76 protein-coding genes and 2 tRNA genes (1 of these 78 only partly in view) are annotated in these 85108 nt (G+C 70.8%); 31 read left to right on the top strand and 47 right to left on the bottom strand.

Annotation, left to right across the window (positions count from 1 at the left end; genetic code table 11):
* Positions 1–91: 91 nt before the first annotated feature.
* From AC07DF_RS26510 to ehuB, 5 genes are all read right to left on the bottom strand, one after another.
* Entirely contained in the window at positions 92–850 is a 759-nt protein-coding gene (locus AC07DF_RS26510; RefSeq protein WP_478976194.1) for an IclR family transcriptional regulator, read from the bottom strand.
* Positions 851–1045: 195 nt separating this feature from the next.
* On the bottom strand, positions 1046–1831 hold the full coding sequence (ehuA, locus tag AC07DF_RS26505; protein WP_184593065.1) for an ectoine/hydroxyectoine ABC transporter ATP-binding protein EhuA: 786 nt from the start codon (positions 1829–1831) through the stop codon (positions 1046–1048).
* Positions 1821–2471 (bottom strand): ectoine/hydroxyectoine ABC transporter permease subunit EhuD, encoded by a 651-nt coding sequence (gene ehuD / locus AC07DF_RS26500; RefSeq protein ID WP_478976190.1) that lies wholly within the window; start codon positions 2469–2471, stop codon positions 1821–1823. The genes ehuA and ehuD overlap by 11 nt, the downstream gene beginning before the upstream one ends.
* Positions 2468–3169, bottom strand: a complete 702-nt coding sequence (ehuC, locus tag AC07DF_RS26495) for an ectoine/hydroxyectoine ABC transporter permease subunit EhuC (protein ID WP_478976187.1) — start codon at positions 3167–3169, stop codon at positions 2468–2470. Before ehuC ends, ehuD begins: the two co-directional genes overlap by 4 nt.
* Positions 3166–4107: an ectoine/hydroxyectoine ABC transporter substrate-binding protein EhuB gene (ehuB, locus tag AC07DF_RS26490; RefSeq protein ID WP_478976184.1), complete on the bottom strand. Its 942-nt coding sequence runs from the start codon at positions 4105–4107 to the stop codon at positions 3166–3168. The genes ehuC and ehuB overlap by 4 nt, the downstream gene beginning before the upstream one ends.
* Positions 4108–4213: 106 nt before the next feature.
* Here ehuB and AC07DF_RS26485 point away from each other — a divergent pair, with 106 nt between their 5' ends.
* Complete coding sequence (locus AC07DF_RS26485; protein ID WP_478976181.1) at positions 4214–4708, top strand: DUF3830 family protein; 495 nt, start codon at positions 4214–4216, stop codon at positions 4706–4708.
* On the opposite strand, the gene AC07DF_RS26480 is transcribed toward AC07DF_RS26485, so the two are convergent.
* Entirely contained in the window at positions 4689–6098 is a 1410-nt protein-coding gene (locus tag AC07DF_RS26480; RefSeq protein WP_478976178.1) for an amidase, read from the bottom strand. The two genes, AC07DF_RS26485 and AC07DF_RS26480, sit on opposite strands and share 20 nt — an antisense overlap.
* Positions 6099–6115: 17 nt before the next feature.
* A complete protein-coding gene (locus tag AC07DF_RS26475; RefSeq protein WP_478976175.1) occupies positions 6116–7063 on the bottom strand; it encodes a D-2-hydroxyacid dehydrogenase in 948 nt (315 codons plus the stop codon).
* Positions 7064–7260: 197 nt separating this feature from the next.
* Here AC07DF_RS26475 and AC07DF_RS26470 point away from each other — a divergent pair, with 197 nt between their 5' ends.
* The gene (locus tag AC07DF_RS26470; RefSeq protein WP_478976172.1) at positions 7261–8076 is read left to right on the top strand and encodes a maleate cis-trans isomerase family protein; all 816 of its coding nucleotides are present in this window, start codon (positions 7261–7263) and stop codon (positions 8074–8076) included.
* Positions 8073–8804, top strand: a complete 732-nt coding sequence (locus AC07DF_RS26465; RefSeq protein WP_478976169.1) for a maleate cis-trans isomerase family protein — start codon at positions 8073–8075, stop codon at positions 8802–8804. The genes AC07DF_RS26470 and AC07DF_RS26465 overlap by 4 nt, the downstream gene beginning before the upstream one ends.
* Before the next feature lie 56 nt (positions 8805–8860).
* On the opposite strand, the gene AC07DF_RS26460 is transcribed toward AC07DF_RS26465, so the two are convergent.
* A complete protein-coding gene (locus AC07DF_RS26460) occupies positions 8861–9001 on the bottom strand; it encodes a hypothetical protein (protein WP_478976166.1) in 141 nt (46 codons plus the stop codon).
* A 417-nt stretch (positions 9002–9418) separates the two neighbouring features.
* On the opposite strand from AC07DF_RS26460, the gene AC07DF_RS26455 reads away from it, so the two are divergent.
* A complete protein-coding gene (locus AC07DF_RS26455) occupies positions 9419–10525 on the top strand; it encodes an LLM class flavin-dependent oxidoreductase (protein WP_478976163.1) in 1107 nt (368 codons plus the stop codon).
* Here the strand turns inward: AC07DF_RS26455 and AC07DF_RS26450 are convergent.
* On the bottom strand, positions 10501–12405 hold the full coding sequence (locus tag AC07DF_RS26450; protein ID WP_478976160.1) for a putative bifunctional diguanylate cyclase/phosphodiesterase: 1905 nt from the start codon (positions 12403–12405) through the stop codon (positions 10501–10503). The genes AC07DF_RS26455 and AC07DF_RS26450 overlap by 25 nt on opposite strands.
* A gap of 277 nt (positions 12406–12682) precedes the next feature.
* Between AC07DF_RS26450 and AC07DF_RS26445 the strand changes: the two genes are divergently transcribed.
* Positions 12683–13975, top strand: a complete 1293-nt coding sequence (locus AC07DF_RS26445) for a M6 family metalloprotease domain-containing protein (protein ID WP_478976157.1) — start codon at positions 12683–12685, stop codon at positions 13973–13975.
* A 59-nt stretch (positions 13976–14034) separates the two neighbouring features.
* Here the strand turns inward: AC07DF_RS26445 and AC07DF_RS26440 are convergent.
* The 7 genes from AC07DF_RS26440 to AC07DF_RS26410 all read right to left on the bottom strand — a co-directional run bounded on the left by AC07DF_RS26440 (position 14035) and on the right by AC07DF_RS26410 (position 20486).
* Positions 14035–14108 (bottom strand) — tRNA-Lys (locus AC07DF_RS26440).
* Positions 14099–14698 (bottom strand): bifunctional DNA primase/polymerase, encoded by a 600-nt coding sequence (locus AC07DF_RS26435; RefSeq protein ID WP_478976154.1) that lies wholly within the window; start codon positions 14696–14698, stop codon positions 14099–14101. The genes AC07DF_RS26440 and AC07DF_RS26435 overlap by 10 nt, the downstream gene beginning before the upstream one ends.
* Before the next feature lie 140 nt (positions 14699–14838).
* Complete coding sequence (locus AC07DF_RS26430; RefSeq protein WP_478976151.1) at positions 14839–15207, bottom strand: hypothetical protein; 369 nt, start codon at positions 15205–15207, stop codon at positions 14839–14841.
* Between the two features lie 288 nt (positions 15208–15495).
* The gene (locus AC07DF_RS26425; protein WP_478976148.1) at positions 15496–16830 is read right to left on the bottom strand and encodes an AAA family ATPase; all 1335 of its coding nucleotides are present in this window, start codon (positions 16828–16830) and stop codon (positions 15496–15498) included.
* On the bottom strand, positions 16827–18419 hold the full coding sequence (locus tag AC07DF_RS26420; RefSeq protein ID WP_478976145.1) for a hypothetical protein: 1593 nt from the start codon (positions 18417–18419) through the stop codon (positions 16827–16829). The genes AC07DF_RS26425 and AC07DF_RS26420 overlap by 4 nt, the downstream gene beginning before the upstream one ends.
* Positions 18410–19531, bottom strand: coding sequence for a hypothetical protein (locus tag AC07DF_RS26415; RefSeq protein ID WP_478976256.1), 1122 nt, complete (start codon positions 19529–19531; stop codon positions 18410–18412). The genes AC07DF_RS26420 and AC07DF_RS26415 overlap by 10 nt, the downstream gene beginning before the upstream one ends.
* Positions 19482–20486 carry a phosphatase PAP2 family protein gene (locus AC07DF_RS26410; RefSeq protein ID WP_478976253.1) on the bottom strand — a complete coding sequence of 335 codons (1005 nt, stop codon included), beginning with the start codon at positions 20484–20486 and terminating at the stop codon, positions 19482–19484. Before AC07DF_RS26410 ends, AC07DF_RS26415 begins: the two co-directional genes overlap by 50 nt.
* A gap of 189 nt (positions 20487–20675) precedes the next feature.
* Between AC07DF_RS26410 and AC07DF_RS26405 the strand changes: the two genes are divergently transcribed.
* Entirely contained in the window at positions 20676–21269 is a 594-nt protein-coding gene (locus tag AC07DF_RS26405; protein WP_478976142.1) for a histidine phosphatase family protein, read from the top strand.
* Here the strand turns inward: AC07DF_RS26405 and AC07DF_RS26400 are convergent.
* The gene (locus tag AC07DF_RS26400) at positions 21266–22717 is read right to left on the bottom strand and encodes a hypothetical protein (RefSeq protein WP_478976139.1); all 1452 of its coding nucleotides are present in this window, start codon (positions 22715–22717) and stop codon (positions 21266–21268) included. The genes AC07DF_RS26405 and AC07DF_RS26400 overlap by 4 nt on opposite strands.
* A gap of 298 nt (positions 22718–23015) precedes the next feature.
* Here AC07DF_RS26400 and AC07DF_RS26395 point away from each other — a divergent pair, with 298 nt between their 5' ends.
* Together AC07DF_RS26395 and AC07DF_RS26390 are read left to right on the top strand one after the other, a co-directional pair.
* A complete protein-coding gene (locus AC07DF_RS26395; protein ID WP_478976136.1) occupies positions 23016–23366 on the top strand; it encodes a hypothetical protein in 351 nt (116 codons plus the stop codon).
* 64 nt (positions 23367–23430) lie between these two features.
* Positions 23431–24300, top strand: a complete 870-nt coding sequence (locus AC07DF_RS26390) for a spermidine synthase (protein ID WP_478976133.1) — start codon at positions 23431–23433, stop codon at positions 24298–24300.
* 57 nt (positions 24301–24357) lie between these two features.
* Here AC07DF_RS26390 and AC07DF_RS26385 read toward each other — a convergent pair whose 3' ends face one another.
* Positions 24358–24879 carry a hypothetical protein gene (locus AC07DF_RS26385; protein WP_478976130.1) on the bottom strand — a complete coding sequence of 174 codons (522 nt, stop codon included), beginning with the start codon at positions 24877–24879 and terminating at the stop codon, positions 24358–24360.
* Positions 24880–24978: 99 nt separating this feature from the next.
* On the opposite strand from AC07DF_RS26385, the gene AC07DF_RS26380 reads away from it, so the two are divergent.
* The 5 genes from AC07DF_RS26380 (at position 24979) to AC07DF_RS26360 (ending at position 30423) form a co-directional block, all read left to right on the top strand.
* On the top strand, positions 24979–25683 hold the full coding sequence (locus AC07DF_RS26380) for a response regulator transcription factor (RefSeq protein ID WP_382494342.1): 705 nt from the start codon (positions 24979–24981) through the stop codon (positions 25681–25683).
* A complete protein-coding gene (locus tag AC07DF_RS26375) occupies positions 25680–27080 on the top strand; it encodes a sensor histidine kinase (RefSeq protein ID WP_478976125.1) in 1401 nt (466 codons plus the stop codon). Before AC07DF_RS26380 ends, AC07DF_RS26375 begins: the two co-directional genes overlap by 4 nt.
* Before the next feature lie 177 nt (positions 27081–27257).
* Positions 27258–28571, top strand: a complete 1314-nt coding sequence (locus AC07DF_RS26370) for an ABC transporter substrate-binding protein (protein WP_478976122.1) — start codon at positions 27258–27260, stop codon at positions 28569–28571.
* Positions 28568–29539 (top strand): carbohydrate ABC transporter permease, encoded by a 972-nt coding sequence (locus AC07DF_RS26365; protein ID WP_478976119.1) that lies wholly within the window; start codon positions 28568–28570, stop codon positions 29537–29539. Before AC07DF_RS26370 ends, AC07DF_RS26365 begins: the two co-directional genes overlap by 4 nt.
* Positions 29536–30423, top strand: a complete 888-nt coding sequence (locus AC07DF_RS26360) for a carbohydrate ABC transporter permease (RefSeq protein WP_478976116.1) — start codon at positions 29536–29538, stop codon at positions 30421–30423. Before AC07DF_RS26365 ends, AC07DF_RS26360 begins: the two co-directional genes overlap by 4 nt.
* Before the next feature lie 110 nt (positions 30424–30533).
* On the opposite strand, the gene AC07DF_RS26355 is transcribed toward AC07DF_RS26360, so the two are convergent.
* The 4 genes from AC07DF_RS26355 to AC07DF_RS26340 all read right to left on the bottom strand — a co-directional run bounded on the left by AC07DF_RS26355 (position 30534) and on the right by AC07DF_RS26340 (position 35361).
* The gene (locus tag AC07DF_RS26355; RefSeq protein ID WP_478976113.1) at positions 30534–31973 is read right to left on the bottom strand and encodes a GH1 family beta-glucosidase; all 1440 of its coding nucleotides are present in this window, start codon (positions 31971–31973) and stop codon (positions 30534–30536) included.
* Positions 31974–32086: 113 nt separating this feature from the next.
* On the bottom strand, positions 32087–33004 hold the full coding sequence (locus AC07DF_RS26350) for a carbohydrate ABC transporter permease (RefSeq protein ID WP_454364543.1): 918 nt from the start codon (positions 33002–33004) through the stop codon (positions 32087–32089).
* A gap of 12 nt (positions 33005–33016) precedes the next feature.
* Positions 33017–34030 (bottom strand): carbohydrate ABC transporter permease, encoded by a 1014-nt coding sequence (locus AC07DF_RS26345; protein ID WP_478976109.1) that lies wholly within the window; start codon positions 34028–34030, stop codon positions 33017–33019.
* Positions 34031–34035: 5 nt separating this feature from the next.
* The gene (locus AC07DF_RS26340) at positions 34036–35361 is read right to left on the bottom strand and encodes an ABC transporter substrate-binding protein (protein ID WP_478976106.1); all 1326 of its coding nucleotides are present in this window, start codon (positions 35359–35361) and stop codon (positions 34036–34038) included.
* Between the two features lie 399 nt (positions 35362–35760).
* On the opposite strand from AC07DF_RS26340, the gene AC07DF_RS26335 reads away from it, so the two are divergent.
* Complete coding sequence (locus tag AC07DF_RS26335; protein WP_478976103.1) at positions 35761–36816, top strand: LacI family DNA-binding transcriptional regulator; 1056 nt, start codon at positions 35761–35763, stop codon at positions 36814–36816.
* A gap of 12 nt (positions 36817–36828) precedes the next feature.
* Here AC07DF_RS26335 and AC07DF_RS26330 read toward each other — a convergent pair whose 3' ends face one another.
* The 5 genes from AC07DF_RS26330 to AC07DF_RS26310 form a co-directional block, all read right to left on the bottom strand.
* Positions 36829–38019: an MFS transporter gene (locus AC07DF_RS26330; protein WP_478976100.1), complete on the bottom strand. Its 1191-nt coding sequence runs from the start codon at positions 38017–38019 to the stop codon at positions 36829–36831.
* Between the two features lie 95 nt (positions 38020–38114).
* A tRNA-His gene (locus AC07DF_RS26325) sits at positions 38115–38187 on the bottom strand.
* 116 nt (positions 38188–38303) lie between these two features.
* On the bottom strand, positions 38304–38906 hold the full coding sequence (gene orn, locus AC07DF_RS26320; RefSeq protein ID WP_478976097.1) for an oligoribonuclease: 603 nt from the start codon (positions 38904–38906) through the stop codon (positions 38304–38306).
* 146 nt (positions 38907–39052) lie between these two features.
* Positions 39053–40327: a helix-turn-helix domain-containing protein gene (locus AC07DF_RS26315; protein ID WP_478976094.1), complete on the bottom strand. Its 1275-nt coding sequence runs from the start codon at positions 40325–40327 to the stop codon at positions 39053–39055.
* Positions 40328–40705: 378 nt separating this feature from the next.
* Complete coding sequence (locus tag AC07DF_RS26310) at positions 40706–41038, bottom strand: hypothetical protein (protein ID WP_478976091.1); 333 nt, start codon at positions 41036–41038, stop codon at positions 40706–40708.
* Positions 41039–41343: 305 nt separating this feature from the next.
* Between AC07DF_RS26310 and AC07DF_RS26305 the strand changes: the two genes are divergently transcribed.
* On the top strand, positions 41344–41871 hold the full coding sequence (locus AC07DF_RS26305; RefSeq protein WP_382494304.1) for a universal stress protein: 528 nt from the start codon (positions 41344–41346) through the stop codon (positions 41869–41871).
* Between the two features lie 115 nt (positions 41872–41986).
* Positions 41987–42547, top strand: coding sequence for a GPR1/FUN34/YaaH family transporter (locus AC07DF_RS26300; RefSeq protein WP_478976088.1), 561 nt, complete (start codon positions 41987–41989; stop codon positions 42545–42547).
* A gap of 160 nt (positions 42548–42707) precedes the next feature.
* On the opposite strand, the gene glmS is transcribed toward AC07DF_RS26300, so the two are convergent.
* Together glmS and AC07DF_RS26290 are read right to left on the bottom strand one after the other, a co-directional pair.
* A complete protein-coding gene (gene glmS, locus AC07DF_RS26295; RefSeq protein WP_215121199.1) occupies positions 42708–44525 on the bottom strand; it encodes a glutamine--fructose-6-phosphate transaminase (isomerizing) in 1818 nt (605 codons plus the stop codon).
* A gap of 12 nt (positions 44526–44537) precedes the next feature.
* Positions 44538–44795 carry a hypothetical protein gene (locus tag AC07DF_RS26290; RefSeq protein WP_478976084.1) on the bottom strand — a complete coding sequence of 86 codons (258 nt, stop codon included), beginning with the start codon at positions 44793–44795 and terminating at the stop codon, positions 44538–44540.
* Between the two features lie 165 nt (positions 44796–44960).
* Between AC07DF_RS26290 and AC07DF_RS26285 the strand changes: the two genes are divergently transcribed.
* Positions 44961–46526, top strand: coding sequence for a purple acid phosphatase family protein (locus AC07DF_RS26285; RefSeq protein WP_478976250.1), 1566 nt, complete (start codon positions 44961–44963; stop codon positions 46524–46526).
* Between the two features lie 12 nt (positions 46527–46538).
* Here the strand turns inward: AC07DF_RS26285 and AC07DF_RS26280 are convergent, their stop codons facing one another.
* Positions 46539–47420: a DUF4429 domain-containing protein gene (locus AC07DF_RS26280; RefSeq protein WP_478976081.1), complete on the bottom strand. Its 882-nt coding sequence runs from the start codon at positions 47418–47420 to the stop codon at positions 46539–46541.
* Positions 47421–47500: 80 nt separating this feature from the next.
* On the opposite strand from AC07DF_RS26280, the gene AC07DF_RS26275 reads away from it, so the two are divergent.
* Entirely contained in the window at positions 47501–49090 is a 1590-nt protein-coding gene (locus AC07DF_RS26275) for a beta-N-acetylhexosaminidase (protein ID WP_478976078.1), read from the top strand.
* 136 nt (positions 49091–49226) lie between these two features.
* On the opposite strand, the gene AC07DF_RS26270 is transcribed toward AC07DF_RS26275, so the two are convergent.
* The 10 genes from AC07DF_RS26270 to AC07DF_RS26225 form a co-directional block, all read right to left on the bottom strand.
* Positions 49227–50996, bottom strand: a complete 1770-nt coding sequence (locus AC07DF_RS26270) for an IucA/IucC family protein (RefSeq protein WP_478976075.1) — start codon at positions 50994–50996, stop codon at positions 49227–49229.
* Entirely contained in the window at positions 50993–51544 is a 552-nt protein-coding gene (locus tag AC07DF_RS26265) for a GNAT family N-acetyltransferase (protein ID WP_478976072.1), read from the bottom strand. The genes AC07DF_RS26270 and AC07DF_RS26265 overlap by 4 nt, the downstream gene beginning before the upstream one ends.
* Positions 51541–52818 (bottom strand): lysine N(6)-hydroxylase/L-ornithine N(5)-oxygenase family protein, encoded by a 1278-nt coding sequence (locus AC07DF_RS26260; RefSeq protein WP_478976065.1) that lies wholly within the window; start codon positions 52816–52818, stop codon positions 51541–51543. The genes AC07DF_RS26265 and AC07DF_RS26260 overlap by 4 nt, the downstream gene beginning before the upstream one ends.
* The gene (gene desA, locus AC07DF_RS26255; protein WP_478976062.1) at positions 52802–54244 is read right to left on the bottom strand and encodes a lysine decarboxylase DesA; all 1443 of its coding nucleotides are present in this window, start codon (positions 54242–54244) and stop codon (positions 52802–52804) included. Before desA ends, AC07DF_RS26260 begins: the two co-directional genes overlap by 17 nt.
* A gap of 149 nt (positions 54245–54393) precedes the next feature.
* Positions 54394–55272: a siderophore-interacting protein gene (locus AC07DF_RS26250; RefSeq protein ID WP_478976059.1), complete on the bottom strand. Its 879-nt coding sequence runs from the start codon at positions 55270–55272 to the stop codon at positions 54394–54396.
* A 145-nt stretch (positions 55273–55417) separates the two neighbouring features.
* Positions 55418–56458, bottom strand: a complete 1041-nt coding sequence (locus AC07DF_RS26245; RefSeq protein WP_478976056.1) for an ABC transporter substrate-binding protein — start codon at positions 56456–56458, stop codon at positions 55418–55420.
* 216 nt (positions 56459–56674) lie between these two features.
* Positions 56675–57835, bottom strand: coding sequence for an acyl-CoA dehydrogenase family protein (locus AC07DF_RS26240; RefSeq protein ID WP_478976053.1), 1161 nt, complete (start codon positions 57833–57835; stop codon positions 56675–56677).
* A gap of 5 nt (positions 57836–57840) precedes the next feature.
* A complete protein-coding gene (locus AC07DF_RS26235) occupies positions 57841–58800 on the bottom strand; it encodes a hydroxymethylglutaryl-CoA lyase (protein ID WP_478976050.1) in 960 nt (319 codons plus the stop codon).
* Positions 58800–60713, bottom strand: a complete 1914-nt coding sequence (locus AC07DF_RS26230) for an acetyl/propionyl/methylcrotonyl-CoA carboxylase subunit alpha (RefSeq protein ID WP_478976047.1) — start codon at positions 60711–60713, stop codon at positions 58800–58802. Before AC07DF_RS26230 ends, AC07DF_RS26235 begins: the two co-directional genes overlap by 1 nt.
* A gap of 14 nt (positions 60714–60727) precedes the next feature.
* On the bottom strand, positions 60728–62344 hold the full coding sequence (locus tag AC07DF_RS26225; protein WP_478976044.1) for a carboxyl transferase domain-containing protein: 1617 nt from the start codon (positions 62342–62344) through the stop codon (positions 60728–60730).
* Between the two features lie 87 nt (positions 62345–62431).
* On the opposite strand from AC07DF_RS26225, the gene AC07DF_RS26220 reads away from it, so the two are divergent.
* The 3 genes from AC07DF_RS26220 to AC07DF_RS26210 all read left to right on the top strand — a co-directional run bounded on the left by AC07DF_RS26220 (position 62432) and on the right by AC07DF_RS26210 (position 65264).
* Positions 62432–63028 (top strand): SACE_7040 family transcriptional regulator, encoded by a 597-nt coding sequence (locus AC07DF_RS26220; RefSeq protein WP_478976041.1) that lies wholly within the window; start codon positions 62432–62434, stop codon positions 63026–63028.
* A 138-nt stretch (positions 63029–63166) separates the two neighbouring features.
* Complete coding sequence (locus AC07DF_RS26215; protein ID WP_478976038.1) at positions 63167–64324, top strand: acyl-CoA dehydrogenase family protein; 1158 nt, start codon at positions 63167–63169, stop codon at positions 64322–64324.
* A 34-nt stretch (positions 64325–64358) separates the two neighbouring features.
* Entirely contained in the window at positions 64359–65264 is a 906-nt protein-coding gene (locus tag AC07DF_RS26210; protein WP_478976035.1) for an acyl-CoA thioesterase, read from the top strand.
* Here the strand turns inward: AC07DF_RS26210 and AC07DF_RS26205 are convergent.
* Positions 65257–66045 (bottom strand): phosphatase, encoded by a 789-nt coding sequence (locus AC07DF_RS26205; protein WP_261683623.1) that lies wholly within the window; start codon positions 66043–66045, stop codon positions 65257–65259. The genes AC07DF_RS26210 and AC07DF_RS26205 overlap by 8 nt on opposite strands.
* Positions 66046–66138: 93 nt before the next feature.
* Positions 66139–67749: a PucR family transcriptional regulator gene (locus tag AC07DF_RS26200; protein WP_478976030.1), complete on the bottom strand. Its 1611-nt coding sequence runs from the start codon at positions 67747–67749 to the stop codon at positions 66139–66141.
* Positions 67750–67893: 144 nt separating this feature from the next.
* Here AC07DF_RS26200 and AC07DF_RS26195 point away from each other — a divergent pair, with 144 nt between their 5' ends.
* From AC07DF_RS26195 to ppk2, 5 genes are all read left to right on the top strand, one after another.
* Entirely contained in the window at positions 67894–69384 is a 1491-nt protein-coding gene (locus AC07DF_RS26195; RefSeq protein WP_478976027.1) for a sodium:solute symporter family protein, read from the top strand.
* A gap of 56 nt (positions 69385–69440) precedes the next feature.
* On the top strand, positions 69441–70424 hold the full coding sequence (speB, locus tag AC07DF_RS26190) for an agmatinase (protein WP_003990417.1): 984 nt from the start codon (positions 69441–69443) through the stop codon (positions 70422–70424).
* Positions 70421–72106 carry a thiamine pyrophosphate-binding protein gene (locus tag AC07DF_RS26185; protein ID WP_478976023.1) on the top strand — a complete coding sequence of 562 codons (1686 nt, stop codon included), beginning with the start codon at positions 70421–70423 and terminating at the stop codon, positions 72104–72106. The genes speB and AC07DF_RS26185 overlap by 4 nt, the downstream gene beginning before the upstream one ends.
* 92 nt (positions 72107–72198) lie before the next feature.
* Positions 72199–72441, top strand: coding sequence for a DUF6411 family protein (locus AC07DF_RS26180; protein ID WP_478976020.1), 243 nt, complete (start codon positions 72199–72201; stop codon positions 72439–72441).
* A 32-nt stretch (positions 72442–72473) separates the two neighbouring features.
* Positions 72474–73484, top strand: coding sequence for a polyphosphate kinase 2 (gene ppk2 / locus AC07DF_RS26175; protein ID WP_478976017.1), 1011 nt, complete (start codon positions 72474–72476; stop codon positions 73482–73484).
* Positions 73485–73487: 3 nt separating this feature from the next.
* Here the strand turns inward: ppk2 and AC07DF_RS26170 are convergent, their stop codons facing one another.
* From AC07DF_RS26170 to AC07DF_RS26155, 4 genes are all read right to left on the bottom strand, one after another.
* Positions 73488–73910, bottom strand: coding sequence for an ATP-binding protein (locus AC07DF_RS26170; protein WP_478976014.1), 423 nt, complete (start codon positions 73908–73910; stop codon positions 73488–73490).
* Positions 73911–74011: 101 nt separating this feature from the next.
* The gene (locus tag AC07DF_RS26165; RefSeq protein ID WP_478976011.1) at positions 74012–74623 is read right to left on the bottom strand and encodes a hypothetical protein; all 612 of its coding nucleotides are present in this window, start codon (positions 74621–74623) and stop codon (positions 74012–74014) included.
* Positions 74624–74830: 207 nt separating this feature from the next.
* Positions 74831–75511: a DUF7691 family protein gene (locus AC07DF_RS26160; protein ID WP_478976008.1), complete on the bottom strand. Its 681-nt coding sequence runs from the start codon at positions 75509–75511 to the stop codon at positions 74831–74833.
* A gap of 67 nt (positions 75512–75578) precedes the next feature.
* Positions 75579–77768, bottom strand: coding sequence for a mannosyltransferase YkcB-related protein (locus AC07DF_RS26155; protein WP_478976005.1), 2190 nt, complete (start codon positions 77766–77768; stop codon positions 75579–75581).
* 143 nt (positions 77769–77911) lie between these two features.
* Here AC07DF_RS26155 and AC07DF_RS26150 point away from each other — a divergent pair, with 143 nt between their 5' ends.
* Together AC07DF_RS26150 and AC07DF_RS26145 are read left to right on the top strand one after the other, a co-directional pair.
* Positions 77912–78763 (top strand): serine hydrolase, encoded by an 852-nt coding sequence (locus AC07DF_RS26150; RefSeq protein WP_478976002.1) that lies wholly within the window; start codon positions 77912–77914, stop codon positions 78761–78763.
* Positions 78764–78870: 107 nt separating this feature from the next.
* Positions 78871–79854 carry an esterase-like activity of phytase family protein gene (locus AC07DF_RS26145; RefSeq protein ID WP_478975999.1) on the top strand — a complete coding sequence of 328 codons (984 nt, stop codon included), beginning with the start codon at positions 78871–78873 and terminating at the stop codon, positions 79852–79854.
* A gap of 19 nt (positions 79855–79873) precedes the next feature.
* On the opposite strand, the gene AC07DF_RS26140 is transcribed toward AC07DF_RS26145, so the two are convergent.
* On the bottom strand, positions 79874–80236 hold the full coding sequence (locus AC07DF_RS26140; protein ID WP_478975996.1) for a hypothetical protein: 363 nt from the start codon (positions 80234–80236) through the stop codon (positions 79874–79876).
* A 144-nt stretch (positions 80237–80380) separates the two neighbouring features.
* Here AC07DF_RS26140 and AC07DF_RS26135 point away from each other — a divergent pair, with 144 nt between their 5' ends.
* From AC07DF_RS26135 to AC07DF_RS26125, 3 genes are all read left to right on the top strand, one after another.
* Positions 80381–84121: an ABC transporter ATP-binding protein gene (locus AC07DF_RS26135; protein ID WP_478975993.1), complete on the top strand. Its 3741-nt coding sequence runs from the start codon at positions 80381–80383 to the stop codon at positions 84119–84121.
* A gap of 110 nt (positions 84122–84231) precedes the next feature.
* Positions 84232–84624, top strand: a complete 393-nt coding sequence (locus AC07DF_RS26130; protein ID WP_478975990.1) for a hypothetical protein — start codon at positions 84232–84234, stop codon at positions 84622–84624.
* A 98-nt stretch (positions 84625–84722) separates the two neighbouring features.
* On the top strand, positions 84723–85108 hold the 5' end (the start) of the coding sequence (locus AC07DF_RS26125; protein WP_478975987.1) for a S28 family serine protease. The gene runs 1057 nt beyond the window's last position; 386 of the gene's 1443 nt are visible here — the first part of the coding sequence; it begins with the start codon at positions 84723–84725; the stop codon falls past the right edge of the window.

Below are 85108 nucleotides of genomic sequence, written 5' to 3'. Positions count from 1 at the left end.
GTCGCAATCCACACCGAACCCAGAGGCCCTCGCCTCGTTCAAGGACCACTCAAGGCGTGTCGCCTGTCACCAACGTCCCGGGACAGCACACCTAGATCGCCATGGACAGCAGGACCGGTGCCGCGTTGCGGTTGAGGGCGTCCGCGGCCTGGCGGAGGCGGTGGGCGTGCTCGACCGGGAGGGACAGGGCCAGGCAGCCGACGGAGGAGCCGGCCGTGATGGGGACGGCCGCGCAGACCGTGCCGACCGCGTACTCCTGGAGGTCCAGGACGGGCACGGTGGCCGGCTGGGCCTCGAGTCGGGACAGCAGCAGCCGGTCGCTGGTGATGGTGCGCGAGGTGAGGCGGGCCATCTTGTGCCGGGCGAGGTGGTCACGGCGGCCGGCGTGGTCGAGCTGGGTCAGCAGGCTCTTGCCTATCGCGGTGGCGTGGGCCGAGGAGCGGAAGTCGACCCACTCGTTGACCTTGGGCGTGGCCGGGCTGTCGGCGTACTGGGTGACGCTGATCTCGCCGTCGACGTAGCGGCTCATGTACACGGCGGCGCCGACCGAGTCGCGCAGCCGGTCGAGGGTGTGCTGGAGCTTGTCGCGCAAGGCCTGCTCGCGATGGCGGGCGGAGCCCAGACGGGTCAGGGCCTCGCCCGTGACGTACGCGCCGTCGGCGATCTGCTCGACGTAGCCCTCGCGGCGCAGCATGCGCAGCAGCGCGGTGAGCCGCTCCGGTCCGATGCCGGTGCGCCGGGCGAGCTCGGCGTCGGTGACGCCGGAAGTGTTTCGCGCCACCGTCTCCAGGACGCGCAGGGCTTCCTGGGCCGAGTGGTACGGGGTGGTCGGCTCGTTCCTCAGCGCCACGGTGGTCTCCCCCTGCGCTTGCTGTTGGCCGTAATCCGGACAGCGAATCACCTCCACGATAACCGGCAAAGGGGTTGCGCAGAGCGGGGGTTGACAAGATTCCGGGCCCCCGGGCTGGGGCATTGACCCGCTGGCATATGCCAGGAGCATGCCCCGATCCGAGGGCCCGGTGTCAGGCCTGTTCACGGGCCGTAGTCACAGCACCGCGCTGAGGAACTCCCGCGTCCGGTCCAGCTCCGGGTCGCTGAAGATCTTCTCCGGCGGACCCGACTCGATGACCCGGCCCGAGTCGAACATCAGTACCTGGTCGGAGATGTCCCGGGCGAAATTCATCTCGTGGGTCACGCAGAGCATGGTGATGTCCGTGCTGCGGGCGATGTCCCGCAGCAGGTCCAGCACGCCCGCGACCAGCTCCGGGTCGAGCGCGGAGGTCACCTCGTCCAGCAGCAGCACCTTGGGCTGCATCGCCAGCGCCCGGGCGATCGCCACGCGCTGCTGCTGACCGCCGGAGAGCTGTGCGGGGTGGGCGTCGCACCGGTCGGCCAGGCCCACCATGTCCAGCAGGCCCTTGGCCCGCTCCACCGCCTCGTCCTTCGACATGCCGAGGACGGTGACCGGCGCCTCGGTGAGGTTCCGCAGCACCGTCATGTTCGGGAACAGGTTGAACTGCTGGAACACCATCCCGATCTTCTTGCGGACCTCGCGGACCTCCTTGTCGGAGGCGGGGAACAGCTTCTGCCCGTCGACCGTGATCGTGCCCTCGTCGGGCTTGAGCAGCGTCATCAGCAGCCGCAGGATCGTGGTCTTGCCGGAGCCGGACGGCCCGATCAGGGTGACGTGCTTGCCGGCGTCGACCGAGAAGTCCAGGTGGTCCAGAACGGTGTTCTGGCCGAACCGCTTGGTGACCTGTTCCAGCCGGATCAGCTCGCCGGTGCTCTTGGCGGGGTTCTTCTCGGGATTGGGGAGAGTGTCAGTGGGCAAGGCGTCGCTCCAGGGCTCGCAGGGCAAGGGAGGCCAGGTAGGAAATGACGATGAAGGCCACGCCGATCACCGTGAGGGGCTCGGTGAACTGGAAGTGCTCCTGCGAGAACAGGCGCGCGTGACCGAGCATCTCCAGGACGGTGATCGCCATCAGCATCGGCGTGTCCTTGAGCATCGCGATGACGTAGTTGCCGAGCGCGGGAACCACCCGGCGCACCGCCTGCGGCAGGATCACCGCGATCCACGTCCGCCGCAGCGGCAGGTTCAGCGCCGTCGCCGCCTCCCACTGGCCGACCGGCACGGCCTCGATGCCGGCCCGGTAGACCTGCATCGTGTACGTCGAGTAGTGCAGCCCGATCGCGAAGACACCGGTGGCCAGCGCCGAGAAGGTCAGGCCCCACTCGGGCAGCACGTAGAAGAGGAAGAACAGCTGCACCAGCAGCGGGGTGTTGCGGACGAACTCCGTGACCGCCCCGACCGGCCAGGTCACCCAGCGCGAGGGCACCCGCATCAGCAGCGCCCACACCAGGCCCAGCGCGAACGAGATCAGCGAGCCGAACAGCAGGATCTGGAGAGTGACCAGCAGGCCCTCCCAGAAGTCCGGCATGAAGTCGGAGACCGCGCTCCAGTCCCAGTTCATCGGACCCCCTCCACCACGACCGGCTCAGGCGCCCGGGTCTTGCTGTCGGGCTTCTTCCCGACCCCGGCCTTGAGCTTCTTCTCCAGCCCGCGCATGACCCGGGTGAGCAGGAAGGCGATCACGAAGTAGATGACAAGGATGTACGTGTAGATCTCCGCGCTCTCCTGCACCGCGAGGCGCACCAGGTTCGCGCTGAACGTCAGGTCGCCCATGCCCGTGATCGACACCAGTGCGGTGCCCTTGAGCAGCTCGATCAGCAGGTTCGAGAACGGCGGGATCATCTCCGGCACGGCCTGCGGCAGCAGGATCAGCCGCATCCGCTGCCAGGGCGTGAAGCTGAGGGCGATCCCGCCCTCCTGCTGCGCCGGGTCGACCGCGGTCAGCGCGCCGCGCACGATCTCCGCGCCGTACGCCCCGTAGGTCAGCCCGAGCGCGAGCGTGCCCGCCCACAGGGGTACGAGCTGCCAGCCGAAGGCGACCGGCAGCACGAAGAACACCCAGAAGATCATGACCAGGGCGGAGGTGCCGCGGAACACCTCGGTGTAGAAGCCCGCGAGGAAGCGGACGATCCGCAGCCGGTGGCTGCGCGCGATGCCGACCACGAAGGAGACGGCCGCGCCCAGCAGGGCGCTGCAGACGAGCAGCTGGACGGTGGTCCACACGCCCTTGAGTACGAGTTCCCAGAGTCCCGAGGTCATCCGCCGCAGAGCTCCTTCGCGGTCAGATCCGTCATCTCGGCCTCGGTGAAACCGAAGGGCTTCAGGATGCGGAAGAGTTCGCCGCTCTTCTTGAGCTTGCGCAGCTCCACGTTGAAGGCGTCGCGCAGGTTGGTCTCGGTCGGCCGGAACGCGAAGGCGCCTCCGTCGACGTGCGGCTTGCCGCCCACGATCGGCTTGAACGGCTCGGTGGCCTCCGCCTTGGCGGACTTCTTCACCACCTCGCGCACGGTGAGCGCCGTGCCGGCGAACACGTCCACGCGTCCCGCCTCGACGGCGTTCAGACCCGCCACCTGGTCCGGGACGATGAGGATGTCGCTCTCCTTGTACCCCGCTTCCACGGCGTACTGGATCTCGGCGTAGCCGGTCCCGGTGGCGAACTTCGCCTTCTTCTCGACGATGTCCTTGTAGCTGTGCAGCCCCTTCGGGTTGCCCTTGCGCACGATGTACGCGTCGAGCATCTGGTAGTCGGGGTCGGAGAAGATGACCTGCTCGCAGCGCTCCGGGTTGACGTACATCCCGGCCGCGACGACGTCGAACTGCTGGGAGTTCAGGCCCGGGATGAGCGAGCCGAACTCGGTCGGCACGGGCTGCACCCGGTCGACGCCGAGACCCTTGAAGATCACCTTGGCCAGCTCCGGTGCCTCACCGGTCAGCTTGCCGTTCTTGTCGATGAACCCGAACGGGATCTCGCCGGCGATGCCGAGGCGGACGACGCCCGCGGCCCGGAGCCGTTCGAGCAGATCACCGCCCTCGACGTCCGAGGCGGTGGCGACCCGGCTGCATCCGGCGGCGCCCAGCGCGCCGAGCGCCGCGACCCCCGCGAGCAGCGATCGGCGTGTGGGACCGGACACGGACCCGGACACGGTCCGGTGTATGGGTTCCGGAATTCTGAGGGGGCTTCTCTGTGGTGGAGCCATGGGCGCGCGGCTACCCGACCGCACCTGAGTTATGCCGATCTTTTCAAGCCCCGCACTCTCCCCGTGCGCCCTTGACCGCAGGGCCGGGGGGCACTCCCATGGAGGCATGGCTGATCGCTACATCGAACTCTCGCTGGTCAAGCGTGACGTGACCTGCACGGCCAAGCTGCTGGACGACCGCGCGCCGATCACCTGCGCCGCCGTCTGGGACTCCCTTCCGCTGGCCGGCGACGTCTACCACGCGAAGTACGCACGCAATGAGATCTACGCCCTTTTCCCGCCATTCGCCGAAACCGAACCACCCCTGGAAAACCCGACCATCACCCCCATTCCCGGCGACTTGTGCTATTTCACCTTCGCGGGGGCGGAGCTGGGCACCAAGGCCTACGGCTACGACCGCGAGGTCCGCGCCGGGACCACACTCGTCGACCTGGCCCTGTTCTACGAGCGCAACAACCTGCTGCTGAACGGCGATGTCGGCTGGGTCCCCGGCATCGTCTGGGGCCAGGTCGTCGACGGCCTGGAGAACATGGCCGAGGCGTGCAACGACCTGTGGAGGTCGGGAGCGGCGGGGGAGACGCTCAGCTTCCGGAGAGCCTGACCCGGCCGGCGGACGCCACCCCGGCCTCGTACAGCGCGTGGGCCGCCCGCAGCACCAGATCGTCCCGGTGCCGGGCGGCCACGAGCTGCAGACCGATCGGCAGACCGTCCCCGTCCGCGCCGACCGGCACGCTCGCCGCGGGCTGCTGCGTCATGTTGAACGGGTAGGTGAACGGGGTCCAGCCCGTCCAGCGCCGGTGGCCTGATCCCTTCGGTGCCTCGGCGCCCGCCTCGAACGCCGTGATCGGCAGGGTCGGGGTGAGCAGCAGATCGTAGGTGTCGTGGAAGCGGCCCATCCGGCGGCCCAGGTCCATCCGGACGTCCACCGCGGCCAGATAGTCCAGGGCCGAGTAGCGGGCCCCCCGGTCGCAGATCTCCCGCAGGCCCGGGTCCAGCAACTCCCGCTGGTGCGGGCCCAGATGCTCGGTCACCCGGGCCGCCCCGCTGAACCACAGGGTGTGGAAGGCCTCCACCGGGTCGGTGAGATCCGGATCGGTCTCCGTGACGTACGCGCCGAGTTCCGCCAGCCGCTCCACCGCCCGCCGCACCGCCGTCGCGACCTCCGGACGCACCGCCACCTGCCCGCCCAGCGACGGCGAGTACGCCACGCGCAGCCCGCGCACCCCGCCCGTCAGACCGTCCGTGTACGCACCCGGCGGCGGGGCCAGCGCCGACCAGTCGCGCGAGTCCGGATGGCCGATCACGTCCATCAGCAGCGCCGAGTCCGCCGCGTCCCGGGTCATCGGCCCGATGTGCGCCAGCGTGCCGAACGCGCTCGCCGGGTAGAGCGGCACCCGCCCGTACGTCGGCTTCAGCGCGAAGATCCCGCAGAACGACGCCGGGATACGGACACTGCCGCCGCCGTCCGTGCCCAGCGACAGCGGTCCCGCGCCGAGCGCCACGGCCGCCGCGCTGCCGCCGCTCGACCCGCCGGCGGTGCGCGAGGGGTCGTACGGGTTGCGGGTCACGCCGCTGAGCGGCGAGTCCGTCACGCCCTTCCAGCCGTACTCCGGGGTCGTCGTCTTGCCGATGAAGACCGCCCCGTGCTCCCGCAGCCGGGCCACGGACGGGGCGTCCTCGTCCCAGCGGCCCGCCGGATCCACGGCCTTCGACCCGCGCAGGGTCGGCGCGCCGCGCTGCAGCAGGATGTCCTTCACCGTGACGGGCACCCCGTCGAGCAGCCCCTGCGGCTCACCGCGCCGCCATCGCTCCTCCGACTCCCGGGCCCGCTCCAGCGCCTCCTCGCCGGTCAGCCGGACGAAGGCGTTCACCTCCGGCTGGATCGCCTCGGCCCGCTCCAGCGCCGCCCGCGTCGCCTCCACGGGACTCCACTCGCCCTTGCGGTACCCGTCGAGGAGCCGTACGGCGGTCAGGTCGGTGAGCTCGGTCATCCACCCTCCAAGGAACGTCAGTGACCAGGTACGTACCCACGCTGCTTGTCGACCACGTTCTTCAGCGGCTCCCCGCTCGCCCAGAGTTCGTACAGGTCCACGAACTGGGCGCCGAGTTCGTCCCGCCAGCCGACGATGTCGCCGCTCATGTGCGGGGACACGATCAGGCCCGGGAGCTGCCACAACGGGCTCTCGGGGGTGAGGGGTTCGGCCTCGAAGACATCCAGTGCGGCGCCCGCGATCCAGTGCTTGGCCAGGGCGTCGGCGAGGTCGTTCTCGACGACCAGCTGGCCCCGGCCGATGTTGATGAACCGGGCGGACGGCTGCATCACGTCGAAGCGGCGGGCGTCGAACATGCCGTGCGTCTGCTCGGTGAGCGGTGCCGCCGCGATCACCCAGTCGGCGCGTGCCAGCAGCCGGTCCAGGTCCTCCGGGCCGTGCACGCCGGTGCGTGGGGCGCGGCCCACGAGCGCGGTCGTGATGTCCAGCGCCCCGAGCGTGCTGGCGATCGCCCGGCCGATCGGCCCGGAGCCCACCACGACGGCCTTGCCCCCGGCGACCTTGTGCGACTCGCGGTGCCGCCAGGTCCGCTCCCGCTGCAACTCCAGTGTGCGCGGCAGGTCCTTGGCCATCGCCAGCACGAGCGCGGCGACGTACTCGGCGATCGGCTGGTCGAAGATGCCGCGCGCGTTCGTCACCACCGTGTCCGAAGCGGCGAGTTCCGGACACATCAGATGGTCCACACCGGCGCTCGCGGTGTGCACCCAGCGTGGCCGCGGGCCCTCGCCCGGCCAGGCGTCCCGCACGGCGCGCGAGGTGAAGTCCCACACCAGCAGTACATCCGCGCGCGGGAGGCGCTCGGCGAGACCCTCCGCGTCGGTGTGTTCGATACGGGCGCGGCCGGTGAGGCGGCCGAGGCGGGGGAGGGGTTCGGCGTCCAGGACGAGGAGGGTGGGGGTGGGCATGAGCAGCCGTTTCTCCAGCCGTGCGGCGGGGCGGGCCGGGTTTCGGGCGCCGGCCGGTGACGACGAGTTAACCGGGTGTTGACCAAGGAGTGATCCGGGCGGATTGACCACGCTCGCACCCGAACCTACCGTCGTCAACACGGGCGTTCCCACGATCCGTTGCACACTAGTTGCCCAGCGTGAGGCCGGTGCCTGCCATGGACGTCTCATTTCTCGGCGGGCCCAGCCCGCAGCGCGGGGTCGGCGTCGTCGCCCCCTTCGACTTCGCACTCGACCGCGAGCTGTGGCGCTGGGTGCCGGACGAGGTCTCCCTCCATATGACACGAACACCGTTCGTGCCGGTCGAGGTGAGCCTCGATCTGGCCCGCCTGGTCAGCGAGCACGAGACGCTGAGCGAGGCGGTCCGCACCATCAACGCGATCGCGCCCGAGGTCATCGCCTACGCCTGTACGTCGGGCAGCTTCGTCGGCGGCGTCATGGGTGAGCGGGCGATGTGCGAGGCGATGAGCCGGGCGGGTGCCGTACCCGCGATCACCACCTCGGGCGGGCTGCTGGAGGCCCTGGTGGAGCTCGACGTACGGCGGGTGGCGCTGGTGACGCCGTACACCGTTTCGGTGACCCGGTCGCTGGAGGCCTATGTCGCCCAGGCGGGCGTCACGATCTCCGGATGCGCCTTCATGGGCCTGACCCGGCACATCTGGAAGGTCCCCTACCGGGAGGTGGTGGACATGGCGCGGCAGGCCGTACGCGGCGACGCCGACGCCCTGTTCATCAGCTGTACCAACCTGCCCACCTACGACGTGATCCCCCAGCTGGAAGCCGAGCTGCGGATCCCGGTGATCTCGGCCAACCAAGTGACGATGTGGGCTGCGCTGCGCCGACTGGGTACCCGTGCGGTGGGACCGTATCAAGCGCTGATCAATCCGGAGGCGCGTGCCGGTCTGGTACCGCCGGGGGTCGACCCCGGACCTGTAGTGCCGGAAGAAGAACAGCAGCAGGAAGGCTGGACATGACAGCACTGGGATTTCTCTACCCGGGACACTCCGCCGAGGACGACTATCCGCGCATCGAGCAGTTGCTGGGCAGCGACATCCGGGTGGACCTGGTGCACACCGATATCGGTGAGGACGCGCACCGGGTGGACGCGCTGCTGGAGATGGGCTCCGCCGGGCGGCTCGCGGCGGGTGTCCAGGAGCTGCGGCACGCGGGCGCGGAGGCCGTCGTGTGGGCCTGTACGAGCGGCAGCTTCGTCTACGGCTGGGACGGCGCCCAGGAGCAGATCCGCTCCCTGGCGCAGACGGCCGGCATGCCCGCCTCCTCGACGTCCTTCGCCTTCGCGCACGCGGTCAAGGAGCTGGGGGCGCGGCGGGTCGCGATCGGCGCGACGTACCCGGACGACGTGGCGCGGCTCTTCGCCGAGTTCCTGCGGTCGGACGGTGTCGAGGTCGTGTCGGTCAACAGCTCCGGCATCATCACGGCCGCCGAGGTCGGCACCTGGGGCGAGGCGGAACTCCTCGCCCTGGCCCGGAACTCCGACCACCCCGACGCCGAGGCCCTCCTCCTCCCCGACACGGCCCTGCACACGGCCGCGCACATCCCGGCCCTGGAGAAGGAACTCGGCAAGCCGGTCCTCACCGCCAACCAGGTCACGGTCTGGGAGTGCCTGCGCCTGGCCGACCGCCGGGTGAACGCGCCGGAGCTGGGCGCGCTGTTCACGAGGGAGCCGATCATCCAGGCGTGATCGCGAGCCGCGTCCTCGTCGCCTGTGGTTACCGCCCCGGGCGGCGAGGGCACGGCCTAGGACCGGTTGCGCCGGACCAGGACGACGATCAGCCAGACACCGAGGATCACGGCGAGGGCGATCGCCGCCCAGTCGGGCAGCAGCCCCAGGCCTTTGTAGGCCAGCGTGACGTCGTCGTGAGCCATCGGAACCGACACGGGTTCATGTCCTTTGTTCGGGGGGCGGAGGCGGAGGATACGGCGGTGGTGGTGGAACGGGGCGTCGTCTCCGGCGACGGCGCAGCAGGGAAGGGAACGTGAAGCCCACCGCTGCCCCTGCGGCAGCCCCGACCAGCATGACCAACGGCAAGTCCCAGCCGATGCCGGAGTCGAACAGCTCCTGCGGCCCTGCGACCACGGATCCGAAGACGCTCGCCCCGATCGCGCCACGCCCACGGTCTCGCAAGCCGGGCCCGTTCCTTCTCATCAGAGAGCGGTGCCCTCGAACGCACCTTCCATGAGGGCCGGAATCGGCCACACCTCTTTGTCGGGCCCGCCCTCCGGGGAATAACCGGAGACAGTCCCCTGTTAGAGCCGGGACGACAGCACACGGCCCACAGCAGGAGGCATCCCACCGTGGCGGCAGACGAGATACGCGGCGACGAGATACGCGGCGCGGCGCAGGGCAGCGCCCCCGTCCCCCTCTCCGTACTGGACCTGGTCACCGTGGGGGCCGGCCGCACCGCCTCCGACGCGCTGCGCACCAGCGTCGAGCTGGCCCGCCTCGCGGAGGCCCGCGGCTTCCACCGCTACTGGGTCGCCGAGCACCACTCCATGCCGGGCGTGGCCTCCTCGTCCCCCGCCGTGATCCTCGCCCACCTCGCCGCCCACACCGACCGCATCCGGCTCGGCTCGGGCGGTGTGATGCTGCCCAACCACGCCCCGCTCGTGATCGCCGAGCAGTTCGGCACGCTGGAGGCGATGGCGCCGGGGCGGGTCGACCTCGGCCTCGGCCGCGCCCCCGGCACGGACGGTGCCACGGCGGCCGCCCTGCGCCGCACCGACCGGCTGAACGAGGGCGCCGACGACTTCCCCGAGCAGCTCGCCGAGCTGACCCGCTTCCTCGACGACGACTTCCCCGACGGGCACCGCTACCGCCGTATCCACGCCGTACCGGGGCCGATCCAGGCCAAGTCCCCCGGCGGCGTCCAGTCCCCGCACCGGCCGCCCCTCTGGCTGCTCGGCTCCTCCGGCTTCAGCGCCCGCCTCGCCGGCGTCCTCGGACTGCCCTTCGCCTTCGCGCACCACTTCTCGGCGCAGAACACCCTCCCGGCCCTGGACCTGTACCGGGAGTCCTTCCAGCCGTCCGCCGTGCTCGACCGGCCGTACGCCCTCATCGGCGTCTCCGCCCTCGCCGCCGACGAGGAGAAGGAGGCCCGCCGGCAGGTGCTGGCCGCGGCCCTCAGCATGGTCCGGCTGCGTACCGGCCGCCCCGGCCTCGTACCCACCCCCGAGGAGGCGGCGGCCTACGAGTTCAGCCCCATGGAGCGCGACTTCGTCGACTCCTGGAACGCCAACGTCATCCACGGCACCCCGGACGAGGTCCGCTCCGGCCTGGACGACCTGGCCAAGCGCACCGGCGCCGACGAGCTGATGATCACGGCCAACGCGCACGGCGGTGACGTGCGCGTCCGCAGCTACGAACTGATCGCCGACGCCTACGGGTTGCCGACGCCCGCCTGAACGTCCGGCGTGCCCAGCAGCTCGGAGATACGGTCCGGCGACACCGGGCGGGAGTACAGCCAGCCCTGTCCGGTGTCGCAGCCGATGCGCCGCAGCCGGACCGCCTGGGCCGAGGTCTCCACGCACTCGGCCGTCACGGTCAGCCCCAGCCGGTGCGCGAGCTGGATCATCGCCTCGACCACGACCTCGTCGGCGGGGTTCGAACGCGCGGCCGCGTCCCGGTCGTCGTACTGGAAGCCCCGCACGAAGGAACCGTCCAGCTTCAGCACCGAAACCGGCAGCCGGCTCAGATACGCGAGGTTCGAGTAGCCCGTGCCGAAGTCGTCGATGGCGATGCGCACGCCCATGTCGCTGAGGGCCTTCAGGGCCTGCAGCGGCCGGCCGCCCGAGCCCATCACCGCCGACTCGGTGAGCTCCAGCTGGAGCAGGTGCGGCGCGAGGCCCGTCTCGGCCAGGGTCTCGGCCACGTCGGCCACCAGGTCGGAGTCCCAGACCTGGCGGACCGCCACGTTGACGCTGACGAAGATCGGCGGCTCGTCCGGATGCTCCCGCTGCCAGCGGCGGGCCTGCCGACAGGCCGTACGCAGCACCCAGCGGCCCAGCGGGACGATCGAACCGTCCTCTTCGGCAAGTCCGATGAACCGATTCGGCGTCAGTACGCCGAACTGAGGATGATTCCAGCGGATGAGCGCCTCGACCCCGTGCAGCCGGTCGTCCTCCATGCCGACCAGCGGCTGGTACTCCAGCTGGAACTCGCCCCGGTCGATGGCCGGCCGGAGCGTGGAGGCGAGGGCCTGGCGGGTCATGCGGTGGGCGTTGCGCTCCGGGTCGAACAGCGTCCAGCGGGCCTTGCCGTCGGCCTTCGCCCAGTACAGCGTCGTGTCCGCCGCCTGTACCAGGGCGGTCGGGGTGGTGCCGGCCGCGTGCCGCTCCACCACCCCGATCGACGCCGACACCGACAGCCGCTGGCCGGCGATGTCGAAGGGGTCCTGGATCGCCCGCAGCACGGCTTCGGCCAGCTCGGCCAGTTGTTCGGTGCCCGTGGAGTCCTCGACGAGCAGGGCGAACTCGTCGCCGCCGAGCCGGGCCACCAGCGGGGTGCTGGTGCGGGCGAAACCGGTCTCGTCCGCGCAGCGCATCAGGCGCTCGGCGACGGCGGCCAGCAGCCGGTCCCCCACGCGGTGGCCGAGGGTGTCGTTGATGGCCTTGAAGCCGTCCAGGTCCAGGTAGCACAGCCCGATCCGGCCGGTGCCGCTCTGCTCGTACGACTCGGCCTCCAGTGCGGCAGACAACCGTTCGAAGAACAGTGTGCGGTTGGGCAGCCGGGTCACCGCGTCGTGCATCTGCAAGTGCCGCAGCCGGGCCTGGAGTTCACGGCGGGAGCTGATGTCGGCGACGGACATGAGCACGCTCCGGTCCTCGGCGGGCAGCGGGGCGACCGTCACCTGCACCCACAGCGAGTGCCCGTCGGGGTGCTTGAGGCGGCGGGTGCAGCGCAGCCGGGACTGCCGGCCGCGCAGCACCTCGCGGTAGGCGTGCCAGGTGCGGGCGTCGGAGGTGAGGTCGACCAGATCGGCGGCGACGGCCCCGGCGAGGTCGTCCGGAGCGGTGCCGAGCAGCGTGGCGAGTGAGTCGTTGGCGCTGACGACCGTGCCCTCGCGGTCCACGACGGCCATGGCGAGCGGGGCGGCCGTGAAGACGGATCGATAGGGCGGCTGCGACGGGTGCTCGGTACGAGGGTGCTCGGTACGAGGGTGCTCGGTACAGGGGTGTTCGGTACGGGGGGGCGTATCGATCTCACTCTCTGTGACGACCGGCCGGTCGAGGTCTGCCGCGGGTGTGGGCCCTTCGGAGGTTCCGCTCACCGCTCGCTCCCGCATGTATTCGATCTCTGTCCGTGCAGGAAAGGTCAGGAAAGTGTGCCGATCATAGAGGCTGGCCCCAGGGCCTTCCAGCCGGTGTCCAGTGTTCCCGACCAACCGGCCCTTCTGCCAGATCGTTTCTGCTCGCGCCTGGACGGCTTCTTCAGGCCCCCGACCAGTTGTGACGTTCCGTGAGTACTTCTGGGATGTCGGCTTCCGCGATTTTTCGGCTCCTTCACCCGACTGGTGCAGGCAAACAGGACGCAGTACTACAAATCATCACAGGCTGGGTGCGGTGTCCCGCGAACCGTACCCGGAGGTATCCGTGCCGCGTCAGTTCTCGCGCGCCCGACTGCGCAGTACCGCGGCCGTGTTCACCACCATGTCGGCGCTCGCCGCGACCTCCCTCGGCACCGGCCACTCGGCCGCCGGGCCCGGTTCGGCCGAGCCCTGCGCCCTGACCCGCACCGACGCACACCACTCGGAGGGCCTGGACACCTGGAACGCCGCCTATCCGCGCCCCGCCCGGTCGCTGGACGCGGTCATGGTCTTCCTGTCCTTCCCGGACGCCCGTCCGCTGACCACGCCGCAGGAACTGACCGGCGACCACTTCCCGGACACCACCCGATTCTTCGAACAGGCTTCCTATGGCCGGTTCACCCTGCGCCCGCACCCGCTCGGGCACTGGATCCAGATGCCGCGCCCGTCCACGGCGTACGCCATACAGCGCGACTGGAGCGCCGAGCACCGGGCGGCGTACCTGCGGGACGCGCTCTCCGCGGCCGACCCGGAGGTCGACTTCTCGCGCTACGACGTCGTGTACTTCGTCGCCGACCCGGACGCGCCCGGTGTGGACTCCGACGCGACCAAGGTCGTCAACCTCACCCGCCCGATGCGGGCCGACGGCACCGACCTGCGCCGGATCGTCACGGTGTTCGAGCAGCATCCGCCGGACCGGCTCGTCCTCGCCCACGAGACCGGGCACGTCTTCGATCTGCCCGACCTCTACCACCGGCCCGCCGACGGCAAGGGCGACTGGGACACGCACGTCGGCGACTGGGACCTGATGGGCAGCCAGTTCGGACTCGCCCCCGACCTGTTCGGCTGGCACAAGTGGAAGCTGGGCTGGCTGAATCCACGGCAGGTGCGATGTGTGCAGGACGCCGGGCCCGCCCGGCTGACCCTGGAACCGCTGGCGGCGGCGCCCGGGGTGCCGGTCTCGGGTGCCGCCGGGGCGCCGGTCTTCGGTCTCGGGCGGGGCACCAAGCTCGCGGTGGTGCGGACGGGCCCCGACAGCGTGCTCGCCCTCGAGGCGCGGGGGCCGGTGGGCAACGACGTGGCCGCGTGCCGGCAGGGGGTGCTGGTGTACCGGGTGCGAGGCGAGGCGCAGTCCGGGGGTGGTCCCATCGAGGTGATCGACGCCCATCCGCGGACCGAGGCGTGCTGGGAGGACTCGGTGTACCCACCCCTCGCGGACGCGCCGATCGCCCTCGGGGAGAGCTTCACGGTGCCGGGGGAGGGGGTGCGGGTGGAGGTGGAGGGGCGTACGGCTTCGGGGGCGTGGACGGTGAAGATCATGGTCCGCTGAGGGTGATGCGGACATGCGAAAGACCCCCTCGCTCTCGCGAGGGGGTCTTTCACCGTCTGTGCGCCGCCAGGGACTCGAACCCCGGACCCGCTGATTAAGAGTCAGCTGCTCTAACCAACTGAGCTAGCGGCGCCTGCTGACGTCGTAGACCTTAGCACCCTGGTCGGCGGGAGGAAAAATCGAAATCCGCACCGCCGAACGGGCCGCCCGCACGGCCGCCCACAGCAGTACCTCGGGGCCCGGGAGCCAGGGCTGCCGGGTGTCGGGGGCGACGAGCCAGCGGGAGCCGGAGCGGGTGGGGGAGGTGGCCTCCGCCGGTGCGGGAATGGTCACGGCGTCGCCCGTGCCGTGGCACAGCAGGGGCGGTACGGCGCCCGTGCGGCCGGTCTCCCCGCCGTCGCGGCCGTGTGTGCCCCACTCCTCCCACTCCAGCAGCGCCGGCAGCCGCTGGGCCGTGCCCGGGGCGGCGAACAGGAGCATGCGACCGCGGAACTCCGCGACCGGGCCCGAGCCGGGGCCGTCGTCCCAGAGCCGGTCGAGCATCCGCCGCCCGAACATGGAGGGCGCGCTGACCACGTCGAAGACCGCCCCGCAGGGCAGCACGACCGGCGCGTCCGGCCGCTCATCCCAGAGGGCGAGCGTGCTTCGCGGATACGTTCCTGCCGAAGCGAGCCAGGCGGCTCCGTCGGGGGTGACATGGGAGGCGTTCCATCCGCTGCTCATGACATCTACATCTACCGGCCGTGAGCGCGTGGTTCCCGAGGGTTGCCGGAAACCGGGACAGGAGGGGTGGGGAGGGAGTATCTTGCCCGCCTGGCATATGCCACGTAGATCGGGAAGAGGCGGATTTCCGCCTTCCGCTGTCACACCGGGTCGGCGGGCCCCCGGCCCTCGACGCCGCCCCGCAGCAGGTCCCGGCCGAACTCGACCATCTTCTTGGCGTAGTCCTCGGTCCACTCGGCCCGCTCGGCGATGTCCGCGGTCGTCAGCCGGTCGAACCGCCGGGGGTCGGCCAGCTGGGCCGCCGCGATCGCCTGGAACTCCAGGGCCCGGTCCGCCGCGGCCCGGAACGCCAGTGTCAGCTCCGTCGACCGGGCCAGCAGGGCCCGTGGATCGTCGATCGACTCGAGGTCGAAGAAGTGCTCAGGGTCGGAGGCCGCCTCCGCGGGCTCGAAAAGCAGGGGCGCGGGGCGTAGCCGCGGTTCGTTCCGACGCGGCGTGGGCTCCGCCATGTCTTCTCCTCCTCGTACGTCGCGCACGGCCCTCCCGGTGGAGTGGGCCACCGTCCATTGTCTCGCGGGCGCGCAAGTGGGCATCGCGGGAGTGGGTACGGCTGCCACACCACCCGGCGTTCGCCGGGGACCCCGGAACCCATGATGTTCGGCCACGTTACGAACGCCACACCACGCGGTGCTCCGCCAGATGCGCCCGCACGGCGTGATGCGCCTCCTCCAGCCATCCGGGCTGTATGCATCGGCCGCCTCCGGCCGGCGGGAGGCGGGCGGGTCTGCTGGTGCGGGTTACGGGCGCCACGTCACGCGGTGTTCTGCCAGGTGCGCCAGCACGGCGTGATTCGCCTCCCACCCGTCGGGAAACTTCACCACCGTCCCCAGCTGCACCGGCTCCGTCGACGGATAGTCGTCCAGGAGGTCGCTCACTCCCGCCCGGCACACCACGACGCACGCGTGCCGGTGCCGGGAGGCCAGGACGCAGAGGCGGCCTGTTTCCAGGTGGAAGGCCGTGGCGTCGGGGCGGCCGGAGAGGGGGTGCAGGACCACCGTGACGTCGTATTCGCGGCCCTGCAGCCGGTTCGCCGTGTCCACGACCACGTCGGTGACGCCGAGGTCGGCCAGGGCGGCACGTACCGCCGCCGCCTGGTCCCGGTGCGCCGTGCCGACGGCGACGCGGTCGGCGGTGAGGGGCGCGGGGTCCGGTGAGCGCTCCGACGTCGCCGCCCCGCCCCGGTCCAGCAGGCGCCGTACGACCGTCGCCACCGCCCGTACCGCCTCCGGGTCCGTGCGCGGGGTGTGCCGCGCGGGCAGCTCCAGCAGGCCCCAGCCCGATACGGCCGCCTCGTCGATCACCCGGTCCGGGCCCGAGCCGTCGGAGGGGACGGCGAAGGACAGGGCGCGGTCGCCCGGGCCGGTCCCGCTGCGGAACGGCGTGTACGGGTAGAACGCGTCTGAGACCAGGGGAGCCGCGGAGGCCGGGAGCCGCCAGGAGACCGGCAGCCGGTGCTGGGGCAGGTCCGGGTTGTGCGCGAGCAGGGTCGTCACGGCCGAGGCCGACGGGTCGTAGGCGAGGCCCGCCCACTGCTCGCTGCCGACGATCGCGAACGGGTCCAGCTGCCCCGGGTCGCCCACGAACAGCGCCCGCTCGAACAGCCCGGCCACCGCGAGCAGCGCGTCCGAGCGCATTTGGTACGCCTCGTCGACGATCGCGTGCCGCCACGGTTCGTCGACCTTGACATGCGCCCACTTCGCCGCCGTCGAGAGCACCACGGCCAGCCCCGCGAGGTCACCCGCCTTCGCCGACTTGCGGACGTTCGGCAGATCGTCGAGCGCCTTGTCGTACGGGTCGGCGTCACTGCTGTGCAGTCGGCCCACCGGCAGCTCGGGGTTCTTCTCGGCGAGCCTCAGGACGAGATCGTCGACCTGGGCGTTGGTCTGCGCGACGACCATCAACGAGTGTCCGGCCTCGGCGAGTTCCAGAGCCGCCCGGACCACCAGCGTGGACTTGCCGGCACCGGGCGGGGAGTCGACGACCACACCCCGCGCGGTGCCGTGCAGCGTGTCGTGGAGGATCGCGTCGGTGGCCTGTGTCGCGGCGGCGGAAGGGTCGAAGACCGTCGTCACAGCACGTCCTCCTCGGTCACCGGGTCGGCCGGCTCCAGCGCCGGCTCGCCGGGAGGCCCGCCGTGCGTCCACGGCGTCTCCTCCGGGTCGGGCAGCTTCGCGCCGCCCCGCTGCTCGTGCTCGAAGAGCGTGAAGCAGACCCGGTCGCCCTTCTCCGGCACCGAGCCCGGCTCGGGCTCCTTGCCGCGGCCCATCTTGTCGAGGACCCGCAGCACGACGTACGCGCCGTCCTCCTCGTCCCCGACGAACTCCGCCGACTGCGGCTTCCCGCCCAGCGACCGGTACACCTTCGTCCGCTCACCGAGATGCGGCCGGTCGTCCGTGCGAACCGTGACCAGGGGGCGCGGGCTGGGCCGCTTGCCCTCGCTGTACGTCATCACGACATCGGTGACCTCACCCGCGAAGGCCTCCCCGGACAGCCTTCGCCCGGCCATCACCAGCGGATCGTCCAGGGCCTCCTGGGCCTCCAGCCGGGCCTGTTCGCGCTCGCGCGTGGCCAGTTTGTTCGCCGCGGTCACCGCGTCGTCGCGGCGCGGCTGCGGGGGTTCGCCGGCCAGGACCCGGTCGCGGTGGCCGGTGAAGGACCAGCGGTCGCGCGTCCACCGCTCCTCGGCATGCGCCCCCTCGGGCAGCTCCCGCAGCAGGTCCAGGCCCCGCCAGACCGCGTCCCAGGTGGGCCGGGTGCGGCTGAGCACCAGGTCGCGGATCTCCCGCTCGGCGGCGGTCAGCGAGCCGAGCCGGTCGTCGGCCTGCAGACCGTCCTCGGCGACGGCGTGGGCGGTACGGGCCCGGTCGTAGCGCTCGATGGCCGGGGCGAGCAGCTTGTTGTCGAACGCCGGGTCGGTGGCCGGGCCGGCCGGAGGACACGTCAGCTGGCCCCGCTCGTCCCGCTCCAGCTCGGCCCGCAGCGCCGCCTCGGCACCGGACAGACCCTCCGGCGGGTCGATCCAGGCGAGCAGCGCCCCCAGGTGCTGGTCCTCCAGGGCGGACTGCCCGGTCGCCCAGTGTCTGCCCAGGACGTCGGTCATCGCCAGCAGCAGCGAGGAGCCGGGCACCCGGGCCCGCTCCCCGAAGTGGGTCAGCCACCGCCCGAGCAACGGCACCCGGGGCGGCGCCGGATACGGGGCGTCCGGATCCTGCTCCGCCGTTCGCCGGAAGCGCGTGGAGCGCCCGAGCAGCCGCATCAGGTCGATGCCCGCGCGGCTCGGCACGATCAGCTGCGGGGCGTCCGCGCACAGGTCGACCTCGACCTTGACGCGCTTGCCGGTCTCCGGGTCGGTCTCGGTGCGCTCGGCGGCCTCCACGACCTCGGCGAACGCGTCGACGTACGGCAGCACCACATCGGCCAGTTCGGCCAGGAACGCGAACCTGAGGTCGCGGTCGCGGGGCTGCGGGACGACCAGGAGGCGCGGCGCGTCCCGGTCGGTGCCGACCAGGGCGCCGAGCGGGGCGCCGGCCTCACCGGCGGTGATGAGCGGCACGAACACCAGCGGGCGGTCGCCGAGATGACGGTGCCGGACGGTGGCGGCGGGCTGGGCGCGGCCGGTGCTGACGGCCTCGAGCCGGGCCAGGGTGGAGATCAGCGACACGCCGCCTCCAGGGCCTCCGCGCGCAGGGCCGCCGCCCGCCGCAGCGCCGCCACAGCCGGGTCGCCGGGATCCCCGGCCTCCCCGCGGGCCGCCGCGAGGACGTCCTCAACCGTCTCGAGGCCGCCCAGTTCCGCCCGCGCCGGGCGGCCGAGCGTCGTCACCGCGCCCGCCTCCCGGGACCTGCCCCGGCAGTGGAAGGCCAGCTCGCACGCGGACAGGCACTCGGGCGCGTACGTCGCCGGGACCGACTCCACGGCGGCCGTCAGCTCGTCGGCGGGCAGCTCGGGGGAGAAGCACGTGCCCTCGGGGAGCTCCTCGGCGATGTCCTCGATACGGGTCAGCCGGGCCAACTGGCGGGCCGTCACCGCCCGCTGCTTGCGGATGTCGACGGCGGATGCGGCAGCCAGGTTCGAGAAGTCCCGGGGACAGACGAGCAGGACCCGGTGCCGCACGCGCGGGGACGGATCCAGCCGCGCGGCGACCTCCTCCAGCGCCAGCACGTACACAGCCGCCTGCCGGGCCGCGGCCCCGACCTTCGCGGGGTCCGCCGAACCGTCCAGCAGCGGGAAGGACTTGATCTCGACCACGGTCCAGCTGCCGTCCGGGTGCACCACGACCGCGTCCGGCTCCAGGAACGCCGGAGAGCCCGCGACGTCCAGCGCGAGCATGGGGTGGTCGAGCAGGGTCCACGAGCCCGGGTGCGCGGTGGCCTCGCGCAGCTCCAGCGCCGTACGGGCCGTACGCCCCTGAGGGCCGGTCGCGGTGAGGTCGGGCACGCGCGCCTCGGCGGGCGGCTCGGCGGCCCGGTCCAGCTTCTCATGCACCAGCCGCAGCAGCTCCGCGCCGCCGTCGGCCTTGACCCGCGACTCGAACGCGTTGCCGCGCGTCAGCGCGAACTGGGACTGCCCGAAGACCGACGGCGCACCCAGCGCGCTCGCCAGCTCCGCCTTGTTCACCCCGGCACCGTCGAGGATCGCGCGCCGCGCACAACCGGGGTTGGCGGCCAGCGCCGCCAGAGCGCGCGCGTCCAGTGCCTTCGCGGGTACGTCGGGCCCGCGCAGCTCAGCGAGCCGCTGCCGGAGCGCCGTCCCCCGCGTCCTTGGGAGAGGCACTCGGCTCGGCTCCCGCTCCGAGCCGCGCATCGCGCTGCCGTGGAATTCGCTCACCCGCGGAAGTCTGGCATCCGGCACTGACATTCGAGGAACCCGCGACGGAAGTGGCTGCGGGAGTGGCGGCGGGAGGGGCCTCGGAAGTGGCCGCGGAAGAGGAGTCCGCCGTGACCGGCGTGAGGGACGGCATGAACCGTGCCCTGACCCGGTCCGCCGTGCGCATCACCAGGGGCGCCAGCAGCAGTCCGACCCCCATGACGGCCGCGCCCGCGACCGCGTCGAGGAAGTAGTGGTTGGCGGTGCCCATGACCACGATCGTGGTGATCAGCGGGTAGGCGACAGCGGCCGCCTTCGCCGTGCGCGTACCGCCGTAGCGCCACAGCATCACTCCGCACCACAGGGCCCAGCCCACGTGCAGACTCGGCATGGCCGCGTACTGGTTGGTCATACCCCCCAGGCCTCGCGGGGCGCTCGCCTCGCCGCCCCACCAGCCGTACGAGCTGTACTGGGCCATGGTGTCCACGAAGCCGTGGCTCGCGTCGAGCAGCCGGGGCGGGCAGGTCGGCAGCAGGGTGAAGCCGATCAGGCCGACGAACGTCGACGTCCACAGCCAGGTGCGGGCGGCGCGGTAGCGCACGGTCCGGGAGCGGAAGAGCCATATGAGGATCGCCGGCGTGACCAGGTAGTGCAGCGACGCGTACCAGAAGTCCGCCGGTATGCCTATCCACGCCTCGTTCGTGAAGAGGCGGTTGAGCGGGTGCTCGGCGTTGAGGAACAGCGCCTTCTCTATTCGCAGGATCGCCAGACCGTTGTCGACCGCCCCGGACACGTCGCCCCGCACGAGGAGCCGGCCCGCCGAGTAGCACGCGTACACCAGCAGGATGAGCGGCAGCTCCGTCCACCAGCGCAGCCGGGGCGCAGGGGCCGCCTCGGTGCCCGGTGTCTCGGTGTGCGGCATCCGATCGCCCTCCCCCTTCGTCGTCACGGCTCCCCGCCGGTCGGTCGTGCCACTTTACGGTGCGTGTGCGCGCCCTGGGGGCGCCCTCCGGACCTCAAAGACGCAGAGATCGCCCCCCGGGTTGCCCGCGACCAGCGTGCGCGATGATGGAGGAGTTCCGCTCGCGTTTTTCTCCCGGAAAGGTCCTCCATGGCTCCGCGCATCCTGCTGGCCCGGCACGGACAGACCGAGTGGTCCCTGTCCGGCAAGCACACCGGCAGGACCGATGTACCCCTCCTGGAGGAGGGCAGGCGTGGCGCCAAGCTGCTCGGCGAGCGGCTGCACCGGGCCCCGTACGACGGCCTGCCCGGTGTCGAGGTGCGCACCAGCCCGCTGGCACGCGCGCGTGAAACATGTGAACTGGCCGGTTTCGGCGACCGCGCGCGTGCCTGGGACGCGTTGCTGGAGGTCGACTACGGGGCCTACGAGGGCATGACCCCGGCCGACATCCAGGCCCTCCGGCCCGGCTGGCTGATCTGGCGCGACGGCGTCCCCGAGGGCGAGACCCTCGCCGAGGTGACGGCCCGGGCGGACGAGGTGGTCTCCTGGGCCCGCTCCGAGGACCGTGACGTCCTGGTCTTCGCCCATGGGCACATCCTGCGCACCCTCGGGGCACGATGGCTGGGCCTGCCGATCGGCTTCGCGGCACGAATACGGCTGAATCCGACGTCCTTGTCGGTACTGGGATGGGCGTACGGAGAGCCGGCGATCGAGAGCTGGAACGACATCGGGCACCTGGCCTAGGTGATCCTCGGCGTCGACGCATGCCGCTCCAGGAACGCCGACACCCCCGAAGCCCGGCGATGAGGCAACAGCACGCGCGCCGTGGCCGCCAGCATCGTCTGGATCCGGGACGACTGGACCTCCTCCAGCAGATCCAGCACCCGCATCCCCGCCACCGCCGCCTCGTCGGGCCGCCCGCCCCGCGCGAGGTCGTCCGCCAGCTCCGCCGTGTACAGCGCGATGTTCCGCGTGAAGTGCGGATCCTGCAGGTCCGCCGCCCGCCGCGCATGCCGCGCCGCCCGGCGCCAGTCGCCGAGCGCGGACCAGCACTGCGCCTCCAGGCCCTCCAGCTCGGCCTCTCCGTAGAAGCTCATCCACTCGGGGTCGGCCTCCGAGGTGCCGCGGTCGAAAAGGGTCTGCGCCCGGGCCAGTGCCTGCTCGCAGCCGACGCGGTCGGCGAGTCCCGCCCAGCCGCCCGCCTCGCGCAGCGCGAGCAGCGACATCAGCCGGGCCGAGGCCACGGGCCGGGCGACGCGCTGCGCGGCCTGGGCCGCCCGGACAGCCTCGCGCGGCCGGCCCGCGTCGCGCGCGAGGAACGCCGTATTGCAGAAGGCGTGCGCCTCCAGGCCCGGATCGCCGGTCATCCGGGCGGTCGCCAGTGCCTCCGCGTAGTGGGAGCGGGCGTCGTCGAAGCGTCCGGAGTCATGGGCCAGCCAGCCCACGGAGATGGCCAGTTCACCGGCGCCGGAGTAGAGCCGGTCCGCGGTGGTCTGCCGGGTCGCGCCGGCGTCCAGCAGGGCGTAGGCGGCACGCAGCGGGGCGGCCGCGCGGCGGTAGAGGCCGTCGGCCCCGTGCCGGTCGTCGAGCAGCCGGATGCGGCGGACCGCTTCTTCCAGGGCACCCGCGTCACTCGCCCCGGCGCGGCGCACGGGGCGCTGTGCCGCCGAGGCGTCGAGGGCGAGGCCGACGGGTCCCAGCGAGGCGGCGGCCACGGTGGCGCCCCCGCTGGTCATGAATGCGCGACGTAGCACGTCGCTCTCCTCGTAGGTGTCGTGCGGGTGGTACGGGTCGTACGGGTTCTGTGTTTCATACGGCTCGCACGCCCCGCTGGTCTCACTCGTGGCGTTCGCCGGGTTCGAGGTGCACGTCAGGGGCGCGTCCTCGGTGTCGCGCGCCCGGCGTCCGCGTACCGACGAGCGGGGCGCGAAGCCCAGATCGGTGAGCGTGCGGCCTGGGAACATATGCAGGAACACCCGTTCGTACGCGTAGTTGGGGCAGCGGATCTCGCCCGCCTCGACGCGGCCGATGTACCGCGCGTCACAGCTGACCTGCTCGCCGATCTCGAGGGCGGCCCGGCGGATCACCGCGGCGAACTCGGCCGGCGAGCGCTGTCCGCGCAGCTGCCGGAAGGCGAGGTTCGGCCGTGGCGGCCGATCGGGTCGGGATGAGGTCACTGTTGACGACGCCATGGCCGGGTCCTCTCGTGCGAACCGTCGAACCATGCCGGAAATGGGGAGACTTGTACGTGTTGTCCGTCAGGTCATTCCCTGTGTCCGGCGAGCAAGAACGTACCTGCTGTGCCGGAGCCGTCACGCTGGGTTTGGCTACAAACCGGATATCTCATACGTGATCTGCCATGAACTGCCATCCTTTGCGGCTGACTTCCGCCGTAGCCGTTGACGGGCGGCCGCGTTGAACCCCACGGACCGGGAGGCCCCCGACTTCCGACCGCTCGTCCAAGCAGGGGTTTTCGTGGTGGAGGCCGGGATGGAGATCATCTGCGATGTCGTGACGGTGCCGGCCCGGCAGGGGCTGGAGGCGGTCGACATCCTCCGGCGCGGCACCGCGGAAGCGGTCGGTCCCGTTCTGCACGACGACGGGGGCGGCACGCTGGGTTTCCTGGTGCCGCCGGGGACGGCCGAGGCGTGGGACATGCCGGGGAGCACCTGCACCGGTACCGACGGGCGCGGCACGATCCTGGCCCCCGAGCCGCCGGTGGAGGGCTCGGACTGGCTGCTGCCGCCCGGGCAGGCGGACCTGGCGACGGACCCCGCGGTGCTGCGCGAGGCCCTCGGGGAGGCGGCCCGGACGATCAGGGCGGCGGACAGCTGCCGCTGAGGCGCCGGATCCGCAGCCCGGGAGCGTATGCCCTGCTTACCGACCGGACCCCGATAATGACCCCATGGGAAAGTCGAGGAGCGGCCGGCGCAGACAGGCCGACGCGGAGGCCGTCGTCGAGAGCGTCGACGGCGGGCTCGCCGAGCTGATCCCCGACCGCGAGCGGGCCCGCGCCTGGACCCTGGTGATCGACGGAGCCCCGCAGTCGCACGTCGACCTGGACGATCCCGCGTACCTGTCCTTCGAGTACCAGCGCCGGCTCGGGCACCTCGTCGACCTCGCCGCCCCGCCCGGCCGGCCCGTGCACGCCGTGCACCTCGGCGGCGGCGCGTTCACCCTCGCCCGCTACGTCGCCGCCACCCGGCCCCGCTCCACCCAGCAGGTCGTCGAACGGGACGCCGCTCTCGTGCAACTGGTCCGCCGAGAGCTGCCGTTGGATTCGAACGCCCGGATCCGCGTGCGGTCCGTCGACGCCCGCGAGGGTCTCGCCAAGGTGCCGGACGGCTGGGCCGATCTGGTCGTCACCGATGTGTTCAGCGGGGCCCGGACACCGGCCCACCTGACCTCGACCGAGTTCCTCGACGATGTGCGCAGGGCCCTCAAACCCGGCGGTGTCTACGCCGCGAACCTCGCCGACGGGCCGCCGCTGGCCCACCTGCGCGGCCAGATCGCCACCGCCGCCGCCCGTTTCGAGCAGCTCGCGCTGGTCGCCGACCCGGCGGTGCTGCGCGGCAAGCGCTTCGGGAACGCCATCCTGGTCGCCTCCGACCACCCGCTGCCCGTCGCCGAACTGACCCGCCGCGCCGCCTCCGACCCGCATCCCGGCCGGGTCGAACACGGCAGGACGCTCACCGACTTCACCGGCGGGGCCGTGCCCGTGACGGACCTCGCGGCGGTGGCGTCCCCCGCGCCGCCGGCATCGGTGTTCAGATGACCCCGTACGGCGCGTGACCCCGACGGCACTCCGTACTTCTCTCCGTAGTCACTTCTCTCAGTAGTTCCCGATCTCCACGCGCGGCGGTCCGTCGTGCCAGGTGCAGAACACCGACACCCGGTCCGCGCCCGAGGAGAACTCCACGCGGATCCACGACTCCGTCTTCCACACCTGCATCGACCAGCCCGCCCCGGGGGTCGCCGAGACCAGGGAGGCGGAGGTCCGCCCGAGGTCGAAGACGACCCGCCCGCCGTCGGTGTCGTAGCTCTTCACCTCTCCGGGCGCGGAGGCGGAGGCCGGGGCCCTGGGGGAGGGGCTGGACGGTTCGGCGGGGGCCGGGCTCGGCTTCTTCGGGGCGGGCGGTGCGCTCGGGGTGCGCCGCGGCGGACTCGGCGCCGGGGTCGGTGTGGCCGACGGCTCCGGCTTCTGCCCGGTCGCGTCGGCGGCCTTGATGGGAAGGGCGCGCGGAGGGTCGTAGGCCGTGCCCGCCATCACCGTGTGGACACCCCACCACGACAGCGTGACCGCCGCGCCCGTGGCGAGCAGCCAGGCCATTACGTGTACGAGTCCTCTGCGCATCGCGGGCCATACTGCCCCACGGGTCCCACGAGTTGTCCACAGGCGAGAGTTGTCCACAGGCCCGTACCCGGCTGTTCGAGATGGCGTACGGTGCGGCGCATGGCACGTGTACTCGTGGTCGAGGACGACCAGTTCGTACGCTCGGCGCTCATCCGGCACCTGACCGACGCCTCGCACACCGTGCGCAGCGTGGGTACGGCACTGGAGGCGCTGCGCGAGGTCGCCCATGTTCGCTTCGACGTGGTGATCCTGGACCTCGGACTGCCCGATCTCGACGGGTCCGAGGCCCTGAAGATGCTGCGCGGCATCACGGACGTGCCGGTGATCGTCGCCACGGCCCGGGACGACGAGACGGAGATCGTCCGGCTGTTGAACGCGGGAGCGGACGACTATCTGACCAAGCCCTTCTCGGTCGAGCACCTGTCGGCCCGCATGGCGGCCGTGCTGCGCCGCGCCCGCTCCGGAGCCGGCGAGGGGGAGCCGTCCCCGGTGATCCGGGTCGGCGGTCTGACCGTCGACCCGCTGCGGCGCCAGGCCGAGCTGGACGGCGCCCGGCTCGACCTCACCCGCCGCGAGTTCGACCTGCTCGCCTTCCTGGCCCGCCGGCCCGGCGTCGTCGTCCCCCGCAAGGAGTTGCTCGCCGAGGTGTGGCAGCAGTCCTACGGCGACGACCAGACCATCGACGTCCATCTGTCCTGGCTGCGCAGGAAACTGGGCGAGACGGCCGCCAACCCGCGCTATCTGCACACCCTGAGGGGCGTCGGTGTGAAGCTCGAACCGCCGGGGGCGGAGGTGCCGCGATGAGGTGGGCCCTGGTCAAGGTGTCGCTCGCGGTGACCACCATGGTCGTGCTCGCCTTCGCGGTGCCGCTCGGGCTCGTCATCCGGGAGATGGCCCGGGACCGCGCTTTCTCGGGCGCCGAGCGGGAGGCCGCGGCCGTAGCCCCCGCCCTGTCCATCACCACCGACCGCGATCAGCTCGAGCGGGTCGTCGCCTCCGCCGGCTCCGACGCCGGGATGGCCGTGCACCTGCCGGCGGGCGACGGCCAGGACGCCATCGAGCTCGGGCGGCAGCGCGCCGCCGACCAGGACATCGCGGCCGTGCGGAAGCTGGGCCGCGCCTCCTCCACCGGCGTCGCCGGCGGCTCGACGCTGCTCCAGCCGGTCGCGCTGAGCACCGGCGAGATCGCGGTCGTCGAGGTGTACGTACCGGAGTCCGAGGTCACCAACGGCCTGGGCACGGCCTGGGCGGTGCTCGCCGCGGTCGGTGTCGCGCTGATCCTCGGCTCGGTCGCGGTCGCCGACCGGCTGGGCGTGCGGATGGTCCGGCCCGCGAAACGCCTGGTCGAGGGGGCGCGTGAACTGGGGGAGGGCAAGCTGGGCGCCCGGGTGCCCGAGGAGGGCCCGACCGAACTGCGGCTCGCGGCGGTCGCGTTCAACTCCATGGCCGACCAGGTCGTCCAACTGCTGGCGAACGAGCGAGAGCTGGCGGCCGACCTGTCCCACCGGCTGCGTACGCCCCTGACCGTGCTGCGGCTGAACACCGCCTCGCTCGGCGAGGGACCGGCGGCCGACCAGACCCGGACCGCGGTCGAGCAGCTGGAGCGTGAGGTCGACACCATCATCCGTACGGCCCGGGAGGCCAAGCCGCAGACGGCGGCGGCCGGTCCGGGCGCCGGGTGCGACGCGGCCGAGGTGGTCCGAGAGCGGATGGCGTTCTGGTCGGCGCTGGCGGAGGACGAGGGCCGCAAGTGGCGGGTGGCCGGGGCCGAGCGGCCGGTGCGCATACCCGTGGCCCGCGCCGACCTGGCCGCCGCGCTCGACGCGCTGCTCGGCAACGTCTTCCGGCACACCCCGGAGGGCACCGCCTTCGCGGTGGACCTGCACAACGGCGAGGACGCGGTGATCGTCCTCGTGTCCGACGCGGGCCCCGGCATACCCGACCCGGCGGCCGCGATGGCACGGGGCCGCGGCTCCGGGAGCGACGGCTCGACCGGGCTGGGCCTGGACATCGTGCGCCGGCTCGCCGAGTCGACCGGCGGGGACGTGCGGATCGGCTCCTCCGTGCTCGGCGGGACCGAGGTGCGGATCTGGATCCAGCTGGACGGAAGAGCGCCGGTCAGCGGGGGGCACCGCGGGGCGGTGCGACGCCGGCGGCCGGGCAGGCTGGCCGCCGCCTACCAGCGCTCCCGCTCCGCCTGACCGAACCGCTCTCACGGGTCGGTCACGTTTCGACAAATGAAGTCAACGGCTCTTGACGCATGACCAGACATGCGGCTGTCATTGCGCCACCGTGTTCGGTCAAGTTGATTTCTGGTCGATTAAGACCAGGTTTCACGCCACACCCTCGTGGCCGAACCCTGCACCCAGGAGCCGTTCATGCACGACCTCTCCCCCTCCGGACTCGCTCTCCCCGCTCCCAGCCGCCGCACCCTGCTGCGCGGCGTCGGTGGCGCCGCCCTGCTCGGCGCCGGCATACCCCTGCTGAGCGCCTGCGGCGGCAGTGGCGCGGCTGCCGATCCGAAGACGGTCAGTCTCGGATCGAACTCCTCGGACGCGGTGCCGAAGAAGGCGTTCGCGGAGATCTACGCCGCCTTCACGAAGCAGTCCGGCATCAAGGTCGATGTGAACACCAAGGACCACAACACGTTCCAGGAGCAGATCAACTCCTATCTGCAGGGCACGCCGGACGACGTGTTCACCTGGTTCGCGGGGTACCGGATGCAGTTCTTCGCGTCGAAGAAGCTCGCCACCCCGATCGACGACGTGTGGCAGAAGATCGGCGGGGACTTCCCCGAGGCGATGAAGAAGCTCAGCAAGGGCGAGGACGGCAAGTACTACTTCGTGCCGCTGTACACCTACCCCTGGGCGGTCTTCTATCGCAAGAGCGTCTTCGCCCAGCACGGCTACGAGGTCCCCACCACCTGGGACGATTTCGTCGCCCTGTGCAAGCGGATGAAGAAGGACGGGCTGGTCCCGATCGCCTTCGGCGACAAGGACGCCTGGCCGGCGATGGGCACCTTCGACCAGATCAACTTCCGCACCAACGGCTACGACTTCCATGTCGAGCTGATGGCGGGCAAGGCCTCCTGGACCGATGCGAAGGTGCGCAAGGTCTTCGACCACTGGACGGAGATCCTGCCCTTCCACCAGGACGGCGCGGTGGGCCGCACCTGGCAGGACGCGGCGCAGACGCTGGTGGCGAAGAAGGCGGGCATGTATCTGCTGGGCACCTTCGTCGGCCAGCAGTTCACCGACAAGGCCGACTTGGACGACCTGGACTTCTTCGCCTTCCCGGAGATCGACCCGGCCTTCGGGCAGGACACGGTCGAGGCGCCCACCGACGGCTTCATGCTGTCCAAGGCACCGAAGAACAAGGCGGGAGCGGTCAAGCTGCTGGAGTACCTCGGCACCCCTGAGGCCGAGCAGATCTACCTCAAGGCCGACTCCAGCGTGGTGGCCGCCTCCACCAAGGCCGACACCTCCTCCTACACCGCGCTGCAGAAGAAGTCCTTCGAGATGATCTCGGGCGCGAAGAGTCTGACGCAGTTCATGGACCGCGACTCCCGGCCGGACTTCACGTCCACGGTGATGCAGCCCGCGCTGCAGAACTTCGTCCGCAACCCCAAGAACGTCGACAGCATCCTCTCGTCGATCGAGCGCCAGAAGAAGACGATCTTCGCCTCCGCATGAGCACCGACACCACCACCGAGAACCCGGAGGCGGCCGCCGAGCCGTCTCCGGTCGCTCCCCGCAAGAGCCCGACGGGCCACCGTCGCCTCCTCACGCGCCGCGACCGGATCACGCTGGGTCTGATGGCGGGCCTTCCGACGATCCTGCACGTCGCCCTGGTGTGGCTGACGGCGCTCGCCTCCATCGCGCTGGCCTTCACCAGCTGGAACGGCATCGGGTTCGACTCCATCCAGTGGGTCGGCCTGCAGAACTTCAGGGAACTGTTCACCAGCAACCCGCAGTTCTGGCCGGCCCTCGAGCACAACGTCGTCTGGTTCGTGGTGCTCATCCTGCTGCCCACGCCCTTCGGGCTGTTCCTCGCCGTGCAGCTGGACAAGAGGATCCGCTTCAGCCGCGTCTACCAGACCGCGTTCTTCCTGCCGGTCGTGATGTCGCTGGCGGTCATCGGGTTCGTCTGGCAGCTGGTCTACAACCCCGACACGGGCCTGATCAACAGCGTCATCGGCGCCAACAAGCCCGGCCACTACATCGACTGGATCGGCGACCCCGACCTCAACCTGTGGGCCGTACTGATCGCCGCGTCCTGGCGGCACGCCGGCTACATGATGATCCTGTACCTCGCCGGTCTGAAGGGCGTCGACCCCGCCCTGCGCGAGGCCTCCGCCCTGGACGGTGCCAACGAGTGGCAGACGTTCAAGAACGTCGTCTTCCCCACCCTGCGGCCCACCAACACCGTCGTCCTGGTCGTCACCATCATCGAGGCGCTGCGCGCCTTCGACCTGGTCTTCGTCTTCAACAAGGGCGCCCAGGGCACCGAACTGCTGTCGATCCTGGTGACCAACAACATCATCGGCGAGTCCAGCCGCGTCGGATACGGCTCCGCCATCGCCGTCGTCCTGCTGGTGATCTCGCTCGCGGTGATCATTCCGTATCTGATCGCCACCTTCCGGAAGGAGCGGCGCGCATGAGCACCGTGAGCGCACCGGTCAGGCAGCGCACCCCGATCCGCCCCGCCCGGATCCTGCTGCACACCTTCCTCGTCGTCACGGCGCTCGCCTGGCTCGCGCCCCTGGTGTGGGCGCTGCTCGCGGCGATGCGGCCGTACGCGGAGACCAGCGAGAAGGGCTATGTCTCCTGGCCCGACAAGCTGACCCTCGACAACTTCACCAACGCGTATCAGCAGTCCGACATGACGCACTACTTCGTGAACACCCTGATCATCGCCGTCCCGGCGGTGCTGCTGACGCTGCTGCTGTCGTCGATGGTCGCCTTCTACGTCAGCCGCTTCGACTTCCGGGTCAATCTGTCGCTGCTGCTGCTCTTCACGGCGGGCAATCTGCTGCCCCAGCAGGTCATCATCACCCCGCTGTACCGCCTGTACCTGCTGATCGACCTGCCCGGCATCACGATGAGCGGCAAGCTGTACGACTCCGCGCTCGGCCTGGTGCTGATCCATGTGGCGTTCCAGTCCGGCTTCTGCGCGTTCGTGCTCAGCAACTACATGCGGTCGCTGCCGCACGAGCTGACCGAGGCCGCCCTGGTCGACGGTGCCTCCGTCTGGCGGCTGTACTGGCAGATCGTGCTGCCCCTGTGCAAGCCCGCGATGGCCGCCCTCGCGACCCTGCTCTCCATCTGGATCTACAACGACTTCTTCTGGGCCATCGTGCTCATCTCCACCGGCGAGAACATGCCCATCACCTCGGCGCTGAACAACCTCTCCGGCCAGTACTTCACCGACCCCAACCTGGTCGCCGCCGGCGCCCTGCTCACCGCGATCCCGACCCTGATCGTCTACTTCGTGCTCCAGCGCCAGTTCGTCAGCGGCCTGACCCTGGGGGCCAACAAGGGCTGATCCAGCTACGTGATCGGGTGCGGGAGCCGGAATTCAGAACTCCAAAGACAGCGGGGCGCGGCACCCCCCGTCGGGTGCCGCGCCCCTTCCCCGCTCCCCCAGGGGGTGGCCTACGCGGCCGGCTCCAGTGGCGGCAGCGCCCCGGTGCGGGCCGCCTGCCCGTACCACAGCGCGCTGGACTTCGGCGTCCGCTGGAGCGTCGCGTAGTCCACGTACACCGCGCCGAAGCGCTTGCCGTAGCCGTACGCCCACTCGAAGTTGTCCAGCAGGGACCACAGGAAGTAGCCGCGGACGTCCGCGCCGTCGGTGATCGCGCGGCGGACCGCGGACAGATGGCCGTGGAGGTAGGAGACCCGCTCCGGGTCGTGCACCCGGCCGTCCGAGTCGATCTTGTCGTCGTAGGCCGCGCCGTTCTCCGTGATGTACAGCGGCAGGCCCGGCGCCTCCCGGGTGTAGCGCATGATCAGCTCGTGCAGACCCGTCGGGTCGATCGTCCAGCCCATCTCGGTGCGGTCACCGGGCGTCTGGTGGAAGGCGACGTCGCCGGCGGCCGGCCACGGCGAGTGGTCGCTCGACCCATGGCCGTCGGCACGCGGCGCCCGCGCCGCCGCGTCCGCCGCCGAGACCAGCGCGGGCGTGTAGTAGTTGAGGCCCAGCGCGTCCAGCGGCTGGTTGATCAGCGCCAGGTCGCCGTCCAGGACGTGGTCCCAGTCGGTGAGGCTCGCCGTCGCCTCGTACAGCGACTCCGGGTAGGCGCCGTGCAGGATCGGGCCGTGGAAGACCCCGTTGGCCAGGTCGTCGATCTTCCGGGCCGCCGCCAGGTCCGCCGGGCTCTGCGAAAGCGGCCGCACCGTCGCGGAGTTGAGGGCGATCGCGACCTGGTTGCGGGCCGGCATCACCGACCGCAGCGCCGACGCGCCCAGCCCGTGCGCCAGGTTCAGATGGTGCGCGGCACGCAGCGAGGCCGCCGGATCCGTACGGCCCGGGGCGTGCACCCCGGACGCGTAGCCGAGGAACGCGCTGCACCACGGCTCGTTGAGCGTCATCCACTGCTCGACGCGGTCGCCCAGCGCCTCACCGACGATCTGCGCGTACTCGGCGAAGCGGTACGCCGTGTCGCGCTCCGGCCAGCCGCCCGCGTCCTCCAGCTCCTGCGGCAGATCCCAGTGGTAGAGCGTGACGGCCGGCTTGATGCCCTTGGACAGCAGCTCGTCGACCAGCCGGCGGTAGAAGTCCAGTCCCTTCTGGACGGCCGGGCCCCGGCCGGTCGGCTGCACCCGCGACCACGAGACGGAGAAGCGGTAGGCGCCCAGGCCCAGGTCCGCCATCATCGCCACGTCCTCGCGGTAGCGGTGGTAGTGGTCGACAGCGATGTCACCGTGGTCGCCGCCGACGGTCTTGCCCGGCGTATGGCTGAAGGTGTCCCAGATCGACGGCGTACGGCCGTCCTCCCGCACCGCACCCTCGATCTGGTACGCGGAGGTGGCCGCGCCCCAGACGAAGGCGGGAGGGAAGGTCACCGAAGTGGCCGGGTTCTCGGAGTCAGACATGGAAGCGCTCCCATAGGGGGTCGTGGAGAGGCGACGGGTGGAGGGGGAAGGGGAGTTCATGAGCAGGGGCCGGAGCGGCACCGGTCCGGCCCCCTGCGGAACGGGCGGGGGCGTCAGCCCTTCACGGCGCCCTGCATGATGCCGCCCACGATCTGCTTGCCGAAGATCGCGAAGACCAGCAGCAGCGGCAGCGTGCCCAGCAGCGCGCCCGCCATGATCAGGGACTGGTCGGGGGTGTACCCGCGGCCCAGGCCCGCGACCGCGACCTGCACGGTCGGGTTGCCCATCTGGGTCAGCACCAGGAACGGCCACATGAAGTCGTTCCAGGTCTGCACGAACGTCAGCATGCCGAGCACGGCCATCGCGGGCCGCGCAGCCGGGAACACCACGTGCCACACCACGCGCCAGCTGCTCGCCCCGTCGACCCGGGCGGCCTCTATGATCTCGTCCGGCAGTGCCTGGAGCAGGTACTGCCGCATGAAGAACACACCGAACGCGCTTACCAGCGACGGGAAGATCACCGCCTGCAACTGGTCCGTCCAGTCGAGCTTGGCGACCATCATGTACAGCGGGATCACGCTCAGCTGGGGCGGCACCATCATCGTGCCGATCACGATCAGCATCAGCGCGCCACGGCCCCGGAACCGCAGCTTGGCGAAGGCGAAACCGGCGATCGTCGAGAGGAAGACGATCGTGGCCGCCGAAACACCCGCCACGATCGTGGTGTTGAGGAACGCCTCACCGAGATTGGCGTCCTTCCAGGCGATCTCCAGCTTGTCGAACAGTCCGGAGCCGAACCAGAACGGCGGCGGCGTCTGCGCGAGCCGCTGGTTGTCACGCGAGGCGGCGATCGCCGTCCACACCAGGGGGAACAGCGACACGATCGTGAACACGATGAGGATCGCGTAGGCGATCGGACCGCCGTGCAGCTGCCCGCCGGCCCGTGCGGACTTGGGCAGACGCGGGCGTTTGGACTCTTTCACGGGCGCACCGGGCGGCGGCGCGTCGGGGGGCGTCACAGTCGTCGTCACGGCCACCACTCCTTAACTACTGGCGCGCAGCCGGCGCGAGATGACGTAGTTGACGATGCCGATGACGATCAGGATCAGGAACATCGTCCAGGCGATCGCCGAGGCCCGGCCCAGATGCTGGGCGACCCAGCCCTGCTCGTACAGATACAGGCCGAGCGTCTGGAACTGGTGCTCCGCACCGCCGGACGTGCCCTTGTTGGCGTCGAACAGCAGCGGCTCACCGAACACCTGGCTCGCCCCGATCGTCGACACCACACAGGTGAACAGGATCGTCGGACGCAGCGCCGGCAGGGTCACATGGATGAACTGCTGCCAGCGGTTGGCCCCGTCCAGGGCCGCCGACTCGTACAGGTCATGGGGGATCGCCTGCATCGCGGCCAGGTAGATCAGCGCGTTGTAGCCGGTCCAGCGCCAGATGATGATCGTCGAGACGGCGATCTGCGAGGGCCACTTGTCGTTCTGCCAGTCGAGCGGGTCGACGCCGACGAAGTCCAGCGCCCAGTTGATCATGCCGTAGTCACGGCCGAAGAGCAGCACGAACACCAGCGAGGCGGCGGCGATCGACGTCGCGTACGGCGCGAGCATCGCGACCCGGAAGAAGGTCGAGGCCCGGAGCTTGTAATTGAGGATGTGGGCGATGCCCATCGCCATCAGCAGCTGCGGGACGGTGGAGATGATGCCGATGGTCAGGGTGTTCTTCGCCGCGTTCCAGAAGAAGTCGTCGTCGAAGATCCGGGTGTAGTTGCGCAGCCCGACCCAGTTCATGTCGGTCGGCGCGGTCAGCTCCACCTGATGCAGCGAGGCCCAGCCCGTGTAGATCAGCGGGAACAGGCCGAACGCGATGAACAGCAGGAAGAACGGGGACACGAAGGCGTACGGGCTCCAGCGGATGTCCCGCTGCCAGCGCCGGGACAGCCGGTCCCGGCGCCGCCGCTCCTTCTCCGCCCCCGCGGCGTCCCCGGGCGGGCGGCCCGGGGCCGCGCCCCCCTCGGCGGGGGGCGCGGCGGTGTCGTGACGGGTGGCCATACGGGTCACTGATCCAGCTTGTTGTCGATGGTCTTGACCGCGGACTCCCAGGCCTCCTTGGCCGACTTGCCCTTCGTCACCAGGATCACGCCGTTGTCCGACAGACCCTGCATGATGATCTGGTCCTTCGGGCCGATCACCTGGACCGGGGCGGCCTTGGCGGCCTCGGCGAAGATCGGGCCGATCTCCTGCTTACCCGTCATCTCGTTGGTGGCGCCCGTCACTTCGGGCATGGTGTAGGTGGACGGGGCGCTCGGGAAGCTGGCCTGCACCTTGAACAGCTTCGCCTGCTGCTCCGGCGCGGTCAGCCAGGTCACGAACTTCTGGGCTTCCTTCACGTTCTTGCCGCTCTTCGGCACGGTGAGGAAGGTGCCGCCCCAGTTGCCGCCCTTGGGCGCCTCGGCCACGGCCCACTTGCCGGCCGCGTCCGGCTTCGCGTTGCCCTTGATCGTGCCCAGCATCCACGGCGGGCAGGCGATCGCGGCGAACTTGTTGTTGGCGATCGTGGAGTTCCAGGACGGCTGGAACTGCGTCTGCGACTGCACCAGGCCCTTCTCAGCGGCCTCGGAGGTCAGGTCGAAGGCGGCCTTGACGGCAGGGTTGGTCTTGTAGATGACCTTGCCGGAGGAGTCGTAGAACTTCTCCTTCTCGCTGCCCAGGATCGCGTTGATCAGACCGCCGGGGGAGTCCATGAAGAAGGTGCCCTCGGGAGCCTTCGACTTGTAGCGCTCGCCGACGTCGACGAGCTTGGCCCAGTCACCGGCCCACAGCTTGCCGACCTCGGCCGGGTCGGTGGGAAGACCGGCCTGCTTGAAGAGGTCCGTGCGGTAGCAGATCGCCATCGGTCCGACGTCGGTGCCGAGGCCGATCGTCTTGCCGTCCTTGGTGGTGGCCTGCTGCCACTTCCAGGGCAGCCACTTGCTCTTGTCCACGCCAGGCGCCTTGGACATGTCCTCGAGCTTGTCGGCCTGGGTGGCCGTGACCTCGGCGATGTTGGCGACTTCGACGGCCTGGACGTCCAGCAGACCACTGTTGGTGGTGAGGTGGTTCAGCAGGGCCGGGTAGTAGTTCTCGTTCCGCTCGACGACGTTCTGCTCGATCTTGATCTTCGGGTTGAGCTTCTCGTACTCGTCGTAGAGGCCGGCCTCCTTGAAGCCCATGGTGCCGAAGAGCCCCACCGAGATCGTGGTCTTGCCGCTGCTGTCGCCGGACGAGGAGCCGGAACTGTCGTCGCCGCCGTCGTCGGCACAGCCGGCCAGCAGCCCGGCGCCCAGCGACGCGACGGCCGCGACGACCATCGCCTTGCGGGCGGTTCGGATGCGTGCTCGCATGTCGTCCTCCTGTTGCCCTGACGTGCCGACCCCCCGGCCAACTGCAGTGTTGGACCCGTTTTTACTCGCTTCGGCTCGGGCGGGGAACGTGCGGGTTGTGTATGTGTCAGGTACTGTGGGAGCGCTCCCACCGGTGATGTGTTGAAGGTTGTCCGGTCGGGGCGGGGGTGTCAAGGGACCGGACAGGGAGAGATGCGTTCAGTTATCGGGCCGTTAACTGGACCCGGGCCGAGGCCCGTTGCGGCCCGGGCCGGCGGTGTCGAGCCGGCCGGACCGGCTCGTGAAGGCTCGAGCGGAGGCCGGGGGCGCGAGGCCCTCGGTGGCGGTCACTACAGCTGACGAGCCTGTTAAATTCCAGGCCAGCCGCAGAGTGCGGGTGTGGACGGGAAGGCGGAGCCCATGGCAAGCCACGGAGCGCGGGGCCGAAGCGGTGGCCGGCCCACCCTCGAAGAGGTGGCGGCGCGCGCCGGTGTCGGCCGCGGCACCGTCTCCCGGGTGATCAACGGCTCGCCCCGGGTCAGCGACGCGACCCGCGCGGCCGTCGAGGCGGCGGTCGCGGAGCTCGGCTACGTACCGAACACCGCCGCGCGCGCCCTGGCGGCGAACCGCACGGACGCGATCGCCCTGGTCGTCCCCGAGCCGGAGACCCGGTTCTTCGCGGAGCCGTACTTCTCGGACATGCTGAAGGGCGTCGGGGCGGCGCTCTCCGACACGGAGATGCAGCTGCTGCTGATCTTCGCGGGCAGCGACCGCGAACGCGCCCGCCTCGCCCAGTACCTGGCGGCTCACCGGGTGGACGGTGTCCTGCTGGTCTCCGTGCACGCGGACGATCCACTGCCCGACCTGCTGGCCCAGCTGGAGATACCCGCGGTGATCAGCGGCCCGCGCTCCTCGGCGGAGACCCTCCCGTCGGTCGACTCCGACAACTACGGCGGCGGCCGCCAGGCCGTCGAGCACCTGTTGTCCGGTGGCCGCCGCCGGATAGCCCACATCACCGGCCGTCTCGACGTCTACGGCGCCCAGCGCCGTATCGAGGGCTACCGCGACGCCCTGAGCGACGCGGGTCACGAGGCGGACGAGGCACTGATCGAGGCGGGCGACTTCACGGAGGAGGGCGGCCGCCGCGCCATGGCGGCCCTGCTGGAGCGCCGCCCCACCCTGGACGCGGTGTTCGCCGCCTCCGACGTCACCGCGGCCGGTGCCCGCCAGGCCCTGCGCGAGGCGGGCCGCCGCATCCCCGACGACGTGGCGCTCGTCGGCTACGACGACTCCGCCATCGCCCGCCACATGGACCCGCCCCTCACCAGCGTCCGCCAGCCCATCGAGGAGATGGGCCACCGCATGATCGACCTCCTCCTCACGGAGATCGCCGACCGCCGCCCCTCGGCCTCCCGGGGCCTGGAACGACGCCAGATGGTCCTGGCCACGGAGCTGGTGTCCCGGGCGTCGTCGTGACGGGCGCGGGGGTCATGTCCTGGCCGGTGCCGGCCGCCGGAGCAGGTAGGCGGCCGCCGTCGAGACCAGGACGGCCATGCACGCGATGAACACCAGGCCCGCGCCCTCCAGGCCGATGGGGCCCGTCAGCAGGCCGACGCCGATCACCGGGACCGAGATGCCCGCGTAGGCCACCACGAACAGGGCCGAGATCACCGCGGCGCGCTGGTGCTCGGGCGAGGCCCCGGCCACCTCGGACAGCGCGCCGCGGAACGCCAGCCCCTGCCCGGTCCCGCCGATGAGCGCGCTCAGCACCACCAGCGCCATCAGGTCCCACCGCAGCGCGCCCGCGAGCAGGGCGAGACCGGCGAGGAGCCCGGCGCAGCCCAGGGGGAGGGAGCGCCGTACACCGACCCGGCCGACCGCGAGTTGGCCGGCGGTCGAGGCGAAGAAGGCCAGCGCGACGATCAGCCCGCTCACGGCGTGGTCGGTCACGCCCAGGGACTCGGCGAGGAACTCGGGGCTGACCGACGTGAACACCCCGAACAGCGCGAACCCGACGAACGAGGCGGTCGCCGCCGGTCCGAACACCGCCCGCACCTGCGGGGGCAGAGCGGGCCGCCGCGGCCGTACGGTGCGCAGCGGCCGCCGCTCCCGCACGGTCTCCGCGAGCCGCAGCAGAACGGCGGCGGAGACGGCCACCAGGGCGAGATGCGTGAGGAACGGCAGATACAGCGGCCAGGGGGCGTACTGCGCGAGCACACCGGACAGCAGCGGACCGCAGCCCAGTCCGCCCATGTTGGCGGCGGTCGCCACGAACGTGGCCCGGGAGGCACCGCCGTCGGGCGCCAGCTCCATCACGTAGGCGGTGGCCGCGCCGGTGAACAGCCCGGCGGACAGTCCCGACAGCAGGCGCCCCGTGTACAGCCAGCCGAGCCCGGTGGCGCACAGGAAACAGACGGCGCTCGCAGCCGCGAGGCCCAGGCCGCACAGCAGCACCGGGCGTCTGCCCACCGCGTCCGAGGCGTTGCCGACCAGCAGCAGCACACCGATGACCGCGAAGGCGTACAGGGCGTACACCACGGTCACCGTCAGCTCGGAGAACCCGAACTTGTCCTGATAGAGGGGGTAGAGGGGGGTCGGCAGCGTGGTGCCGGCCATGCATACGGCGAACACCGCCCCGCTGAGCACACACGCGCGCCACCCTCGGCGTCCACCGTCCATGCCGCGACGGTAGCCCCGCCTGCCGCGCCGCCCCGGAGAGGCGCGCAAAAAGCTTCAGCCGGTGGCTTCATCGAAGCCACCGGCTGATTACTCAGGGTGAGTGACGGGACTTGAACCCGCGGCATCCTGGACCACAACCAGGTGCTCTACCAGCTGAGCTACACCCACCATGACCGGCTTGGAGGTCAGTGACTTCCCTGACCGGCCGAGAAAAAGTGTACAGGGTCCGAAGGGGTGCTCGCGCCCGGCTTTCGCGGCGCCCCTCGCCGGGCCCCCGGATGCCCTTACTGAGCAGGCAGGACGTGCTTCGCGGCGATCGTCTTCGCCGTGTCCGAGTCGGGCCCGGGCTGCGGGACGAACACGGCCTCGCGGTAGTAGCGCAGCTCCGCGATGGACTCGCGGATGTCGGCGAGCGCGCGGTGGTTGCCGTTCTTCTTCGGGCTGTTGAAGTACGCCCGCGGGTACCAGCGACGGGCCAGTTCCTTGATCGACGACACGTCGACGATCCGGTAGTGGAGGTAGTCCTCCAGCGTCGGCATGTCGCGCAGCAGGAAGCCGCGGTCCGTGCCGACGGAGTTGCCGCACAGCGGGGCCTTGCCCGGCTCCTTGACGAACTCCCTCACGTAACCCAGGACCTGTTCCTCGGCGTCCTTCAGCGTCGTGCCGTCCGGCAGTTCGGCGAGCAGCCCGGACGAGGTGTGCATCTGACGCACCACGTCCGGCATCGTCTCCAGCGCCCGGTCCGGCGGCCGGATGACGATGTCCACGCCTTCGCCGAGCACGTTCAGCTCGGAGTCGGTCACGAGGGCGGCCACCTCGATGAGCGCGTCGTCCGACAGCGAGAGGCCGGTCATCTCGCAGTCGATCCACACCATGCGATCGTTCATGTGCCTAACCTTACGGCCCACTGCCCCGAGCTCGGCCCGGCCGTGCAGTGACCTTGTCGTCGAAGATCGGCCCGCTCTGAAAACGGCTCCGGAAACGGGGCCGGGCCCGCGGGGAGGTCTTCCTCCCCGCGGGCCCGGTCACCGGCTCACGTCGCGCTGCGCTGCCCCGGCAGACTCGCCCGGGCCGATATGTAGGCCTCCCGCCCGTTGTCGGACGCGGCCGACGCCGACAGGGCCGGGGACGTCCCGACCGCGCTCGCCGCCGCCGTACGGCGGGACTGGAGCGGGACCGGGTGCTCCGGGTGCAGCGCGGCGGGCGCCTGCCCGGGATGCCCCGGGTGACCCGGCATGCCGCCCCCGGGACCGCCCGGCCCGCCGTCGACGTCCTGGGGCCGTTCGGCCTGCGGACGACGGGCGCGGTACGCCGCCCGGTACGCGGCCGGGGACGAGCCCAGCTGGCGGCGGAAGTGCCCGCGCAGGGCGACCGGCGACCGGAAGCCGCAGCGTCCCGCCACCTCGTCCACCGAGTAGTCCGACGTCTCCAGCAGGCGCTGCGCCTGGAGCACCCGCTGTGTGATCAGCCACTGCAGCGGGGCGCTCCCGGTCAGCGAGCGGAAGCGGCGGTCGAACGTACGCCGGCTCATGTACGCGCGTGCCGCCAGTGTCTCCACGTCGAACTGTTCGTGGAGGTGCTCCAGCGCCCAGGCGACGACCTCCGCGAGGGGGTCGGCGCCGATCTCCTCCGGTAAAGACCTGTCGAGGTAGCGCTCCTGGCCGCCCGACCGGCGCGGCGGGACCACCAGGCGGCGGGCCAGCGCGCCGGCCGCCTCGTTGCCGTGGTCCGTCCGCACGATGTGGAGACAGAGATCGATTCCGGCCGCGGTGCCCGCCGACGTCAGCACGTCCCCGTCGTCGACGAACAGCTCGCGCGGATCGACGTGCACCGACGGATAGCGCTTCGCCAGCGTCGGCGCGTACATCCAGTGTGTCGTCGCGGGCCGGCCGTCCAGCAGGCCCGCCGCCGCGAGGACGAAGGCGCCGGTGCACAGCCCGACGATGCGGGCGCCCTCCTCGTGGGCGCGGCGCAGCGCGTCGAGCGCCTCGTCCGGTGGCGGAGAAGTGATCGAGCGCCAGGCCGGTACGACGACCGTGCCCGCCCTTGAGATCGCTTCCAGGCCATGCGGTGCGCTGAGTTCGAGGCCCCCTGTGGTCCGCAGCGGGCCGTCCTCACCGCCGCACACCAGCAGTCGGTAGCGCGGCACGCCGGCGTCCTGGCGGTCGATCCCGAACACCGACAGTGGTATGGAACTCTCGAAGATGGGGCCGCCGCTGAACAGCAGCACCGCGACGATCTCCTTGCGGCGTCGCCCGGAAAGCTTCCGGACGCCGGCTTCCGGCGCGGCAGTGGAGTCGTGGCTCATAACTGCTAAGCCCCCCTCGGTGGTCGCGGCTCCTCGGTTGTGTCGCTCCTGCACGTTTCCCCTCGGTCCTGCACGAGTCCCCCGCCGTAGACAGTCAAGATCGAATCTACTGTGTCCCGTCGTGCCGAGGTGGCCGGTTCGGCACTCGGCACATTGTCGACTTGGCAACTTGGCGTGAAGCATTCGATCACGAAGCGTTGCACTCGTGGGGCGTGCAGGGAAGTGCGCCTTGTCGCAGTGGCCAATCCGCGTAGGGTGCGCAGGCCCCCTGAGGCCCTTTCCGTGCAGGTCGAACGGGGGTTGGGGGGTGCTTCGGCAGGGTGATGCACGGGTGTGAGAAGTTGGCTGAAAACCAACGTGCACGTGCACTGAAACCGGTCAGCCGACCGGTGTATCTCCTCCAGTGTGCCGTCCGCCCCGGTGCGACCCCGTTCCGGTGCGGTGGTGCCGCCCCCGGTGGGGTGCCCGGTCCTCGGCCGCGAGCCGGGCCGCGCCGCGCTCCGACTGGCGCAGCAGCACCCGGCAGGCGCCCGTGACGGCGGCGAGCCCGAGGGCCGTGCCGGCGGCGCCGGCCAGGGAGCTGCCGTAGGCGAGGAGCACGGCCGGGACGAGCAGGCAGCTGAAGGCCGCCCAGCGAACCACATCCGTCGCGGTGTCCCGCGGCGGCGGGGCCGCGCGGTCCGCCTCGGCGGCGATGCTGGGTCCGGACATGGGCGCTCCCTGTGGCGTGACTCACGGGGTTCAACGCGTGGCCGGGGCGTCGGTCACTGGGTGAGCCGATCACCCCCACGGGTAAGTGAATCCTGTGCAAACCGCCTGTACAGCGCAGCAACCATTGCGTTACGGGCGTCGCCTCGTGCATGCTCCCTGGAACCCGCACGCACGGCGAGCGGGTTCTGGGCTAAGGAGGCGTGCCGCCGTACCCTTGGGGGTATGGGGTTGGGAAGACCATTCCCGGACACAGCTCCGCCGCACACTGTTGTCCCCCATATAAGGATCACAACGCCGAGACAGCCATGGCCGGTCACGAATTCTTCGAACCAGCGGACCGCAAGCGGCCCGTCGCCGATCCCACGGCGGCCGAGCCCCTGGCGGCGGAAGAGTCACGCCATTCCTGCGATCCCGCCTTCAAGCACGGCGTCGTCGTCGGATTCGACGGCTCCACGTCCAGTGAGCGCGCCCTGGCCTACGCGATCGGGATGGCCCATCGCTCCGGGTCGGGCCTGATCATCGTCCATGTCGCCAACCGGCTGCCGACCACGGTGTGGGCCGGCTGCGAGCCGCCGGTCTTCGTGGACGTGCCGGACCACCGGACCGAGGTGCTCGGGCTGGAGCTGGCGTGTGCGGAGTATCTCGCCGAGGTGCCCTGGATCCTCGTGGAGCGCGGCGGGGACATCTGCCACGAACTCGAAGAGGTCGGGCGGGAGTACGAGGCCGACGCGATCGTCGTCGGGTCGAGCCACGGCATCGTGGGGCGCATCTTCGGCTCGGTCGCGGGGCGGCTCGCCAAGCGGGCGCAGCGGCCGGTCATCGTCATTCCCTGAGTTTCAGCTCCCCTTGTGTGACGCGTAAATCTACTCGCGCGTAGAGGTGTTTGTGCCCTTGTGAAGGGCATATAGGGAGCACCGCACAACTGCACATGCACGAAGGGAGCCCGCCGTGGACAAAGACGTCTCCGCGGGAAGCGGAATCACGACCGTGGCCGGTCGACTCGCCCTCGGAATCACCCTGTTGGCCTTCGGGCTGGGGCACACCGCTGTGATCGACGGTGTGTCAGCCACTGACGCCGCGTCAATCGCCCAGTACGTGGGCGGTGTCGCCCTCTTCGTCGCCGGCCTGATGGCCCTCCGGGAGGGGGACTCCGCCGGTGGTACGGCGTTCTCGGTGCTCGGGGCGCTGTGGTTCACCTGGGCCGTGACGGACGGCGCCGCCGGTAACGAGGCCGGGCTGTTCCTGCTGTTGTTCGCCCTCGTGGCGCTGTCTTTGACCCTCGCGGGTGGTGACCAGCTCGGTCAGGGGATGTACGGGCTGTTCTTCGTGGCCCTGATGCTCATGGCGATCGCCGAGTTCGCCGGTAACGACGGGCTCGCCAAGGCGGGTGGGTGGTTTGCCGTGGCCTCGGGTGCGGTGGCCTGGTACGCGGCGACGGCGGTGCTGGCGCACTGGCCGACGGTGCTTCCGCGGCGTGCTGCCGGCCGGGGCGTGACGGCCACCGGCTGAATTCGGCAGCCGACGCTGGGGTATTGGGCGGCCCCGGCGTTTGAAAACGGACCCCCTGCGCGGCTGGTGGCAGCACGTGGGGGTCCGTCCTCTTGTTTGGCCTCTGCGGGTACGTGGGGGCTTGTCGCGCAGTTCCCCGCGCCCCTGACAAGAAGGCCGATTACTCCACTGTCACAGACTTGGCGAGGTTCCTCGGCTTGTCGATGTCCCTGCCCAGGGCCAAGGCCGTGTGGTACGCGAGGAGTTGGAGGGGGATGCCCATCAGGATCGGGTCGAGTTCGTCCTCGTTCTTCGGGACGACGATCGTTTCGTCGGCCTTCTCCTGGTGCTGGTGGGCGACCGCGAGGATCTTGCCGCTGCGGGCCTTGATCTCCTCCAGGGCCGCACGGTTCTTCTCCAGCAGGTCGTCGTCGGGAACGATCGCGACCGTGGGGAGGGCCGGCTCGATCAGGGCCAGCGGGCCGTGCTTGAGCTCGGAGGCGGGGTAGGCCTCGGCGTGGATGTAGGAGACCTCCTTGAGCTTCAGGGAGGCCTCGCGGGCCACCGGGTAGCCCCGGACGCGGCCGATGAAGAGCATCGAGCGGGCCTCGGCGAACTGCAGGGCCAGCTTCTTGACGTCCTCCTCGTGCTCCATGATCTCGGCGATCTGGGCGGGCAGCTTCCGCAGGCCCGCGATGATCCGCTTGCCGTCGCGCACCGAGAGGTCGCGGGTGCGGCCCAGGTGCAGGGCGAGCAGGGCGAAGGCGACCGTGGTGTTGGTGAAGCACTTGGTGGAGACCACGCAGACCTCCGGCCCGGCGTGGACGTAGATGCCGCCGTCGGCCTCGCGGGCGATCGCCGAGCCGACCACGTTCACCACGCCCAGGACCCGTGCGCCCTTGCGCTTGAGCTCCTGCACGGCGGCGAGGACGTCGTAGGTCTCGCCGGACTGGGAGACCGCGACGTAGAGGGTGTCGGGGTCGACGACCGCGTTGCGGTAGCGGAACTCGGAGGCGGGCTCGGCGTCGGCGGGGATGCGGGCCAGTTCCTCGATCATCTGGGCGCCGATCTGGCCCGCGTGGTACGAGGTGCCGCAGCCGAGGATCTTCACGCGGCGGATCCGGCGGGCCTCGCGGGCGTCCAGGTTGAGGCCGCCCAGGTGCACGGTGGAGAAGCGGTCGTCGATGCGGCCGCGCAGCACGCGGTCCACGGCGTCGGCCTGCTCGTGGATCTCCTTGTGCATGTAGGTGTCGTGGCCGCCCATGTCGTACGAGGCGGCCTCCCACTCCACGGTGGTGGGCTCGGCCGTGGTGCGGGTGCCCTCGGTGGTGTAGGTGCGGAAGTCGTCGGCCTTCAGGGTGGCCATCTCGCCGTCGTCGAGCGTGACGATCTGGCGGGTGTGGGCGACCAGCGCGGCGATGTCCGAGGCGACGAACATCTCCTTCTCGCCGATGCCGAGGACGACCGGGGAGCCGTTGCGGGCGACGACGATCCGGTCGGGGAAGTCGGCGTGCATGACGGCGATGCCGTACGTGCCCTCGATGAGCCGGAGGGTCTCGCGGACCTTGTCCTCCAGCTTGGTGGCCTGGGAGCGGGCGATGAGGTGGGTCAGCACCTCGGTGTCGGTCTCGGAGAGGAACTCGACGCCGTCCGCCTCCAGCTTGCGGCGCAGGTCGGAGGCGTTGTCGATGATGCCGTTGTGGACGACGGCGACCTTGCCCTCGGCGTCCAGGTGCGGGTGGGCGTTGACGTCGGAGGGGGCGCCGTGGGTGGCCCAGCGGGTGTGGGCGATGCCGGTCGTGCCCTTGAAGCGGGCCGGGACCTTGGCCTCCAGGTCGCGCACGCGGCCCTTGGCCTTGACCATCTTCAGGCCGGACGTCTTCGGGGACGTGACGACGATGCCCGCGGAGTCGTAGCCGCGGTACTCCAGGCGCTGGAGGCCCTCCAGCAGGAGGGGCGCGACGTCACGCTTGCCGATGTAACCGACGATTCCGCACATATATACGTATTCCTAGCCGTAGACGATGCGTCGCAGCTGCCGGAGCGAGAGCTCCGGCGGTGCCACCGCGCGATATTGCAGATCCGCCTCGATCCGTTCGAAGATCGCCGTGTTCACCAGGCCCTGGGCCTGGAGCTCACGGTGGCGGCGACGGACGTACTCCTCGGTCGTCTCGTCGAAGTACGCGAGCACGTCCTGGATCACACGCAGTGCCTCGCCCCGGCTGAGGGGGCTGGACCGCGTCAGATGATCAACGAGTTCGTCGTGCACTCGCTAGATCCTGAGGCACTGGCGGCACTTTCGCAAGGAATCTGCCCGGTTTCGGGCAGATGACTGTTGGAACACTTATGGGACGCCCATGGGAGTCTGATGGGCGATTGTTCCCCGGGCGGATGTGTAAGGCGAGCAGCTTGTGGCGCCATGGACATTCCTCGTATGGGCGTACCCGAGCGGCTCGCCGAGCGCATGAGCATGGCTGAGCAGCACGAGTACCTGCGCGCCAGATTCTCCCGGCGCACGATGATCAGAGGCGGCGCTGTCACGCTCGGCGCCGTCGCGGGTGGCGCCTTCGTTCCGGGTGCCACCGCCCAGGCGGCCGTACCGACCGCCCGCACCGCGCCCGCGACCGAGACCGTCGACGGTGCCCTCGTCGCCCCCTTCGGCCGCCACCTCGCCTACGGCGCCGACCCGCGCACGGAGATGACCGTCTCCTGGCAGGTCCCGGTCGCCGTCAAGAAGCCGTTCATCCGGATCGGCGCCCACCCCACGGACCTCTCCCGGAAGATCGACGCCGAGGTCCGCACCCTCTTCACGCCCGCCGGTGTCGGCGCCAGCGGCAACCACACCCAGTACTACGTGCACGCCGAGCTGGCGCACCTGCGCCCGGGCCGCACGTACTACTACGGCGTCGGCCACCAGGGCTTCGACCCGGCCGAGCCGCACCTGCTGGGCACCCTCGGCACCTTCACCACCGCCCCCGCGCACAAGGCGCCCTTCACCTTCACGGCCTTCGGCGACGAGGGCGTCAGCTACCACGGCCTCGCCAACAACAGCCTGTTGCTCGGCCAGAACCCGGCCTTCCATCTGCACGCCGGTGACATCGCCTACGCCGACCCGTCCGGCTCGGGCCAAGCCTCCGACATCGGCTTCGACTCGCGGATCTGGGACCAGTTCCTCGCCCAGACCGAGTCCGTCGCCAAGTCCGTCCCGTGGATGCCCGCCTACGGCAACCACGACATGGAGGCCTGGTACTCACCCAACGGCTACGGCGGCGAGGAGGCCCGCTGGAACCTCCCGGGCAACGGCCCCGACCAGAAGAACCTGCCGGGCGTCTACACCTTCGTCTACGGCAACACGGCGGTCATCTCGCTCGACGCCAACGACATCTCCTTCGAGATCCCGGCCAACCTCGGCATCTCCGGCGGCACCCAGACCAAGTGGCTGGAAGCCCAGCTGAAGAAGTACCGGGCGTCGAAGGACGTCGACTTCATCGTGATCTTCTTCCACCACTGCGCCTACTGCACCTCCACCTCGCACGCCTCGGAGGGGGGTGTGCGCCAGGAGTGGGTGCCGCTGTTCGAGAAGTACACGGTGGACCTGGTCATCAACGGCCACAACCACCAGTACGAGCGCACGGACGTCATCAAGGGGAACAAGGTCGCCAAGAAGCTGCCGATCGGCGGCACGGCCTACCCCGAGACCGACGGCGTCGTGTACGTGACGGCCGGTGCGGCGGGCCGCAGCCTGTACGCCTTCAGCGCCCCGCTGTCCTACGAGGGCAACGAACAGGACGTGGACTCCGTGGCCTCGTTCGTCAACGTCAAGGGCGGCAAGCAGAACGAGACCGTCGCCTGGTCCCGGGTGCGCTACCTCGACTACTCCTTCCTGCGCGTGGACGTCACCCCCGCGCCGAAGGGGCGTACGGCCACGCTGAAGGTGCGCGGAATCGCCGAGAGCGGTGAGCAGGTGGACCACTTCACGGTGGCGCGCCGGGCCAAGTAGCGCCCAGGAGCGCTACATCCGCTTGAGGATCGCCTGCTTGGCGAGCGCGAACTCGTCGTCCGTCAGCACGCCCGTGCGGTGCAGTTCGCCGAGTTCGCGCAGGCGGCGCAGGAAGGCGTCGTGATCGTCCTCCGTGGGCGCGACCGGGAGAGAAGGCGTTTCCGGTCGCGCCTCCGGTACGTCGGCGGTGGCCCCGGCCGGGTGCGGAAGCCTGGCCTGGACCGCCGCCGCGACCAGCGCCATCAGCGGGTCCTTCTTGAAGCCCCACAACTCCACGGAGTTGGGGTCGTACTTGGGCGGGGCCTTGGTGGGCGCGTTCCGCACGGTGAAGCGGACGTAGCCGTTCTCCAGGCCGGCCGCCGGCTGCCACTCCACACCCGTGATGTCGGTGAGGGCGAGCGTGCGGGCACCGGCGGCGGCCTTGGCGTCCTCCGTCTTCCAGTTCCACTCCAGGCGTATGCGCTCGCCGTCGAAACTCGCGGTGCCGTCCCCGGCGGAGACCGAGAGCGGCACGGCGGGCCCGGGCAGCAGGTACGCGGTCACCGGGTCGGCCGGGACCTGGTCCAGGAGCAGCGCGTTCCGCACCTCGTCCGTGAAGTACTCGGCGACCCCGTAGCGGTCGGACTCGACGAGCAGCTGGTACGGGTCATGGGGCTCGGTGAGCCGCCCGCCGGTCGCGTGCAGCAGGGGATCGGCACCGTCGCGCAGGCGCAGCCGCAGACGCCCGCTCTTCTTGCCCTGCTCGAACGAGATTCCCGCCAACGCCCCGAGCGGGACGATCAGTTCACCCAGCTCCCTGCGCAGCAGGCTGACGTTCTTGTCCCGTCCGGGAGTCAGTCGCAGGGCATCGCCGTCGAAGGCCCATGTTCCGTCCTTCTGGATGATTTCCGCCATGGGGTGGATTGTTCCACCAGTCTCACGAGAGAGTGGTCCAGACCTCTTAGGGCTCAACGGCTCATCGAAGGGACGCTTTTGTGAGACAGCACCACAGAACGCTTCGCCTTCTCGGATCCCTGCTGCTCGTCGCGATGGGCGTCTCCGTCACCGAGGCGGGCACGGCTCAGGCGGCGGCCCCCACCCCGCTCGACCGGGTCGTACCGGCACCCGCTTCCGCCGCCCCGGGCGGCGCCCCGTACCGCATCACACGCGGCACACAGATCCGCGTCGACGGCTCGCGGGAGGCACGGCGCGTCGCCGAGTACCTCGCGGACATCCTGCGGCCCTCGACGGGTTATGACCTCCCGGTCACCGCGCGTGGACGCGGCGGCATCCGGCTGGAGCTCGCGAAGGGCGACTTCGGGGCCGAGGGTTACCGGCTGAACAGTGGCCGTCACGGCCTGACGATCAGCGCCGGGACGCCCGCCGGCCTCTTCCACGGCGTGCAGACCCTGCGCCAGCTGCTCCCGGCGGCCGTCGAGAAGGACTCCGTCCAGCCCGGCCCCTGGCTGGTCGCGGGCGGCACCGTCACGGACATCCCGCGCTACGGCTGGCGCGGCGCCATGCTCGACGTCTCCCGGCACTTCTTCACCGTCGACCAGGTCAAGCGCTACATCGACCAGTTGGCCCTCTACAAGATCAACAAGCTGCACCTCCACCTCAGCGACGACCAGGGCTGGCGCATCGCCATCGACTCCTGGCCGCGGCTGGCCACCTACGGCGGTTCGACGGAGGTCGGCGGCGGCCCCGGCGGCTTCTACACCAAGGCCGACTACAAGGAGATCGTGCGGTACGCCTCCTCCCGCTACCTCGAGGTCGTCCCCGAGATAGACATGCCCGGCCACACGAATGCGGCCCTCGCCTCCTATGCCGAGCTCAACTGCGACGGCGTCGCACCGCCGCTGTACACCGGGACCGAGGTGGGCTTCAGCTCGCTGTGCGTCGGCAAGGAGGTCACGTACGACTTCGTGGAGGACGTCGTTCGGGAGCTCGCCGCGCTGACTCCGGGCAAGTACCTCCACATCGGCGGCGACGAGGCGCACTCCACCAGCCATGAGGACTACGTCGCGTTCATGGACCGGGTGCAGCCGGTCGTCGCGAAGTACGGCAAGACGGTCGTCGGCTGGCACCAGCTGACCGGGGCGAGCGCGGCGAAGGGGGCGCTTGCCCAGTACTGGGGGCTGGACAGCACCAGTGCCGAGGAGAAGGCGCAGGTCGTGAAGGCCGCGCAGAACGGGACCGGGCTGATTCTGTCCCCGGCGGACCGGGTGTATCTCGACATGAAGTACACGAAGGAGACGCCGCTGGGGTTGTCCTGGGCGGGGTATGTCGAGGTGCGGCGGTCGTACGACTGGGATCCCGGGGCTTATCTGCCGGGCGTGCCGGGCAGCGCGGTGAAGGGGGTCGAGGCGCCGATGTGGTCGGAGACGCTCGAGAACTCCGCGCACATCGAGTTCATGGCGTTCCCGCGGTTGCCCGGTGTTGCCGAGTTGGGGTGGTCGTCGGCGGCTTCGCATGACTGGGAGCGGTACAAGGTGCGGCTTGCTGCGCAGGCTGAGCGGTGGAATGCCCTGGGGATCGAGTGGTATCGGTCGCCGCAGGTGCCGTGGGGGTCTGCCGGTCGGTGATGTGTCTGCGGGCCGGTGGGGGCTGGTCGCGCAGTTCCCCGCGCCCCTAAAGGATTGCGCAGTTCCCCGCCCCCCTGAGAGCCAAATGACGGGCACCCCGGAGGACCGTACTCCGGGGTGCCCGTCTGCTCGTGGGTCAGAACTCGGCGATCGGGTTCTTGAGGGTGCCGATCAGCTGGAGGGCGCCGGACGGGTCCGACAGGTCGACCATCTGTTCGTTGTTGCGGAGTTGGAGGCGGTTGAGGCAGGAGAGGGCGAACTCGGGGGCGAACATGTCGTACTGCTTGAACTTGTCGGCCAGTTCGGGCATCGACTCCTGGTAGGCGCGGGTGACGTCCGCGACCGTGCGCCAGAAGTCGTCCTCCTCCAGGATCCCCTCGGTGGCGAGGTTCGCCGCGAGGAAGCGGAAGAAGCAGTCGAAGACGTCCGTGAAGATCGACAGGAGTTTCTTGTCCTCCGGGACCTCGACGCGCAGCCGCTCGACCGTCGGCGGCAGCACCGCGTCCGGGTCCATGACGGCGATCTCCTCGGCGATGTCCTTGTAGATCGCGCGCTGCACGACCCCGTCCTTCAGCACCAGGATGACGTTCTCGCCGTGCGGCATGAAGACCAGGTCGTAGGCGTAGAAGCTGTGGAGGAGGGGCGTGAAGTAGGCCTCGAGGTAGTGGCGCAGCCACTCCGTGGGGGTGAGGCCCGACTGTTCGATCAGCGCGCCCGCGACCGAGGCCCCGTCGTGGTCGACGTGGACCAGGGACGCCATGGTGGCCAGGGACTCGCCCTCCTGGAGGGACGGCACCGGGCTCTCCCGCCACAGCGCGGCGAGCATCTTGCGGTACGGCGAGTAGCGGTCGGTCGCCTGCTCGTACTCCAGGTGCCGGTAGCCGACCGCCGCGCGCTCCTTGATGATCGACAGACCCGTGGACTTCAGCACCGGGTCGCCCTCGATGAGCTGGGCCAGCCAGTCGTTGATCGCCGGGGTGGCCTCCATGTAGGCGGCCGACAGACCGCGCATGAAGCCCATGTTGATGACCGACAGCGCGGTTTTGACGTAGTGCTTCTCCGGGCTCGTCCTGTTGAAGAAGGTCCGGATGGACTGCTGGGCCAGGTACTCGTCGCCGCCCTCGCCCAGGCACACCAGGTGCCCGCGGGCGACCTCGGCGGCGAAGGTGACGGTGAGCTTGTTCCACCACTGCCAGGGGTGGACCGGGATGAGGAGGTAGTCCTCGGGGTCCTTGCCTTGGTCGCGCAGGGTGCCGTGGAAACGCTCGACGGTCTCCTCGCCCAGCTCCTCGCGCAGGAACGACTCGTACTCGATGCCGACACCGGCGGTGAACGCCGCCCGGGAGCGGTGCGCCGCGAGCCAGACGAGCCGGACCGGGCTCGCCGTCTCCGGCGCGTACGACAGGTACTCGTGGATGCCGAAGCCGAGCCGTCCGTTGTTGGCCACGAAGCAGGGGTGGCCCTCGGTCATGCCGGTCTCGATGGCCTGGAAGTCGCCGCGCGCCAGCTCGGCCGCGGTGCTTTTCGGCTTGGTGAGCTTGTAGCAGGTGCCGGAGAGGGTGGAGGAGATCTCCTCCAGGTAGACCGGGAGGATCTGCTCGCTCAGGCCCAGGGTGTCCTTCAGCTCGATGAAGAAGTCCAGGGCCGCGAGCGGGAGTTCGGCGCCGTCCCGGTGCCGGGTGATCGAGCCGGCGTCGACCTGCCAGTGGTCCAGGGCCCGGCGGTCGGCGGAGAAGGCGTACCGGGTGAGGCCGTCGTCGCTGCGGACGACGTAGCGCTCCCCGTCGTCCTCGGGCGAGAGCAGCCGTTCGTGCGCGAACTCGGCGAGGGCTTTGCGGATCAGCAGGCGGTTCGCCTGGTCCCAGCGCTCGGGGGACAGGTGCGCCACGGCGTCGGACAGGGTCATATCGCTACTCCTCGGGCCGCCAGGTACTGCTCACGCGTGCAGAAGCTCAGCAGCGCGCGCTTCTCCGGCTTGTCGATCTCGCGCTCGGGCACGAAGCCGACGGCCTCGTTGAGCGCGTGTACTGCCTTGTTGCTCACGTCGGGCTCCACCACGACCCGGCGGGTGCGCGGGTCGGCGAACAGCTCGTCCATCACGGCGGTGATGACCGCTTTGGTGAAGCCGTGGATCGGCCGGTCGGTCGGCGCGACCAGGAAGTGCATGCCGACGTCGCCGGGCTCCGGGTCGTACAGGCCTTCCAGCTCGACGTACCGGGGGTCGTAGGACTCCATCAGGAACGCCGGGCGGCCCTCGTGCAGACCGAGGTACGCGTGGTGGTACTCGTGCGCCGCGATGCGCATGTACTCGCGCTCGACGTCCTGGAGTTTCGCGTCCTGCATCATCCAGTAGGACGCCTTGGGGTGCGTGACCCAGGAGTGCAGCAGCTCGGCGTCCTTCAGGGGGTCGAGCGGGCGGACGGCGAGGGTGCCGATTCCGGTGGTGGCGCTCATACGGCGAACTCCTGGAAGGCGATGGACTTCTCCACCGGGTAGTACTCGCTGCCCAGCAGCTCCCGGATGATGTACGCGTTCCGGTACGGGCCCATGCCCAGGTCGGGGCTGGTGATGCTGTGGGTGTGGACGCCGGCGTTCTGCAGGAAGACGCCCCGGCCGGTGACGTCGACGGCGTAGTTGCGGGCGACGTCGAAGTTGCCCTGGGAGTCGTAGACCAGGCGGTCGCGGATCGGCTTGAGGAACTCCGGCTCGGCGTACCGGTAACCCGTGGCCAGCACCAGGCCCTCGGAGTTCAGCTCGAAGTCCTTGCCCTGCTCCTCCTGGCGGAAGCCCAGCGTGTACGTGCCGTTCTCGTACGCCGCGCTGTTCAGCGAGGCGTTGGTGATCAGCCGCGTGGGCACCGGGCCGCCGAGGTTCTTCTGGTAGAGCAGGTCGAAGATCTCGTTGATCAGATCGCCGTCGATGCCCTTGAAAAGGCCCTTCTGCTCGGTCGTGAGGCGGTAGCGGGTCGCCTCCGGCAGCTCGCGGAAGTAGTCGACGTACTCCGGGGACGTCATCTCCAGCGTGAGCTTGGTGTACTCCAGCGGGAAGAAGCGCGGGGAGCGGGTGACCCAGTTCAGCCGGTAGCCGTGGACGTCGATCTCGCTGAGCAGGTCGTAGTAGATCTCGGCGGCCGACTGGCCCGAGCCGACCAGCGTGATCGAGTCCTTCTTCTGCAGCTCCGCCTTGTGGCTCAGGTAGCGGGAGTTGTGCAGGAAGTCGCCGCCCAGGTCCTGGCAGGCCTCGGGGATGTAGGGCGGGGTGCCCGTGCCGAGGACGAGCCGGCGGGCGCGGTAGACGTCTCCGGCCTCGGTGTGCACGACGTAGAGGTCGTCCTCGTAGCGGACTTCCGTCACCGTCGTGCCGAAGCGGATGCTGCTCAGCTTGTTCGCGGCCCAGCGGCAGTAGTCGTCGTACTCGACGCGCAGCGGGTAGAAGTTCTCGCGGATGTAGAACGAGTACAGCCGGCCCTTCTCCTTCAGATAGTTCAGGAAGGAGTACGGGGAGGTCGGGTCGGCGAGGGTGACCAGGTCCGACATGAACGGCGTCTGGAGGTGGGCGCCGTCGAGGAACATCCCCGCGTGCCACTCGAAGTCGGGCTTCGACTCCAGGAAGACGCCGTCGAGTGCGTCGATCGGCTCGGTCAGGCAGGCGAGGCCGAGGTTGAACGGGCCGAGCCCGATCCCCACGAAGTCATGGGTTGTGGTGGGGTTTTCAGGACGCGCGGTCAAGGGACTCTCCCAGGTACTGCTCGGCATGGCCGGCGATCAGATCGAGGACGGCGGCGATGTCGGACGCCTGCGTCTCGGGGTTGAGCAGGGTGAACTTCAGGTAGTGACGGCCGCCGACCTTGGTGCCCGCGACGATGGCGTCGCCGGAGGCGAACAGGGCCTTGCGGGCGTAGAGGTTGGCGCGGTCGATCTCGGCGGGGTCGGTGACGGCCGCCGGGATGTAGCGGAAGACGAGGGTGGACAGGCTCGGCTCCACGACCACGTCGTAGCGCGGGTCGGCGGCGAGCAGCTTCCAGCCCTCCCGGGCCAGCTCGCACACCTCGTCGAAGAGCTGCCCGATGCCGTCGGCGCCCATGGTCCGCAGGGTCATCCACAGCTTGAGGGCGTCGAAGCGGCGGGTGGTCTGCAGGGACTTGTCCACCTGGTTGGGGATACGTTCCTGCACCATCCGGCGCGGGTTGAGGTACTCCGCGTGGTAGGTCGCGTGGCGCAGCGTCGCGGCGTCCCTGACGAGCACGGCCGAGGAGCTCACCGGCTGGAAGAAGGACTTGTGGTAGTCGACGGTGACCGAGTCGGCGCGCTCGATGCCGTCGATGCGGTCCCGGTGCTTCACGGAGGCGAGCAGACCGCAGCCGTAGGCGGCGTCGACGTGCATCCAGGTGCCGAACTGCTCGCAGAGCCCGGCGATCTCGGGCAGCGGGTCGATGGAGCCGAAGTCGGTGGTGCCGGCGGTGGCGACGACGGCCATGGGGACGAGGCCGGCCTCCTTGCAGCGCTCCAGCTCGCGGGCGAGGGCGACGGTCTGCATGCGCTTGTCGTGGTCGACGGGTATGGAGACCACGGCGTCCTGGCCGAGCCCGAGGAGCTTCGCGGACTTCTTCACGCTGAAGTGGCTGACCTCGGAGGCGAAGATACGCAGTTTGGCCAGCGTGTCCGTCTTGGCCTCCTCGCGGGCGAGCAGCAGCGCCTGGAGGTTGGACTGGGAGCCGCCGGAGGTGAACACGCCGTCGGCGGCGGGGCCGAGGCCGATGCGCTCGTTGGTCCAGTCGATCAGTTTCCGCTCGATGAGCGTGCCGCCGGCCGACTGGTCCCAGGTGTCCAGCGAGGAGTTGACGGCGGACAGGACCGCCTCGCCGAGCACGGCCGGGATGACGACCGGGCAGTTGAGGTGGGCGAGGTAGCGCGGGTGGTGGAAGTAGATCGCGTCCCGGAGGTAGACGTCCTCCAGTTCGTCGAGCACCGCGGTCGTGTCGTGCAGCGGCCGGTCGAGGTCGATCTCGTCGATGCGGGGGGAGAGGGCGTCGACGCTGACGCCGGTGAAGGGCCGGTCGGTGGCGGCGAGTTTGGCGGCCACCCGCTCGACTCCGTCGGTCACGGAGCGGCGGTACTGCTCCGCGGTGGTGTCGTTGAGCAGGTGCGAGCGCATGTGGGGGTCCTCCGGTGGGGACAGTCCGGTTGCGGGACAGGGGTGGGCTGAGCCGCGGGTCTAACTTAGGTAAGCCTAACCTAAGTTGCATGGGGGGAGGGCTGGCTCTGCCGTGACTGCGGTCACGCGTGGGTCATCGATGCCGTCGGTCAGCCTTCGGCGCGGAGTTGCTCCTCGCTCACTCCGCGGCGCCAGTAGCCGACGAACGTCACCCGGCGGCGGTCGATCCCGCGCTCCCGCACGAAGTGCCGGCGCAGCTGCTTCACGCAGCCGGACTCGCCGGCGATCCAGACGTACGGCCGCTCGGCGGGCGGGAGCTGGGCGTCGCGGAGGGTGTCGAGGACCATGGGGGATCCCTCGGCGGCCTTGGGGTCCCCGGGGCGCTTCGGGGTCTCGTCCTTCACGAGCCAGGTGATCTCGGCGTCGGCCTCGGTCACCAGGTCCTGGACGTCCCCGGTGTGCGGGACCTCCAGCCAGACCCGCGCGCGGGTGCCGGCCGGCAGCGCCTCGACGATGGCCGAGGCGGCCGGTACGGCGGTCTCGTCGCCCCAGACGACCACGAGGTCGGTGTCCTCGGGCGGCCGGAAGCGGATCGCCCGGTTGTCGGCGACGGCCGGGCCGAGCAGCAGGACCCGGTCCCCGGCGGCGGCCCGGTCGGCCCAGCGGGAGGCCGGACCGGCCTGGACCGAGGCGTCCGGCCCGATGCCGTGCAGGGCGAAGTCGATGTCGATCTCGTCCGGGTCGCGGCGCAGCGCGCGCAGGGTGTACGAGCGCATCACGGCCCGTACGTCGTCCGGCAGTTCACGCCAGCCCTGCCACCATCCGTCCCCCAGCTCGAGCGGCACGACCGGCTCGGGCTGCCCGGGATGCGGCAGGAACAGCGACAGCGACTGGTCACGCCCGTCGGAGTGGAAGGCGTGCAGATCGGGCCCACCGAAGGTGACACGGACCAGAGACGGACCGAGCCGCCTCGTCCGCACGACCTGGAGTGAGAAGAAACGGAAGGGGGCGGCTACGGCGGTGGTCATAAAGACTCCTGAGTCGTGATCAGGGGGTCAGGCAATGCCCTCAGGGGCGCGGGCTGCATCCATATGCGGCTCCGCCGCGCGGGCGCGACAAGCCACATGCGGCCCGCAGCCGCAGCCGTCGCGCAGCCCCCACGGCGCTGAACGCCTAGCCGACCTTCTTCGCGTTCTCGATGGCCTTCGCCAGGTTCTCCACCAACGGCACACACTTGTCGTACGACAGGATCGGCTCGGGCGACCGGGAGATGACCTGTCCGGCCTTCACCGCCGGCAGCTTCTTCCACGTCGCCTCGGAGATGTCCGCCGGCTGGATCGCCGAGGACCGGTCGTCCATCACGATGACGTCGGCCGCGTACTTGTCGACGTTCTCCCAGCTCAGGCTCTCGAACCAGCCGCCCTCGTCCTTGGCCTTCTCCGGCGGTTCGACGAAGTTCACGCCGAGGGACTTGAAGTACTCCAGGTCGGCGGAGAGGTTGGTGCCGGAGACGTAGAAGAGCTCCTGGCTCGCGGAACCGGCCATCACCTTGATGTCGGGGTGCGCCTTGGCCGCCTTGCGCAGCCGCTCGGAGGCCTCCTCGAACCGCTTCTTGGCGTCGGTGGCCTTGGCGGACTTCACGTCGCCGCCGAGGGATTCGGCCAGTTCCCACATGCGCTGCAGCGGTTCGGTGAGCTTGCGGTCGTAGACGGAGATGCCGACGCTCGGGGCAAGCTTGGCGATCTTGTCCTTCGAGGCCTCCGGGACGTACCAGAGCGTGCCGGCGTCGTCGAACATCGTGCTGATCAGAACGTCGGGGGCGAGGGCGGCGTACTTCTCGACGCTGAACTGGTCCCAGGCGTTGCCGAGGATGGTCACCTTGCTGATGTCCATGTCTCCGGCCTGGACGTCGGGCTTGCCGTCCTGGGTCTTGGTCGGGCCGAAGACGCCCTTGACGGAGACGCCGTAGTCGTGGAGGGCGGCGGCGACGCCGGTGAAGGCGACGATGTTCGCGGGGGTCTTCTTCAGCTGTACGTTCTTGCCGCGGTCGTCCTTGAAGGACCACGGGCCGGACTTGGCGCCCGCCGCCGCGTCCGAGTCGCCGTCCTTGGAGTCTCCGCTGCCGCAGGCGGTCACGAGGGCGCCGAGTCCGAGGGCGCCCCCGGCGGCGAGGATGCCGCGTCGGGAGAAGCGGGCGGTTCTGGCGTTCGACATGGCTGAGTCTGCTTTCGTGCGTACGGAGCTATGCGGGCACGGCTGAGAGCCGCTTGGCTGGAATGAAGCTTAGGCTAGCCTAACCTCATGAGGCGCCCAGGGGGCCCTGGTGCCTGTGCCGCTTGTGCGACGGCCGTGAAGATCATGTGCGGCGGGCGCTGTGAGTGACGACATGCGAAGGGCCTGCGCCGTGTCCGGCGCAGGCCCTTCGGTTTCTCAGCCCGCCAGTCCCAATTCCCGGGCGATCAGCATGCGTTGGACCTCGCTCGTGCCCTCGCCGATCTCCAGGATCTTGGAGTCGCGCCACATGCGGGCGACCGGGTACTCGTTCATGAAGCCGTAGCCGCCGTGGATCTGGGTGGCTTCGCGGGCGTTGTCGACGGCGATGGTGGAGGAGTGGAGCTTGGCGAGAGCCGCCTCCTTCTTGAAGGGGGCGCCGGACACCAGGCGGGCCGCCGCGTCGCGCCAGGCGAGGCGGGCCGTGTGGGCCTTCATCTCCATGTCGGCGATCTTGAACTGGATGGCCTGGTTCGCGGCGATGGGCTTGCCGAAGGCCTCGCGTTCCTTGGCGTACTTGACCGACTCGTCCACGCAGCCCTGCGCCAGGCCCGTCGCCAGGGCGGCGATCGCGATACGGCCCTCGTCGAGGATGCGGAGGAACTGGGCGTAGCCGCGGCCCTCTTCGCCCAGGAGGTTCGCCGCCGGGACCCGGACGTCCGTGAAGGACAGCTCGCGGGTGTCCGAGGCGTTCCAGCCGACCTTCGAGTACGGGGCCGCGACCGTGAAGCCGGGGGTGCCGGACGGGACGATGATCGAGGAGATGTGCGGCTTGCCGTCCGCCGACCGGCCGGTGACCGCCGTGACCGTCACCAGGCCCGTGATGTCGGTGCCCGAGTTGGTGATGAAGCACTTCGTGCCGTTGATCACCCACTCGTTCGTGGCGGAGTCCAGGCGGGCCGTCGTACGGGTCGCGCCCGCGTCGCTGCCGCCGTCCGGTTCCGTCAGGCCGAACGCGCCCAGGAGTTCACCCGAGCAGAGACGGGGGAGCCACTCGCGCTTCTGGGCCTCCGTGCCGTAGCGGTAGACCGGCATCGCGCCCAGTGAGACTCCGGCTTCGAGCGTGATCGCGACCGAGGAGTCGACCCTCGCCAGTTCCTCCAGGGCCACGCCCAGCGCCAGGTAGTCGCCGCCCATGCCGCCGTACTCCTCGGGGAACGGCAGGCCGAACAGGCCCATGCGGCCCATCTCGCGGACGATCTCGTACGGGAACTCGTGCCGCTCGTAGAAGTCGCCGATCTTCGGCGCCACCACCTCGTGGGCGAACTCCTCGACCGTGCGGCGGAGTTCCTCCAGTTCGGGGGAGAGTCGGTAATCCATCGTGATCAGTGCTCCTCGGTGTCCACGATGTCCTCGTGGGACAGGGCTCGGACGGTGCGGGACGGGCTGGGTCGGCCCAGGTGGGAGGCCATCCAGACGCTCGTGGCGACGAGGCGGCCGAGGTCGATTCCGGTGTCGATGCCGAGGCCCCGCAGCATCCACACGAGGTCTTCGGTGGCGAGGTTGCCGGTCGCCGACTTCGCGTACGGGCAGCCGCCCAGGCCGCCCGCCGAGGCGTCGACCGTCGTCACGCCCTGCTGGAGCGCCGCGAGCGTGTTGGCGAGGGCCTGGCCGTAGGTGTCGTGGAAGTGGACGCCGAGGGTGGTGGGCGGGATGCCCGCCTCGTCCAGCGCCGCGAGGAGGGCGACCACATGGCCGGGGGTCGCGACGCCGATGGTGTCGCCCAGGCTCAGCTCGTCGCAGCCCATGTCCACCAGGGCCCGGCAGACCTTCACCACCTGGGGGACCGGGACCGCGCCCTCCCAGGGGTCGCCGAAGCACATGGAGAGGTAGCCGCGGACATGGGCCCCGTCCGCCTTCGCGCGGGTGACGACCGGGTCGAACATCGCCAGCGCCTCGTCCACCGTGCGGTTGAGGTTGGCCTTGGCGAAGGACTCCGTGGCGCTGGCGAAGACAGCGACCCGCCGGGCGCCCAGTGCCAGGGCGCGGTCCAGGCCGCGTTCGTTCGGCACCAGGACCGGGAGGGCGGCGTCGAGGTCACCGAGCATCGGGAACAGCTGCTCCGCGTCCGCCAGTTGGGGGACCCACTTGGGGTGGACGAAGCTCGTCGCCTCGATGGTCGTCAGGCCCGCGGCGGCCAGGCGGTGGATGAACTCCGCCTTGATCTCCGTGGGGACCGTCGCCTTCTCGTTCTGCAGGCCGTCGCGGGCGCCGACCTCGTGGATGAGGACGCGGGAGGGGAGGTCCACGGCCGGGACCGTCATCGGCAGAGCGTCGGACGTCATCACTCCGCCTCCTCGTGGGGTGCGATGACCGCCAGGACCTGGTCCATGGCGACCGTCGAGCCCGGCGCCACGTCCAGCTCCGTGACCTTGCCGGCGTGTGGGGCGGAGATGACGTGCTCCATCTTCATCGCCTCGACGACCAGCAGGCTCTGGCCCGCCGTCACCTCGTCGCCGGTGGCGACCTTCACCACCGTCACCGTGCCGGGCATGGGCGCGGTGAGGGATTCGGCGCCCGCGTGGGCCGCGCGGCTGAGCGACGCCGCCACCGGGTCGTGGTCGCGCACGTGCCAGGCGTCGCCGTCCCGGCCGAGCCAGTCGGCGGCACGGTGGAAGGTGTGGCGGACGCCGTCCAGCGTGACGGAGACCCGGTCGCCGGTGACCGTGGCGGTGCCGCGCGGGGTGTACTCCAGGGGGTCCTGGACGCGCAGGGGGAAGGCGGGCGGTTTCCGGGTCCCGCCGAGCCGCCAGCCGGTGGGCTGGGAGAAGGGGTCCGTCCAGCCGCCCGGTTCGGGCGTCAGGGCGTCCAGGCGTACGGCCGCCGCCGCCTCGTAGACCTCCTCCGGTACGTCCGGGGGGATCAGCCCCTCGACCTCGCGCTCGACCAGGCCGGTGTCCATGTCGCCCGCGACGACCGCCGGGTGGGCGAGCAGACGGCGCAGGAACCCGGCGTTCGTCTGCACGCCGAGGGTGACCGTCTCCGCCAGGGCCGAGCGGAGTCTGCGCAGGGCGGTCGCGCGGTCGGGGCCGTACGCGATGACCTTGGAGAGCATCGGGTCGTAGAGGCTGCCGACCTCCGTGCCCTCGGTGAGGCCCGAGTCGGTGCGGACGCCGTCGCCCTGTGGTTCGCGGAGCCGCAGGATCGTGCCGCCGGAGGGGAGGAAGCCGCGGGCCGGATCCTCGGCGCAGATGCGGGCCTCCACCGCGTGGCCGGTCAGGGTCACGTCCTCCTGGGCGAAGCCGAGAGGCTCGCCGGCCGCGACCCGCAGCTGCCACTCGACCAGGTCCAGGCCGGTGATGAACTCCGTGACCGGGTGTTCCACCTGGAGGCGGGTGTTCATCTCCATGAAGTAGTACGAGGACGGGTCGGCGCCGTTGACGATGAACTCCACCGTGCCCGCGCCCCGGTAGCCGCAGGAGCGGGCCGCCTGGACCGCCGCCTCGCCCATCGCGGAGCGGGTCTCCTCGTCGAGGAGGACGCTCGGCGCCTCCTCGATGATCTTCTGGTGACGGCGCTGGAGGGAGCACTCGCGCTCCCCGAGGTGCACGACGTGGCCGTGGCCGTCGGCCAGGACCTGGATCTCGATGTGCCGGGGGCGGTCGATCCAGCGCTCGACGAGGAGTGTGTCGTCGCCGAAGGATGCGCGGGCCTCGCGGCGGGCCGACGCGATCTCCTCCTCCAGCCGGGTCAGGTCCCGCACCAGCCGCATGCCCTTGCCGCCGCCGCCCGCGCTCGGCTTCAGCAGCACGGGCGCACCCAGTTCACGGGCCGCCTCGGCCAGGTCCGGGTCCCGTCCGCCCGGCACCACCGGGACTCCGGCCGCCTGGACCGTCTCCTTGGCGCGGATCTTGTCGCCCATCAGCGAGATCGCGTCCGCGGGAGGGCCGATGAAGACCAGGCCGGCCTCGGCGCACGCGTGCGCGAAGGCGGCGTTCTCGGCGAGGAAGCCGTAGCCGGGGTGGACGGCCTGGGCGCCCGTGCGGGCGGCGGCCTCCAGCAGGTGCTCCGCCGACAGGTAGCTCATCGACGCCGGGGCCGGTCCGATCCGGACCGCCGTGTCCGCCTCGCGGACATGCCGGGCGTCGGCGTCCGCGTCGGAGAAGACGGCCACCGAGCGCACGCCCATCGAACGCAGCGTCCGGATGACGCGTACGGCGATCTCGCCCCGGTTGGCCACAAGCACTGTCTCGAACATCGTCGTCCGTCCCCTCACATCCGGAAGACGCCGAACTGGGGGTCACCCAGGGGCGCGTTGGCGCACGCGGTCAGGGCCAGGCCCAGGACCTGACGGGTGTCCAGCGGGTCGATCACGCCGTCGTCCCAGAGGCGGGCCGTCGCGTAGTAGGCATTGCCCTGGCGCTCGTACTGGGCGCGGATCGGGGCCTTGAAAGCGTCCTCGTCCTCCGCGGGCCAGGCCTCGCCACGCCCCTCCATCTGGTCGCGCTTGACGGTCGCGAGGACCGAGGCGGCCTGCTCGCCGCCCATGACTGAGATCTTGGCGTTCGGCCACATCCACAGGAAGCGGGGGGAGTACGCCCTGCCGCACATGGAGTAGTTCCCCGCGCCGTAGGAGCCGCCCACCACGACCGTCAGCTTCGGGACCCGGGTGCAGGCCACCGCCGTGACCATCTTGGCGCCGTGCTTGGCGATGCCGCCCGCCTCGTAGTCCTTGCCGACCATGAAGCCGGAGATGTTCTGGAGGAAGACGAGGGGGATGCCGCGCTGGTCGCACAGCTCGATGAAGTGGGCGCCCTTCTGGGCGGACTCGGAGAACAGGATGCCGTTGTTGGCGACGATGCCCACCGGGTGGCCGTGGATCCGGGCGAAGCCGGTGACCAGGGTCTGGCCGAACTCGGACTTGAACTCGGCGAACCGGGAGCCGTCGACGACCCGGGCGATGATCTCGCGTACGTCGTAGGGGGTACGGGAGTCGACCGGGACCGCGCCGTAGAGGCTCTGCGGGTCGACCTTGGGCTCCGTCGCCTCCGTGACCTCCCAGGGGAGCGTCCCGCGCGCGGGGAGGGTGGAGACGATGGTGCGGACGATGCGCAGGGCGTGCGCGTCGTTCTCCGCGAGGTGGTCGGTGACGCCCGAGACGCGGGAGTGGACCTCGCCGCCGCCCAGTTCCTCCGCCGTGACGACCTCGCCGGTGGCCGCCTTCACCAGGGGCGGGCCGCCCAGGAAGATCGTGCCCTGGCCGCGGACGATCACCGCCTCGTCGCTCATCGCCGGGACGTACGCCCCGCCGGCCGTGCAGGAGCCGAGGACGGCGGCGATCTGGGGGATGCCGGCACCGGACATACGGGCCTGGTTGTAGAAGATCCGGCCGAAGTGGTCCCGGTCGGGGAAGACCTCGTCCTGCATGGGGAGGAAGGCGCCGCCGGAGTCCACGAGGTAGACACAGGGGAGGCGGTTGTCGAGGGCGACCTCCTGGGCGCGGAGGTGCTTCTTGACCGTCATCGGGTAGTACGTGCCGCCCTTGACCGTGGCGTCGTTGGCGATGATCACCGTTTCGCGGCCGCTGACCCGGCCGATGCCGGCGATGACACCGGCGGCCGGGGCCTGGTCCTCGTACATCCCGTCGGCCGCGAGCGGGGCCAGCTCCAGGAACGGCGAGCCCGGGTCGAGGAGGGTGTCGACGCGGTCGCGGGGGAGCAGCTTGCCGCGCGCGGTGTGGCGGGCGCGGGCCCTCTCACCCCCGCCCCCGGCTGCTCCGGCGAGCTTGGCGCGCAGCTCGTCGACGAGGGCGCGGTGTGCCTCCTCGTTGGCCCGAAAGGGCTCCGACGCGGGATCCGCCGCGCTCGTGAGCTCCGGTGCCTCGTACATCCTGCGGGTCCCCTCACCTTGTTAATGAGCGTTAACGCATTTCCTTCAGGTTAACGACCGCTAACCTCCCTGTCTAGAATTGTTTTCATGGCAACCAGGACCGACGCACCCACCCGCCGCGAGCAGATCCTCAAGGAGGCCGCCCGGCTGTTCGCCGAGCGGGGCTTCCACGGGGTCGGAGTCGACGAGATAGGTGCCGCGGTGGGGATCAGCGGGCCCGGTCTCTACCGGCACTTCGCGGGCAAGGACGCGATGCTCGCGGAGCTGCTGGTGGGGATCAGCGGGCAGTTGCTGACCGGGGCGAAGCGGAGGCTGGCGGAGGCGGACGGGGAGGTCGGGGCGGAGGCGGTCCTCGACTCGCTGATCGAGGGGCATATCGACTTCGCGCTCGACGACCGTCCACTGATCACCCTGCACGACCGGGAGCTCGATCGCCTCCGGGACAGCGACCGGAAGATGGTGCGCCAGTTGCAGCGGCAGTACGTGGAGCTGTGGGTGGGAGTGGTGCGGGAGGTGTATCCCGGCCTGGGGGAGCCCGCGGCGCGGTCGGCCGTGCATTCGGTGTTCGGGTTGCTGAACTCGACGCCGCATCTGGGGAGGGCCGGGGCGCTGGCCGGGCGGGGTGCCGTGGCGGAGCTGCTGCACCGGATGGCGCGGGGGGCGTTCGCGGCGGCGGGGGAGTGAGGGTCCGCGCCCCCAGGTGCTCCCGCCCGTCGGCGTGACGAGCGTTACCCCACCCCCACCCTGGACGCTTGTTGATACTCGCCGGTATCTTTGGGTGAGCAAGCGCTTAGACATACCGAGGTCCGTGGAGGTGGCGGCGTGCGCCGTACGGTGTTCAACGAGGATCACGAGGCGTTCCGGGAGACCATCCGCGCCTTCATCGAGGCCGAGGTCGTGCCGGTGTACGACGAGTGGTTCGCTGCCGGCCAGGCGCCGCGCGACTTCTACTACAAGCTCGGCGAGCTGGGGATCTTCGGCATCAACGTGCCGGAGGAGTTCGGCGGCGCGGGCCTGGAGAGCCACAAGTTCGAGGCCGTGCTGTACGAGGAGACCGCTCGCGCCGGTGTCCAGTTCGGCGGCTCCGGCGTGCACGTGCTGCTCGCCCTGCCCTACATCAAGATGCTCGCCACCGACGAGCAGAAGAAGCGGTTCCTGCCCAAGTTCGTCTCCGGTGAGGAGATGTGGGCCATCGCGATGACCGAGCCGGGCACCGGCTCCGACCTCGCGGGCATGAAGAGCACCGCCAAGCTGAGCGAGGACGGCACGCACTACGTCCTCAACGGCGCCAAGACCTTCATCACCGGCGGCGTCCACGCCGACCGCGTGATCGTCTGCGCCCGCACCTCCGCCCCGACCGCCGAGGACCGCCGCCACGGCATCTCCCTCTTCGCCGTCGACACCAAGTCCGAGGGCTACTCCGTCGGCCGCAAGCTCGACAAGCTCGGCCTGAAGACCTCCGACACCGCCGAGCTGGCGTTCGTCGACGTCAAGGTGCCCGTCGAGGACCTCCTCGGCGAGGAGAACAAGGGCTTCTACTACCTCGGCCACAACCTGGCCTCCGAGCGCTGGGGCATCGCCTTCGGCGCCTACGCCCAGGCCAAGGCCGCCGTACGGTTCGCCAAGCAGTACGTGCAGGACCGCACCGTCTTCGGCAAGCCGGTCTCCCACTTCCAGAACACCAAGTTCGAGCTGGCCGCCTGCCAGGCCGAGGTGGACGCGGCCGAGGCCGTCGCCGACCGGGCGACCGAGGCCCTCGACGCCGGTGAGCTGACCCCCGCCGAGGCCGCCTCCGCGAAGCTCTTCTGCACCGAGGTCGCCCACCGCGTCATCGACCGCTGCCTCCAGCTGCACGGCGGCTACGGCTACATGAACGAGTACCCGATCGCCCGCCTGTACGCGGACAACCGCGTCAACCGCATCTACGGCGGCACCAGCGAGATCATGAAGTCGATCATCGCGAAGGACATGGGCCTGTAAGCCGACCGTAGTCATTGGCCGGTACAACAGTCTTATGAGTCAGGCACTACAGGACCTCCTCGATCTGCTCGACCTCGAGCAGATCGAGGAGGACATCTTCCGCGGCCGGTCCCGGTCCGCCGTCGTCCCCCGGGTCTTCGGCGGGCAGGTCGCGGCGCAGGCGCTGGTCGCCGCCGGGCGGACGGTCCCCGCGGACCGGCCCGCGCACTCCCTGCACGCGTACTTCCTGCGCCCCGGGGATCCCGGCGCGCCCATCGTCTACACCGTCGACCGGATCCGCGACGGCCGCTCCTTCACCACCCGCCGGGTGGTCGCCGTCCAGCATGGCAAGCCGATCTTCCATCTCTCGGCGTCGTTCCAGGTGTACGAGGACGGCCTGGACCATCAGGAGCCGATGCCGGCCGCGCCGGATCCCGCCACGCTGCCCACCGGTGAGGAACGGCTGCGCGGGTACGGCCATATCGACCCGGCCGTGGTGGAGAAGTTCGCGGAGGCGCGGGCGGCCGTCGATCTGCGGTACGTCGAGGAGCCGCCGTACGGGAAGTTCGGCGAGCCGCGCGAGCCGCACTCGCAGGTGTGGTTCCGGACCAACGGCAAGCTGGGCGGCGTGGTCGACGAGCCGCTGCTGCACGTCGTCCTCGCCACCTATGTCTCCGACATGACGCTGCTCGACTCCGTGCTGCTCGCGCACGGGCGCGGCGGCTGGGCCGTCGGGGACGTGGTCGGGGCCTCGCTGGACCACGCGATGTGGTTCCACCGGCCGTTCCGGGCCGACGAGTGGCTGCTCTACGACCAGGAGTCCCCGTCCGCGTACGGCGGCCGGGGACTGGGACAGGCCCGTATCTACACGCAGGACGGGCGGCTGGCCATCTCCGTGATCCAGGAGGGCGTGGTCCGCGTCCCGCGCGACCAGGGCGCTCAGGCACCGTCGTCTAGCTGAGGCCCGCCTCCGCCAGCAGGTACGCCGTCATCGGGTCGTAGTGGCGGGGGCTGACCACGTGGTCGTCGAGGGGGACCGTCACCTGCACGGTGCCCTCGGCCTCGGCGATGAACAGGGCCGGGTCGTTGCAGTCGGCGTAGCCGACGGAGTCGACGCCGTGCTGGCCCGCGTAGCCCGCCCAGCCGTGGTCGGCGACGACCAGGTCGGGCAGGGGGCGGCCCTCGCGTTCCATGGCGGTCAGGATCGCCTTCATGGGTTCGCCCGAGTGGGTGTGCCACAGGGTGGCGCCGTGCTCCAGCACCGCCACGTCCGCGAACTGCATGACGTAGCCCTCCTCGGTCGTCAGCCCCTCCGGGATGACGACGATCTCGCAGCCCGCCGCGCGCAGCGCCGACGCGGTCGCGCGGTGCACGTCCAGCAGGCCGCCGGGGTGGCCGGTGGCGAACAGCACCCGCTGCTGCCCGTCCGCCGCCTTGCGCAGGCGCCCGGCCATGCGCTCGAGCCCGGCGACGGTCAGCTCCGGGTCGATGGTGTCCTGGCCGTACCGGTGCTCGGGATCGTCGTTCACGCCCACCCGTTCCGCCATCACCGCGAGGACGTCCTGCTCGTCGGTCCAGCGGGTGCCGAGTTCCAGGCCGAGCCAGTAGTGGCGGTCGTTGTTCGCCAGCTTGCGGTAGTGGGAGAGGTTGTTCTCGCGGGGGGTGGCGACGTCGCCCGCGATGCGCGTCCTGACGAGGTGGTCGACGAGTTCGGCGCGGCTGGGTGTCCCGGGTATCGGCATGACAACCATTGTGGAGCAGCCGCCTGTGGGCGTCCCTGGCGTATCGAACGCTGGGATGTGCGTCACGTACTCAGAGGGACACCGCTCACGTACTCAGATGTGCCGTAGCGCGAACCAGAGTTCCATCCGTACGTCCGGGTCCTCGAGGTCCGTCTCCAGCAGTGTCGCGCACCGGGTGATGCGCTGGCGCACGGTGTTGCGGTGCACGGACAGGGCGACGGCCGTGCGGTCCCAACTGCCGTGCAGGGACAGCCAGGTGCGCAGGGTCTCGGTGAGCGCGGGGTGTGCCGTGACGGGGGCGAGGAGGGCGCGGGCGTGGGCCGTCGCCTCGTCGGGCGGGACCAGGTCGGCGAGGGCGGGGCGCGGGGCGTGCCGCAGCAGCGGGGTCCGGGTGGCGCGGGCCCGGGCCAGGGCGCGGGCGGCCTGGGTGTCGGCGGCGGGCCAGTCGTGCGGGGCTACGGCGGCGCTGACGCCCAGGGTCCAGCCGGGCAGCGGGTCCGGCGCCCGGTTGGCCGGGACCAGGACCCTGACGACGCCACCCGCCGGGTCGACCAGGGCGGAACCGAGCGCGGCCCCCAGCGCGGAGGCCGCGACGGCGTCCACAGCGCCCTGCCCGTCCGGCCGGGCGTGCACGACGACCCACCGCTCACCGCCGAGCAGCGGCGCGACCTCCTCGGGCGGCGCGCCCAGCAGCATCCGCACCAGCGCGGACGATCGAGCGGCTCCGGTGCCGCTCTGCTGCTCGCCCGTCAGCAGCGAGAGAAGCACGGCGGCGACGGAGACGACGGTGTGATCCCCGGGCGCTCGCTGCGGGGTCGCGACCCCGAGCACGAATCCGTGCCCGGCGCCGAGGGTGTAGGCGGCGAGGTGGGTGCCGGCGGTGGTGTCGGTGGCGGAGGTGGGGGCGGGGCGGCCGGTGTCGCCGGGTGGCTGATGGCCGGCCGGTGTGGCAGGTCCGCGGGGTGAGCGGGAGGCTGCCGCCTCGGGTTCACCTGGCCGGGGTCCGGCCGAATGCCCGCGCGATGCGGAGCCGGTCTGCGACGCCGCACCCGCCGGAGGCGCCGGCCGCACCACTCCCGCCAGTCCCGCCAGTGCCGATGCCACCTCCTCCCCGGGCCTTCGCCCCGCCCCCGCGATCTCCGCGCCCTCCGGTCCGTACAGCACCGCCCATCCGCTCAGCCGCTGGGCGAGCTGGCGGAGGACCGAGGGGACCGGGTCGGGGCGGGAGGCGGCGGAGGTGAGGCTCTGCTGGGCCTCTGTGACGCGGCGGAGTTCGGCCAGGCGGGACTGGGCCATCAGCTGCCAGACCGCGCGGGCCACGCCCGAGAAGGTGGTCTGCGGCGGCACCTCGAGCAGCGGCAGGCCGTGTGTCTCGCAGGCCGCGACCAGCGCCCTCGGCACCGTGTCGTGCACCGGCGCCACCCCGAAGCCGAGGGCCGCACCGCCCGCCGCCACGATCCGGGAGACGTACTCGTCGAAGTATGTACCTGACCCCGCCGCCTCGGGGATGTGCACGCCCGCCGTGAGCAGCAGCTCCCCGCCCAGCAGATACGGGTACGGGTCCGCCATCTCCGAGGTGTGCACCCAGTGGACGACCGTCCCGGGGTCCTCCGGACCGGCGATCCGGCGCAGGGAGAGGTCCTCCCTGGCCAGGAGGGACGTGAGGAGGACGGGGGGTGTCGGGGGGACCGCCGGGTCCGGCATGGTGTGCGTTCCCTCCATCCAGTGCCGCTCGGATGGATGAAACGTACACTTCGCAGTCGCTTTCCGGCCACCTAGTGTCAGTGCTCGTCAACCTCGTCCCCCGCGACCGAGCCCTGCGCCCTGTGCGTGCGCGAAGGAGGCCCCATGGCCGTCGACTACCTCGTGATCGTCGTCTACCTGGCCGGAATGCTGGCCATGGGCTGGTGGGGCATGCGCCGCGCCCGCTCCAAGAGCGAGTTCCTGGTGGCGGGCCGCCGGCTCGGCCCGGCCATGTACTCCGGCACCATGGCGGCGATCGTCCTCGGCGGCGCCTCCACCATCGGCGGTGTGGGGCTCGGCTACCAGTACGGCCTCTCCGGTGCCTGGATGGTCTTCACCATCGGCCTCGGCCTGCTCGCCCTGTCCGTCTTCTTCTCCGCCCGCATCGCCCGGCTGAAGGTCTACACCGTCTCCGAGATGCTCGATCTGCGCTACGGCGGCCGGGCCGGAGTGATCTCCGGCGTCGTCATGTGGGCCTACACCCTGATGCTCGCGGTGACCTCGACCATCGCGTACGCCACGATCTTCGACGTCCTGTTCGACATGAACCGCACGCTCGCGATCGTCCTCGGCGGCTCGATCGTCGTCGCGTACTCCACCCTCGGCGGGATGTGGTCGATCACCCTGACGGACATGGTGCAGTTCGTCGTGAAGACCATCGGCGTGCTGCTCCTGCTGCTGCCGATCGCCGTGGTGAAGGCCGGCGGGTTCAGCGAGATGAAGGCCCAGCTGCCCACCGAGTACTTCGACCCCCTCGGCATCGGCGGCGAGACGATCTTCACCTATGTGCTGATCTACACCTTCGGCATGCTCATCGGGCAGGACATCTGGCAGCGCGTCTTCACCGCCCGCAGCGACACGACCGCCAAGTGGGGCGGCACCGTCGCCGGCACCTACTGCCTCGCGTACGCCCTCGCCGGTGCCGTCATCGGCACCGCCGCCAAGGTGCTGTACCCGAAGCTCGGCAGCCCGGACGACGCCTTCGCGACCATAGTGAAGGAGGAACTGCCCGTCGGAGTGCGGGGGCTGGTGCTGGCCGCCGCCCTGGCCGCCGTGATGTCGACGTCCTCCGGTGCGCTGATCGCCTGCGCCACCGTCGCCAACAACGACATCTGGTCCCGGCTGCGGGGCATCGTCAAGGCGCCGGCCGAAAGCGCCGAGAACGCGGAGGAGCGCGACGAGGTGAAGGGCAACCGGGCCTTCATCCTGATCATGGGGCTCGCGGTCATCTGCACGGCCATCGCGATCGACAACGTCGTGGAGGCGCTGACCGTCGCCTACAACCTCCTCGTCGGCGGTCTGCTCGTGCCGATCCTCGGCGGCCTGGTGTGGAAGCGGGGCACGGTCTACGGCGCCCTCGCCTCCGTCGTGGTCGGCGGCCTCGCGGTCGTCGCCCTGATGGCGACGTACGGCATCCTCGCCAACGAGCCCGTCTACTACGGGCTGCTCGCCTCGCTCGCCGCCTATCTGGCCGTCTCCTTCGCCACCCCGGCCACCGACGCCGCCGTCCTCGCCGCCTGGCGCGAGCGCCTCGCGGGACGGGCACCCGAAACCGAGCCCGAACTCGCGTCCGAACCGGCCGCGACTCCCCGGTAAGGTCATAAGGCAAGCAGTACATACGCGATGAAGCGTAGGAAAGAGAGCATTTCTTCATGAGCAGCAACGAGACTCCCCGCGGGCCCGTCGACTCCTCCCGTGTGCCGCGGTACGCGGGTCCCGCGACCTTCGCCCGGCTTCCCCGGCTGGACGAGGTCGGCGGACGGGCCGATGTCGCCGTGGTGGGCGTGCCGTTCGACTCGGGTGTCTCGTACCGGCCGGGCGCCCGCTTCGGCGGCAACGCGATCCGCGAGGCGTCCCGGCTGCTGCGCCCGTACAACCCGGCGCAGGACGCCTCACCCTTCGCCCTCGCGCAGGTGGCGGACGGCGGCGACATCGCCGTGAACCCGTTCAACATCAACGAGGCCGTCGAGACCGTCGAGGCGGCCGCCGACGACCTGCTCGGCACCGGCGCCCGGCTGATGACCCTCGGCGGCGACCACACCATCGCGCTGCCCCTGCTGCGCTCGGTGGCGAAGAAGCACGGCCCGGTGGCCCTGCTGCACTTCGACGCCCACCTCGACACCTGGGACACCTACTTCGGCGCCGAGTACACCCACGGCACCCCTTTCCGGCGCGCGGTGGAGGAGGGCATCCTCGACACCTCCGCGCTGTCCCACGTCGGCACCCGCGGCCCGCTCTACGGCAAGCAGGACCTGACCGACGACGAGAAGATGGGCTTCGGCATCGTCACCTCGGCGGACGTCTACCGGCGCGGCGCCGACGAGGTCGCCGACCAGCTCCGCCAGCGCATCGGCGACCGGCCGCTGTACATCTCCATCGACATCGACTGCCTCGACCCGGCCCACGCGCCCGGCACCGGCACGCCCGAGGCCGGCGGCATGACCTCGCGCGAACTGCTGGAGATCCTGCGCGGGCTGGCCTCCTGCAACCTGGTCTCCGCGGACGTCGTCGAGGTGGCCCCCGCGTACGATCACGCCGAGATCACGTCGGTGGCCGCGTCCCACACGGCGTACGAACTGACCACGATCATGTCCCGCCAGATCGCCGCGGCCCGGAAGGACTCGGAAGCGAAGTGACTCACGACCACGACCTGGTGCTCCGCGCGACGCCCGCCCAGACGGAGGCCGCCCTCAACCCTCCACCCGGCCGCAACGGCGGAGACCTGGTCGTGGAGACGCTGGCCGCGCTGGGCGCGACGACCGTCTTCGGTCTGCCCGGCCAGCACGCGCTCGGCATGTTCGACGCACTGCGCCGCTCGGACCTCAGGTACATCGGCCTGCGCGTGGAGAACAACGCCGGGTTCGCGGCCGACGCCTACGGCCGGATCACGGGCGAGGCCGCGCCCCTGCTGCTGTCGACGGGGCCGGGCGCCCTGACCTCCCTGGCCGCGCTCCAGGAGGCGGCGGCCGCCTCCGCGCCGGTGCTGGCGATCAGCAGCCAGATCCCGAGGGCGGGCCTGGGCGGCGGCCGGCACGGCTATCTGCACGAACTGCCCGACCAGGCGGCCTCGTTCCGGGGTGTCGTGAAGTCGGTCCACACCGTCCGCACCCAGTCGCAGATCCCGTCCGCGATCGAGGCTGCCTGGAAGTCGGCGCTGTCGGCCCCGCACGGCCCGGTGTGGGTGGAGATCCCGCAGGACGTGCTGCTCGCCGAGACGGCGATCCCGGTGGTCACGGGCGGCGACGCCTTCCCCGAGGAGCTGCCGCCGCGCCCCGAACTGACCGCCTTGGCCGCCCACTTGCTGTCCCATGCCGAGCGCCCGGCGATCATCGCCGGCGGCGGAGTCGTACGGGCGGACGCCTCGGGCAAGCTGAAGCAACTGGCGGAGCGGCTCCAGGCGCCGGTCGTGACGACCCCCGGCGGCAAGGGCGCCTTCCCCTGGAAGCACCCGCTGTCGCTCCAGTCCTGGATCGAGGACCGGCACACCACGGACTTCCTCGAGGACGCGGACGTCCTCCTGGTGGTCGGCTCGGGACTCGGTGAACTCTCCTCGAACTACCACACGTTCAAGCCGCGCGGCCGGGTCGTCCAGATCGAGGCCGACCTCGGCAAGCTGGAGTCCAACCACCCGGCCCTGGGCATCCACGCGGACGCCCGCCTCGCCTTGCAGGCACTGCTGGAGACGGTGTCCGAACGCCAGGACCAGGGGGCCCCGGAGCGTGTACGCGAGGTGCTCGGGAAGGTCGCCGAGCGCATCGCCGCCCAGGAACTGACCCTTGAACAGGACGTGCTGGCGTCCGTCCGCAGGGCGCTCCCCGCTGACTCCCCGTCCTTCTGGGACATGACGATCCTCGCGTACTGGGCCTGGTCGGCCTTCGACGCCAAGGGCCCCAACCACATGCACTCCGCCCAGGGCGCTGGCGGCCTCGGCTACGGATTCCCGGCGGCACTCGGCGCCGCGGCGGCCGACCCGACCCGGCCGGTCCTCGCGGTCTCCGGCGACGGCGGCGCCCTGTACTCGATCGCCGAGCTGGCGACGGCCCGCCAGTACGGCCTGAACGTCACCTGGCTGATCGTCGACGACGGCGGCTACGGCATCCTGCGCGAGTACATGAGCGACGCGTTCGGCGAGGCGACCGCGACGGAACTGACCCGGCCCGACTATGTGGCACTGGCGGAGTCCTTCGGCGTCCCCGGGGTCCGTACGACCCCTCAGACCCTGGAGCAGGACCTCGCGAAGGCACTCGCCTCGCCCGGTCCCTCGGTGGTGCTGCTCCCGGCCGTGCTGCGGATGTTCGCGCCGACGCACCTGGGCTGACCGGCCGGTTCCGGGCCCTGTCTCTTCGCTCCTCACATGAGCCGCACAGGACGGGGCACCTGTGCTTCAGTCGACAGTGAAGGGAGCCGATCATGGTAGTCGCCGCCGTCATCGCCGTGTGTGTGGTCCTGGCCGTCCTGGCCTTCCTCGTGCCCCGTCTCTCCCGCCACCCCGAACGCGGCACACAGCGTACGCTCGGGGCCGGAGCGCGGGCCGGTGGCAAGGCGCCCGGCGTTCTGGGCCGGCTCTTCAGCAAGCCCTTCCACACCAGCTCGCGCGCGGTGAGCCGCAGCGGTTCCGCGGGTCGCCGTTCGCGCGGCCGCATGCCCTTCTGACCGACGGTGGGGGCCGAGCGGGGAGCACGGTGATGAACACCGAAGACACCGAAGACACCGAAGAAACCGAGGACACCGAGGACACCGAGGACACCCGAGGCGCGGACAGACTGCTGGACGGGCTGACCGTGGATTCCAGCCGGCGGGAGCGGCCCATCGTGCTGGACGCGGAGGGGCGTCCCATCCGGACGTGGCAGGAGAACCATCCGTACGACCGCAAGGTGGGCCGCAAGGAGTACGAGCGGACCAAGCGCGTCCTGCAGATCGAGCTGCTCAAGCTCCAGCGGTGGGTCAAGGACACCGGCGCACGCGTGGTCGTCGTGTGCGAGGGGCGTGACGCGGCGGGCAAGGGCGGCACGATCCAGCGGCTGACCGAGCGGCTCAACCCGCGCGGCGCACGTGTGGTCGCCCTGGACAAGCCCACTGAGCGCGAGACGGGCCAGTGGTACTTCCAGCGGTACATCGCGCAGCTGCCGACGGCCGGGGAGATCGTCCTGTTCGACCGCTCCTGGTACAACCGGGCCGGCGTGGAGCGCGTGATGGGATTCTGCTCCAAGGACGAGTACGAGCTGTTCCTCGACCAGTGCCCGGCCTTCGAGCGGATGCTGGTCGACGACGGCATCGTGCTGGTGAAGTTCTGGTTCTCCGTGTCCCGCTCCGAGCAGCGCACGCGCTTCGCGATCCGGCAGGTCGACCCGGTGCGCCAGTGGAAGCTCTCGCCCACCGACCTGGCCTCGCTGGACCTCTGGGACGACTACACCGAGGCGAAGGTCGACATGTTCCGCGCCACGGACACCGAGCACGCCCCCTGGACCGTCGTCAAGAGCAACGACAAGAGACGCGCCCGGCTGGAGACCATGCGCAGTCTGCTGTCGCGCATCGACTACGCCAGCAAGGACCGCGAGGCGGTCGGCACGCCAGACCCCCTGATCGTCGGCGCCGCCGACACCCTTCTGGAGCCCGGCGAGGAGGACACGACACTGTCACCCACTCCGCTGTCCCCGGGCGCCGACGGGCCCGGCAAGCACCCCGGGACCGGCTGACACTCACTCACCGGGGCCGGCGCCGGCCCCGGTGTCGGCGGGGCGGAAGCACGCGGTCACCGTCTTGCCGTGCCGCTGGCACCTCATCCCCCACTCGTCGGCGAGCTTGCGCACGATGGCCACTCCACGGCCGCCGACATCCCCCGGCTCGGCTTCGCGCCCGCGCGGCAGCGTCGGATCCTCGTCGTGGACGCTCACGTGGAGGCAGTCACCGTCCCACGTGAGGACCAGGTGCGCGTCGCTGTGCGCGTGGATGTGAGCGTTGGTGATCAGCTCGGACACGGCCAGCACGACGGCGTCCACCGTGTCCGGCTCGGCAGCGGCCCAGGGCAGGGACGCGAGCCGCTCGCGTGTCCACTGCCGCCCGGCGCGCACTCCCTCGGACATGGGAAACGAGTGCGCCCACCCCATCGCCTTCACCGCCACCGCCCCGACCTCCCGTTTTCGACCGCACAGCAGCTCGTTCCTGGACCGGGTACCCGGCGCCCGCGGCAACAGACCTGCGGGCGCCGGGTCTTGAACGCGGCCTAGAGGCCGTCGCGGACCATCGCGGCGACGATGTGGACGTGTCGGTCGGCCGCCGTGGCCGACCACTCGTTGTCGTAGTTCAGTCCGTAGGGCCAGAAGTGCCCGCCGCCGGTGGAGATCTTGGCGCCGGAGCCGTCGTACTGCCTGACGAGGGCGGTGGCCTGTCCGCCGGTCCAGGTGCCGCTGCCGCCGAGGCGGGACCAGCCCGAGCTCGTGCCCACGCCGATGGTGTGGGAGATCTCGTGCAGGGCCGTCCGCTCGTTCATGTAGCTGCGGTTGCTGCCGAAGCGGATCGTCCCGTTGATGTTGCCGTCGGCGGTGGGGACGCCCGGCTCGTAGCGGACGGTGAGGGTCTTGCCCAGGTCACTGAGGTTGTTGTACCGGGCCACGGCCGCGTTCATGGCCTTGGTGATCAGGTCGTAGGCCGTGCGCTGGTCCGCGGTGGGGTTGCTCGCGCGGACGAGGGACCAGGTGATGGTGGCCGCCGCCGCGCGGTCGCGTGCCGGGGCGGGGGCCGAGGTGGTCTGCGGGGTGGCGGCCTGGGCGACGACTCCGGGGCCGGCCAGCAGCGCGGCGGCCAGGGCGGCGACGACTGCCTTGCGTGGGCTCATGGGGGATCCTCCTGTGGGGGTGGCCGTGACGCGTGTGGGGCGAAACCTCGTACGGCGTTCGGGATCTCGGACATGCGGGACCGCTGGCGGCATCAGGTCGAAATGGACGAACTCTCTTCCGAACTCTCTTCGCTGACACGGCAGTTGGCGCGCTGTCGACCGCAAGTATCCCGATGGGAAAGACGGCGTCAAGAGTTCCCGCAGTGGTCAGTGGAACCAGAAGAGGAGCGTGTCCGGGTTCGTCCCGAGCTTCCGCGCACTCTCCCACTCCTCCGCCTCGAACCGCATGACCTCGGCGAACCGGCGGGCCGCGTCGCGGTATCCGGGATCGAGACGGTCGAGCACGGCCGCGTAGGCGTCTGCGAGGGCCGCGGCCCGCTGGGCCGGCAGGGTCCCGATGGCCGGCACCGCGTCCCCGGGGCCGGGGAGGCGCAGCGGCGGGCCGCTGAACAGGAACGTGCCGGGGAGCAGATCGGACGGTACGCCGTGCCGGGCCAGTTCGTCGTCCATGGAGTAGAACCACGAAGGCCGCCGCCATGCCCCGAGGTCGGTAGGGTCGGAGAAGTGCGCCGCGACGGCCTGGTAGAAGGCGTAGCTGTACGAGGGGCAGAGGTCGGCGCTCGGGGTGCCCTCGATCAGCTCCTCCAGGGCCTGGGCGATGGAGACGTCGAGGTCGATGCCCTGCTCCCGGAACCGGACGTCGGTCCGCTCGCACTCCGTACGCACCCGGGCGAGCGTGCGCTCCTGCCCCTCGGTCCGCTCCACCGCGGTGAGCAGCCGCACCACCGTCCGCATGTCGCCGGTGCTCATCTCCAGGCAGTGGCCCACGCCTGCGTTTCCCTTCACCCGTTCGCCGGAACTCGGTGTCCAACGGAACTCGGTGTCCATGATCGGGGACAGGGGAACGGCCCCTGACCGAGGGGTCGGGGGCCGTTCGTTCGCAGTCGCGAGGGATTCAGCTGACGTCGGACGGGTCAAGGCGGTAGATCGCCGACTGGGTCGACTGATTCGACTGGTTCGACTGCGACGAGGAGGTGGAGTCCGACTCTGTGTTCGAGTCCGAACTCGTGCTCTTGCTGTACTCGCTCTCCTTCACCGCCGTGCCGTGCTTCCGCACCCACGCCGTCACCTCGGAGCTGACACGGCTGCCGCCGCCGGGGCCGCCGCCCATGCCGCCACCGAGCTGGACGTAGTGCAGTTCGCCGTTCTTCACCAGCTCCTTGAGCCTGGCCAGGGTCATCGCCCTGTCGGAGCCGGACCAGCCCCACATGGAGATGACGGGCTCACCGCTGCTCACGATCAGCTGGGCGGCGCCCTGCGAACTGGACACGGCCAGCAACCACTTGGCGCCGTCCTGGTGCTTCTTCAGGTACGAGATGAGCGCACTGCTCGCGCCACCGCCGCCCATACCGCCGCCGCCCGCCCCTGCAGGAGCCTGCCCGCTCCGGCCGTTCTGCCCGCCGGACGGCATCCCGCCACCGGGGAAGCCGCCACCGGCCTGGGCGTTGACGTCGCCGGCCTGGGCGTTGCCGCCACCGGCCTGAGCGTTCCCGCCCTGCTGAGCCCCACCGCCGGGACCACCCGAGCCACCACCCGGGAACCCCCGGCCGCCCCCGCCCCCGGGCCCGCCGAAGCCGCTGCCCGTCGACGGCCCGGCGGTCGGGTTCGTACCGCCCATGCCACCGCCGCCGCCCGACCCGGACGGCACCGACCAGGCGTACGCGGCCGGACCCGCCACCGCCGCGACGATCGCGGCCGCCACCGACACGGCCAGCAGCCGCAGCCGAAGGCCCGAGCCGCCGGAGCGGAAGACGAACAGCCCCGCGATCGCCAGCGCCATGACGACCAGGACCGCAGGCCACAGCCAGGTGTTCCAGCCGGAGGCCCGCCGCAGCAGCACCGCGGCCCAGACGGCCGTGACGCCCAGCCCGAGCGGCAGCACCCAGGCCCACCGCCGGTCGGCCCGGAAGGCGCGCAGCAGCAGCACGCCGCCGCCTCCGCACAGCGCCGCGATGCCCGGGGCGAGCGCGGTCGTGTAGTACGGGTGCATCGTGCCTTCGGCCAGGGCGAAGGTCAGATAGTGCAGGGCGGTCCAGCCGCCCCACAGCACGAACGCGGCCCGGGTGAGATCCGTACGCGGCGCGCGTCCGCACAGCACCAGGCCGCCGACGAGCGCCAGGGCCGCGAAGGGGAGCAGCCAGGAGATCTGGCCGCCGAGGATGTCGTTGAACATCCGGCCGAGGCCCGCGGTGCCGGAGAAGCCGCCGCCTCCGCCCCCGCCGCCCCCGCCGTTGCCCTCGCCGCCGAGGATCCGGCCGAGGCCGTTGTAGCCCATGATCAGGTTCCAGGCCGTGCCGTCCGTGGAACCGCCGATGTACGGCCGTTCGGAGGCGGGCACCAGCGACACGGCCGCCGCCCACCAGAGGCTGGAGACGGCCAGCACCACAGCGGCGGCCACCAGATTCACCACGCGCTTCACCAACGCGGGCTTGGCCGCGTACAGATACACCGCGAACACGGCGGGCAGCGCGATGTACCCCTGGAGCATCTTGGTGTTGAAGGCGAGCCCGAAGCAGGCCGCCGAACCGAGCAGCGGAAGCAGCCGTCCGTTCCGCGCGGCCCGCAGGCCGAGCGCGGCGCCCGCCACCATCAGGAACACCAACAGCGTGTCGGGGTTGTTGTCCCGGTTGATGGCGACCGTGATCGGGGTGAGGGCCAGGACCAGGGCCGCCACGGCCGCCGCCGCGTGCCCGAACACCCGCTTCACGGAGGAGTGCAGGATCCAGATCGTGGCCAGCGCGGCCACGACCATCGGCGCCATCATCTGCCAGGTGCCGTACCCGAAGACCCGGCACGACAGGCCCATGACCATCAGCGCGAGCGGCGGCTTGTCGACGGTGAGGAAGTTCCCGGCGTCCAGCGAGCCGAAGAACCACGCCTTCCAGCTCTGTGTGCCGCTCAGCACGGCCGCGCTGTAGAAGCTGTTGAGACTGGAGCCGGACAGGTTCCAGGAGTAGAGCACCGCGGCCAGGGCGAGGATCGCGAGCAGCACGGGCAGCGACCAGCGCGGTGCGGCGGCGGTGTCCCGGGGCGGGGCCGAAGGCGGCTCGGCGGTGCGGGGCTGGGTTTCGGTGGCAGATGTCACCCCGGCATGGTGGACAGCCCTGGTTGGTGGCCGCTGTGCCGAACCTGGCCGCGGCCTGTGAAACGCACAGCCTCCGGTAACGACTCGTACAAGCCTTCACCAACGCCTACAACCTTTGCCCCCGGTCCGCGAGTCAAGTGTGCATGACTTCTGGGATATCCCGCCGCGCGCGAGTGCTGGCGGCGGCCGTGGGTACGGGTGTGCTCGTGCCGCTCGTCGCCACCGCCACGCCCGCCGCCGCTGCCACACCGACCGTGACCTGCACCTCGGCCAAGGCAGGCCTCGCCGCCAAGCTGAAGAAGGACATCGACGCCGCGCTCGCCGGCCGCAAGGGTACGGTGGCCGTCGGCCTCTACGACCGCAGCACCAACACGACCTGCACGCTGCGCGCGAGTTCCGCCTACGACTCGGCCAGCGTCGTCAAGGTGACAGTTCTCGCCACCCTGCTCTGGGACGCGAAGAAGACGAACCGGTATCTCACCGACCGCGAGAACACCCTCGCCAAGGCCATGATCACCAAGTCGGACAACGCGGCGACCTCCACCCTGTGGAAGCAGCTCGGCATGACGAAGATCAAGGGCTTCCTCAGCGCCGCCGGCATGACCCAGACCAAGCCCGGCGCGAACGGCTACTGGGGACTGACCCAGATCACCGTCACCGACGAGCAGAAGCTGCTGAAGCTCCTCACCGCCAAGAACACGGTCCTGAGCGACAACTCCCGTGCCTACGTCCTGAAGTTGATGGGCCAGGTCGTCTCGTCCCAGCGCTGGGGCACGCCGTACGGGGTGCCCTCGGGCGTCACCGTGGCCGTCAAGAACGGCTGGCTGCAACGCTCCACGAACGGCTGGCGGGTGCACAGCGTCGGCGCGTTCAAGGGCGGCGGCCACGACTACGTGATGACCGTGCTCACCCACGGCAACAGCACCATGAACTACGGCATCGCCACCATCCAGGCCGTCGCCAAGGTCATCCACAAGGACCTGGCGGCGAGCTGACCTTTCACCACGAGCCGGCCTTTCACCACGATCCGACCCTTCACCACGATCCGACCCTTCACCGCACGGCCTACCCGGCGTCACCGGCCCGTCCTACGGTGACGCCCATGCCCCTGAGAACCCGCCTCGCCCTTCTCACCGCAGGCCTGACGGCGGCCACCTGCCTGACCGCCGCCGGCCCCGCCCAGGCGCACACCTCATACACCTCATACACCTCGCACGCCTGCTCGCCGTCCGTCTCCATCGACCGCTTCTCCGACGCGCTCGACAAGACGACGTACGAGGACACCTTCGTCGGCAATTTCTCCGCGCTCGCCGTCGACAGCGACGGCTCACTGGCCGCCCTGTCCGACCGCTCGTCGCTGTTCCGCCTGGACGCGAGGACACTGAAGCCCCGCTCCGTCCTCCCGCTCACCGACGAGACCGGTATCGCTCTGGACTCCGAGGGCCTGGTCGCAGACGGCGACGGCACGTACCTCGTCACCTCCGAGACCGAGCCCTCGATCCGCCGCTACTCCCGCACCGGCACGATCCTCGACCGCCTTCCCGTCCCGGACGACCTGCGCGTGACCCCCGCGGGCCGCGGCCGGCCCAACGGCACCTTCGAGGGCCTGACCCTGCTGCCCGGCGGTCGCACCCTGGTCGCGTCCATGGAGTACCCCCTCTCCGGCGACAGCGCCGACACCGTCCGCTTCCAGACCTGGGACCGCCACCGGGGCCACTTCCGGCTCGGGAGCCAATACGCCTACCGCACGGACCCCGGGCTCGGCGTCTCCGAGATCCAGGCCACCCCCGACGGCCGCCTCCTGGTCCTGGAACGCGGCTTCACCTCCGGCGTCGGCAACACGGTCCGCCTTTACCTGGCCGACCCCCGCCACGCGATGCGGAAGACCCCGCTCACCGACCTCGCCACCTGCCCGCCCCTGGGCGCCACGGCCAAGCAACCCCAGCCGAACCCCCTCCTCGACAACATCGAGGCCATGACGATCACGGGCCGGACGAAGAACACCCTGAGGGTCCTCCTGGCCAGCGACGACAACGAGAACCCGGTCCAGACGACCCGGTTCTACTCCCTCCGCGTGCGGGTCTGAGCTCTGTCCCGCCGCGTTCTCACATCTCCCAGCCCAGCAGCGGCACACGGACCCCCGTGAGCAGGGCCAGGGCCAGCACGGCCGACAGCAGCAGCACCGCGGTGAGGCGTACGACGGCGAGCGCGTCCACCGCGGTGCTCAGCGGGGGCCAGGGCACCAGGCGCAGCAGCCAGGTCACCGCGACCGAGAGAGCGACCAGCAGAGCCAGGTCCGCGATCTCCGCCTCGCCCGACATCTGGCGCGGCGCGCTCGGGTCGAGGTCGTAGCCCTCCGCGTACATCGCGAAGGCGAGCAGGCGCCAGCACAGGGCGGCACACAGGGTCACCACGGCCTCGGCGGACGCGAAGCGCGCTCCCCGGGCCTGCACGAGTGTCAGGAACATGGTGGGCGAGACTCTAGCCCGGTCCTACGACCCAGGTCGGGGCATTCCTCGTTCTTCGGTCGGACAAGCGGCACGGCGGGATGAAATCCGCCCCCGATCGCGTTGGTGCCTTCCGGCAGCTCAGGACGACTGGAAGGCACCGGCGTGACACCGAGACGGGGATGGGCACGACGACTGTGGGCCTACGCATGGCGCCACCCGAAGGACGTCGTACTCGCCCTCGGCTCCTCCCTGGCGGGCATGGCCGTCATGGCCCTCGTCCCCCTGATCACCAAGGTGATCATCGACGACGTCATCAGCGACCACACCAGGGACATGACCACCTGGGCCGGTCTCCTCATCGCCGCCGCCCTGGTCGTCTACGTCCTCACCTACATCCGCCGCTACTACGGCGGCCGCCTCGCCCTGGACGTTCAGCACGACCTGCGCACGGAGATGTACGGCACGATCACCCGGCTCGACGGCCGCCGCCAGGACGAGCTGTCCACCGGCCAGGTCGTCGGCCGGGCCACCAGCGACCTCCAGCTCATCCAGGGCCTGCTCTTCATGCTCCCGATGACCATCGGGAACGTCCTGCTCTTCCTGATCTCCCTGGTGATCATGGCCTGGCTGTCCTGGCCGCTCACCCTCGTCGCCCTGGCCGTCGCCCCCGCCCTCGCGTACATCGCCAAGCGCAGCCGCACCCGGCTGCACCCCTCCACCTGGTACGCCCAGGCCCAGGCCGCCGCCGTCGCGGGCGTGGTCGACGGCGCAGTCAGCGGCGTACGCGTGGTGAAGGGCTTCGGGCAGGAGGAGCAGGAGACCGGGAAGCTGAGGGAGGTCGGCCGCAGGCTCTTCGCCGGCCGGCTGCGCACCGTCCGCCTGAACTCGGTCTACACCCCGGCCCTCCAGGCCGTCCCCGCCCTCGGCCAGGTCGCGATGCTGGCCCTCGGCGGCTGGCTGGCGGTACGCGGGCACATCACGCTCGGCACGTTCGTCGCCTTCTCGACCTACCTCGCGCAGCTCGTCGGCCCGGTCCGCATGCTCGCCATGGTCCTCACCGTGGGCCAGCAGGCCCGCGCCGGCACCGAGCGCGTCCTGGAGCTGATCGACACCGAGCCCTCGCTCCAGGACGGCTCCAAGGCCCTCCCCGCCGACGCGCCCGCGACGGTCGAGTTCGACGACGTCTCCTTCGGCTACGAAGGCGCCGACGGCAAGACCAGCCCCGTCCTCGACGGGCTCTCCTTCGAGATCCGCCCGGGCGAGACCCTCGCCGTCGTCGGCTCCTCCGGCTCCGGCAAATCCACGGTCTCCCTCCTCCTGCCGCGCTTCTACGACGTCACCCGCGGTGCCGTCCTCGTCGGCGGCCACGATGTGCGCGAGCTGACCCTTCAATCGCTGCGGTCCGCGATCGGGCTGGTCCCGGAGGACTCGTTCCTCTTCTCCGACACGGTCCGCAACAACATCGCCTACGGCCGCCCGGACGCCACCCAGGAGGAGATCGAGAAGGCCGCCCGAGCCGCCCAGGCGGACCGTTTCATCGCCGAGCTGCCCGACGGCTACGACACCACCGTCGGCGAGCACGGCCTCACTCTCTCCGGTGGCCAGCGCCAGCGCGTCGCCCTCGCCCGCGCGATCCTCAGCGACCCGCGCCTGCTGGTCCTGGACGACGCCACCTCCGCCGTGGACGCCCGGGTCGAGCACGAGATCCACGAGGCCCTGAAGGGCGTCATGCGGGGCCGTACGACGCTGCTGATCGCGCACCGCCGCTCCACCCTGAACCTCGCCGACCGCATCGCCGTCCTGGACGGCGGCCGGCTCGCCGACATCGGCACCCACGACGAGCTCCAGCGGCGCTCCGCCCTCTACCGGCGGCTGCTCACCGACCCCGACGAGCTGGGCGCGGTCTCCCCGGGCCACACCCAGCCCGTCTGTCCCGAGGAGGACACCTCCGTCCGGGACGAGCTGGACGCGGAGTTCGACGCCGAGCGCGGCGTCACCCCACGGCTGTGGACCGGCGACCGCGAGCGCAAGGATCTGGCCCTGGCGGAGAGCCCCGCCACCCCCGAGCTCCTCGCCCAGGTCGAGGCGCTGCCCCCGGCCACCGACGTCCCCGACATCGACGAGTCGCGGGCCGTCCAGCCCGAGGAGTCCTACGGCCTGCGCCGGCTGCTGCGCGGCTTCGGGCTGCCGCTGCTGGTCAGCCTCGCCCTGGTCGCCACCGACGCGGGCATGGGCCTGCTGCTGCCCGTGCTGATCCGGCACGGCATCGACTCGGGCGTCACGCAGGCCGCCCTCGGCGCCGTCTGGGCGGCCGCCCTGCTCGGGCTGCTCACGGTGGTCGTGCAGTGGGCGGCGCAGATCGGCGAGACCCGGATGACCGGGCGGACGGGGGAGCGGGTCCTGTACTCGCTCCGCCTGAAGATCTTCGCCCAGCTCCAGCGCCTCGGGCTCGACTACTACGAGCGGGAGCTGACCGGCCGGATCATGACCCGGATGACGACCGACGTCGACGCGCTGTCGACGTTCCTCCAGACGGGCCTGGTCACGGCCTTCGTCTCGGTCGTCACCTTCTTCGGCATCATGGTCGCCCTTCTGGTGATCGACGTACAGCTCGCGCTGGTCGTCTTCGCGACGCTGGTGCCGCTGATCATCGCCACGTTCTTCTTCCGCCGGGCGAGTGTGAAGGCGTACGAACTGGCCCGTGAGCGGGTGTCGGTGGTAAACGCCGACCTTCAGGAGTCGGTGTCGGGGCTGCGGATCGTGCAGGCCTTCCGGCGCGAGCGGGACGGCGGGCGGCGGTTCAGCGAGCGCAGCCGCAGCTACCGCGAGGCCCGCATCCGGGGCCAGTGGCTGATCTCGGTGTACTTCCCCTTCGTGCAGTTCCTGTCGTCGGTGGCGGCGGCGGCCGTGCTGATCGTGGGCGGCGCCCGGGTCGACGACGGCACGCTGGCGATCGGCTCGCTGGTGGCGTACCTGCTCTACATCGACCTCTTCTTCGCCCCCGTGCAGCAGCTCTCCCAGGTCTTCGACGGCTACCAGCAGGCGACCGTCTCGCTGGGCCGCATCCAGGAGCTGCTCCAGGAGCCGACGTCGACGAAGTCCGCCGACGAACCCCTGGAGGTCCTGTCCCTGCGCGGCGAGATCGCCTTCGAGGACGTGCACTTCGCGTACGGCGGTGCCGGCGAGGGCGAGGCAGCCCTGGGCGGAGTCGACCTGCGCATTCCCGCCGGGCAGACCGTCGCCTTCGTCGGTGAGACCGGCGCGGGTAAGTCCACCCTCGTCAAGCTCGTCGCCCGCTTCTACGACCCCACCGGGGGCCGGGTCACCGTCGACGGCACCGATCTGCGCTCCCTGGACCTCACCTCGTACCGGCACCGTCTGGGGGTCGTCCCGCAGGAGGCGTACCTCTTCCAGGGCACCGTCCGAGACGCCATCGCCTACGGCCGCCCGGACGCCACCGACGCCGAGGTCGAGGCGGCGGCCCGCGCGGTCGGCGCGCACGACATGATCGCCACCCTGGACGGCGGCTACCTCCACGAGGTCGCCGAGCGCGGCCGCAATCTGTCCGCCGGGCAGCGCCAGCTGATCGCCCTGGCCCGTGCCGAGCTGGTCGATCCGGACGTCCTGCTGCTCGACGAGGCGACGGCCGCGCTGGACCTGGCCACGGAGGCCCAGGTCAACCAGGCCACCGACCGCCTGGCAGGGCGCCGCACGACCCTCGTCGTCGCCCACCGCCTCACCACCGCCGCCCGCGCCGACCGGGTCGTCGTCATGGACGCCGGCGCAGTCGCCGAGGACGGCACACACGACGAGCTGCTCGCGCTCGGCGGCCGGTACGCCGAGCTGTGGCGGACGTTCATCGGCAGCGCCGAGCCGGAGGAGCCGGTCGGGGCGTCCCGCTGACGGGGCCGGCGCGGTGTGTCCGTGACGGCCGTGCAACCGTCCGACATACGTCATGCGTCCGTACAGCCGTACGCCGATGGTCGCGCACGACGCGGTACGGGAGGACAACAGTGGACAGTGGAGCGATACGCCGGCGGTTCGCGCTCGGCCTGGCCGTGCTGACCGCCTCCGGCTTGCTCGCCGTGGCGGCACCGGGCGAGGCACAGGCCGCCGGCACCGCGTCCTGCCCCGGCCGCAAGGTCCGCACCCTGCCGTTCTCCACCGGAACCGTGTACGTCTACAAGCGCGGCGGCTACGTCTGCGCCGTGACCGTGACCAAGAAGCCCGGCGTGAAGAAGAAGATGTCGGTGAGCGTCCAGGCGCGTGGCAACCGGCCGGTCGTCGACGCGGGACGGTACGCCTACCTCGCCGGCCCGGTCACGGTGCACGCCGGGCGCCGCTGCGTCTGGCTCAAGGGCAAGGTCGGCCCCAAGTCCGTCAGCACCGGCTGGATCCTTTGCTGAATCCCCGCCCGCGCACAGGGTTTTCCCTATGTCCCCTGGTGCTCCGGTGAGTTGGTCCGCTAGCTTCCGGCGCACATCTGTCTCACAGGGGAGTGCGCATGCGCAAGGCGCTCAGATGGCTGCTGGCGCTCACGGTGCTCATAGGCACACTGGGCACGGCGACAGCGGCCACCGCCGCCGAGCCGGAGGCCACCGGCACCGGCAGCACCACTGACATCAAGGAGAGGCTGCTCTCCATACCGGGCATGAGCCTGGTCGAGGAGAAGCCGTACACCGGCTACCGCTTCTTCGTCCTGAACTACACCCAGCCGGTCGACCACCGGAAGCCGTCCAAGGGCACGTTCCAGCAGCGCATCACCGTGCTGCACAAGGACGTCGCCCGCCCGACGGTCTTCTTCACCAGCGGCTACAACGTCTCCACGACGCCCCGCCGCAGTGAGCCCACCCAGATCGTGGACGGCAACCAGGTCTCCCTGGAGTACCG

The organism is Streptomyces sp. NPDC044719, from assembly GCF_056433405.1.
This window is presented reverse-complemented; position numbering and strand designations above follow the sequence as displayed.

What these genes read in the sequence shown, in the direction of transcription:
- ehuD (WP_478976190.1), bottom strand. Translation starts at nt 2,471, where the DNA reads ATGAACTGGGACTGGAGCGCGGTCTCCGACTTCATGCCGGACTTCTGG.
- ehuC (WP_478976187.1), bottom strand. Translation starts at nt 3,169, where the DNA reads ATGACCTCGGGACTCTGGGAACTCGTACTCAAGGGCGTGTGGACCACC.
- ehuB (WP_478976184.1), bottom strand. Translation starts at nt 4,107, where the DNA reads ATGGCTCCACCACAGAGAAGCCCCCTCAGAATTCCGGAACCCATACAC.
- AC07DF_RS26485 (WP_478976181.1), top strand. Translation starts at nt 4,214, where the DNA reads ATGGCTGATCGCTACATCGAACTCTCGCTGGTCAAGCGTGACGTGACC.
- AC07DF_RS26480 (WP_478976178.1), bottom strand. Translation starts at nt 6,098, where the DNA reads ATGACCGAGCTCACCGACCTGACCGCCGTACGGCTCCTCGACGGGTAC.
- AC07DF_RS26475 (WP_478976175.1), bottom strand. Translation starts at nt 7,063, where the DNA reads ATGCCCACCCCCACCCTCCTCGTCCTGGACGCCGAACCCCTCCCCCGC.
- AC07DF_RS26470 (WP_478976172.1), top strand. Translation starts at nt 7,261, where the DNA reads ATGGACGTCTCATTTCTCGGCGGGCCCAGCCCGCAGCGCGGGGTCGGC.
- AC07DF_RS26465 (WP_478976169.1), top strand. Translation starts at nt 8,073, where the DNA reads ATGACAGCACTGGGATTTCTCTACCCGGGACACTCCGCCGAGGACGAC.
- AC07DF_RS26450 (WP_478976160.1), bottom strand. Translation starts at nt 12,405, where the DNA reads ATGCGGGAGCGAGCGGTGAGCGGAACCTCCGAAGGGCCCACACCCGCG.
- AC07DF_RS26435 (WP_478976154.1), bottom strand. Translation starts at nt 14,698, where the DNA reads ATGAGCAGCGGATGGAACGCCTCCCATGTCACCCCCGACGGAGCCGCC.
- AC07DF_RS26430 (WP_478976151.1), bottom strand. Translation starts at nt 15,207, where the DNA reads ATGGCGGAGCCCACGCCGCGTCGGAACGAACCGCGGCTACGCCCCGCG.
- AC07DF_RS26410 (WP_478976253.1), bottom strand. Translation starts at nt 20,486, where the DNA reads ATGCCGCACACCGAGACACCGGGCACCGAGGCGGCCCCTGCGCCCCGG.
- AC07DF_RS26405 (WP_478976142.1), top strand. Translation starts at nt 20,676, where the DNA reads ATGGCTCCGCGCATCCTGCTGGCCCGGCACGGACAGACCGAGTGGTCC.
- AC07DF_RS26400 (WP_478976139.1), bottom strand. Translation starts at nt 22,717, where the DNA reads ATGGCGTCGTCAACAGTGACCTCATCCCGACCCGATCGGCCGCCACGG.
- AC07DF_RS26395 (WP_478976136.1), top strand. Translation starts at nt 23,016, where the DNA reads ATGGAGATCATCTGCGATGTCGTGACGGTGCCGGCCCGGCAGGGGCTG.
- AC07DF_RS26390 (WP_478976133.1), top strand. Translation starts at nt 23,431, where the DNA reads ATGGGAAAGTCGAGGAGCGGCCGGCGCAGACAGGCCGACGCGGAGGCC.
- AC07DF_RS26385 (WP_478976130.1), bottom strand. Translation starts at nt 24,879, where the DNA reads ATGCGCAGAGGACTCGTACACGTAATGGCCTGGCTGCTCGCCACGGGC.
- AC07DF_RS26380 (WP_382494342.1), top strand. Translation starts at nt 24,979, where the DNA reads ATGGCACGTGTACTCGTGGTCGAGGACGACCAGTTCGTACGCTCGGCG.
- AC07DF_RS26375 (WP_478976125.1), top strand. Translation starts at nt 25,680, where the DNA reads ATGAGGTGGGCCCTGGTCAAGGTGTCGCTCGCGGTGACCACCATGGTC.
- AC07DF_RS26370 (WP_478976122.1), top strand. Translation starts at nt 27,258, where the DNA reads ATGCACGACCTCTCCCCCTCCGGACTCGCTCTCCCCGCTCCCAGCCGC.
- AC07DF_RS26365 (WP_478976119.1), top strand. Translation starts at nt 28,568, where the DNA reads ATGAGCACCGACACCACCACCGAGAACCCGGAGGCGGCCGCCGAGCCG.
- AC07DF_RS26360 (WP_478976116.1), top strand. Translation starts at nt 29,536, where the DNA reads ATGAGCACCGTGAGCGCACCGGTCAGGCAGCGCACCCCGATCCGCCCC.
- AC07DF_RS26355 (WP_478976113.1), bottom strand. Translation starts at nt 31,973, where the DNA reads ATGTCTGACTCCGAGAACCCGGCCACTTCGGTGACCTTCCCTCCCGCC.
- AC07DF_RS26345 (WP_478976109.1), bottom strand. Translation starts at nt 34,030, where the DNA reads ATGGCCACCCGTCACGACACCGCCGCGCCCCCCGCCGAGGGGGGCGCG.
- AC07DF_RS26340 (WP_478976106.1), bottom strand. Translation starts at nt 35,361, where the DNA reads ATGCGAGCACGCATCCGAACCGCCCGCAAGGCGATGGTCGTCGCGGCC.
- AC07DF_RS26335 (WP_478976103.1), top strand. Translation starts at nt 35,761, where the DNA reads ATGGCAAGCCACGGAGCGCGGGGCCGAAGCGGTGGCCGGCCCACCCTC.
- AC07DF_RS26330 (WP_478976100.1), bottom strand. Translation starts at nt 38,019, where the DNA reads ATGGACGGTGGACGCCGAGGGTGGCGCGCGTGTGTGCTCAGCGGGGCG.
- orn (WP_478976097.1), bottom strand. Translation starts at nt 38,906, where the DNA reads ATGAACGATCGCATGGTGTGGATCGACTGCGAGATGACCGGCCTCTCG.
- AC07DF_RS26315 (WP_478976094.1), bottom strand. Translation starts at nt 40,327, where the DNA reads ATGAGCCACGACTCCACTGCCGCGCCGGAAGCCGGCGTCCGGAAGCTT.
- AC07DF_RS26310 (WP_478976091.1), bottom strand. Translation starts at nt 41,038, where the DNA reads ATGTCCGGACCCAGCATCGCCGCCGAGGCGGACCGCGCGGCCCCGCCG.
- AC07DF_RS26305 (WP_382494304.1), top strand. Translation starts at nt 41,344, where the DNA reads ATGGCCGGTCACGAATTCTTCGAACCAGCGGACCGCAAGCGGCCCGTC.
- glmS (WP_215121199.1), bottom strand. Translation starts at nt 44,525, where the DNA reads ATGTGCGGAATCGTCGGTTACATCGGCAAGCGTGACGTCGCGCCCCTC.
- AC07DF_RS26285 (WP_478976250.1), top strand. Translation starts at nt 44,961, where the DNA reads ATGGGCGTACCCGAGCGGCTCGCCGAGCGCATGAGCATGGCTGAGCAG.
- AC07DF_RS26280 (WP_478976081.1), bottom strand. Translation starts at nt 47,420, where the DNA reads ATGGCGGAAATCATCCAGAAGGACGGAACATGGGCCTTCGACGGCGAT.
- AC07DF_RS26270 (WP_478976075.1), bottom strand. Translation starts at nt 50,996, where the DNA reads ATGACCCTGTCCGACGCCGTGGCGCACCTGTCCCCCGAGCGCTGGGAC.
- AC07DF_RS26265 (WP_478976072.1), bottom strand. Translation starts at nt 51,544, where the DNA reads ATGAGCGCCACCACCGGAATCGGCACCCTCGCCGTCCGCCCGCTCGAC.
- desA (WP_478976062.1), bottom strand. Translation starts at nt 54,244, where the DNA reads ATGCGCTCGCACCTGCTCAACGACACCACCGCGGAGCAGTACCGCCGC.
- AC07DF_RS26250 (WP_478976059.1), bottom strand. Translation starts at nt 55,272, where the DNA reads ATGACCACCGCCGTAGCCGCCCCCTTCCGTTTCTTCTCACTCCAGGTC.
- AC07DF_RS26245 (WP_478976056.1), bottom strand. Translation starts at nt 56,458, where the DNA reads ATGTCGAACGCCAGAACCGCCCGCTTCTCCCGACGCGGCATCCTCGCC.
- AC07DF_RS26240 (WP_478976053.1), bottom strand. Translation starts at nt 57,835, where the DNA reads ATGGATTACCGACTCTCCCCCGAACTGGAGGAACTCCGCCGCACGGTC.
- AC07DF_RS26235 (WP_478976050.1), bottom strand. Translation starts at nt 58,800, where the DNA reads ATGACGTCCGACGCTCTGCCGATGACGGTCCCGGCCGTGGACCTCCCC.
- AC07DF_RS26230 (WP_478976047.1), bottom strand. Translation starts at nt 60,713, where the DNA reads ATGTTCGAGACAGTGCTTGTGGCCAACCGGGGCGAGATCGCCGTACGC.
- AC07DF_RS26225 (WP_478976044.1), bottom strand. Translation starts at nt 62,344, where the DNA reads ATGTACGAGGCACCGGAGCTCACGAGCGCGGCGGATCCCGCGTCGGAG.
- AC07DF_RS26220 (WP_478976041.1), top strand. Translation starts at nt 62,432, where the DNA reads ATGGCAACCAGGACCGACGCACCCACCCGCCGCGAGCAGATCCTCAAG.
- AC07DF_RS26210 (WP_478976035.1), top strand. Translation starts at nt 64,359, where the DNA reads ATGAGTCAGGCACTACAGGACCTCCTCGATCTGCTCGACCTCGAGCAG.
- AC07DF_RS26205 (WP_261683623.1), bottom strand. Translation starts at nt 66,045, where the DNA reads ATGCCGATACCCGGGACACCCAGCCGCGCCGAACTCGTCGACCACCTC.
- AC07DF_RS26200 (WP_478976030.1), bottom strand. Translation starts at nt 67,749, where the DNA reads ATGCCGGACCCGGCGGTCCCCCCGACACCCCCCGTCCTCCTCACGTCC.
- AC07DF_RS26195 (WP_478976027.1), top strand. Translation starts at nt 67,894, where the DNA reads ATGGCCGTCGACTACCTCGTGATCGTCGTCTACCTGGCCGGAATGCTG.
- speB (WP_003990417.1), top strand. Translation starts at nt 69,441, where the DNA reads ATGAGCAGCAACGAGACTCCCCGCGGGCCCGTCGACTCCTCCCGTGTG.
- AC07DF_RS26180 (WP_478976020.1), top strand. Translation starts at nt 72,199, where the DNA reads ATGGTAGTCGCCGCCGTCATCGCCGTGTGTGTGGTCCTGGCCGTCCTG.
- ppk2 (WP_478976017.1), top strand. Translation starts at nt 72,474, where the DNA reads ATGAACACCGAAGACACCGAAGACACCGAAGAAACCGAGGACACCGAG.
- AC07DF_RS26165 (WP_478976011.1), bottom strand. Translation starts at nt 74,623, where the DNA reads ATGAGCCCACGCAAGGCAGTCGTCGCCGCCCTGGCCGCCGCGCTGCTG.
- AC07DF_RS26160 (WP_478976008.1), bottom strand. Translation starts at nt 75,511, where the DNA reads ATGGACACCGAGTTCCGTTGGACACCGAGTTCCGGCGAACGGGTGAAG.
- AC07DF_RS26150 (WP_478976002.1), top strand. Translation starts at nt 77,912, where the DNA reads ATGACTTCTGGGATATCCCGCCGCGCGCGAGTGCTGGCGGCGGCCGTG.
- AC07DF_RS26145 (WP_478975999.1), top strand. Translation starts at nt 78,871, where the DNA reads ATGCCCCTGAGAACCCGCCTCGCCCTTCTCACCGCAGGCCTGACGGCG.
- AC07DF_RS26140 (WP_478975996.1), bottom strand. Translation starts at nt 80,236, where the DNA reads ATGTTCCTGACACTCGTGCAGGCCCGGGGAGCGCGCTTCGCGTCCGCC.